Source organism: Pseudomonas fluorescens (assembly GCF_902497855.1).
GTDB classification, from domain to species: Bacteria; Pseudomonadota; Gammaproteobacteria; order Pseudomonadales; family Pseudomonadaceae; genus Aquipseudomonas; species Aquipseudomonas fluorescens_BI.
This window is the reverse complement of sequence record NZ_CABVHU010000008.1, coordinates 1-115343: the sequence shown is the minus strand read 5'-3', so window position 1 is coordinate 115343 and position 115343 is coordinate 1. Positions and strand designations below refer to the sequence as shown.

The 115343-nt window shown below is 58.9% G+C and carries 98 protein-coding genes, 1 tRNA gene and 3 pseudogenes (1 of these 102 running past the window's edge); 62 read left to right on the top strand and 40 right to left on the bottom strand.

Annotated features, from left to right (window positions below; translation table 11 throughout):
- The 5 genes and pseudogenes from F8N96_RS17350 to F8N96_RS17330 form a co-directional block, all read left to right on the top strand.
- Positions 1-11, top strand: partial view of an Hcp family type VI secretion system effector gene (locus F8N96_RS17350; protein ID WP_150798821.1) — the 3' portion only. The gene continues 478 nt to the left of window position 1, outside the view; 11 of the gene's 489 nt are visible here — the last part of the coding sequence; its start codon lies off the left edge, out of view; it ends in the stop codon at positions 9-11.
- An 11-nt stretch (positions 12-22) separates the two neighbouring features.
- Positions 23-997, top strand: coding sequence for a hypothetical protein (locus F8N96_RS17345; RefSeq protein ID WP_150798820.1), 975 nt, complete (start codon positions 23-25; stop codon positions 995-997).
- Positions 990-1361, top strand: coding sequence for a hypothetical protein (locus tag F8N96_RS17340; RefSeq protein WP_150798819.1), 372 nt, complete (start codon positions 990-992; stop codon positions 1359-1361). Before F8N96_RS17345 ends, F8N96_RS17340 begins: the two co-directional genes overlap by 8 nt.
- 853 nt (positions 1362-2214) lie before the next feature.
- On the top strand, positions 2215-2502 hold the full coding sequence (locus F8N96_RS17335) for a hypothetical protein (protein WP_150798818.1): 288 nt from the start codon (positions 2215-2217) through the stop codon (positions 2500-2502).
- A gap of 106 nt (positions 2503-2608) precedes the next feature.
- Positions 2609-2927: pseudogene (locus F8N96_RS17330) on the top strand (PH domain-containing protein); the annotation flags it as partial.
- A 147-nt stretch (positions 2928-3074) separates the two neighbouring features.
- On the opposite strand, the gene F8N96_RS17325 reads toward F8N96_RS17330, so the two are convergent.
- From F8N96_RS17325 to F8N96_RS17310, 5 genes are all read right to left on the bottom strand, one after another.
- Positions 3075-3608 (bottom strand): hypothetical protein, encoded by a 534-nt coding sequence (locus tag F8N96_RS17325; protein WP_150798817.1) that lies wholly within the window; start codon positions 3606-3608, stop codon positions 3075-3077.
- A 172-nt stretch (positions 3609-3780) separates the two neighbouring features.
- Complete coding sequence (locus F8N96_RS17320; RefSeq protein ID WP_224789431.1) at positions 3781-4635, bottom strand: ImmA/IrrE family metallo-endopeptidase; 855 nt, start codon at positions 4633-4635, stop codon at positions 3781-3783.
- Between the two features lie 12 nt (positions 4636-4647).
- Positions 4648-4917, bottom strand: coding sequence for a helix-turn-helix domain-containing protein (locus F8N96_RS35435; RefSeq protein ID WP_224789430.1), 270 nt, complete (start codon positions 4915-4917; stop codon positions 4648-4650).
- Positions 4918-5087: 170 nt separating this feature from the next.
- Complete coding sequence (locus F8N96_RS17315; RefSeq protein WP_150798816.1) at positions 5088-5399, bottom strand: DUF3077 domain-containing protein; 312 nt, start codon at positions 5397-5399, stop codon at positions 5088-5090.
- Positions 5400-5841: 442 nt separating this feature from the next.
- Positions 5842-6024, bottom strand: a complete 183-nt coding sequence (locus tag F8N96_RS17310) for a hypothetical protein (RefSeq protein ID WP_150798815.1) — start codon at positions 6022-6024, stop codon at positions 5842-5844.
- A gap of 356 nt (positions 6025-6380) precedes the next feature.
- Here F8N96_RS17310 and F8N96_RS17305 point away from each other — a divergent pair, with 356 nt between their 5' ends.
- Complete coding sequence (locus F8N96_RS17305; protein WP_150798814.1) at positions 6381-7439, top strand: hypothetical protein; 1059 nt, start codon at positions 6381-6383, stop codon at positions 7437-7439.
- A gap of 621 nt (positions 7440-8060) precedes the next feature.
- Here the strand turns inward: F8N96_RS17305 and F8N96_RS17300 are convergent.
- The 5 genes from F8N96_RS17300 to F8N96_RS17280 form a co-directional block, all read right to left on the bottom strand.
- Positions 8061-8234: a pyocin S6 family toxin immunity protein gene (locus tag F8N96_RS17300; RefSeq protein WP_224794104.1), complete on the bottom strand. Its 174-nt coding sequence runs from the start codon at positions 8232-8234 to the stop codon at positions 8061-8063.
- A gap of 55 nt (positions 8235-8289) precedes the next feature.
- A complete protein-coding gene (locus tag F8N96_RS17295; RefSeq protein ID WP_150798813.1) occupies positions 8290-8520 on the bottom strand; it encodes a hypothetical protein in 231 nt (76 codons plus the stop codon).
- Positions 8517-9638 (bottom strand): S-type pyocin domain-containing protein, encoded by a 1122-nt coding sequence (locus tag F8N96_RS17290; protein WP_150798812.1) that lies wholly within the window; start codon positions 9636-9638, stop codon positions 8517-8519. Before F8N96_RS17290 ends, F8N96_RS17295 begins: the two co-directional genes overlap by 4 nt.
- Positions 9639-9861: 223 nt before the next feature.
- Positions 9862-10191, bottom strand: a complete 330-nt coding sequence (locus F8N96_RS17285; protein WP_150798811.1) for a hypothetical protein — start codon at positions 10189-10191, stop codon at positions 9862-9864.
- Positions 10192-10348: 157 nt separating this feature from the next.
- Positions 10349-10433: transfer RNA gene (locus F8N96_RS17280), tRNA-Leu, on the bottom strand.
- Positions 10434-10541: 108 nt separating this feature from the next.
- On the opposite strand from F8N96_RS17280, the gene queA reads away from it, so the two are divergent.
- The 6 genes from queA (at position 10542) to F8N96_RS17250 (ending at position 16630) form a co-directional block, all read left to right on the top strand.
- The gene (gene queA / locus F8N96_RS17275) at positions 10542-11606 is read left to right on the top strand and encodes a tRNA preQ1(34) S-adenosylmethionine ribosyltransferase-isomerase QueA (protein ID WP_150798810.1); all 1065 of its coding nucleotides are present in this window, start codon (positions 10542-10544) and stop codon (positions 11604-11606) included.
- 5 nt (positions 11607-11611) lie between these two features.
- Complete coding sequence (gene tgt, locus F8N96_RS17270) at positions 11612-12727, top strand: tRNA guanosine(34) transglycosylase Tgt (RefSeq protein WP_128870527.1); 1116 nt, start codon at positions 11612-11614, stop codon at positions 12725-12727.
- Positions 12728-12770: 43 nt separating this feature from the next.
- Positions 12771-13106 (top strand): preprotein translocase subunit YajC, encoded by a 336-nt coding sequence (gene yajC, locus F8N96_RS17265; RefSeq protein ID WP_053214538.1) that lies wholly within the window; start codon positions 12771-12773, stop codon positions 13104-13106.
- Between the two features lie 63 nt (positions 13107-13169).
- The gene (secD, locus tag F8N96_RS17260) at positions 13170-15038 is read left to right on the top strand and encodes a protein translocase subunit SecD (protein WP_150763832.1); all 1869 of its coding nucleotides are present in this window, start codon (positions 13170-13172) and stop codon (positions 15036-15038) included.
- A gap of 9 nt (positions 15039-15047) precedes the next feature.
- Complete coding sequence (gene secF / locus F8N96_RS17255) at positions 15048-15962, top strand: protein translocase subunit SecF (RefSeq protein WP_150798809.1); 915 nt, start codon at positions 15048-15050, stop codon at positions 15960-15962.
- Between the two features lie 119 nt (positions 15963-16081).
- A complete protein-coding gene (locus F8N96_RS17250) occupies positions 16082-16630 on the top strand; it encodes a glycine zipper 2TM domain-containing protein (RefSeq protein ID WP_150763830.1) in 549 nt (182 codons plus the stop codon).
- A 61-nt stretch (positions 16631-16691) separates the two neighbouring features.
- On the opposite strand, the gene suhB is transcribed toward F8N96_RS17250, so the two are convergent.
- Positions 16692-17510: an inositol-phosphate phosphatase gene (suhB, locus tag F8N96_RS17245; RefSeq protein WP_064679568.1), complete on the bottom strand. Its 819-nt coding sequence runs from the start codon at positions 17508-17510 to the stop codon at positions 16692-16694.
- Between the two features lie 145 nt (positions 17511-17655).
- Between suhB and trmJ the strand changes: the two genes are divergently transcribed.
- The 21 genes from trmJ to F8N96_RS17135 all read left to right on the top strand — a co-directional run bounded on the left by trmJ (position 17656) and on the right by F8N96_RS17135 (position 36645).
- Complete coding sequence (gene trmJ / locus F8N96_RS17240) at positions 17656-18426, top strand: tRNA (cytosine(32)/uridine(32)-2'-O)-methyltransferase TrmJ (RefSeq protein ID WP_150798808.1); 771 nt, start codon at positions 17656-17658, stop codon at positions 18424-18426.
- A gap of 2 nt (positions 18427-18428) precedes the next feature.
- Positions 18429-19205 carry a serine O-acetyltransferase gene (cysE, locus tag F8N96_RS17235; protein WP_150798807.1) on the top strand — a complete coding sequence of 259 codons (777 nt, stop codon included), beginning with the start codon at positions 18429-18431 and terminating at the stop codon, positions 19203-19205.
- 239 nt (positions 19206-19444) lie between these two features.
- Entirely contained in the window at positions 19445-19936 is a 492-nt protein-coding gene (gene iscR, locus F8N96_RS17230; protein ID WP_150748552.1) for a Fe-S cluster assembly transcriptional regulator IscR, read from the top strand.
- A gap of 50 nt (positions 19937-19986) precedes the next feature.
- On the top strand, positions 19987-21201 hold the full coding sequence (locus tag F8N96_RS17225) for an IscS subfamily cysteine desulfurase (RefSeq protein ID WP_150798806.1): 1215 nt from the start codon (positions 19987-19989) through the stop codon (positions 21199-21201).
- Positions 21202-21284: 83 nt separating this feature from the next.
- The gene (iscU, locus tag F8N96_RS17220; RefSeq protein ID WP_150798805.1) at positions 21285-21671 is read left to right on the top strand and encodes a Fe-S cluster assembly scaffold IscU; all 387 of its coding nucleotides are present in this window, start codon (positions 21285-21287) and stop codon (positions 21669-21671) included.
- A 34-nt stretch (positions 21672-21705) separates the two neighbouring features.
- Positions 21706-22029: an iron-sulfur cluster assembly protein IscA gene (iscA, locus tag F8N96_RS17215; protein WP_007903589.1), complete on the top strand. Its 324-nt coding sequence runs from the start codon at positions 21706-21708 to the stop codon at positions 22027-22029.
- An 8-nt stretch (positions 22030-22037) separates the two neighbouring features.
- Positions 22038-22559 (top strand): co-chaperone HscB, encoded by a 522-nt coding sequence (hscB, locus tag F8N96_RS17210; RefSeq protein ID WP_150798970.1) that lies wholly within the window; start codon positions 22038-22040, stop codon positions 22557-22559.
- A gap of 51 nt (positions 22560-22610) precedes the next feature.
- Positions 22611-24476 (top strand): Fe-S protein assembly chaperone HscA, encoded by a 1866-nt coding sequence (gene hscA, locus F8N96_RS17205; RefSeq protein ID WP_150798804.1) that lies wholly within the window; start codon positions 22611-22613, stop codon positions 24474-24476.
- The gene (fdx, locus tag F8N96_RS17200) at positions 24476-24817 is read left to right on the top strand and encodes an ISC system 2Fe-2S type ferredoxin (RefSeq protein ID WP_150748556.1); all 342 of its coding nucleotides are present in this window, start codon (positions 24476-24478) and stop codon (positions 24815-24817) included. The genes hscA and fdx overlap by 1 nt, the downstream gene beginning before the upstream one ends.
- Before the next feature lie 15 nt (positions 24818-24832).
- Positions 24833-25033, top strand: coding sequence for a Fe-S cluster assembly protein IscX (iscX, locus tag F8N96_RS17195; RefSeq protein ID WP_017340315.1), 201 nt, complete (start codon positions 24833-24835; stop codon positions 25031-25033).
- A gap of 92 nt (positions 25034-25125) precedes the next feature.
- Positions 25126-25551: a nucleoside-diphosphate kinase gene (gene ndk / locus F8N96_RS17190; protein ID WP_007903599.1), complete on the top strand. Its 426-nt coding sequence runs from the start codon at positions 25126-25128 to the stop codon at positions 25549-25551.
- A 28-nt stretch (positions 25552-25579) separates the two neighbouring features.
- The gene (gene rlmN / locus F8N96_RS17185) at positions 25580-26728 is read left to right on the top strand and encodes a 23S rRNA (adenine(2503)-C(2))-methyltransferase RlmN (RefSeq protein ID WP_150798803.1); all 1149 of its coding nucleotides are present in this window, start codon (positions 25580-25582) and stop codon (positions 26726-26728) included.
- Between the two features lie 12 nt (positions 26729-26740).
- On the top strand, positions 26741-27499 hold the full coding sequence (gene pilW / locus F8N96_RS17180) for a type IV pilus biogenesis/stability protein PilW (protein WP_150784568.1): 759 nt from the start codon (positions 26741-26743) through the stop codon (positions 27497-27499).
- Positions 27499-28512, top strand: a complete 1014-nt coding sequence (locus tag F8N96_RS17175) for a helix-turn-helix domain-containing protein (protein WP_150798802.1) — start codon at positions 27499-27501, stop codon at positions 28510-28512. Before pilW ends, F8N96_RS17175 begins: the two co-directional genes overlap by 1 nt.
- Positions 28513-28515: 3 nt before the next feature.
- Positions 28516-29625, top strand: coding sequence for a flavodoxin-dependent (E)-4-hydroxy-3-methylbut-2-enyl-diphosphate synthase (gene ispG / locus F8N96_RS17170; protein WP_045057725.1), 1110 nt, complete (start codon positions 28516-28518; stop codon positions 29623-29625).
- Between the two features lie 37 nt (positions 29626-29662).
- Positions 29663-30952: a histidine--tRNA ligase gene (gene hisS, locus F8N96_RS17165; RefSeq protein WP_150798801.1), complete on the top strand. Its 1290-nt coding sequence runs from the start codon at positions 29663-29665 to the stop codon at positions 30950-30952.
- A 40-nt stretch (positions 30953-30992) separates the two neighbouring features.
- Complete coding sequence (locus tag F8N96_RS17160) at positions 30993-31634, top strand: tetratricopeptide repeat protein (RefSeq protein WP_150798800.1); 642 nt, start codon at positions 30993-30995, stop codon at positions 31632-31634.
- Complete coding sequence (gene bamB, locus F8N96_RS17155) at positions 31627-32778, top strand: outer membrane protein assembly factor BamB (protein ID WP_150798799.1); 1152 nt, start codon at positions 31627-31629, stop codon at positions 32776-32778. The genes F8N96_RS17160 and bamB overlap by 8 nt, the downstream gene beginning before the upstream one ends.
- Before the next feature lie 235 nt (positions 32779-33013).
- The gene (der, locus tag F8N96_RS17145; protein ID WP_150798797.1) at positions 33014-34483 is read left to right on the top strand and encodes a ribosome biogenesis GTPase Der; all 1470 of its coding nucleotides are present in this window, start codon (positions 33014-33016) and stop codon (positions 34481-34483) included.
- 234 nt (positions 34484-34717) lie between these two features.
- Positions 34718-35866: a pyridoxal phosphate-dependent aminotransferase gene (locus F8N96_RS17140; protein WP_150798796.1), complete on the top strand. Its 1149-nt coding sequence runs from the start codon at positions 34718-34720 to the stop codon at positions 35864-35866.
- Positions 35854-36645 (top strand): amidohydrolase, encoded by a 792-nt coding sequence (locus F8N96_RS17135; protein ID WP_150798795.1) that lies wholly within the window; start codon positions 35854-35856, stop codon positions 36643-36645. Before F8N96_RS17140 ends, F8N96_RS17135 begins: the two co-directional genes overlap by 13 nt.
- A gap of 183 nt (positions 36646-36828) precedes the next feature.
- On the opposite strand, the gene leuA is transcribed toward F8N96_RS17135, so the two are convergent.
- Entirely contained in the window at positions 36829-38508 is a 1680-nt protein-coding gene (leuA, locus tag F8N96_RS17130) for a 2-isopropylmalate synthase (RefSeq protein ID WP_150798794.1), read from the bottom strand.
- Positions 38509-38905: 397 nt separating this feature from the next.
- On the opposite strand from leuA, the gene F8N96_RS17120 reads away from it, so the two are divergent.
- Positions 38906-39262, top strand: coding sequence for a hypothetical protein (locus F8N96_RS17120; protein ID WP_150798793.1), 357 nt, complete (start codon positions 38906-38908; stop codon positions 39260-39262).
- Between the two features lie 155 nt (positions 39263-39417).
- Here the strand turns inward: F8N96_RS17120 and F8N96_RS17115 are convergent, their stop codons facing one another.
- Both F8N96_RS17115 and xseA read right to left on the bottom strand, forming a co-directional pair.
- Positions 39418-40239, bottom strand: coding sequence for a peptidoglycan DD-metalloendopeptidase family protein (locus F8N96_RS17115; RefSeq protein ID WP_150798792.1), 822 nt, complete (start codon positions 40237-40239; stop codon positions 39418-39420).
- A 3-nt stretch (positions 40240-40242) separates the two neighbouring features.
- Positions 40243-41622: an exodeoxyribonuclease VII large subunit gene (gene xseA / locus F8N96_RS17110; protein ID WP_150798791.1), complete on the bottom strand. Its 1380-nt coding sequence runs from the start codon at positions 41620-41622 to the stop codon at positions 40243-40245.
- 179 nt (positions 41623-41801) lie between these two features.
- Here xseA and F8N96_RS17105 point away from each other — a divergent pair, with 179 nt between their 5' ends.
- Together F8N96_RS17105 and F8N96_RS17100 are read left to right on the top strand one after the other, a co-directional pair.
- On the top strand, positions 41802-42569 hold the full coding sequence (locus F8N96_RS17105) for a sulfite exporter TauE/SafE family protein (RefSeq protein WP_150798790.1): 768 nt from the start codon (positions 41802-41804) through the stop codon (positions 42567-42569).
- Positions 42570-42731: 162 nt separating this feature from the next.
- Positions 42732-43280 carry a sugar ABC transporter ATPase gene (locus F8N96_RS17100; protein ID WP_150798789.1) on the top strand — a complete coding sequence of 183 codons (549 nt, stop codon included), beginning with the start codon at positions 42732-42734 and terminating at the stop codon, positions 43278-43280.
- Here F8N96_RS17100 and F8N96_RS17095 read toward each other — a convergent pair.
- Positions 43247-43432 (bottom strand): hypothetical protein, encoded by a 186-nt coding sequence (locus F8N96_RS17095; protein ID WP_150798788.1) that lies wholly within the window; start codon positions 43430-43432, stop codon positions 43247-43249. The genes F8N96_RS17100 and F8N96_RS17095 overlap by 34 nt on opposite strands.
- Before the next feature lie 137 nt (positions 43433-43569).
- Here F8N96_RS17095 and guaB point away from each other — a divergent pair, with 137 nt between their 5' ends.
- From guaB to F8N96_RS17075, 4 genes are all read left to right on the top strand, one after another.
- Positions 43570-45039: an IMP dehydrogenase gene (gene guaB, locus F8N96_RS17090; RefSeq protein WP_150798787.1), complete on the top strand. Its 1470-nt coding sequence runs from the start codon at positions 43570-43572 to the stop codon at positions 45037-45039.
- 99 nt (positions 45040-45138) lie between these two features.
- On the top strand, positions 45139-46716 hold the full coding sequence (gene guaA / locus F8N96_RS17085; RefSeq protein ID WP_150798786.1) for a glutamine-hydrolyzing GMP synthase: 1578 nt from the start codon (positions 45139-45141) through the stop codon (positions 46714-46716).
- A 306-nt stretch (positions 46717-47022) separates the two neighbouring features.
- On the top strand, positions 47023-47301 hold the full coding sequence (locus F8N96_RS35430; RefSeq protein WP_150798785.1) for a hypothetical protein: 279 nt from the start codon (positions 47023-47025) through the stop codon (positions 47299-47301).
- Positions 47302-47305: 4 nt separating this feature from the next.
- Positions 47306-47824, top strand: a complete 519-nt coding sequence (locus F8N96_RS17075) for a helix-turn-helix transcriptional regulator (RefSeq protein WP_150798784.1) — start codon at positions 47306-47308, stop codon at positions 47822-47824.
- A gap of 10 nt (positions 47825-47834) precedes the next feature.
- Here the strand turns inward: F8N96_RS17075 and treR are convergent, their stop codons facing one another.
- Complete coding sequence (gene treR / locus F8N96_RS17070; protein ID WP_150798783.1) at positions 47835-48539, bottom strand: trehalose operon repressor; 705 nt, start codon at positions 48537-48539, stop codon at positions 47835-47837.
- A gap of 239 nt (positions 48540-48778) precedes the next feature.
- Between treR and treP the strand changes: the two genes are divergently transcribed.
- From treP to tadA, 7 genes are all read left to right on the top strand, one after another.
- A complete protein-coding gene (treP, locus tag F8N96_RS17065) occupies positions 48779-50221 on the top strand; it encodes a PTS system trehalose-specific EIIBC component (protein ID WP_150798782.1) in 1443 nt (480 codons plus the stop codon).
- Positions 50222-50338: 117 nt separating this feature from the next.
- Positions 50339-51985, top strand: a complete 1647-nt coding sequence (gene treC, locus F8N96_RS17060; RefSeq protein WP_150798781.1) for an alpha,alpha-phosphotrehalase — start codon at positions 50339-50341, stop codon at positions 51983-51985.
- A gap of 106 nt (positions 51986-52091) precedes the next feature.
- Entirely contained in the window at positions 52092-53315 is a 1224-nt protein-coding gene (locus F8N96_RS17055) for a carbohydrate porin (protein WP_150798780.1), read from the top strand.
- A gap of 56 nt (positions 53316-53371) precedes the next feature.
- Complete coding sequence (gene ptsP / locus F8N96_RS17050) at positions 53372-55918, top strand: phosphoenolpyruvate--protein phosphotransferase (RefSeq protein ID WP_150798779.1); 2547 nt, start codon at positions 53372-53374, stop codon at positions 55916-55918.
- 2 nt (positions 55919-55920) lie between these two features.
- Positions 55921-56214 carry a PTS transporter subunit EIIB gene (locus F8N96_RS17045; protein ID WP_150798778.1) on the top strand — a complete coding sequence of 98 codons (294 nt, stop codon included), beginning with the start codon at positions 55921-55923 and terminating at the stop codon, positions 56212-56214.
- A gap of 221 nt (positions 56215-56435) precedes the next feature.
- Complete coding sequence (locus F8N96_RS17040; protein WP_150798777.1) at positions 56436-57812, top strand: multicopper oxidase family protein; 1377 nt, start codon at positions 56436-56438, stop codon at positions 57810-57812.
- The gene (gene tadA / locus F8N96_RS17035; RefSeq protein ID WP_150798776.1) at positions 57812-58309 is read left to right on the top strand and encodes a tRNA adenosine(34) deaminase TadA; all 498 of its coding nucleotides are present in this window, start codon (positions 57812-57814) and stop codon (positions 58307-58309) included. The genes F8N96_RS17040 and tadA overlap by 1 nt, the downstream gene beginning before the upstream one ends.
- Positions 58310-58441: 132 nt before the next feature.
- On the opposite strand, the gene cmoB is transcribed toward tadA, so the two are convergent.
- The 11 genes from cmoB to F8N96_RS16975 form a co-directional block, all read right to left on the bottom strand.
- A complete protein-coding gene (cmoB, locus tag F8N96_RS17025) occupies positions 58442-59398 on the bottom strand; it encodes a tRNA 5-methoxyuridine(34)/uridine 5-oxyacetic acid(34) synthase CmoB (protein WP_150798774.1) in 957 nt (318 codons plus the stop codon).
- The gene (gene cmoA, locus F8N96_RS17020; protein WP_150798773.1) at positions 59395-60138 is read right to left on the bottom strand and encodes a carboxy-S-adenosyl-L-methionine synthase CmoA; all 744 of its coding nucleotides are present in this window, start codon (positions 60136-60138) and stop codon (positions 59395-59397) included. Before cmoA ends, cmoB begins: the two co-directional genes overlap by 4 nt.
- A 37-nt stretch (positions 60139-60175) precedes the next feature.
- Positions 60176-60832 (bottom strand): lysoplasmalogenase, encoded by a 657-nt coding sequence (locus tag F8N96_RS17015; protein ID WP_150798772.1) that lies wholly within the window; start codon positions 60830-60832, stop codon positions 60176-60178.
- 2 nt (positions 60833-60834) lie between these two features.
- A complete protein-coding gene (locus F8N96_RS17010) occupies positions 60835-61227 on the bottom strand; it encodes a protease inhibitor I42 family protein (protein WP_150798771.1) in 393 nt (130 codons plus the stop codon).
- A gap of 444 nt (positions 61228-61671) precedes the next feature.
- Entirely contained in the window at positions 61672-62130 is a 459-nt protein-coding gene (locus F8N96_RS17005; protein WP_150798770.1) for a hypothetical protein, read from the bottom strand.
- A gap of 174 nt (positions 62131-62304) precedes the next feature.
- The gene (gene lon, locus F8N96_RS17000) at positions 62305-64722 is read right to left on the bottom strand and encodes an endopeptidase La (RefSeq protein WP_150798769.1); all 2418 of its coding nucleotides are present in this window, start codon (positions 64720-64722) and stop codon (positions 62305-62307) included.
- A 125-nt stretch (positions 64723-64847) separates the two neighbouring features.
- Positions 64848-65849, bottom strand: a complete 1002-nt coding sequence (mvaD, locus tag F8N96_RS16995; RefSeq protein WP_150798768.1) for a diphosphomevalonate decarboxylase — start codon at positions 65847-65849, stop codon at positions 64848-64850.
- Positions 65846-66889 (bottom strand): mevalonate kinase, encoded by a 1044-nt coding sequence (locus F8N96_RS16990; RefSeq protein WP_150798767.1) that lies wholly within the window; start codon positions 66887-66889, stop codon positions 65846-65848. Before F8N96_RS16990 ends, mvaD begins: the two co-directional genes overlap by 4 nt.
- A 3-nt stretch (positions 66890-66892) precedes the next feature.
- Positions 66893-68119 carry a hydroxymethylglutaryl-CoA reductase gene (locus F8N96_RS16985; RefSeq protein ID WP_150798766.1) on the bottom strand — a complete coding sequence of 409 codons (1227 nt, stop codon included), beginning with the start codon at positions 68117-68119 and terminating at the stop codon, positions 66893-66895.
- Between the two features lie 333 nt (positions 68120-68452).
- Positions 68453-70864 (bottom strand): glucose/quinate/shikimate family membrane-bound PQQ-dependent dehydrogenase, encoded by a 2412-nt coding sequence (locus F8N96_RS16980; protein WP_150798765.1) that lies wholly within the window; start codon positions 70862-70864, stop codon positions 68453-68455.
- A 284-nt stretch (positions 70865-71148) separates the two neighbouring features.
- Positions 71149-72531, bottom strand: coding sequence for a carbohydrate porin (locus F8N96_RS16975; protein ID WP_150798764.1), 1383 nt, complete (start codon positions 72529-72531; stop codon positions 71149-71151).
- A 403-nt stretch (positions 72532-72934) separates the two neighbouring features.
- On the opposite strand from F8N96_RS16975, the gene F8N96_RS16970 reads away from it, so the two are divergent.
- Both F8N96_RS16970 and F8N96_RS16965 read left to right on the top strand, forming a co-directional pair.
- Positions 72935-73165 (top strand): VF530 family DNA-binding protein, encoded by a 231-nt coding sequence (locus F8N96_RS16970; protein ID WP_007944895.1) that lies wholly within the window; start codon positions 72935-72937, stop codon positions 73163-73165.
- 2 nt (positions 73166-73167) lie between these two features.
- Positions 73168-73809: a Pr6Pr family membrane protein gene (locus tag F8N96_RS16965; RefSeq protein WP_150798763.1), complete on the top strand. Its 642-nt coding sequence runs from the start codon at positions 73168-73170 to the stop codon at positions 73807-73809.
- A 117-nt stretch (positions 73810-73926) separates the two neighbouring features.
- Here the strand turns inward: F8N96_RS16965 and F8N96_RS16955 are convergent, their stop codons facing one another.
- Both F8N96_RS16955 and F8N96_RS16950 read right to left on the bottom strand, forming a co-directional pair.
- On the bottom strand, positions 73927-74712 hold the full coding sequence (locus tag F8N96_RS16955) for a siderophore-interacting protein (protein WP_150798762.1): 786 nt from the start codon (positions 74710-74712) through the stop codon (positions 73927-73929).
- Complete coding sequence (locus F8N96_RS16950; RefSeq protein ID WP_150798761.1) at positions 74709-75284, bottom strand: PadR family transcriptional regulator; 576 nt, start codon at positions 75282-75284, stop codon at positions 74709-74711. Before F8N96_RS16950 ends, F8N96_RS16955 begins: the two co-directional genes overlap by 4 nt.
- Before the next feature lie 500 nt (positions 75285-75784).
- Here F8N96_RS16950 and F8N96_RS16945 point away from each other — a divergent pair, with 500 nt between their 5' ends.
- From F8N96_RS16945 to F8N96_RS16935, 4 genes and pseudogenes are all read left to right on the top strand, one after another.
- Entirely contained in the window at positions 75785-76279 is a 495-nt protein-coding gene (locus F8N96_RS16945; RefSeq protein ID WP_150798760.1) for a CS1 type fimbrial major subunit, read from the top strand.
- A gap of 111 nt (positions 76280-76390) precedes the next feature.
- Positions 76391-77074, top strand: a pseudogene (locus tag F8N96_RS35425) (pilus assembly protein PapC); the annotation flags it as partial.
- On the top strand, positions 77051-77377 hold the full coding sequence (locus F8N96_RS35690; protein WP_412071815.1) for a CS1 type fimbrial major subunit: 327 nt from the start codon (positions 77051-77053) through the stop codon (positions 77375-77377). The pseudogene F8N96_RS35425 and the gene F8N96_RS35690, both read left to right, overlap by 24 nt.
- A 44-nt stretch (positions 77378-77421) precedes the next feature.
- Positions 77422-78696: a hypothetical protein gene (locus F8N96_RS16935; RefSeq protein ID WP_224794103.1), complete on the top strand. Its 1275-nt coding sequence runs from the start codon at positions 77422-77424 to the stop codon at positions 78694-78696.
- Between the two features lie 79 nt (positions 78697-78775).
- Here F8N96_RS16935 and F8N96_RS16930 read toward each other — a convergent pair whose 3' ends face one another.
- On the bottom strand, positions 78776-83911 hold the full coding sequence (locus tag F8N96_RS16930; RefSeq protein ID WP_150798758.1) for an NEL-type E3 ubiquitin ligase domain-containing protein: 5136 nt from the start codon (positions 83909-83911) through the stop codon (positions 78776-78778).
- A gap of 157 nt (positions 83912-84068) precedes the next feature.
- Positions 84069-87206: a transglycosylase domain-containing protein gene (locus F8N96_RS16925; protein WP_150798757.1), complete on the bottom strand. Its 3138-nt coding sequence runs from the start codon at positions 87204-87206 to the stop codon at positions 84069-84071.
- 369 nt (positions 87207-87575) lie between these two features.
- On the opposite strand from F8N96_RS16925, the gene F8N96_RS16920 reads away from it, so the two are divergent.
- The 7 genes from F8N96_RS16920 to F8N96_RS16890 all read left to right on the top strand — a co-directional run bounded on the left by F8N96_RS16920 (position 87576) and on the right by F8N96_RS16890 (position 97471).
- Positions 87576-91424, top strand: coding sequence for a dermonecrotic toxin domain-containing protein (locus F8N96_RS16920; protein ID WP_150798756.1), 3849 nt, complete (start codon positions 87576-87578; stop codon positions 91422-91424).
- Between the two features lie 459 nt (positions 91425-91883).
- On the top strand, positions 91884-93305 hold the full coding sequence (locus F8N96_RS16915) for an amino acid permease (protein ID WP_150798755.1): 1422 nt from the start codon (positions 91884-91886) through the stop codon (positions 93303-93305).
- Positions 93306-93479: 174 nt separating this feature from the next.
- Positions 93480-93854, top strand: coding sequence for a GtrA family protein (locus F8N96_RS16910; RefSeq protein WP_150763774.1), 375 nt, complete (start codon positions 93480-93482; stop codon positions 93852-93854).
- On the top strand, positions 93851-94792 hold the full coding sequence (locus tag F8N96_RS16905) for a glycosyltransferase family 2 protein (RefSeq protein WP_150798754.1): 942 nt from the start codon (positions 93851-93853) through the stop codon (positions 94790-94792). The genes F8N96_RS16910 and F8N96_RS16905 overlap by 4 nt, the downstream gene beginning before the upstream one ends.
- 1 nt (position 94793) lies before the next feature.
- On the top strand, positions 94794-96302 hold the full coding sequence (locus F8N96_RS16900; protein WP_150798753.1) for a glucosyltransferase domain-containing protein: 1509 nt from the start codon (positions 94794-94796) through the stop codon (positions 96300-96302).
- 73 nt (positions 96303-96375) lie between these two features.
- A complete protein-coding gene (locus tag F8N96_RS16895; protein WP_150798752.1) occupies positions 96376-96810 on the top strand; it encodes an NUDIX hydrolase in 435 nt (144 codons plus the stop codon).
- Positions 96811-96832: 22 nt separating this feature from the next.
- Positions 96833-97471 (top strand): LysE family translocator, encoded by a 639-nt coding sequence (locus F8N96_RS16890; protein ID WP_150798751.1) that lies wholly within the window; start codon positions 96833-96835, stop codon positions 97469-97471.
- A gap of 104 nt (positions 97472-97575) precedes the next feature.
- On the opposite strand, the gene metR is transcribed toward F8N96_RS16890, so the two are convergent.
- The gene (metR, locus tag F8N96_RS16885; RefSeq protein ID WP_150798750.1) at positions 97576-98493 is read right to left on the bottom strand and encodes a transcriptional regulator MetR; all 918 of its coding nucleotides are present in this window, start codon (positions 98491-98493) and stop codon (positions 97576-97578) included.
- A 120-nt stretch (positions 98494-98613) separates the two neighbouring features.
- On the opposite strand from metR, the gene metE reads away from it, so the two are divergent.
- Positions 98614-100926, top strand: a complete 2313-nt coding sequence (metE, locus tag F8N96_RS16880; protein WP_150798749.1) for a 5-methyltetrahydropteroyltriglutamate--homocysteine S-methyltransferase — start codon at positions 98614-98616, stop codon at positions 100924-100926.
- 123 nt (positions 100927-101049) lie between these two features.
- Here the strand turns inward: metE and F8N96_RS16875 are convergent, their stop codons facing one another.
- Positions 101050-106611, bottom strand: coding sequence for a dermonecrotic toxin domain-containing protein (locus F8N96_RS16875; RefSeq protein ID WP_150798748.1), 5562 nt, complete (start codon positions 106609-106611; stop codon positions 101050-101052).
- A 207-nt stretch (positions 106612-106818) separates the two neighbouring features.
- On the opposite strand from F8N96_RS16875, the gene F8N96_RS16870 reads away from it, so the two are divergent.
- Positions 106819-107850 (top strand): alpha/beta fold hydrolase, encoded by a 1032-nt coding sequence (locus F8N96_RS16870; protein WP_150798747.1) that lies wholly within the window; start codon positions 106819-106821, stop codon positions 107848-107850.
- A gap of 280 nt (positions 107851-108130) precedes the next feature.
- On the opposite strand, the gene F8N96_RS16865 is transcribed toward F8N96_RS16870, so the two are convergent.
- The 7 genes and pseudogenes from F8N96_RS16865 to F8N96_RS16830 all read right to left on the bottom strand — a co-directional run.
- Complete coding sequence (locus F8N96_RS16865; protein ID WP_150798746.1) at positions 108131-109459, bottom strand: sigma-54-dependent transcriptional regulator; 1329 nt, start codon at positions 109457-109459, stop codon at positions 108131-108133.
- Positions 109456-111357 (bottom strand): sensor histidine kinase, encoded by a 1902-nt coding sequence (locus F8N96_RS16860; RefSeq protein ID WP_150798745.1) that lies wholly within the window; start codon positions 111355-111357, stop codon positions 109456-109458. The genes F8N96_RS16865 and F8N96_RS16860 overlap by 4 nt, the downstream gene beginning before the upstream one ends.
- A gap of 323 nt (positions 111358-111680) precedes the next feature.
- Complete coding sequence (locus F8N96_RS16850) at positions 111681-112415, bottom strand: amino acid ABC transporter ATP-binding protein (RefSeq protein ID WP_150763764.1); 735 nt, start codon at positions 112413-112415, stop codon at positions 111681-111683.
- Positions 112412-113083 carry an amino acid ABC transporter permease gene (locus F8N96_RS16845; RefSeq protein ID WP_150763763.1) on the bottom strand — a complete coding sequence of 224 codons (672 nt, stop codon included), beginning with the start codon at positions 113081-113083 and terminating at the stop codon, positions 112412-112414. Before F8N96_RS16845 ends, F8N96_RS16850 begins: the two co-directional genes overlap by 4 nt.
- On the bottom strand, positions 113083-113829 hold the full coding sequence (locus F8N96_RS16840) for an amino acid ABC transporter permease (RefSeq protein ID WP_150763762.1): 747 nt from the start codon (positions 113827-113829) through the stop codon (positions 113083-113085). The genes F8N96_RS16845 and F8N96_RS16840 overlap by 1 nt, the downstream gene beginning before the upstream one ends.
- A gap of 191 nt (positions 113830-114020) precedes the next feature.
- The gene (locus F8N96_RS16835) at positions 114021-114935 is read right to left on the bottom strand and encodes a glutamate/aspartate ABC transporter substrate-binding protein (protein ID WP_150798743.1); all 915 of its coding nucleotides are present in this window, start codon (positions 114933-114935) and stop codon (positions 114021-114023) included.
- 301 nt (positions 114936-115236) lie between these two features.
- Positions 115237-115343 (bottom strand): annotated as a pseudogene (locus F8N96_RS16830) (IS110 family transposase); the annotation flags it as partial.

Sequence of the window (115343 nt, the reverse complement as noted above, 5' to 3'; positions counted from 1 at the left end):
AATACTCCTGAGGTCGCCATCAATGCCAAAGACCTTTATAAATCCAAGAATGCAGCCTTATTCATATTTGAAATCGACATTGCAGCTTGGCAAAAACTCAATGTCAAAATTTGATGTATTAAATGCACATATCATCAATACAGTAGTGCTGCCAGGCGAGTTGATAGTTGTAGGTGATAATTCCACACCTTCCTGTACGGCTGATGATGCGTTTTACATGAAGAAGGCATCCGAAGTTCATTTGGCACTAATGTCGAATGGATTGCAGGGGGATGGCTTTTTAGTTGAAAATCATGCGTTAATAACAGAAGTGCTTGGGTATTCATCTCTAGGGGTAGGTGCCGTTGGCGGTGCATGGAGTAAACACCTTGATGGCATCAAGCAAACCCTTGAGGACATTGAAACGGCTCATCGCGATCACCTCAGAAGCGGGACGACTAGGACTCGAGATGATTTTTACGCAAAGCGTACGGTCCTATTTAAAAAGCTTGATGTTCAACTGAAAGGTTTTGCCAAATTTGGGTCAGGTCTGCGTAACCAAGGCTCTATAAAAAATATGCTTGGGATATCCACGAAAAGCTATTTGCACTCAGGGGTGATAGCAGGTTACGCCGAAACTATTAAAGGCGTGGCGAAAGCTTCGAATCTCATGAAAAAAGGCACTTACCTGGGTATCGCTCTGAGTGTGACTGCAACTGGATCATCTATCTACACCGCGTGTACCACTGGACGTGAAACGCAATGCAGAAAAGCGAAATATGTTGAAGGTGGCAAATTGTCTGGAAATATTATTGGTGGAACCTTCGGAGGAGCGGTAGGAGGCGGTGCGGCTACGATCGGTTGTGTGGCGGTACTCGGCTTCGTCACTGGAGGCCCTGGCGCCTTGGCTTGTGCTGTTGTTGGGGGCGCGTTAGGTGGATGGGGTGGTGGAGAAATTGGTGGTTTAGCCGGAGAGCAGATAGGCGACGTAATTTATGAGAGTACTTTACATGAGTGAACTTACATTGGCGGTCGTTGGGCTAGTTGTTATGGTGTGCTTGTTTTTTGCGATATGCTGGATATTTATCTCCGCTTATCTGTTTACCGAATTGATTGAAAGCCATCTGAGTAGAAGTAAGTTTGTAGCCAATAATCGAGAAGGTTTGTCAGGTTTAGGGTTGCTCGGTAAAGTTGTGAAAAACTGTTCAATCGCATTAATGTTTTTAATTCCGAAGTTTTGCGAGAGGCGAGGTCTTATCGAAAAAAATGAGTTGGAAAACTTGCCAGTTCACCTGAAGAGAAAGTTGTTAGTACCATGGATCACTGGTGGAGTATTGTTTTTTGCAATGTTCGTTTATTGGCTTTTGGTTGTTTGGTTTTAGCACGTAGTTGGAGGCATCCATTCCCTTGGAATGGCGATGTTAAGATGCGCTGTGGCTTTAGTCACCGTCACCGGCGGCCCTGGTGCGCTAGCTTGCGCAGTCATTGGGGGTGGCGTCGGCGGCTATTATGGAGGTGAGATAGGTGGAAAAATAGGAGAGTCGGGTGGAGAAGTTATTTATGTGCTCTTGCCACAGTGAGTAATGTTGCGCTGGCGGTCATCGTAATATCGATACTTTTTCTTGGGGTAGTATCAGCGTGCTGTATTATTTTGTCTTCATGTCTTTTTACTGAGTCGGTAGAAAGTTGCCTGAACAAAAGTAAGTTTGTAGCGAGTAATCGCAAGGTGCTTTCCCATGCAGGTTTGATGGGGCTGCTCATCCGGAATTGTGCAATGGCACTAATGTTTTTGGTTCCTCGGCTCTGTGAAAAGCGTGGCCTCATAGAAAAAGATGAGTTGTTGAATCTCCCGGTCCACCTAAAACGAAAGTTGTTGGTGCCATGGGTTATTAGTGGTATTTCATTATTTGCGGCGTTTATCTATTGGCTTTTTGTCGTTTGATTCTAAGGCGTAATTGGAGTCACCCCCTTGGGCGGGTTTTGCATAGACCACCAGCCGTAAGGAATTAGTGGCAAGTTATACATGAGGAAGGGGGGTGGGCTGATGGCTCGTAGAAAATTTAAGCCAATAGCAAGAAAATGCAGATGCTGCGGCGCACTAAGCGAAGCTGGAACAAGACGAACTAAAATCGGTCTCTGTTATGAATGTAGAAAATCTAGGCATGAATCAAAAGAAAAAACCGTGTCGCGGGTACATAAAATCCGATTAATGATCGTGCTTGGCATTTTTCCTTTATGTTGTTAACTTCAGCCGGTTATGCAGTTTATTTTAAATATCTCGTGCTGCCTTATGGAGGTCGTGGATATTCAAGGTTGTTGGAATTCAAAGGCTTGGAAGTTACCGTGCCAGCGCTGGCGCTGATTCTGCTCTCGGTTGGTATGTTGTCTGTCGTTGCAGTAAATCATTGCTCTAACGAAAAAATTTATAAGAAAATAATGAAAATCAGTCTGGTCGCAGGTTTATTTTTGTATTCGATAATTATCTTCTTTGGTACTGATTTACGTTATAGGTTACCCAATTAAAATGGGCGCAATATCTTTGCGTGTCCATTTTTTCGCTCCTCGTTAAAAGAAGATGGAGGTAGGGTTATACTCAAATTAAAATAAATTTGTCGCCTTTCCCTGTGAAGAATACGTCGAACGCGTTTCCTATCTTTGTTCGACGGCGAACACGTCATCGACTCGTACAAATCCATGCTCGACGGCGTGGTCTTTACCAACAAACGCATCATCGCCGCCAATGTGCAGGAACTTACCGGAAGCAAGCAAGACTTCCCCTCGTTGCCCTAAAAAATATAGTGGCGTAGTCGGTGGAAACCTCGGGAGCGTTCGACCTGGATTCCGAGCTGGGGATATATTTTTCCTCGTTGTGAAAAGTGAAATTCGAATTCACCGGCAGGACATCGAAGGTAGAAATATCGAAACTGATTTCCCAGCACGTGCTCTGAACCGAATGATTTATTAGCCCCAAAAAATCGGGGCTATCACCACCAGTCAGCTCACCTCAACCCCTGTAGGAGCTGGCTTGCCATCGAAAGCGCCAGACCAGCCAACATCAATGTCGGGTGAGACAGTTGGAACTACAAGCAATGCGATCATTCGTACTCAATCATTGATTCAACCCACCGAGGGAAATCCGGATGAGTAAGGCGTGCCTTCTCGGCCATTTTCTCTGGTGGTTCATCCCCCAGCCCATATTTTTCATGAATGGTGCGACGAAGCTCGCACCAGTCCATTTCATCGATTTCATTTGGCAAAGGTTCAGACCAAGTCTCATTGAAAAATAGCTGACCTGAGCCAAGCTGTCTGATGAAGTCATCAATATCGGTCGCCATCAAGCAGCGCTCGCCTTCCGATCCGAGGAATACAACAGGCGGAGGTGCGTTGAGGTCGGGGTAATACCACAGCAGAAACATTGAGCCCGTACCATCACGGCCAAACTGGACAAATGTATCCCCCGAGTTAGCCCAGCGGTGGCCGCCGAACCAGTATCCGAACGCTTCAGTCAATTCATCGTCACTGGTTTCAGAAAATTCGAAATCATGTGGCCATAGATTGTGCTGGCCAGTGCTCAGCCTATCGATAAATGACAGAGCAGTTTTGGTTTCATAATCCATTTTTTTACGCATTGACACTCCCGGGATCTATTTGTGAGCGGGTGCAAGCTACTGCTGTTTTGACGTCGCACCGCCTCTGAAACGAACTGGAATCAAGCAAGCTGCCGTAGGGTAAACACAATTAGTTCGGAAGTAAGTAGGACGTTTCTGATATTGTTTTAATTCTACGAATTATCCAGATAACTCAAAATCCTAGTTCCTTTTTTGAATAGTCAGATAGCTCATTCGGCTTTACACCAATCAGGCGTGCTGCATCTCGATAAAGCATTCTTCCGCTTAATGCTTCACTGGCCACAGCTGTAGCAAGCGTTTTGCTGACTCGCCCTGTCTGCAGTCTATTGTAGGGCGGTGCTCCAGTCTTGCCGCGAGCTTTGTGCTCGGCGATCTTTTTGGCAACAAATGCATCATATTCAGATGCCGTTATGAGATTAAAACTCAGGGCGCGTCTGGCTATGACCCAGCCACTAACATGGAAGAATTTTGTCAAGGGTGGGATGTTTTCTTGCCACTCAACATCGGCGTTCCAAACGGAAAGGAATTCGCGCTCAGGAGTTAAAAGTTCTGCCGCTACCGCGTTACACAAGATCTCTTCCGATCTATGATTTGCAGGCTCGCCATCAGACACGCCAGAGCGACCTATCCAGATATGCGACAGTTCATGAGCCAAAGTGAACAGCCTTGCCTCAGGGCAATCGGCTGTGTTGATGAAAATGACCGGAGCTAGCTTGTCACTGATTGCAAAGCCCCGGAACTCTTCCACAAGCAATGGCCTACTCGTATTGTTGTTCACAATACTGTTGCGCATCACAAGTATGCCCGCAGCCTCAATTTTGCCTGCCAGGCTTTTGAAATAGTCATCAAAATCGCCACGGTTGGGTTTGTTGGCTATTCCCAAGGTTGTTCGGATGTCAGCAACGATCACCTCGATGCTGTCGGTCACGGAAAATCTTCCGACGACTCTGTTTTCAGTGACGCCTTGGCTGGTCAGGTAGTCGCGATACCAGTCTTGTCTCTCCAAGGCCCACCTGATGGTATCCATGAGGGCGAGGCTCTATCCGGGGTCGCGTTTTCCATTGACCGTTCTGAGATCCGGCAGAGGAAGGATTTCCTCCGGCGGCTGGGACAGATAAAGGTAACCAAAAGGGATGTACGTCTGCCGGGCGTAATTCATTGCCTGGGTGAAGGAGGGCTTTTTCCTGCCTTGTTCCCACGCCAGCACGTTGTCTTCCTGCGTACCAAGACTTTTGGCCAGGGTGCTCGTGCTCAGGGATGCCCGCTCTCGCGCCCATCGCAGAACATCCGGATTAATCAGCGCTTCCATGTGTGATTCCGATTGGGTGTCATAACCATTCCCGCCAAATGCCTCTGCACAGCAAATTCAAACGATAGCCGTATCTGACTACAAGGGCGGGATGCCGTCACGTGTTTTCGGCCGCCAAGCGCTGCACAATTGTAAGCCCCGAAGAACTCGGGGCTCATCGGGCTCAGCTGCTAGATTTCGGACTTCGCCGCCGTCCACTCAGGTGTCGTTGCAGATGCCCGATCACGGGTAAGCACCTTCACCGCGTCATCAACCACCGCCTTACTCAAAGCGGTCAGATAATGAGCGGCCCAGGCGTGGCGGTCGGTGTCCCTGGCGTAGGCAGCGTCTTCGGTGAGCGCCTTGGCGAGAAACAGGAAATCGGAAGCCATCGCTAGCGCATCGCCGAGGGGAACCCCGCGAGTGACGTGGAACAGTGCTTGGTCTGAGCAATAGATGGCGGGGGTAAGGCCGATGGTTTTGAGCTCTGGTTGTTCGGTCATTTGCCACCTCCGACGACGGAGAGGCGATGGGAGAGGATGGACGGTGGGGCGTTACGCGATTGGGAGTTGCGTAGGGGGAAAGGCCAAATTTTGTACGGATTGATGCTGCGCATTATCAGACTCCTTGATATGGGGAGCTGCCACGTTCGTTACCACACGAATGGGTGACAGCTGTGCGCAGGGTGGTAAACCGGGAATCAAGGAAACCGGCACGTCCGAAGACGTCCCACGCACAGCTGCCATAACTCACGCCGCAGGCATAAAAAAAGCGCCGGCAGACGTGATGGGGGCGCTGTAGCGCCTTGAATAACTCGGGTTACCACACCCGGTCGCTGAATTGGCAGCGACGGTAGGAGGTTATCGTGCAGGCCCTTTTCCTGCAACCTAAGAAAGATTCGACCCAGAACCGACTCGCCGAGAAACAACCTCCAGAAATCGACCGTTACCCGCTGCGGACGGTTTGGGCTTGTGGCAAAAAAAAGAACTCTAATGAAAGACGCTGACCGTATCGCTTCGGATCCATCCGCTTAGCCTTAGCAAGAAATAAATCTGTCCCCTTTCCAGTCACTTTCCAGTCCCCTTTCCAGTCCTTTCCAGTCCCATAGGCAGCCGGAAGGGTGTCCATTGGGTTCTCTCCTTTTCAGCTCAGTGGCCTATGGAGCGCCTCTCAGCGCATCGGGTTGGTATTCTCGTAGGCCTTAGCCTGACGCATCTTAAAAATGTTGGACATGGTTCATGGTTTCCTTTTGTTTGCTCTCTGAGTTCGCCCCGCAGACCAGCACACAGGCTCCATGACGGGCTCTGATCGGCGGCGCAGAGAGCAAACAGAAAGACTGTGTTTGATGGATGCCCAGCGACGGGCAGATGGGTGCAACCAAAAAATTAAGCAACAAGTACCAACAACCAACACTGGATTGCCCACGGGGTTCCATGGACTACAATGAGAAGCGATAAAAACCAACAGTATCAGGGAGGGGACTCATGGAATGGCTATCGGTACGCGAGGTTCATATCAGTGGAGGCATCAGAGTTCTGAGTTATGACAGGTCGTGTAATTTTCTCTATCCGGGCGATATGACTGGCGAGAAGACTACTATTGAAATACAAAAATACAGTTCGCTGTTCTCAGACATTAAAAACCTCGGATTGGAGGTCATAGGTTGCGATTTCTTTACCGGATCACACTCAGAAGCACCACCTGAATGGCGCTCCAAATCGTCAGGCTGGCTTACATGGGATCAAGGTAGAGATTGGTCATTTATTGCACATGGTGCATTCATAAAGGGCGATAGCAAACTTTATGATATAGCCACACGTATATCTCATCAGCTCAGGGGCTGTGAGTGGCGGGTCCGACAGCTATCAGAGTCTTATATGGACCAGTTGAACGCCAAATTAAAATCGGGAGACTTCAAGTCTGACCAACGTTTCTTAGATGGATTTACAGGGCTCTGTTACTTAGCAGCCCAAACCTTTCTTGTTGACGCTTGCACTCTCCGAGATTACCTGATCGAATTTTACTGGCATGTTAAGCCTACAGGCGCAAAAAACATCACAAGCATTGGGTCACTACTTAAACATTGGGAAAAGACCCCGCCGCTTGACCCGCACGGAGTCAAAATCCAAGAGATATCCTCTCAGGGGAACTGGCTAGACATCCTTGGCAGTTACCGGAATTTGATAATTCACGCAGCGCCATTAGCAACAGCGGGAGCAACGCTCTATGCCATTACAGGAACCGTTCAACTATCTAACTCGGTGTATTTACCCTTCGTCAAATTACCCTTGCCGTCTGACCCAGGAAAGTTAAAAGCTGACCGTACCTCAGGCAAGCATTTTGACGATCCTTCACTCCGACGAGCGCGATTTCATAATATCATCGGAAGCACCGAAGCAGTCTCAGCCCTAGACTCATTAACTTACGCTAATTCATGTCTAGAAAAATTAAGCATTTGGGCCGCATCGCTCGCCGAACTATCTCCAGTGGAGGCCGAAATACCAGTCATTGTCCCTATAGCAGGATCACTCAAGATCACATAGTTTAATGATTTGCTAATATGGCTAATTAAGAAGACGCCTAGGGCTGCAGTCTGATACCTAAAAGATCAAATAAAATCGCACAGCTACTCCACCGAGATGCGCTTATAGAATAGAGTTACCGTGAGCGCCAGACCAGTCTCGACATAGAGATTGATTGTAAGATAAGATTAGAAAATTATTTAAAGAAGGATGATAGAAGGTGCTCATTGGGCAATCTCTAAGAAATCTTTAAGTTAAAGGCCCCCGTGAAAATTGAGCAATACACGATGGACCCAATACCGTGCAAGGCTTCCCAGTGATACCCTTGAGGGATACCGGCTTCGTCGAAGGCTTTGAACGCCGAACTTGGTGCTAATGTCCCGCCACATTGGGCCATCAGTAGGGCAGCATGACGCTCTCGACGTACTCACGGCTCATGGTTTGGCCGGATACGGTCACTTTGTGCGCATTGCCGGAAGTCTGTTTCTAAACGCGGGACGCATAATTATGCGTCGAGGTTAAACCCTGAGGCGGAGTACTCCGAATTAAAATCGGAGTAATGCGCCTATTGATTTCTTAGGCTTCAACACCGATGAATAGCTTTAAATGGGTTGGAAGTGATTGCCCGATGATCTTTGATATTTACGCGGCTTGCTCGGTCGCTAACAACCATTCTCCCTCTGCCATCGCATTAAGACTTCTATAACCCAGGAGTTGTACGATTTCATCGTTAAAAGAATCATCCAGATCAAGTTCAAATTTGAGGGAGTCGTCTTCGGCACTGTCAGGCAGGAATCCACCGATGCAGAGATACATAAATGCTCCTGTTTTTCTACTTTTCGTTCAGGTTTGGCTGGTCTGGTTTGCTCGCTCAGGCAATGCAAGCTAGCTGAATAATGTGACGCGTCTCCGCAAATTTCGACCCCGTCCATTTTTCGATTTGACGCAATTGTTCTGCGGACAAGTCATACACATAAATTGCGTCTTCAGGATCTTTCCACCCCATTAGATCGGCAAGTTCAGCTTGTTTAGATGAAGGAATTTCAATGCTTTCCCGCAATTCTTCGGTTTCGCGATCAAAGACCTCAATGACGTGCTTCATTTTTCTACCTTCCTTGCAGGATTTTCGGGCTTGGTTTGTCTACCGGTTTCAGGGTCGTACTCTCCAAGGTGTTTTCCTTGTCTGTTATAGAGCTCGACTGTCCCGTGTTGGGAGTCCCATTCGTAGATTTTCCCTGCACTGTCTTTCCAGCGTCGTCGTTTTTTGCCGCCACCTTGCACGTAGGTTTTGGAGGGGGCGATTTTTGCGTCAGGGAATGCTGGCAGAGAAATAGGTGGTTGATGATATCGCTGGTCGCCGCCGAGAGGCCGCGAAAACACCAAGTACAGCGAACTCAGGCCGGAGCCTGCCGGAAAGACCAGAATGCAGTCATCGGTTTCTACGCCGTCCCCTGCCGGATAGCCCTCGATCTGGGAGTCTGTACCTTCCGGGATCGGGTGTACGAGGATGGTGTCTTGGCTGTTGCTGTTATCAGGATGGACCATTGGCGGTATGCCAGATCGTTCTCTAGGTGTCCACAGGATGGTGGCGCCGTTTAGCTCGGCTTCTATCGCTGTCTTGGTGGCGTTCCACCTGGCCTGCACTATGCGTACCGTGTCATCCCCTGACGGGCCGGTATGGATACCGTAAACCTGCAACACGCCCTCAGCATCGCGGCGAAATTGAAAGCGCACGCGGGTCGGAGCGCGGGTCATGCTGCGTAGCTGCTCGTCGGTGTGGAGCGTACCGTCGCCCATTTTGGTCGGGAGCATGCCCAGCACAAACACACCGGCAGGACTTCCGCGCAATGCCCACGTAAAGCCCCTTTGCATGATGCCGCCACCGGCTATGCGCCCCAGTACCGTGTCGAAGCCTAGAGCGAGTCCGGCAGCCTGTGCTGCGGACGGGACAAACATTGACCCGGCCAGCATGACCTTACCAAAATCTGAGGCTGGCATGGGGTCACTACCGGCGTGAGTGCTCCCCCAGTATTTAGGTGTGCAGCACTTGGCAAAGACCAGGTCTGTACGCTCCTTCGGAAGTGGCCATTCATCTTTGGGGATGTATACCCGCTCCGGCTCAGGGGGCGGATTCCAGGCGGCCCATGAGGCACCACCGTTCGGAAGTTTTCGGCTCCAGAGGTCGTCGAAAGGATTTTTTTTCTGTTTGTTCTCGTCCATGACAAGTCCCTGTGTGACTTTGTGTCGAGACGGGAGATTGTCGGTCAGTTCGCTTCCCGGTCAAATTGACTCGGTAACCTGAAGTTTCAGACTCTCCAAAGAACGCAAGAACTGCCGGGACGGAAAAGGGATTGGGAAAAATGGGATTTATTATTCATCAATACTTGGCGGCCAGCGTCGGTACGCCTATCGGGTGTCACCGGTTTTTAGGCAGTCCCTCCATTCATTGAATATCTTTCAGATAGTCCTTGAGCGCGTTGAGCGGGGTATCAAGCTGTTCCATGGTCCGCGCAGCATTGAAATTTACTGACAACCTATGCATCTCGCGACCCAGGACGGTATCAACACCGCCGATGGCATTCAGCGCCAACCCCAGGCATTCATCCACTTTCCCCTGGATCGCCTCGACATCGCCCCTCCGCACCAGCAACCCAAAAACCTCCCGCTCATAATCACTCATCATCAAATCATCCCGCAGAATCGGACTCGAATCCTCCGTCTCATAAGCAAGCTTGAGGGAGAACAGGGCAACGGTTTCCAGCAGCAATTCCATGGAGGGAATCCTCGTGAGATGTTCTGGCGGTGCGGGTGGCGTGGAAAAGCAGGATCAAAAGCATCGCCAGCAAGCCGGCTCCTACAGGCCGGCGGGGTGTCAGTGCTTTTTTGCAGACGAAAAAAAAGGCCTTGCAAAGCAAGGCCTTTCTTAATTTTGGTGCCCCGAGGGAGACTCGAACTCCCACTTCTTGCGAAAACGGATTTTGAATCCGCCGCGTCTACCAATTCCGCCATCAGGGCTCAATGGCGGCGAAGTATAGAGATGAGATTACCGTTGGTCAATCAGGTTTCATGGAAAATTTTTGCGGTTTCCGCTAGACTTTGCGGCCCTGCTAGACGAACCCCATCATGCGCGTTGCTGACTTTACCTTCGAGCTCCCTGATTCGCTGATCGCCCGCCACCCTTTGGCCGAGCGACGCAACAGTCGCCTGTTGACCCTGGATGGGGTCAGCGGCGCCCTGGCACACCGTCAATTCACTGATTTGCTCGAGCATTTGCGCCCGGGCGATTTGATGGTGTTCAACAATACCCGGGTGATTCCGGCGCGGCTGTTTGGCCAGAAGGCTTCCGGCGGCAAGCTGGAAATCCTGGTGGAGCGGGTGCTGGACAGCCATCGGGTGCTGGCGCATATGCGTTCCAGCAAATCACCGAAGCCTGGGTCGAAGATCCTGATCGACGGCGGTGGCGAGGCCGAGATGCTGGCGCGTCATGATGCGTTGTTCGAGTTGGGCTTCGCCGAAGAGGTGTTGCCGCTGCTGGATCGCGTCGGGCATATGCCGTTGCCGCCTTATATAGATCGCCCGGATGAAGGCTCGGACCGCGAGCGTTATCAGACGGTGTACGCCGAGCGTCTGGGCGCGGTGGCAGCGCCGACGGCGGGGTTGCATTTCGATCAGCCGTTGATGGAGGCGATTGCCGCCAAGGGCGTCGAGACGGCGTTCGTGACCTTGCACGTGGGTGCGGGCACCTTTCAGCCGGTGCGGGTCGAGAAGATCGAAGACCACCACATGCATACTGAATGGCTGGAAGTCGGCCAGGACGTGGTGGATGCGGTGGCTGCCTGTCGCGCCCGTGGCGGGCGGGTGGTGGCGGTGGGGACTACCAGTGTGCGTTCCCTGGAAAGTGCGGCGCGCGATGGCGTGCTCAAGCCGTTCAGTGGCGATACCGACATTTTTATCTACCCGGGCCGGCCGTTTCATGTGGTCGATGCCCTGGTCACCAACTTTCATTTGCCCGAATCCACGCTGTTGATGCTGGTTTCGGCGTTCGCCGGTTATCCCGAAGCCATGGCCGCTTACAAAGCCGCCGTCGAGCATGGTTACCGCTTTTTCAGCTACGGTGATGCGATGTTTATCACCCGTAATCCGGCGCCGACTGCCCCTAAAGAATCAGGCCCAGAGGAAACAGAATGAGTCGTATGTCGTTTGAACTGCTGGCCACCGACGGCAAGGCGCGTCGCGGTCGTTTGACCTTTCCACGCGGTACGGTAGAAACCCCGGCGTTCATGCCGGTGGGCACCTACGGCACGGTCAAGGGCATGCTGCCGCGGGATATCACCGCCACCGGCGCGGAGATCATTCTGGGCAACACCTTCCACCTGTGGCTGCGTCCTGGCACCGAAGTGATCAAGAAGCACGGCGACCTGCACGATTTCATGCAGTGGAAAGGCCCGATCCTCACCGACTCCGGCGGTTTCCAGGTGTTCAGCCTGGGCGCGATGCGCAAGATCAAGGAGGAGGGCGTGACTTTCGCCTCTCCGGTCGATGGCGCCAAGGTGTTCATGGGGCCGGAAGAGTCGATGCAGGTCCAGCGTGACCTGGGCTCGGACATCGTGATGATTTTCGACGAATGCACGCCGTACCCGGCGGACGAAGATGTCGCGCGGGTGTCGATGGAGCTGTCGTTGCGCTGGGCCAAGCGTTCGAAAGAGGCCCATGGCGACAACACGGCGGCGCTGTTCGGCATCGTGCAGGGCGGCATGCACCAGGATCTGCGCATGCGCTCCCTGGAAGGCCTCGACCAGATCGGCTTCGATGGCCTGGCCATCGGCGGTCTGTCGGTGGGCGAGCCCAAGCATGAGATGATCAAGGTGCTGGATTACCTGCCGGGCCAGATGCCGGCTGACAAACCTCGTTACCTTATGGGCGTTGGCAAACCGGAAGATCTCGTGGAGGGTGTGCGCCGCGGTGTGGACATGTTCGATTGCGTGATGCCAACCCGTAATGCCCGCAATGGGCATCTGTTCATTGATACAGGCGTGCTGAAGATCCGTAACGCGTTCCATCGCCATGATGATTCGCCACTGGATCCAACCTGCGATTGCTACACCTGCCAGAACTTCTCCCGTGCTTATCTGCACCATCTGGACAAGTGCGGCGAAATGCTGGGTAGCATGTTGAATACCATCCACAATTTGCGCCATTACCAGGTGCTTATGGCTGGTTTGCGCGAGGCTATTCAACAGGGTACATTGGCCGCCTTTGTCGATGCCTTCTACGCCAAACGCGGACTTCCCGTTCCGCCTTTGGACTGAGTTTTCTGACCCCAAGATTCAACATTTGCAACTGGAGTGCTAAATGAGCTTTTTTATCTCTAATGCCATGGCTGACGCGGCTGCACCTGCTGCAGGCCCAATGGGTGGCGGCTTTGAGTGGATTTTCCTGGTCGGTTTCCTGGTCATCTTCTACCTGATGATCTGGCGTCCACAGGCCAAGCGCGCCAAAGAGCAGAAAAACCTGCTGGGCAGCCTGCAAAAAGGCGACGAAGTGGTGACCACCGGTGGTATCGCCGGCAAGATCACCAAAGTGGCCGACGACTTCGTGGTTCTGGAAGTTTCCGACACCGTCGAAATGAAATTCCAGAAAGGCGCCATCGCCGCCACGCTGCCAAAAGGCACGCTCAAAGCGATCTAAGTTTCAACTTCTACTCAATCGACGGGGCGCGCAAGGCGCCCCGCGTCATAAGCGGGCGGCGTGATGCTGAACAAATACCCTCTGTGGAAATACATTCTGATCCTGGCGGTGCTGGCGATCGGTCTGGTGTATTCCGCTCCCAATTTATACCCTGATGACCCGGCTATTCAGATCAGCGGTGCAAGCACTTCGCTGCAGGTCACTCAGGCTGACCTGGATCGCGTGAGCGCAGCGCTCAAGGAATCCGGGATCAACGTCAAGGCGGCCACGCTGGCGGAAAGCGGCAAGGGCGGTCTGCTGCGCCTGACCAAGGCTGAAGACCAGCTGCCGGCCAAGGACGTTGTGCGCAAGGCATTGGGTGATGACTACGTCGTTGCACTGAACCTGGCGCAAACCACCCCGCAATGGCTGCGCAGCTTTGGCGCGCACCCGATGAAGCTGGGTCTGGACTTGTCCGGTGGTGTGCACTTCCTGCTGGAAGTGGACATGGACAAAGCCCTCGATGCGCGCCTGAAAGTCTACGAAGGCGACGTCAAGAGCCTGTTGCGTAAAGAGAAACTGCGCTATCGCAGCCTGCCGCAATTCGAAGGTTCCATTCAGCTGGGCTTCACCGATGAGGCTGCCCGCGAGCAAGCCCGCACCCTGATTCGCAAGAACTTCAACGATTTCGACATTGTTCCGGCCGATCTCAATGGCCAGCCGGTGCTGCGTCTGGCGATGACCCCGGCCAAGCTGGCGGAAATCCGTGAATACTCCATCAAGCAGAACTTGACCACGGTCCGTAACCGCGTCAACGAGCTGGGTGTGGCCGAACCTATCGTTCAGCGCCAGGGCGCCAACCGCATCGTGGTTGAGCTGCCGGGCGTGCAGGACACCGCAGAAGCCAAGCGTATCCTCGGCAAGACGGCCAACCTCGAGTTCCGCCTGGCCGCCGAGCCGGGTGCTTCGAAAGCCACTTCCGAGTCCTTCGAGTTCCGCGAGGGCAATCGACCGCCGGCGCAGATCGAGCGTGGCCTGATCATCACCGGTGACCAGGTCACCGATGCCAAGGCTGGCTTCGGCGAGCAAGGCACGCCTGAAGTGAACATCCGTCTGGATGGCCACGGTGGCGAGCTGATGAGTCGTGCGACTCGCAGCAACGTCGGCCGCAGCATGGCAGTGATCTTCATCGAGCAGCGCCCGGTCACCACTTACGTCAAGCAAGTGGTCAACGGCGTCGAAAAAGACGTACCGGTGCAAACCTTCAAGGAAGAGAAGAAGATCATCAGCCTGGCGACCATTCAGTCGCCGCTGGGTGCTCAATTCCGCATCACCGGCCTGAACGGCCAGGGCGAGTCGTCCGAGCTGGCGCTGCTGCTGCGTGCCGGTGGTCTGGCGGCGCCGATGTACTTCGCTGAAGAGCGCACCATCGGCCCGAGCCTGGGTGCCGACAACATCGTCAAGGGCGTCGATGCATCGCTGTGGGGCATGCTGTTCGTCTCGCTGTTCATCATCGCCATCTATCGCTTCTTCGGCATCATTGCCACCGTCGCGCTGGCGGTGAACATGGTGTTGCTGCTGGCCTTGATGTCGCTGCTGGGTGCCACGCTGACCCTGCCGGGTATTGCCGGTATCGTCTTGACCATGGGCATGGCGGTCGACGCCAACGTGCTGATCTTCTCGCGGATACGCGAAGAGATTGCCGCGGGCATGACCGTGCAGCGGGCAATCAACGAAGGCTTCGGCCGGGCTTTCACCGCGATTCTCGACTCCAACCTGACCACCTTGCTGGTCGGCGGGATTCTTTTCGCCATGGGCACAGGTCCGGTCAAGGGCTTCGCAGTGACCATGTCCCTCGGGATCTTTACCTCGATGTTCACGGCCATCATGGTGACCCGCGCGATGGTCAACCTGATCTTCGGCGGTCGTGACTTCAAGAAGTTGTGGATTTAAGGGGCTGCCATGTTACGTACAATCAACTTCATGGGCGTTCGCAACGTTGCGTTCGGCATTACATTGCTCCTTACGGTTCTGGCGTTGTTCAGCTGGTTCAGCAAGGGCCTGAACTACGGCCTGGACTTCACCGGCGGTACGCTCATCGAGCTGACCTACGAGCGTCCGGCCGATGTCACCAAGGTGCGTGAGCAGCTGGCGACGTCGGGTTACAACGACGCCATCGTGCAGAGCTTTGGCGCGACCACCGATCTGCTGGTGCGCATGCCTGGCGAAGACCCGCAACTGGGTCACCAGGTGGCTGAAGCCCTGCAGAAGGCCGGCGGCGACAACCCGGCCGTGGTCAAGCGCGTCGAATTCGTCGGCCCGCAGGTCGGTGAAGAGCTGCGCGACCAGGGCGGCCTCGGCATGCTGATGGCGCTGGGCGGCATCATGCTCTACCTGGCGTTCCGCTTTCAGTGGAAGTTTGCGGTCGGTGCCATCGTTTCGCTGATCCACGACGTGGTGGTGACCCTGGGGATCCTCTCGTTCTTCCAGATCACCTTCGATTTGACGGTGTTGGCCGCGGTATTGGCGATTATCGGTTACTCGTTGAACGACACCATCGTGGTATTCGACCGGGTTCGCGAGAACTTCCGGGTGCTGCGCAAGGCCTCGCTGATCGACAACATCAACATCTCGACCACGCAAACCCTGCTGCGGACCATGGCCACTTCGATCTCCACCCTGCTGGCGATCGGCGCGCTGTTGATCTTCGGTGGCGACAACCTGTGGGGCTTCTCCATCGCGCTGTTCGTCGGGGTGATGGCGGGTACCTATTCGTCTATCTACATCGCCAACGTGGTGTTGATCTGGCTGAACCTGAGTACCGAAGACCTGATTCCGCCGGTGGCTACCGACAAGGAAATCGACGACCGTCCTTGAAGGAACATTCCTCCAGCGGTGCCAGCCAAAAAGGCGCGAGTTGAACTCGCGCCTTTTTTTATGCTCCAAGGCTGGGAGAAGCGCGGGCGCGTCCCGCATGAGATGGTCAGGAGGTTCATGTGAACAAGTCGTTGCTGGTTGGTGCGGTATTGGGTGCTGTCGGTGTGACTGCCGGGGGTGCTGTTGCCACCTACAGCCTGGTTAAAAGCGGCCCTGAGTATGCGCAAGTTCTAGCCGTTGAACCGGTCAAGACACAAATCAAGACGCCACGTGAAGTGTGCAAGGACGTAGCAGTGACCCGGCAGGCGCCGGTGAAGGATCAACACCAGATTCTCGGTACCGCCATCGGTGCCGTTGCGGGTGGTTTGCTCGGTAACCAGGTCGGCGGCGGCACAGGCAAGAAGATTGCCACGGTGGCCGGTGCGGTCGGCGGCGGTTACGCGGGCAACAAGGTGCAGGAAGGTATGCAGAATCGCGATACCTACACCACGACCCAGACCCGCTGTAACACGGTGAATGACATCAGTGACAAGGTCGTAGGGTACGACGTGCGTTATTCGCTGGATGGCAAGGAAGGCAAGGTGCGGATGGATCGGGATCCGGGTAACCAGATTCCGGTGGACAAGGAAGGTAAGCTGATCCTGTCGCAGAATGAGCCGGCTCAGTAAGTAGCGGATATTCAGATTCAAAAAAAGCACCCCGAAGGGTGCTTTGTCTGTCGCTGGAAGCTTAGCGCTTCAGCGAGGCCGGCAGGTGCGGCTGGATCGCCGTCAGCACTGCCTTGAAGCACTTGGTGTTGCCGGCAACGATATGGCCTTTCTCGAGGAAGTCGTGACCGCCGGTGAAGTCGCTCACCAGGCCGCCTGCTTCCTGGATCAGCAGGGCGCCTGCCGCCATGTCCCACTCGGATAGGCCCGACTCCCAGAACGCGTCGAAACGGCCGGCGGCCACGTAGGCCAGGTCCAGGCTCGCCGAACCGGCGCGGCGGATGCCGGCGGTCTGGCCCACCAGGGCGCGGAACATGCCCAGGTAGTTGTCGAGGTTGTCCATCTGGTCGTCACGGAACGGGAAGCCGGTACCCAGCAGGGCGCCGTCCAGGCTGGTGCGACCGCTGACGCGCAGGCGACGGCCGTTCAGTTGGGCGCCGCGACCACGGCTGGCGGTGAATTCTTCCTGGCGTACCGGGTCCAGAACCACTGCGTGTTCCAGGCGACCACGGTATTTGCAGGCGATGCTGACCGCGAAGTGAGGAATGCCGCGCAGGAAGTTGGTGGTGCCGTCCAGCGGATCGATGATCCACAGGTATTCTTCGCCTTCGATCCCGTTGCCGGCGTGCATGCCGGTTTCTTCACCCATGATCGAGTGGTTCGGGTAGGCCTTGCGCAGCGCGTCGATGATTTTCTGTTCGGCGGCGCGATCCACCTCGGATACGTAATCCTTGGCGTCTTTTTCGTCGACCTTGATGGTATCCAGGCGCTCGATGGAGCGGAAGATCAATTCACTGGCGCTGCGGGCGGCGCGCAGCGCGATATTCAGCATGGGCTGCATGGATGTGTCACCTAAGGTTGTTAAAGAAAGCCGGGCATTCTATCAGAAAGTTTCTACAGGTGAAGGACAGTGTGCGCTTTCATAGCTTAACGGTAGGAGGAACTGTAAGATTTGCTCCCCTTTGATGTGTTCGAGAGTGCCTCCCTTGCTGCAAAACATTCGTGTCGTCCTGGTCAATACCAGCCACCCCGGGAATATCGGCGGGGCTGCGCGTGCCATGAAGAACATGGGCCTGTCGCGGCTGGTGCTGGTCGAACCGCGGTTGTTCCCGCACCACGAGGCCGATGCCCGTGCTTCCGGTGCCGGTGACATCCTTGAAAACGCGCAAGTCGTCGCCACCCTGGAAGATGCCCTGGTCGGCTGCACGCTGGTGTTGGGCACCAGCGCCCGTGATCGGCGGATTCCCTGGCCGTTGCTCGATCCGCGCGAATGCGGGACGAGGGTGGTCGAAGAAGCCGCGCAGGGCACCGAAATTGCCCTGGTGTTCGGTCGCGAAGACTCCGGCCTGACCAATGACGAGCTGCAGCGATGTCATTATCACGTGCACATCCCCTCGGACCCCGAGTTCAGTTCGCTGAACCTGGGTGCGGCGGTGCAGGTGTTGAGTTATGAAGTGCGCATGTCCTGGCTCGCGGCCCAAGGCCAGCCGAGCAAGGTCGAGAAGGATGAAGTGGCGTCCACCAAGAGTGGTGAACTGGCGACCATGGATGAGCTGGAGCGATTCTATGAGCACCTGGAGCAGACCCTGGTGGCCATCGAATTCCTCGATCCGGAAAAACCGCGGCACTTGATGGCGCGCCTGCGCCGGTTGTACGGTCGAAGCTCGGTCAGCCGGGCGGAAATGAATATATTGCGCGGCATCCTCACGGAAACCCAGAAAGCGGCCCGTGGCGAGCTTCTAAAGCGGAAGGATTAATGATGTTCGAGCGTTTGCGAGAAGATATCCAGAGCGTTTTCCACCGAGACCCGGCGGCACGTAATGCATTTGAAGTGCTGACCTGCTACCCCGGGATGCACGCGATCTGGATCCATCGGCTGTCGGCGGCCTTGTGGCGCGCCGAGCTGAAATGGCTGGCGCGGCTGGTGTCGAACTTCGGTCGCTGGTTGACCGGGATCGAGATTCATCCGGGGGCCAAGGTCGGGCGGCGGTTCTTTATTGACCATGGCATGGGCATTGTCATCGGGGAAACGGCCGAGATCGGCGACGACGTCACCCTTTATCAAGGTGTGACGCTCGGCGGCACCAGCTGGAATAAAGGCAAGCGTCACCCGACACTGGAAGATGGTGTGGTGGTCGGCGCCGGTGCGAAGGTGCTCGGCCCGTTCACGGTGGGCGCGGGGGCCAAGGTCGGCTCCAATGCCGTGGTGACCAAGGCGGTGCCTGCCGGGGCGACAGTCGTCGGCATTCCCGGGCGGATCATCGTCAAGCCTGATGAAGAGCAGGACGCCAAGCGTAAAGCCATGGCCGAGAAGATCGGTTTCGATGCCTATGGTGTTGGCGAAGACATGCCGGATCCGGTGGCTCGCGCCATTAATCAGCTGCTCGATCATCTGCAGGCGGTCGATGGGCGTCTGGAGGGGATGTGCGGCGCGTTGAAGGATCTGGGCAGTGATTACTGTGCCAAGGATCTGCCTGAGCTGCGCGAAGAAGATTTTGCCTGCGTGAAGGACAAGGATCAGAGTCAGGCCGGCTAGACAGTGCCGACGCCTTCGCGGGCAAGCCTCGCTCCTACAGGATTCGCGTAACCCCTGTAGGAGCGAGGCTTGCCCGCGAAGAACGATAACGCGGTTCTACTGGCTGTACGCCGCCAGCCTTTGCTATGATGCGGCCGCTCTTTTGCGGGTAATCCTGACTAAAGCACTAGGTCTTATAGTTGACTTAAATACTCGGGAATTGCATACTCGCCCCATTCCGAACTCCGTGGTAATTGTCCATGCGACTGACTACAAAAGGCCGATACGCCGTGACCGCCATGCTTGACCTGGCGTTGCACGCGCAGCACGGGCCGGTGTCCCTGGCCGATATCTCCGAGCGCCAAGGCATCTCCCTGTCCTACCTCGAACAGCTTTTCGCCAAGCTGCGTCGCAGCAACCTGGTCTCCAGCGTCCGCGGCCCAGGTGGCGGCTATCAGCTGTCGCGCGACATGCAGGGCATCCAGGTCGCCCAGGTGATCGATGCGGTAAACGAATCGGTCGATGCCACCAAGTGCCAGGGCCAGGGCGATTGCCATCACGGCGATACCTGCCTGACCCACCATTTGTGGTGCGACCTGAGCTTGCAGATTCACGAATTTCTGAGCGGTATCAGCTTGGCTGATCTTGTCACTCGCCGTGAGGTGCAAGAAGTAGCCCAGCGTCAGGATCAGCGCCGTTGCAACAGCAAGGCGCCACGCCTGGACAAGATTGAAGCGTCCGCCGTCGAATGACAGCCAAAGAGCTAGCGGTACGCCAGCCAGCCTGATTTAGGAGAGAGTCCATGAAATTGCCGATTTACCTTGATTACTCTGCGACCACCCCGGTTGATCCGCGTGTCGCGCAAAAGATGAGTGAATGCCTGCTGGTCGACGGAAACTTCGGTAACCCGGCGTCCCGTTCCCACGTGTTCGGCTGGAAAGCTGAAGAGTCCGTCGAAAACGCCCGTCGCCAGGTCGCCGACCTGGTCAATGCCGACCCGCGTGAAATCGTCTGGACCTCCGGTGCCACCGAATCCGACAACCTGGCAATCAAGGGTGCGGCACATTTCTATGCCACCAAAGGCAAGCACCTGATCACCACCAAGATCGAGCACAAGGCTGTCCTGGACACCATGCGCCAACTGGAGCGTGAAGGTTTCGAAGTGACCTACCTCGAGCCGCGCACCGATGGCCTGGTGACGCCTGAGATGGTCGAAGCCGCCCTGCGCGACGACACCATCCTGGTTTCGATCATGCACGTGAACAACGAAATCGGCACCATCAACGACATCGCCGCCATCGGCGAGTTGCTCCGTTCCAAGGGCATTCTGTTCCACGTCGACGCCGCTCAGTCCACTGGCAAGGTCGAGATCGACCTGCAAAAACTGAAAGTCGACATGATGTCGTTCTCTGCCCACAAGACCTACGGTCCTAAAGGCATCGGCGCGCTGTACGTCAGCCGCAAGCCGCGTGTTCGCATCGAAGCGACCATGCACGGCGGCGGTCACGAACGTGGCATGCGTTCCGGCACCCTGGCGACCCACCAGATTGTCGGCATGGGCGAAGCCTTCCGTGTAGCCAAGGAAGACATGGCTGCCGAAAACGTGCGCATCAAAGCCCTGAGCGACCGTTTCTTCAAGCAGGTCGAAGACCTGGAAGAGCTGTACGTCAACGGCAGCCTGACCGCCCGCGTCCCGCACAACCTGAACCTGAGCTTCAACTACGTCGAAGGCGAGTCGCTGATCATGGCGCTCAAGGACCTGGCGGTTTCGTCCGGTTCGGCCTGCACCTCGGCGTCCCTTGAGCCTTCGTACGTACTGCGCGCCCTGGGCCGCAACGACGAACTGGCACACAGCTCGATTCGCTTCACCTTCGGCCGTTTCACCACCGAAGAAGAAATCGACTACGCCGCGCAGAAAGTCTGCGAGGCCGTTACCAAGCTGCGCACCTTGTCGCCGCTGTGGGACATGTACAAAGACGGTGTCGACATTTCGAAAATCGAGTGGGCGGCACACTGATTTCAAGTCGCCGCACAACAGCCCTGCAACCTTCGGGCACAGGGCTTCAAGAGCGACTCTCTGATGAGTGAGGATTAAGAATCATGGCTTACAGCGAAAAGGTCATCGACCACTACGAAAACCCGCGCAACGTCGGCAAGATGGACGCGCAAGACCCTGATGTCGGCACCGGCATGGTCGGCGCTCCGGCGTGCGGCGACGTGATGCGTCTGCAAATCAAGGTCAACGAAGCCGGCATCATCGAAGATGCCAAGTTCAAGACCTACGGTTGCGGTTCGGCCATCGCCTCCAGCTCCCTGGCGACCGAGTGGATGAAAGGCAAGACTCTGGATGAAGCAGAGACCATCAAGAACACTCAGCTGGCCGAAGAACTGGCCTTGCCGCCAGTGAAAATCCACTGCTCCGTACTTGCCGAAGACGCCATCAAGGCGGCCGTTCGCGACTACAAGCAGAAGAAAGGCTTGATCTGACTTTCAAGTATTGGCGACGAGTAAGGAGTCACCGATGGCTATCAGCATGACAGAAGCGGCAGCTCAACACGTGCGACGCTCCCTCAACGGGCGCGGCAAAGGTGAAGGGATTCGTCTGGGTGTTCGCACCACAGGCTGTTCCGGCCTTGCCTACGTGCTGGAGTTCGTCGACGAGGTGGTTGCAGAGGACCAGGTGTTCGAAAGTCACGGCGAGAAAGTGATCATCGACCCGAAAAGCCTGGCCTACCTGGACGGCACCGAGCTCGACTTCGTCAAGGAAGGGTTGAACGAAGGCTTCAAGTTCAACAACCCCAACGTGCGCGGTGAATGTGGCTGCGGCGAAAGCTTCAATATCTGAGGCTTCTTGTGGGTACTCCTTGTCATTTCGCTTTATTTGAGCTGCAACCGAGTTTCAATCTGGACCTCGATCAGCTGGCCACGCGCTACCGTGAGTTGGCGCGCGGTGTTCATCCAGACCGCTTTGCCGACGCTTCCGAGCGTGAGCAGCGGCTGGCGCTAGAGCAATCGGCGAGCCTCAACGAGGCCTACCAGACGCTCAAGAGTCCCCCCAAGCGCGCGCGATACCTGCTCGCCATGGGTGGTCGCGAGCTGCCGCTGGAGGTCACGGTGCATGATCCGGCCTTTCTTCTGCAGCAGATGGAGCTGCGTGAAGAGCTCGAAGACCTGCAAGACAGTGCCGACATGGCCGGTATTGCAGCGTTCAAGCGCCGCCTGAAAACCGCTCAGGATGAACTGAACCAAAGCTTCGCAGCCTGTTGGAACGATGCAGCGCAACGTGAGCAGGCCGAACGCCTGATGCGGCGCATGCAGTTCCTCGACAAGCTCACCTACGAAGTGCGCCAATTAGAAGAGCGCCTCGACGATTAACCCAGTGCCGCTCCGGTCGCACGCCTGATATACAGATAAGTCCTGATAACGATGGCCCTACTGCAGATCGCCGAACCCGGCCAAAGTCCTCAACCGCACCAGCGTCGTCTGGCTGTGGGGATCGACTTGGGCACTACCAATTCGCTGGTCGCTGCCTTGCGCAGTGGTCTTTCCGAGCCTCTGGCCGACGCTGACGGGCAGGTCATCCTGCCGTCTGCCGTGCGCTATCACGCTGATCGCGTTGAAGTGGGCGAATCCGCCAAGCTGGCTGCCTCCTCTGATCCGTTGAACACTGTGCTGTCGGTCAAGCGCTTGATGGGTCGCGGTCTGTCCGACGTCAAGCAGCTGGGTGATCAACTGCCGTACCGCTTTGTCGGCGGCGAGTCGCACATGCCGTTCATCGACACCGTGCAAGGCCCGAAAAGCCCGGTCGAAGTGTCCGCCGATATCCTCAAGGTGCTGCGTCAGCGCGCCGAGGAGGCATTGGGCGGCGAACTGGTCGGCGCGGTGATCACCGTTCCGGCCTATTTCGACGATGCCCAGCGTCAAGCCACCAAGGACGCGGCCAAGCTGGCCGGCCTGAACGTGCTGCGCCTGCTCAATGAGCCGACCGCTGCTGCTGTGGCTTATGGTCTGGACCAGCATGCCGAAGGCCTGGTGGCGATTTATGACCTGGGCGGCGGCACCTTCGATATTTCGATCCTGCGCCTGACCGGCGGTGTGTTCGAAGTCCTGGCTACCGGTGGCGACAGCGCCCTGGGCGGCGATGATTTCGACCACGCGATCGCTCGCTGGATCATCGAGGGCGCTGGCCTGTCGGACGACCTGGACCCGGGTGTGCAGCGCAATCTGTTGCAGACCGCCTGTGCGGCCAAGGAAGCCCTGACTAACGCCTCCTCCGTTGAAGTGACGTATGGCAACTGGCAAGCCGAATTGACCCGTGAGGCCTTCAATGCGCTGATCGAGCCGATGGTTGCGCGCAGCCTCAAGGCCTGCCGCCGCGCCGTGCGCGATTCCGGTATCGAACTGGACGAAGTGCATGCGGTGGTCATGGTCGGTGGCTCGACACGCGTACCTCGCGTTCGCGAAGCCGTCGCGGAAGCTTTCGGTCGCCAGCCGCTGACCGAAATCGATCCGGATCAAGTGGTGGCCATTGGTGCTGCGATCCAGGCCGATACCCTCGCCGGCAACAAGCGCGACGGTGACGAATTGCTGCTGCTGGACGTGATCCCGTTGTCCCTGGGATTGGAAACCATGGGCGGCCTGATGGAGAAGGTGATTCCGCGCAACACCACCATTCCCGTCGCCCGGGCGCAGGATTTCACGACTTACAAAGATGGCCAGTCGGCCATGGCGATCCATGTGCTGCAGGGCGAGCGCGAGCTGATCAGCGACTGCCGCTCCCTGGCGCGCTTCGAATTGCGCGGCATTCCGGCGATGGTGGCCGGTGCGGCGAAGATTCGCGTGACCTTCCAGGTCGATGCCGACGGTCTGCTCAGCGTGGCTGCCCGTGAGCTGGGTTCGGGTGTCGAGGCGAGCATCCAGGTCAAGCCGTCCTACGGCCTGACCGACGGTGAAATAGCCAAGATGCTCAAGGATTCGTTCCAGCACGCCAATGACGACAAGGTCGCCCGTGTCCTGCGTGAACAGCAGGTCGATGCCCAGCGCCTGGTCGAAGCGGTGCAGGCCGCCCTCGATGTCGACGGCGAGCGTCTGCTCGACGCCGAAGAGCGCATGGTCATCGAGTTGCAGATGCAGGAACTGACCGAATTGATGAAAGGCACCGATGGGTACGCCATCGAGCAGCAGACCAAGCGTCTGTCGCAAGTGACCGATGCTTTTGCTGCCCGCCGCATGGATTTGACGGTGAAAGCCGCTCTGTCGGGGCGCAACCTGAATGAAATCGAGGATATCTGATGCCGCAGGTCATTTTTCTGCCACACGAGAAGTTTTGCCCTGAGGGCATGGTTGTGGAGGCCGCGACCGGTACGTCCATTCTCGAACTGGCTCATGAGCACCACATCGAGATGGAAAGCGCCTGTGGCGGCGTCTGCGCCTGCACGACCTGCCACTGCATCATCCGCGAGGGTTTTGACTCGCTGGAAGAAGCCGATGAGCTGGAAGAAGACTTTCTTGATCGGGCCTGGGGCCTGGAAGCGCAATCGCGTCTAGGCTGTCAGGCGATCGTCGGGACTGAAGACCTGACGGTCGAAATTCCGAAATACTCGCTCAACCATGCGGCCGAAGCGCCGCACTGATTCAAGGGAACCGACATGAGTCTGAAATGGGTTGATGTGCTGGAAATCGCGATCCAGCTGGCCGAATCCAAGCCAGAAGTGGACCCGCGTTACGTGAACTTCGTCGATTTGCACAAGTGGGTGCTGGCATTGCCGGAGTTCAGCGATGATCCGACACGCGGTGGCGAGAAGGTGCTTGAAGCCATTCAGGCCGCCTGGATCGAAGAAGCCGATTGATTCGGCACCGTACGCAGTTAGGCAATACCCAAGAACCCGCGTATAATTCGCGGGTTTAATTTTTCACAAATTACCGTTTCTGGAGTTACACCATGGCTGTTCAACGTACTTTCTCCATCATCAAGCCTGACGCTGTTGCAAAAAACGTTATCGGCGAGATCACCACTCGTTTCGAAAAAGCTGGCCTGCGCGTTGTAGCTTCGAAACTGAAGCAACTGTCCAAAGCCGAAGCTGAAGGCTTCTACGCTGAGCACAGCGCTCGTGGTTTCTTCAACGACCTGGTTGCTTTCATGATCTCCGGTCCGGTTGTCGTTCAGGTTCTGGAAGGCGAAAACGCTATCGCTCTGAACCGTGAGCTGATGGGCGCTACCAACCCTAAAGAAGCCGCTGCCGGTACCATCCGCGCTGACTTCGCTGATTCGATCGACGCCAACGCCGTACACGGTTCGGACTCCGAAGCCGCTGCTGCCCGCGAAATCTCGTACTTCTTCGCAGCTACTGAAGTAACCACTCGCTAAGCATTGGCTTAAGAGTGAAGGTGAATCCATGACTACATCGACTGTAAAAACCAACCTGCTGGGTCTGACTCAACAGGAAATGGAAAAATTCTTCGACTCGATCGGGGAGAAGCGTTTCCGTGCCGGTCAGGTAATGAAATGGATTCACCACCTTGGCGTCGATGATTTCGACGCCATGACGAACGTCAGCAAGGCCTTGCGCGACAAGCTCAAGGTCATTGCCGAAGTTCGCGGTCCTGAAGTCGTCAGCGAGGACATCTCCACCGACGGCACCCGTAAGTGGGTGGTGCGCGTGGCGTCCGGCAGCTGCGTCGAGACCGTGTACATTCCCCAGGGCAAGCGCGGCACATTGTGCGTTTCGTCCCAGGCAGGCTGTGCCCTGGATTGCAGTTTCTGCTCCACCGGCAAGCAAGGTTTCAACAGCAACCTCACCGCCGCCGAAGTCATCGGCCAGGTGTGGATTGCCAATAAATCGTTCGGCAGCATCCCGGCGACCGCCGACCGTGCCATCACCAACGTGGTGATGATGGGCATGGGTGAGCCGCTGCTGAACTTCGACAACGTCGTGGCCGCCATGCACCTGATGATGGATGACCTGGGCTATGGCATCTCCAAGCGCCGCGTGACCCTGTCCACGTCGGGCGTGGTGCCGATGATCGATGAGCTGTCCAAGCACATCGACGTGTCCCTGGCGTTGTCCCTGCATGCGCCGAACGACGCGTTGCGTAACCAGTTGGTGCCGATCAACAAGAAGTATCCGCTGAAGATGCTGCTCGAGTCGTGCCAGCGCTACATGTCGTCCCTGGGCGAAAAGCGCGTGCTGACCATCGAGTACACCTTGCTCAAGGACATCAACGACAAGGTCGAGCACGCGGTCGAAATGATCGAGCTGCTCAAGAACATCCCGTGCAAGATCAACCTGATCCCGTTCAACCCGTTCCCGCATTCCGGTTACGAGCGTCCGAGCAATAACGCGATTCGTCGTTTCCAGGATCAGCTTCACCATGCCGGCTTCAATGTCACCGTGCGCACCACCCGCGGCGAAGACATCGATGCCGCGTGTGGCCAATTGGTAGGGCAGGTGCTGGATCGCACCCGTCGTAGCGAACGTTATATCGCCGTGCGCGAGTTGAGCGCCGAAAACGATATTGCACAGAACGCTGCGAACACTAATTAAGAGAGGATCTCTATGTCCCTGCGCTTGGCGCTGCTGTTGCTGGTGGCCAGTCTGTGTACTGGTTGTGTCCTGTCGGGCGATTTCAACCCGATGAAGACCAGCAAGGGCCGTGATGAAGCGCGGGTCGCCTATGTGCAATTGGGGCTTGGCTACCTGCAACAGGGCATGACCGAACGGGCCAAGGTGCCGCTGAAAAAGGCCTTGGAACTGGACAGCTCGGACCCCGACGCCAATGCGGCGCTGGGGCTGGTGTTCCAGGCCGAGATGGAGCCGGAACTGGCCGACCAGCATTTTCGCAAGGCGCTGTCCGGCCGTCCCGACGATGCGCGAATCCTCAATAACTACGGCAGTTTTCTTTTCGAACAGAAACGTTACAAAGAGGCTTACGAGCGCTTCGAGCAGGCCGCCGCCGATACCCTGTATCCTGAGCGTTCGCGAGTATTCGAAAACCTGGGCATGACCGCTTCCAGGCTAGGCCAGCGTGACCTGGCCCAGCAACAACTGGAAAAAGCCCTGCGCTTGAATCGCCAACAACCACGTGCCTTGCTGGAAATGGCTGAGTTGTCTTACGAAGACAGGCATTATGTGCCCGCGCGTGACTATTACGACCGTTTCAGCCAGCTCACCGAGCAAAATGCACGTAGCCTGTTGCTCGGCGTCCGGCTGGCAAAAGTGTTTGAAGATCGCGACAAGGCTGCCAGTTTTGGCCTGCAATTAAAACGACTCTATCCCGGTACGCCGGAATATCAGCAATACCTGTCGGAGCAATGATGAAAGCGGCGCATCCCGAAGTTGTAGCAGCGAATCGCGTTAATCCCGGTGAGACATTGCGCCAGGCTCGCGAAAGCAATGGCTGGTCGCTGGCCGAAGTGGCCCTCAAGCTCAACCTCACCGTCAATTCCCTGAGCAATCTGGAAGCCGGCGCGTTCGACAAGCTGCCGGGGCATACCTTCGCTCGCGGTTACATCCGCGCCTACGCCAAATTGCTGGGCATGGATCAGACCGTGCTGGTGCAACAGTTCGACCAGTCCACCGGTACCGACTCCCAGGGCAGCGCCGTCCACAGCCTGGGTCGTATCGAAGAGCCGGTTCGGGTGTCCCACACCATTTTGCGGATTGTCAGCCTGCTGTTGCTGATCGCGGTGATCGGTGGCGGTTTCATCTGGTGGCAGGATCAGACGTCGTCGCGTCCCAAGGATGTGGTCAGCCTGAGCCCGGAACACGTCGAAGTCGAAGGCGCCGACGGCACGACCCAGATTCACCCGCTGGACGAGCCGGAAGACCAGGCCGTCGCGCAGGGCCAGGCCGAAGGATCCACCGCGCTAGTCTTGCCGCAGGCCGAGACTTCGGCCGACGCGTCGACCGCCGCTGAAGCTACCGCCCCCGCTGCTCAAGCGCCTGCGGCACCGACGCAAGGCACCGCGCCGATTGTCGCCACTCCGGCGACGCCGGCGCCCGCTGTGCCCGCGGTACCGGCACCGGTGGTGACCGCGCCGGTGGCGCCGACCGTCCCGGCACCCGCCGCGGCGGCTCCGGTGTCCGGCCAGGGCCAGGTTCAACTGCGTTATACCGCCGATTGCTGGACCCAAGTCACCGACGGTACCGGCAAGGTGCTGTTGAGTGGTCTCAAGCGTAAAGGCGAAAACGTTTCCGTCAGTGGCAAGCCGCCGTTCACCGTGCGCCTGGGCTTTGCCCGTGGCGCGCAGGTCAGTTACAACGGGCAGGTGGTTGATGTCGCTCCGTTCACCAGTGGCGAGACTGCTCGCCTGAAGTTGGGTCAATAAGTCATGCACGGCGAATCTCCAATCAAACGTCGCGAATCCCGCAAGATCTGGGTCGGTAACGTGCCTGTGGGCGGCGATGCGCCTATCGCTGTGCAGAGCATGACCAACAGCGACACCAATGATGTGGCCGCCACCGTGGCCCAGATCAACCGCCTGGAAGCCGCGGGCGTCGATATCGTGCGGATTTCCGTACCGGATATGGACGCCGCCGAAGCGTTCGGCAAGATCAAGCAGCTGGTCAAGGTGCCCCTGGTGGCCGACATCCACTTCGACTACAAAATCGCGCTGCGCGTAGCCGAACTGGGCGTTGACTGCCTGCGGATCAACCCGGGCAACATCGGTCGCGAAGACCGTGTGCGCGCCGTGGTCGATGCGGCCCGTGATCGCGGGATTCCGATCCGTATCGGCGTCAACGCCGGTTCCCTGGAAAAAGACCTGCAAAAGAAATACGGCGAGCCGACCCCGGCGGCGCTGGTCGAGTCTGCCTTGCGCCACGTCGAGCACCTTGAACGCCTGAACTTCCAGGACTTCAAGGTCAGCGTGAAAGCCTCCGATGTGTTCATGGCCGTCGAAGCCTACCGCTTGCTGGCCAAGGAAATCGTCCAGCCGCTGCACCTGGGCATCACCGAAGCCGGTGGTTTGCGTTCCGGCACGGTGAAATCCGCCGTGGGCCTCGGTATGCTGCTTGCCGAAGGGATTGGCGATACTATCCGCATCTCGTTGGCGGCCGACCCGGTCGAGGAAGTGAAAGTCGGCTACGACATCCTCAAGTCCCTGCACCTGCGTTCCCGTGGCATCAACTTCATCGCCTGCCCGAGCTGCTCGCGGCAGAACTTCGATGTGGTCAAGACCATGAACGAGCTGGAAGGGCGCCTCGAAGACCTGCTGGTGCCGCTGGATGTCGCGGTGATCGGTTGCGTGGTCAACGGGCCGGGTGAAGCCAAGGAAGCCCATATCGGCTTGACCGGCGGCACGCCCAACCTGATTTACATCGACGGCAAGCCGTCGCAGAAACTGACGAATGACAATCTGGTGGATGAGCTTGAACGCTTGATTCGCCAGAAAGCGGCCGAAAAGGTCGAAGCCGACGCTGCCGTCATTGCGCGTGGCTGAGCCTGACTGAAGCGCCGAACGAATTTAAGGATTTAAAGTGAGCAAGTCTTTGCAAGCCATCCGTGGCATGAACGATATCCTGCCCGAACAGACTCCCCTGTGGCGTCATTTCGAGGGCACCGTCGCGCGTCTGCTGGATAACTACGGTTACAAGCAGATCCGCATGCCGATCGTCGAGTTCACCGAGCTGTTCAAGCGCTCCATCGGTGAAGTGACCGACATCGTCGAAAAAGAGATGTACACCTTCGACGACCGCAACGGCGATTCCCTGACCCTGCGCCCCGAGGGCACGGCGGCCTGTGTGCGTGCTGTGCTGGAACATGGCATCACCGGCGGCGGCCAGGTGCAGAAACTCTGGTACGTCGGCCCGATGTTCCGCCACGAACGTCCGCAGAAAGGCCGTTATCGCCAGTTCCACCAGATCGGCCTGGAGGTGTTCAACCTCGACGGTCCGGACATCGACGCCGAGCTGATCGTGCTGACCTGGCGCCTGTGGGGCGAGCTGGGCATCCGTGATGCGGTCAAGCTCGAACTCAACAGTCTTGGCACCAGCGAATCCCGCGGGCGCTATCGCGAAGCGCTGGTCGCGTTCCTGTCCATGCACCTGGACAAGCTGGACGAAGACAGCCAGCGCCGCTTGAAGACCAACCCGTTGCGGGTGCTGGACACCAAGAACGCCGATACCCAGGCGATCCTGGTCGACGCGCCGAAAATGGCCGACTACCTCGACGACGAATCCCGCCTGCACTTCGAGGGCCTCAAGGCTCGCCTCGATGCGGTCGGCATTCCTTACGTGATCAACCCGAAGCTGGTTCGCGGGCTGGATTACTACAGCAAGACCGTTTTCGAATGGGTCACCGACAAGCTGGGCGCCCAGGGCACCGTGTGTGCCGGCGGTCGCTACGACGGCCTGGTCGAGCAGATGGGCGGCAAGCCGACCCCGGGCGTCGGTTTCGCCATGGGCATCGAGCGCCTGGTGCTGATGCTGGAAACCCTGGAGCAGATCCCGGAAGAGATCTCCCGCCAGGTCGACGTTTATCTGTGCGCTTTCGGCGAAGCCGCCGAACTGGCCGGTCTGGCCCTGGCCGAGCGGGTGCGTGACCAATTGCCCAACCTGCGCCTGCAAGTCAATGCCGGCGCCGGCAGCTTCAAAAGCCAGTTCAAGAAAGCCGACAAGAGCGGTGCGCTGTATGCGCTGATCCTCGGCGACGACGAAATGGCCCAGCAAGTGGTAGGTTTCAAACCCCTGCGTGGCCAGGGCGAACAACAAAGCATTGCCTGGGATGCGCTTGCTGCACACCTGGCCACCTGCATCGTGCAGGGTTGAAGCTGTCAAACAGCCGATTTAGCGATTAAGGAGTATTGGGGTGTCGAGTACCGAAGACGAACAGCTGGCGGATTTGAAGGACTGGTGGACACGCAACGGCAAGCCCCTGGTTACTGGCGGCCTGTTGGCGCTGGTCATCGTGTTCGGCTGGCAGGCCTGGCAGAAATATCAGAGCAATCAGTCGCAAGGCGCCTCGATTCTCTATCAGCAGTTGCTGGAAACCACGCTGACGCCAAGCGGCAAGCCCGATGCCGCCCGTGTTTCGGACCTGGCCGGCAAGCTCAACAGCGAGTTCGGCGGCAGCGCCTACGCGCAATACGGCAGCCTGTTCGTGGCGAAAGTCGCGGTCGACAGCGGCAAGCTGGATGACGCTGCCAGCGAGCTGAAAGCCATCGTCGCCAAACCGGCCAACCCGGCACTGGGCGAAATCGCCCGCCAGCGCCTGGCGCAGGTGCTGGCCGCGCAGGACAAGGCCGATGAAGCCCTGAAACTGCTCGAAGGCGATGCCAATACCGCTTTCCTGGCCACTCGCGAGGAACTCAAGGGCGACCTGCTGGTGCAGTTGGGTCGTACCGACGAAGCGAACGCGGCGTATCAGAAAGCCAAGGCGGCACTGTCGGATGAAGCGGCGGTAGGCGGCCTACAAATCAAGCTGGACGACCTGGCCAAAGGGGATGCGTGACGTGATTCGTTGGAAACATGCAGCATTGCTGGCTCTGGCCGTACTGGCCGCGGGTTGCAGCAGCAACAGCAAGAAAGAATTGCCGCCGGCCGAGTTGACCGACTTCAAGGAAGAAGTGGTTCTGCAAAAGCAGTGGAGTCGTTCGATCGGTGACGGTCAGGGCGAAACCTACAACATGCTGGTTCCGGCGATCGATGGCGATACCATCTATGCTGCCGACGTCACCGGTGAGGTGATGGCGCTGGATCGCAGCAATGGCGACGTCAAATGGGAAAAAGATCTGGATCTGCCTGTTTCCGGCGCCGTTGGCGTGGCTTACGGGTTGCTCACGATCGGTACGCTCAAGGGTGAAATCGTTGCCCTGGACGCCAGCAGCGGCGAAGAGAAATGGCGCGCACGCGTGTCCAGTGAAGTGCTCGCACCGCCGGCCAACAACGGTGACGTGGTGGTGGTCCAGACTCAGGACGACCGTCTGATCGGCCTGGACGCCGCTACCGGCACCCAGCGCTGGGTGTATGACAGCACGCCGGCGGTCCTGACCCTGCGCGGCACCAGTGCGCCGATCGTCACCAACCGCCTCGCGGTGGCCGGCCTGTCGACGGGTAAAGTGGTCGCGCTCGATATTTCCAACGGCGTGCCGGTGTGGGAACAGCGTGTAGCGATTCCACAGGGGCGTTCGGAACTGGAGCGTGTGGTCGATATCGACGGTGGCCTGCTGTTGTCCGGCAGTACGCTGTATGTCGCCAGCTACCAGGGTCGCGTTGCGGCACTGGACCTGGATAGCGGTCGTCAGCTCTGGCAGCGTGATGCTTCCAGCTATGCCGGTGTCGCCCAGGGTTTTGGCAGCGTCTATGTGAGCCTGTCTTCGGGCACTGTCGAAGGCGTCGACGAACGTTCCACCACAGCCTTGTGGAGCAACGATTCGCTGGCCCGCCGTCAACTGTCGGCTCCGGAAGTGTTCTCCAGCTACGTTGCAGTCGGTGACCTGGAAGGTTACCTGCACCTGCTGAGTCAGGTGGACGGTCGTTTCGTCGGCCGCGAACGCATCGACAGCGACGGCCTGCGCGCCCGTCCGCTGGTGGTGGGTGACACGATTTATGTGTATGGCAACAGCGGCAAACTGGAAGCCCTGACCATCAAGTAACAACTATGCTTGGGGTTTAACCCCCAAGCGGCTTCACTGTTTGTAGAACTGTAGGAGCGAGCTTGCTCGCGATGGACGCTAACGATTACGTTGACTGTCTGAATAAACGCGGTGTCCTGGCGTTTTTCGCGAGCAAGCTCGCTCCTACAGAAAAGCACACAGTGATTGTCCCGAGCACCAGCCGCTGCCTAGCAGCGGCTTTTGTATTTTCTGAAATAACGAAGTGGAGAGCCGCATGGTTCCCGTAATCGCCCTGGTGGGCCGACCGAACGTCGGCAAGTCCACCTTGTTCAACCGCCTGACCAGGACTCGCGACGCCATCGTCGGCGACTTGTCCGGTCTGACCCGTGATCGCCAGTACGGTGAGGCCAAGTGGCAAGGGCGTTCCTACATTCTGGTCGACACCGGCGGTATCTCCGGTGACGAGCACGGTATGGACGAAAAAATGGCCGAGCAGTCGCTGCTGGCCATTGAAGAAGCGGATGTCGTTCTATTCCTGGTAGATGCCAAGGCCGGTTTCACCGCCGCCGACCAGATGATCGCCGAGCATTTGCGCAAGCGTAACAAGCGTTCCTACGTGGTTGCCAACAAGGTCGACAACATCGACCCGGAAATGGCCCGCGCCGAATTCGCCCCGTTGGGCATGGGCCACGCGATCCCGATCGCCGGTGCTCATGGCCGTGGCATCACCCAGATGCTGGAAATCGCCCTGAGCGACTTCCCGAAAGACGAAGAAGAGCCGGAAGACGGCGAAGAAGAGATCGTTGCCGAAGGCGAGGAAGCCAAGCGCATTCCTGGCCCGAGCGAAAAAGACGGGATCAAGATCGCCATCATCGGCCGTCCGAACGTAGGCAAGTCGACCCTGGTCAACCGGATGCTCGGTGAAGACCGGGTCATCGTCTACGACCAGCCCGGCACCACCCGCGACAGCATCTACATCCCGTTCGAGCGTAACGACGAGAAGTACACGCTGATCGACACCGCCGGTGTGCGCAAGCGCGGCAAGATCCACGAAGAAGTCGAAAAATTCTCCGTGGTCAAAACCCTGCAGGCGATCAAAGACGCCAACGTGGTGATCTTCGTGATGGACGCCCGCGAAGGCGTTGTCGATCACGACCTCAACCTGCTGGGCTTCGCCATTGAGTCGGGCCGTGCGCTGGTTATCGCGATCAACAAGTGGGACGGCATGACGCCGAGCGAGCGCGACTTCGTGAAGGTCGAGCTGCAACGTCGACTGTTCTTCGTCGACTACGCCGACATCCACTTCATCTCGGCCCTGCACGGCACTGGCGTAGGCAACCTCTACGCCTCGGTACAGAACTCGTTCAAGTCCGCGGTCACCCGCTGGCCGACCAACCGCCTGACCCAGATCCTGGAAGATGCGGTCGGCGAGCACGCGCCACCGATGGTCAACAACCGCCGGATCAAGCTGCGTTATGCCCACTTGGGTGGCGCGAACCCGCCGATCATCGTGATCCACGGTAACCAGATCGAGAAAGTACCGAAGTCGTACGTCCGTTATCTGGAAAACACTTACCGTCGTGTCTTGAAGCTGGTCGGTACGCCGATCCGCATCGAGTTCAAGGGTGGCGAGAACCCGTACGAAGGCAACAAGAACTCACTCACCGACCGTCAGGTCAACAAGAAGCGCCGCATGATGTCTCACCACAAGAAGGCCGACAAAAAGCGCCGCGACAAGCGCTGATTCACGACTGCCGTTGATCGTTCCCACGCTCCCGCGTGGGAATGCATCCAGTGACGCTCTGCGTCACATCAGCGTGGACGCGGAGCGTCCAAGGCGGCATTCCCACGCAGAGCGTGGGAACGATCAATATATAGAGGGGCGCCGGTTGGCGCCCTTTTTTTATGGGCGCCGGATGGGCTATCCTCGGGCTCTCCCGCGCCGTCGTAGAGCCGGGTGTAGAGCAGGGACTCACCGATGATTACCAGCAAGCTGCCGAATGTCGGCATCACTATCTTCACGCAAATGTCTCAGCTCGCGGCGCAGACCGGGGCGCTGAACCTGTCCCAGGGTTTTCCCGATTTCGATGGCCCGCAGGCCCTGCGCGATGCGGTCTGCCGGCATATCGCCAGTGGCCACAACCAGTATTCGCCGATGACCGGCCTGCCGGTGTTGCGTCAGCAGATTGCGGCAAAGATCGCCCGCAGCTATGGCGTCGACGTCGATGCCGACGAGGAAGTGACGGTCACGCCCGGCGCGACCCAGGCGATTTTCTGTGCCATTCAGGCGGTTATCCACAGCGGCGACGAAGTGATCGTGTTCGATCCTGCCTACGACAGCTATGAGCCTTCGGTGGTGCTGGCAGGTGGTCGTTGCGTGCATGTGCAACTGGGCCTGACGGACTTCTCCATCGACTTCCAGAAACTCGCGCAAGCCATTACACCGCGCACGCGGATGATCATCCTCAATACCCCGCACAACCCCAGCGGTGCACTGATCAGCCATGCCGAGCTGGATCAGCTGGCGACCTTGATCCGCGACCGTGACATCTATGTGGTCAGCGACGAAGTCTATGAACACCTGGTGTTCGACGGCGTGCCACATGCCAGCGTGCTGGCCCACGAAGAGCTGTACCGGCGCGCCTTCGTGGTCAGCTCCTTCGGCAAGACCTATCACGTCACCGGCTGGAAAACCGGCTATGTGGTCGCACCACCGGCCCTCACCGCCGAGCTGCGCAAGGTGCACCAATACGTCAGTTTCTGCGGCGTGACGCCGTTGCAATTCGCCTTGGCCGATTACATGGCCGAACACCCGGAACATGTGGACGAACTGCCTGGTTTCTATCAGGCCAAGCGGGATCTGTTCTGCGACCTGCTGACGCCATCGCGCTTCAGCTTCTCCCGAGTGGCTGGCACTTACTTCCAGCTGGTCGATTACTCGCAGATCCGCCCGGACCTGAACGACGTCGAGATGGCGCTGTGGATGACCCGCGAGCATGGCGTGGCGAGCATCCCGATCTCGGTGTTCTACCAGACGCCACCGGTCGGCCAGCGCCTGGTGCGCCTGTGCTTCGCCAAACGCGAGGAGACCCTGCGTGAAGCAGCGGAAAAATTATGCGTGATCTGAGTGCACTGCCCAATCTGAACATCGCGCTGATCCAGACCACCCTGGCCTGGCACGACCGCCAGGCCAACCTGGAGCATTTCGCGCAACTGCTGGAGCAGGCGCGCGGTGCCGACCTGATCATCCTGCCGGAGATGTTCACCACCGGCTTCTCCATGGAATCGGAAACACTCGCCGAACCTGAGAACGGTCCGACCAGCAAATGGCTGCGCGTGCAGGCGGCGAAATTCGATGCGGTGATTACCGGCACCCTCATCGTCCAGGCCGCCGACGGCAGCCATCGCAATCGCCTGTTGTGGGCGCGGCCGGACGGGGAGGTGTTGCACTACGACAAGCGCCATCTGTTCCGCATGGCCGGCGAGCACAACCACTTCACCCCCGGCGAGCGCCAGGTGCAGTTCGAGCTCAAGGGTTGGCGCATCCGGCCGCTGATTTGCTACGACCTGCGGTTCCCGGTGTGGAGCCGCGATGCCCAGGACACCGACCTGTTGCTGTATACCGCCAACTGGCCGGGGGCGCGGCGTCAGCACTGGAACCGGTTGCTGCCGGCGCGGGCGATCGAGAACCTGTGCTACGTGGCGGCGGTGAATCGGGTGGGGACTGATGGCAAGGGCTTTGCGTATACCGGTGACAGTCAGGTACTGGATTTCCAGGGTGAGACGTTGCTGAGTGCGGGGGAGGCGGATGGGGTGTTTCAGGTGGTGCTCAATGCGGCGGAGCTGCAAGCCTACCGGACGCGGTTTCCGGCTAATCTGGATGCCGATACCTTCGAGTTCACCTAACCGATCGTTCCTACGCTCTGCGTGGGAATGCAGCCCGGGACGCTCCGCGTCCCATAAGCAGCCGAACGCGGAGCGTCCGTAGAGGCATTCCCACGCAGAGCGTGGGAACGATCAAAATACACAGGCAAACAAAAAGGCCCCAAGGTTCTCACCAAGGGGCCTTTTGCATTTCAGTGACGGTGTTTACGCCGCTTTCGCTTCCGGCTGGCTCAACGAGCGGTTCAGCGCACTGAACAGTGCCTTGAAGCTGGCCGTGGTGATGTTTTCATCGATCCCCACACCATGCACCGCACGCTCACCGTTCACTCGCAGTTCAATGTAGGCCGCAGCCTTGGCATTGGTGCCCGCGCCGATGGCGTGTTCGTTGTAGTCCATGATTTCCACCGGGATCGGCAGGCCGGCCACCAGCGCTTCCAGGGCGCCGTTGCCCTTGCCGCGCCAGTGCAGGTTGGTTTCGCCCTGGCCCTTGCTGGCCACTTCCACTTCGACGGCGCTGTGACCGTTTTCTTCCTGCAGGCGATGGCTGACCAGCGCGTACGGGGTGTTGGCTTGCAGGTATTCGCTGATCAACAGCGAGTGAATCTGCTTGGCGGTCATTTCCAGGCCCAGACGGTCGGTTTCACGCTGCACGACCTGGCTGAACTCGATCTGCATGCGGCGCGGCAAGCTGATGCCGTATTCCTGTTCCAGCAAGTAAGCGATGCCGCCCTTGCCCGACTGGCTGTTGACGCGGATCACCGCCTCATAGCTGCGGCCGATGTCGGCCGGGTCGATCGGCAAGTACGGCACTTCCCACAGGGCGTCCGTTTTTTGCTGGGCGAAGCCCTTGCGGATCGCATCCTGGTGCGAGCCGGAGAACGCGGTGTGCACCAGGTCGCCGACGTATGGGTGACGCGGGTGCACCTGGATCTGGTTGCACTCTTCGACGACTTTGCGCACGCCGTCGATGTCGGAGAAGTCCAGCTCAGGGTGCACGCCCTGGGTGTAGAGATTCAAGGCCACGGTCACCAGGTCGACGTTGCCGGTACGCTCGCCGTTGCCGAACAGGCAGCCTTCGACGCGATCGGCGCCGGCCATCAGGCCCAGCTCGGTGGCGGCAACGCCGGTGCCACGGTCGTTGTGGGTGTGCAGGCTGATGATCACGCTGTCACGACGGTTGATGTGACGGCCAAACCATTCGATCTGGTCGGCATAGATGTTCGGGGTGGCGCATTCGACGGTGGCCGGCAGGTTGAGGATCATCTTGTGCTCGGGCGTCGGGTTCCAGACCTCGATCACCGCGTCGCAGACTTCCTTGGCGAACTCCAGTTCGGTCGCGCTGAAGGTTTCCGGCGAGTACTCGAAGGTCCACTCGGTGTCTGGCTGCATGGCTGCATATTTGACGAACAGCTTGGCCGCGCTGACGGCGATTTCCTTGATCCCGTCCTTGTCCTGGTTGAAGACGATGCGGCGGAAGGAAGGGGAGGTCGCGTTGTACAGGTGAACGATGGCTTTCTTCGCGCCGCGCAGGGATTCGAAGGTGCGCTCGATCAAGTCTTCACGGCCCTGGGTCAGCACCTGGATGGTGGTGTCGTCCGGGATGTGGCCGCCTTCGATCAGGGTCCGCACGAAGTCGAAGTCGGTTTGCGAAGCGGCCGGGAACGAGGCTTCGATTTCTTTCACGCCCACTTGCACCAGGGTTTTCCAGAAACGCAGCTTCTTGGTCGCGTCCATGGGCTCGATCAGCGACTGGTTACCGTCACGCAGGTCGGAACTGCACCAGATCGGCGCGGCGGTGATGGTCTTCGACGGCCAGGTGCGGTCCGGGATGTCGATGGTCGGGAACGCGCGGTATTTCGAAGACGGGTCTTTGAGCATGCTCATCGGGAAATCCTTGTTGTGTGGGCCGAAAAGAGGCGGCCTGCCGGTGGATCAAAATGTTCTTGGGAAAAGCGTGGGGCGAGGCACTGCGATTCAGCCCGGCAGTCGTGCACTGACGAGGCACAGGCTGCGGTGCTGGCGACGCTGAATGAGGGTGTGAGAGGTTTTCATGTCTTCAACCCTAACCTCGAGGGGAAAGGATGGCAAGCGGTCGAAAAAAATTGAGAGGAATACTCGTAACGGCGTGATTATCGAGATTTTATTGCGGTAATTGGTGCTGATTGTTTTTATGGTTGCGCGAGGTTTGAGCGATGCGCAATTGAAAGTTGCAGCCTTTGTCTCGGCCGGCGCAGCTATGCTTAAAGCCTGAACCAGGCGACGTGGGAAGCAGGAGTCGGCTATGAACGAATCGGATTGGAAGTTATATAGCGCGCTGCGTCCGGTGGCCCATGAGCGGATGTGTATCCGGATCATGGAAGAGGTCGAGCGGATGGTGCTGGATAAAAGCCTGGCGCCTTATGAGCGTATCGAAGCCAGTGAGGAGAGGCTGAAGGCCGGTCAGCAGGAGTTGTATTGGGCGTTTGGTGTTTTCAGTCATTCCCGAAGTGAAGCGCCGGCTCATTTGCTGGGGTTGTGTACACATGAGTTGATCACACCTGAGGAGTTGGCGGGTTTCTCGCAGGAAACCCGGGCCTGGATCGAGGAGTGTCTGGCGCACAGGGAAATTCATGGGATTGAGGATCTGGAGGCGGAATAGGCGGTTTATTTCTGTGGTTACGTTTGCGCCTGTGATGCCGCCTTCGCTGGCAAGCCAGCTCCTACAGGGATCGATGGTGTACATGGAAATCAAGTTCACCCGATCACTGTAGGAGCTGGCTTGCCAGCGAAGGGGCCGTCAGCCTCACCGAAGATTCAGGGCTGAAATGCACCAATGAAGATCGCCGGATCCACCCGCGCATCATTCAGGCTGACATTCCAGTGCATATGCGGCCCGGTCGCCCGGCCAGTCGCGCCGACCTTGCCCACCACACCGCCACGCGCCAACTGCTGCCCAACCTTCACATCAATCTTCGACATGTGACAGAACATGCTGATAAAGCCCTGCCCATGATCGACAAACACCGTGTTGCCATTAAAGAAGTAGTTGCCGACCAGGATCACCTTGCCCGCCGCCGGGGTCTTGATCGGCGTGCCCGCCGGCACCGCGAAATCCAGGCCTGCATGGGGATTGCGCTCTTCACCATTAAAAAACCGGCGCACACCAAACTTGCTCGACAACGGCCCGTTGACCGGTTTGTCCAGCAACAGGTTGCTCGGGGTATTCGGACTGAAACTGCGGTAAGCCTGGATCTGCTCGGCCAACTCGCCCTCGATGCGCTTGAGATTGTCCGGGTCCGGATTGACCTGTTGTTTGTTCTTCAGGGTGATGCGCTGTTCCGGGTATTTCTTGCTGCCAACGGTGAAACTCAGATTGCGATGACCGCTGCTGATTTGCTGCGTGCCCGGTTTGACCGTCAGCGGCACGCCGACAATCGCCAACCAATTGTTCTGTTCCTTGACCACCAATACCGGTTTGCCCTGATAGCTGGCCTTCGGCGCCTGGGCGGCGGTGCCCAGATCCACGACAGCCACGCCACCCGGCACCGGCTTGTTCAGCAGGCGGGTGATGTAACTGTCGGCATGGGCGTTGAAGGTCAGGCACAGCAACAGCAGCGGAGCGAAAAAGCGCGGCATGGATCAATCCAGTAAAGAGAGGGTGACAGGCGTCAGGTGATTGTCTTCGACCCGCACTTGCAGCTCGCCTTCGCCGAGTCTGGCTTTGAGGCGTTGGCCGGTGTGGGTTTGCGCAGCGTTGCGGATCGCGTTGCCGCGCTCGTCCATCAGAATGCTGTAGCCACGGCTGAGCGTCGCCAGGGGGCTGACCACATGCAGCGTCTGCATCTGGCTTTGCAGTTGCAAGCGGCGGTTCTTGAGGCCTTCGCGCATGGCCCGGGGCAGGCGTTCGGCAAAGCTGTCGAGGCGCTGACGGAGCATCGCCAGCTGCCGACCGGGATGTTGCCCGGCCAGGCGGGTTTCCAGGCGGATCAGGCGTTCGCGACGGGTATTGAGGCTGCGCTCGAAGGCGCGGCGCAGGCGCATGTCCAGGTCATCCAGGCGCTGCGCCTGCTGACGCAAACGTTCGCCGGGATGACGCAGGCGGCGGGACATGCCTTCCAGGCGCAGCCGATCACGCATCAAGCGGTCGCGGATACGCATCACCAACCGTCGATGCAGGCTCTCGACCCGACGCACCAGGTCGCTGGAGTCCGGCGCGAGCAGTTCGGCGGCAGCGGAAGGCGTCGGGGCACGCACGTCGGCCACGAAGTCGCTGATCGACACGTCGGTTTCATGGCCGATGGCGCTGACAATCGGCGTCACACAAGCGTCCACGGCGCGGGCCACGGCTTCTTCGTTGAAACACCAGAGGTCTTCCAGCGAACCGCCGCCACGGGCCAGGATCAACGCGTCAAAGCCACGGGCGTCCGCCAGTTTCAGCGCGCGGACAATCTGCGCGGTGGCTTCGCGACCTTGAACGGCGGTGGGGATCAGCGTCAGCTGCACCTGCGGCGCGCGACGGCGGAACACACTGATGATGTCGCGGATCACCGCGCCGGTGGGCGAACTGATGATGCCGATGCGTTGCGGGTGCGCCGGCAGCGGCACCTTGCGTTCGGCACTGAACAGGCCCTCGGCGCTGAGCTTTTCTTTCAATGCATCGAAGGCCAGGCGCAGTGCGCCGTCGCCGGCCGGCTCCACGGTGTCGAGGATCAGCTGATAATCGCCACGGCCCTCGAACAGCGAGACCTTGCCGCGCACCTTGACCGCCAGGCCATCCTTCAACGCCTGGCGCACCCGCGCCGCGTTCTGCCGGAACAGCGCGCAACGCACTTGGGCGCCGCTGTCCTTGAGGGTGAAATACACATGACCGGACGCCGGGCGCGCGAGGTTGGAGATTTCGCCTTCGACCCAGATATTGCTGAACACGTCTTCGAGCAACACCCGCGCGCGGCCGTTGAGCTGGCTGACAGTCAGGACTTCCCGGTCCAGGCCGAGTCTTGCAAAGGGATCTTTAATCATGGGGCGCAGTTTAAAGGCATTCGGCGAACAATCTCCATGAGTCAACGCAAATCCCTTCGTAGGAGCGAGCTTGCTCGCGAAGGTGTGTCAGTTGACACTGATCTGGCTGATACACCTTCGCGAGCAAGCTTGCGCCTACAAGGGGTACAGTCAGGCGCTGACTTCAAGGAAGATCTGGAATGGACGTGTTTGAACTGTTGAATCAATGGCCCTTCGGCGCCACCGACTGGCTGGTGATTGGCCTGGGCATCGCCCTGGCCTATATCGTGTTCGGCATTGCCGGTTTCGGCACCGCGCTGGTGGCGGGGCCAATACTGATCCTGTTCATGCCCCTGTCGAAGATCGTGCCGCTGCTGGTGCTGCTGGATTTCGTCGCGGCGTTTGGCAATCTGCTGCCCTCGAGGCGGGATGTGGCCAGGCCCGAGTTGCTGCGCTTGTTGCCTTGCATGGCGGTGGGCTGCAGCCTGGGGGTGATTTTCCTGCTGAACCTGCATTCCGATGTGTTGCTGCTGTTGATGGGGCTGTTTATCAGCGCCTATGCGATTTACAGCCTGTGGGTCAAAACCCGTCCGACGCAATTGTCCGCCGCCTGGGCCGTGCCGATGGGTACGGTGGGCGGGATGTTCGGGGCGCTGTTTGGCAGTGGCGGCTTTTTATATGCGATCTATTTGAACAGCCGGCTGCCCAAGGAGGCGGCGAGGGCAACGCAGAGCGCGCTGATCAGTTGCAGCACTGTGGTGCGTTTGAGCCTGTTTGCCGTCGCGGGTGTGTATGCCGAGCTACCCTTGTTGGTATTGGCGCTGTGTTTATTGCCGGCCATGGCAGTGGGGCTGTGGATCGGTCGGCGGTTGACCATGAGGTTGTCTCGCGAGGCGTTCGTGCGGCTGGTGACCTGGTTGGTGCTGGCCAGCGGGATTGCCTTGATCGGGCGGTATTTGAGCACTTGACCGGATTTCGTCAGGGATTAAGCTGCCGGCCGCAGATCCTGTGGGAGCGAGCCTGCTCGCGAAGACGGTTTAACATTCAATATTAATGTCGACTGACACACCGCCTTCGCGAGCAGGCTCGCTCCCACAAGGTTGACCATTCAGTATCTGTAGGCTTGCACCATGAACTCTCAAAGCATCATCGTCCCGAAAATCTCCACGCTGCCGGTGCACGAACCCCGGGCCCGGGCGGTCGTGCGTTGGCTGGTGCGCAAGAACATCATCAAGGAAGAACTGACCACCTGCGGCCGCACCGGCAACCGCATGGCCCACGCCATCGGCGACGGCGCCCGTGCAGTGGTGCTGCATCCGCAAGCCCTGCCGTTCGGCGAGCCGGTCAATGGCCTGGAGATCATCACCAAGCGCTGCATCTATACACCGGCCAAGGGCTTCCTCGAAGAAGCCGGCTGCGCCGAGTGCCGCAAGGAAATCGGCGAAGCGTTGTTCGAAAGCCTGGAAGACTGGATGCCAGGGCGCACCGATAATTTCACCTGCCCCGAGTGCGGGCATGAAGACGACATCAACGGTTTCCTGTTCCTGCAGGAGTGCGGCTTTTCCAATCTGGGATTCATTTTCAACAATTGGGCCGAGGCCGGGTTCAAGCAGAGCTTTATCGACGAGTTTGCCGATTGGCTGGATCAGCCGGTGAGCTGGGTTAAGGTCGAGTTGTAACGGAAACCGAAACCGTCGCCGTAACCGTAACCGTAACCGTAACCGTCACCGAAACCGAAACCAAAACCGAAACCAAAACCGAAACCGAAACCCGTAGGAGCGAGGCTTGCCCGCGAAGCTTTTAGCGCCAGTGATGACGCCTTCGCGGGCAAGCCTCGCTCCTACGGGATTTGTGTAACAAAATCCCCGTCGATCACCGCATCGATAATAGACAGAGTTTTACATTGAACCCGAGGGGGTGTCTGACTATAATGGCGCGCTTCCATTTTCCCGCTCGGGAGCCCCCGCGATGCTGCGTATCAGCCAAGAAGCTCTGACATTCGACGACATTCTCCTAGTGCCCGGTTATTCCGAGGTGCTTCCTAACGAAGTCAGTCTCAAGACCCGCCTTACCCGTGGCATCGAGCTGAATATTCCTCTGGTTTCTGCCGCCATGGACACCGTTACTGAAGCCCGTCTGGCAATTGCCATGGCTCAGGAAGGTGGCATCGGCATCATCCACAAGAACATGACCATCGAGCAGCAAGCTGCCGAAGTGCGCAAGGTCAAGCGTTACGAAGCCGGCGTGGTCAAGGATCCGATCACCATCGAGGCTGACGCCACGGTGCGTGAACTGTTCGAACTGACCCGCCAGCACAACATCTCCGGCGTTCCGGTGCTGCACAATGGCGACCTGGTCGGCATCGTCACTTCCCGTGACGTGCGGTTCGAAAACCGTCTGGAAGCCACCGTCCGTGACGTGATGACGCCTAAAGAGCGCCTGGTCACGGTCAAGGAAGGCGCCGACAAGAACGACGTTCGCGAGTTGCTGCACAAGCACCGCATCGAACGCGTGCTGATCGTCGACGACAAATTCGCCCTCAAAGGCATGATGACCGTCAACGACATCGAAAAAGCCAAGGCTTACCCGCTGGCCAGCAAGGACGATCAAGGCCGTCTGCGCGTTGGCGCTGCAGTCGGTACCGGAAAAGACACCGGTGAGCGCGTCGCTGCCCTGGTCAACGCCGGTGTTGACGTAGTCGTAGTCGACACTGCTCACGGCCACTCCAAAGGCGTGATCGACCGCGTGCGCTGGGTCAAGCAGAACTTCCCTGAAGTGCAGGTCATCGGCGGCAACATCGCCACCGGCGCTGCCGCCAAGGCCCTGGCCGAAGCCGGCGCCGACGCCGTCAAGGTCGGTATCGGCCCAGGCTCGATCTGCACCACCCGTATCGTCGCCGGTGTCGGCGTCCCGCAAATCAGTGCCATCGCCAACGTCGCCGCCGCCCTTGAAGGCACTGGCGTGCCGTTGATCGCCGACGGCGGCATCCGTTTCTCCGGTGACCTGTCCAAGGCCATCGTGGCCGGTGCTTCCTGCGTGATGATGGGCTCGATGTTCGCCGGTACCGAAGAAGCGCCAGGCGAGATCGAACTGTTCCAGGGTCGTTCGTACAAGGCTTATCGCGGCATGGGTTCGCTGGGCGCCATGTCCCAGGCCCAGGGCTCGTCCGACCGATACTTCCAGGACTCCTCCGCGGGTGCCGAGAAGCTGGTTCCGGAAGGCATCGAAGGGCGTGTTCCGTACAAGGGCAGCTTGAGTGCGATCATCCATCAACTGATGGGCGGCCTGCGTTCCTCGATGGGCTACACCGGCAGCGCCGACATCGAAGAAATGCGCACCAAGCCTGAGTTCGTGCGGATCACCGGTGCCGGTATGGCCGAGTCCCACGTCCACGACGTACAGATCACCAAAGAAGCGCCAAACTACCGCGTAGGTTGAGGCTTCAAGCAAATCGTTAAGCAACCGGGGCTGTTCTATTCAGCCCCGAGTTGTTTCTGAATCACGACTGTTTCTGAATTATTAAGACGAGACTGAATCATGGCCCTCGACATTCACGCCCACCGCATCCTGATCCTCGACTTCGGTTCCCAGTACACCCAGCTGATTGCCCGCCGCGTGCGTGAAATCGGCGTGTACTGCGAACTGCATCCGTTCGACATGGATGACGAAGCGATTCGCGAATTCGCTCCCAAAGGCGTCATTCTCGCCGGCGGCCCCGAGTCCGTGCACGTCGCCGACAGTCCGCGCTGCCCGCAAGCGGTGTTTGACCTGGGCGTACCGGTCTTCGGTATCTGCTACGGCATGCAGACCATGGCTGAACAGCTGGGTGGCAAGGTCGAAGGTTCCGAGCTGCGTGAGTTCGGTTATGCCCGTGTCGACGTGGTCGGCAAGAGCCGCCTGCTCGACGGTATCGAAGACCACATCGACGCCGACGGCATGTTCGGCCTCGACGTGTGGATGAGCCACGGTGACAAGGTCACCAAGATGCCGGAAGACTTCCACATCCTGGCCAGCACCCCGAGCTGCCCGATTGCCGGCATGTTCAACGATGCCCGCGGCTACTACGGCGTGCAATTCCACCCGGAAGTGACCCACACCAAGCAGGGCGGCCGCATCCTCTCGCGCTTCATCCTCGACATCTGCGGCTGTGAAGCCCTGTGGACGCCGTCGAAGATCGCTGAAGACGCCATCGCCAACATTCGCGCCCAGGTCGGCACCGACAACGTACTGCTCGGCCTGTCCGGCGGTGTGGACTCCTCGGTGGTTGCCGCGCTGCTGCACAAAGCCATTGGCGACCAATTGACCTGCGTCTTCGTCGACAACGGCCTGCTGCGTCTGCACGAAGGCGAGCAAGTGATGGCCATGTTCGCCGAGAACATGGGTGTCAAGGTGATCCGCGCCAACGCTGAAGATCAGTTCCTGAACAACCTGGCCGGCGAGTCCGACCCGGAGAAGAAGCGCAAGATCATCGGTCGTACCTTCATCGACGTCTTCGATGCCCAGTCCAACAAACTGGACAACATCAAGTACCTCGCCCAAGGCACCATCTACCCGGACGTGATCGAGTCGGCTGGCGCCAAAAGCGGCAAGGCCCACGTGATCAAGTCGCACCACAACGTGGGTGGCCTGCCGGAAGAAATGAACCTCAAGCTGGTTGAACCCCTGCGCGAGCTGTTCAAGGACGAAGTCCGCCGTCTGGGTCTGGAACTCGGCCTGCCGTACGACATGGTCTACCGTCACCCGTTCCCGGGCCCGGGCCTGGGTGTGCGGATCCTCGGCGAAGTGAAGAAGGAATACGCCGACCTGCTGCGTCGCGCCGACCACATCTTCATCGAAGAACTGCGCAAGGCCGACTGGTACCACAAGGTCAGCCAGGCCTTCGTGGTGTTCCAGCCGGTGAAATCGGTTGGCGTGGTCGGCGATGGCCGTCGTTACGCCTGGGTCGTGGCTCTGCGTGCCGTGGAAACCATCGACTTCATGACTGCGCGTTGGGCGCACCTGCCTTACGAACTGCTGGAAACCGTCAGCGGCCGGATCATCAATGAAATCGAAGGCATCTCCCGCGTCACGTACGACGTGTCGAGCAAGCCGCCAGCGACGATCGAGTGGGAGTGATCCCGCGCTGACGCCCTGGCAAACAGGGCGTTAACCGATACACCAAACCCCGGCTCAGGCCGGGGTTTTGTTTTTTCGGTCAGGCAAAAATCAGGCGGTAGACCGGTTATGTGTAAGCAGAAAATACCTTGGCAACGCCCTGAAAGACATGCGCCATCCTCCATTCTCAGCCTCGTCTGTACTCTCTTCGGAACAATCTTCCAGGCCTGTCCGGACTGTCTTTGCAGCTCGAAGGGTACGGGTAGATTTTTCTTCTAGGTTGTCAATTGACAACCGTCGATATACTACGGAGACTGGAGGCTATGGATGGCTCGTGCATCTCACCCGAAAAAAGAAATCGAAATGGCCCTGCGTCACGCCGAAGAGCGAGGCTGGCGGATAGAAGTCGGCGGCAGTCACGCCTGGGGAAAGATCTACTGCCCTTTCAGACATGACCTCTGTCGCTGTGGCGAATTCTGTATCACCAGTGTGTGCAGCACGCCGAGGAACCCTTTCAACCATGCGAGGGCACTACGGCGAGTGGTCGATAACTGTACGACGCAGCAGGTGATGGACGGGAAGTCGGCACCTCGGCTCAAGGAGTAATTCAATGGACTACATTTTCACCCTCAAATATCAACTCGCCCAGGGCGATAGCGATCCTGACGTATTGGTCGAACGCTTATACACCGAAGGATGCGATGACGCGTTGGTCGGTGTCGGGCTGCCCGGCCGACTGGCGTTGGAGTTTACCCGCGAGGCGGTGACTGCCGAGGCGGCGCTGTTGAGCGCGCTGATGGACATCAAGCGCATCATTCCTGACGCGCGTCTGGTGGAGGTAGCGCCGGACTTCGTCGGTCTGACGGACATTGCCGACATCGTCGGCGTTTCGCGACAGAACATGCGCAAACTGATGCTCACTCACGGCAGCAGCTTCCCGTTGGCCGTGCACGAGGGCAAGGCCTCGGTCTGGCACCTGGCTGAGGTGCTGAGCTGGCTGGAGGCCAAGGGCGGCTACAACCTCGAACAACCGGTCATCGAGGTCGCCCGTATCGCGCAAAGCGTCAATCTCGTCAAGGAGTCGCGCCGGGTTGTCGCCCTGGGCGCCGAGTGGCAGGCCCTGGTTTGAGGTCACCCTCTCAGCGCCGTGCCACATCCGAAAAGTAGAACTTGTCCAGGGTGTGCCGCGATTCGGTGTACTCGAACTGCCTGCCATCCTGCAAAAAAGTCTGGTTGCTGACCACTATCACATGGCTCTGGCCATCCAGGTCCAGGTGTTGCTGGTCGTCCTTGCTCCGCGGCACCGCTTCGATGGTGCGCTGGGCATAGGCGATTTGCAGTTGCAGGGTCTGCTCGATAAAGGCGTAGATCGAGTGCTCGGCGATGTCGCGGGACAGGCCGGGGATCACGTCGCTGACGAAATGGTTGATGTCGAGGATCACCCGTTTGCCGTCGATCCGCCGCACGCGTTTGATCCGGACGATCAGGCTGCCTTGTTCAGCCTGGATGTGTTCGAGCAACGCACCTTCTAGAGGGAGCTGGGTGAATTCGACTACTTCAGTACTGACGTCGTTGCCCAACCGCGGGTAGGTCTCCTGGAAGCTGACGATGCCGCCGAGCTGAAATTCGATCGGGTTGGTCGACAGCACGAAGGTGCCTTTGCCATGGACCTTCTGGGCGAAACCGCGTTCCTGAAGTTGTTCGATGGCCTTGCGCACGGTGCCGCGACTGGCCTGGTAGCTGTCCATCAGTTCGCTTTCGGACGGCAATCGGGCGCCGCGTTCCAGACGTTCGGTGGTGATACTGGCAAGCAGATCGCTGTAGATCTGGTTGTATTTACTCATGGGGATGGCTCTGTGCCGCAATGCTCAAGGGTTTGAACCTTAAGGGTCGGGTAGGGAATTGTCCATGCGGGTTTGGATTTCGTCCCTTTCGGATGTAGGAAATTTCATGGTCTGTAGGTTTGGGAGATTTTAAACAATTTGAAACTCGTCTGTACGAGTTGTTGCTTTAACTCGTACAGACGAGTATTTTTCATGTCGGCGTGCTGCCAATAACAAAAAACTACAGCGGAAGATCAAGCATGAGCCACGACTATCCGAACATCGTCACCGAGTTGCTGCACAGCCTCGGTGGCAGCGACAACCTCGAGCAGGCCGCGCACTGTGTCACTCGGCTGCGCCTGGCCCTCAAGGACCCGAGCCTGGTCGACAGCGCCACGCTGAACCAGATTGACCTGGTCAAGGGTTCGTTCTTCACCGGTGGTCTGTTCCAGGTGGTCATCGGTCCCGGCGAGGTGGAAAAGGTCTACGCCGAATTGCGCCGTCAAACCGGTCTCGCAGCGTCAACCATCGCCGACGTTAAACAGAAAAGCGCCGATAAGATCAACGCCATGCAACGGCTGGTGCGGGTGTTTTCCGATGTGTTCATGCCGATCCTGCCGGCACTGATCATTGCCGGCCTGCTGATGGGCATCAACAACCTGATCGGCGCCAGGGGCATGTTCATCGAGGGTCAGACCCTGCTGGACGCCTACCCGAAACTTGACGGGCTCTGGAGCCTGATCAATCTGATGGCCAACACCTCGTTCGTGTTCCTGCCGGCGCTGGTGGGCTGGTCGGCGGCCAAGCGGTTTGGCGGCAGCGAAATCCTCGGCATCGTGCTCGGCCTGATGCTGGTGCATCCGGATCTGCTCAACGCCTGGAACTACGGCAAGGCGGTGGCCGGGCTGGAAGGGCAGAGCCTGCCGTATTTCGACATCCTCGGATTGTTCCAGATCGAGAAGGTCGGCTATCAGGGGCAAATACTGCCGATCCTGCTGGCTGCCTACGTCATGAGCGTCATCGAGAAATGGCTGCGGGCGCGGGTGCCGAACGCGGTGCAATTGCTCGTAGTGCCGATCACCACCATCGTCGTCACAGGCGTGCTGGCGCTGGCTGTTATCGGCCCGGTGACGCGACACCTGGGCATCCTCATCACCGAAGGCGTGGTCATGCTGTTCGACCTGGCGCCGATGGTCGGCGGCGCGATCTTCGGTCTGCTCTACGCGCCGCTGGTGATCACCGGCATGCATCACATGTTTCTTGCGGTCGACTTGCAGCTGATCTCGACCCAGGGCGGTACGTTCATCTGGCCGATGATCGTCATGTCCAACCTCGCCCAGGGCAGCGCGGCACTGGCTGTGTTCTACATGACCCGTAATGTGCGGGACAAGAGCATGGCCTCGACCTCGGCGATTTCCGCCTACTTCGGCATCACCGAGCCGGCCATGTTCGGGGTCAACCTGCGCTACAAGTTCCCGTTTTATGCCGCCCTGATCGGCTCGGCCCTGGGCTGCATCTTCCTGTCGCTGAACAAGGTCCAGGCTTCGGCCATCGGCGTTGGCGGGTTACCGGGTTTCATCTCGATCATTCCGCAGTTCATTCCGATGTTCGTGATCGGGATGGTGATTGCCATGGTCGTGCCGTTTGTTTTGACCTGTGGTTTGAGCATGAAAATCGTTCGGCCGGGCTATCGGGTCGCCTGACAGATCGTATTCGCGAGCAGGCTCGCTCCCACAGGGGAACGCGATCACCTGTAGGAGCTGGCTTGCCAGCGAAGGGGCCATACCGGTCACCGCATCAATAATTGAAGGAACTCAGCCATGCAAGACTGGCAACGCTCGGTGATCTACCAGATCTACCCGAAAAGCTTTCACAGCCACGCCGGCAACCCCACGGGTGATTTGCTCGGTGTCGTGGCCAAGCTCGACTACCTGCACTGGCTTGGCGTCGATTGCCTGTGGATCACCCCGTTCCTGCGTTCGCCCCAGCGCGACAACGGTTACGACATCAGTGATTACTACGCCATCGATCCGAGCTACGGGACCATGGCCGATTGCGAGTTGCTGATCGCCGAGGCCGGCAAGCGCGGGATCAAGCTGATGCTTGATATCGTGGTCAACCACACCTCCATCGAGCACAGCTGGTTCCAGCAGGCCCGCAGCAGCCTCGACAACCCGTACCGCGACTTCTATATCTGGCGCGACCAGCCGAACAGGTGGGAATCCAAGTTCGGCGGTTCGGCCTGGGAGTACGAGGCGCAGACCGGTCAGTACTTCCTGCACCTGTTCGACCACACCCAGGCCGACCTGAACTGGGACAACCCCCAGGTGCGCGCCGAAGTCTTCAAGATGATGCGCTTCTGGCGGGACAAGGGCGTCGGTGGTTTCCGCCTGGACGTGATCAACCTGATCTCGAAACCGGCGGACTTCCCCGACGACGACAGCGACGGCCGACGCTTCTATACCGACGGCCCGAACGTCCATGAATACCTGCAGCAAATGCACCGCGAAGTGTTCGAGGGCCATGACCTGATCAACGTCGGCGAGATGTCGTCTACCAGCCTGGAACACTGCATTCGTTACTCGCGGCCGGCGTCGAAAGAACTGTCGATGACCTTCAACTTTCATCACTTGAAGGTCGATTACCCGAACCTGCAGAAATGGATTCGCGCCGACTTCGACTTTCTCGAACTCAAGCGCATTCTTTCCGACTGGCAGACCGGCATGCAGGCCGGCGGTGGCTGGAATGCGCTGTTCTGGTGTAACCACGACCAGCCACGGGTGGTCTCGCGTTTTGGCCATGACGGCGAATATCGGGTGGTGTCGGCGAAGATGCTCGGCACCGCGCTGCATTTACTCCAGGGCACGCCATTCGTGTACCAGGGCGAGGAGTTGGGTATGACCAATCCGGGGTTCGATCACATCGATCAGTACCGCGATGTCGAAACACTGAATATCTTCCGGCTCAAGCGCGAGGCGGGTGCCAGTGACGCCGACAACATGGCGGCGATCATGCAGAAGTCCCGGGACAACGGTCGTACGCCGATGCACTGGAACGCCGAGCCGAACGCAGGCTTCAGTGCGGCCGAGCCCTGGATCGGCGTGCCGGCCAACTCGGCACAGATCAACGTCGCCACCCAACTCGATGACCCGGATTCCGTGCTGCATCACTACCGTCGGCTGATCGCCCTGCGTCGTACCGAAGCGCTGATATCCGACGGCGTCTACCGGCAATTGCTGCCTGAACACCCACAACTCTGGGCGTATGTGCGAGAAGGCCAGGGCGAGCGTTTGCTGGTGCTGAACAACTTCTACGGCACGCCCTGCGAAGTCCTGCTGCCGGATGAAGTGATCAGCGAGGCGATGGCCCAGCGTCTGGTCATCAGCAACTACCCGGACTGTCCACCGCGAAACCGGCAGGTCTCTTTGCGGCCCTATGAGTCGCTGGTTTTGCACCTGACCGACTGACCGACCACTAAAAAACACCGGTTTTAAAAAACACGCAGAACGCTGCGCGGGGGATTTTTGCGCGTCGATTTTGCGGGTGCACACAATAAAAATAATGGGGTGGTTCTTGAAAACAACAATAAATCGCAGTCTTGCGTTCGCGTGCGTATGCCTGGCATTGCCGCTTTCAGCCCAGGCGCTGGAGTTCGGCGGTTACTTGCGCAGCGGCGTCGGTACGTCGGTCAACAGCAGTTCCCAATCATGTTTCCAGTTGCCGGGTGCGCAAACGAAATATCGTCTGGGTAACGAATGTGAGCAATATGGAGAATTGGAGTTGCGCCAGGATCTGTTCACCCTGGACGACGGGTCGGTGCTCAGCGTCGACGGCATGGCCTCGCTGTATAACAAGTACGACCGTGGCCTGACATTCAAGGGCGATAACGGTTCGGTGCGCCTGCCGCAGCTGTACGCGCAATGGTCGAATATGCCCGGCCTGAACGGCGGCTCGCTATGGGCCGGTCGGCGTTATTACAAGCGCAACGATATACATATTTCCGACTTCTACTACTGGAACCAGAGCGCCACCGGCGGCGGTATCGAGGACGTGTTGATCGGCGACCTGAAATACAGCTACGCCTTCTCGCGCAAAGACAACCTGTACCAGAAGGACTACATCAACCGCCACGATTTCAATATCGCCGGCTTCGACACCAACCCCGGCGGTGAACTGGAGTTCGGCCTGAGCTACATCGACAAACCCGACAGTCGCGATGCACACCGTGGCTGGGCCATCGCCACCCAGCATGTGCAACAAGGTTTTCTGGGCGGCAAGAACAAACTGGCCTTCCAGTACGGCGAAGGCCCCGGCACCGGGTTGGGCTATACCGGTAACGTGAAGCTCGATGACAGCAACAAGAGCTACCGGGTCGTGGAGTTCTTCGACTGGCAAGTGACGCCGCGGTTTGGCGGCCAGGTCCAGGCCGTTTACCAGAAAGATGTGCGTCCGGATGGCAGGGATCAGAACTGGATGTCCGTGGGTGTTCGTCCGGCCTACGCGCTCACCGAACAGTTCAAACTGGTCACCGAGTTGGGGCACGATCAGGTGGACGCCACGGGCGGCACGCGCAAGCTGAGCAAGTTCACCTTCGCCCCGACCTGGTCGCCCAAGGGGCCGGAATTCTGGGCGCGGCCCGAAGTGCGGCTGTATTACACCTATGCCAGCTGGAATCAGGCGGCCAAACGGGCAGCCAATGAACTGGCGAAGGGTTCGGCGTTGTCGGACACCGGCGCCTTTGGCACGGCGCGACACGGTGCGAATGTCGGATTGCAGGTCGAATACTGGTGGAACTGAACGCCGCCTACCCGCAATCGCTAGTCTTTTATAAAGAACAAACAGCAGGTGACGTCATGGCCACACCCCAACAATTGCAACTGCTGGCACCTTTGTCCGGCGTGCTGATGCCGCTGGATCAGGTACCGGACCCGGTATTCTCGACTCGTGTGATCGGCGACGGCCTGTGCATCGATCCAACCTCGCAAACCCTGAGTGCGCCGCTGGCCGGGGTGATCAGCAATGTCCAGGCCAGTGGGCATGCCATCAGCATCACCGACGACAATGGCGTGCAGGTGTTGATGCACATCGGGCTCGACACGGTGAACCTGGCCGGCAAGGGTTTTACCCGGTTGGTGGAGGAAGGCCAGCGGGTTGAGGCAGGGCAGGCGCTGATCGAGTTCGATGCCGATTACATCGCCTTGCACGCCCGTAGTCTGTTGACCTTGATGCTGGTGGTCAGCGGTGAGCCCTTTACGTGGTTATCGCCTGAAACCGGCATGGTGGAAGGGGGCCAGCCGCTGGTGAGCTTGCATTGCGTCGAGCGGATAGCCGATGAGCCGGCACCGGAAGAAGGCGAGGCGCTGTTCTCCAAACCTGTGACGCTGGCCAATCCAAATGGCTTGCATGCCCGTCCCGCCGCAGTGTTCGCCCAGGCTGCCAAAGGTTTTTCGGCGAGCATTTATCTGCATAAACAGCAGGAGAGCGCCAACGCCAAATCCCTGGTGGCAATCATGGCGTTGCAGACCGCCTTTGGCGACACCGTGCAAGTCAGCGCGGCGGGCCAGGATGCCGAAAAGGCGATCGATACGCTGGAGGCATTGCTGACCTCTGGCTGTGGGGAAACAGTGTCGGTGTCGGTGTCGGTGTCGGTGTCGGCGCCAGTCGAGGCGCTGGAGCCTTCATCGTCGAAGGTGTTGCGCGGCGTCTGTGCGTCACCGGGGTCAACCTTTGGTCAGGTGGTGCAGATCGCCGAACAGAGGCTTGAGGTGAGCGAGCCCGGCAGGGGGGCGCAGGTTGAGCGCGAGCAGCTCGCGCGCGCCTTGGCCCAAGCGGATCTGGCTTTGCAGCTTTTGCGTAACAAGGCCACCGGGGATGCCCAGGCAGAGATCTTCAAGGCCCATCAGGAACTGCTCGAAGACCCGAGCCTGCTGGATCAGGCCGATGCGCTGATCAGCGAAGGCAAGAGCGCGGCGTTTGCCTGGCGCGCAGCGACCGAGGCGACGGCAGCCTTGTTCAAAGGCTTGGGCAGTGCATTGCTGGCCGAGCGTGCGGCGGACCTGGCGGATGTCGGCCAGCGGGTGCTGATGCTGATCCTCGGCGTGCAGGATCAAGCGATCGAGCTGCCCGAAGGGGCGATCCTGATCGCCGATCAATTGACGCCGTCCCAGACCGCCGGGCTCGATACCCGCAAGGTCCTGGGTTTTGCCACGGTCGGTGGTGGTGCCACCAGCCACGTCGCGATTCTCGCACGGGCCGCCGGTTTGCCGGCCATTTGCGGGTTGCCCGCCCAGGTACTGGCGCTGAGGAACGGCAGCCTGGTGTTGCTCGACGCCGACAAGGGCGAGCTGCACCTGGACCCGGAGCTGGCGGCCATCGAGCAACTGCGGGTCGATCGTCAGCGTCAGGAGCAACGCCATCAGCATGTCCTGGCACACGCAATGCAGGCCGCCTGCACCCGTGATGGTCATCACGTCGAAGTAACGGCCAACATCGCCTCGCTGGGCGAGGCCGAGCAGGCCATGACCCTGGGCGGCGAGGGCGTAGGCCTGTTACGTTCGGAGTTTCTGTATCTGGATCGCAACCACGCGCCGAGCCATGAAGAACAGGCCCGCACTTACAGCGCTGTCGCAAGTGCCCTGGGGCCATCACGCAGTCTGGTGGTGCGCACCCTGGATGTCGGCGGCGACAAGCCTCTGGCCTATGTACCGATGGCCAGCGAAACCAACCCGTTCCTCGGCATGCGCGGCATTCGCTTGTGCCTGGAGCGTCCGCAGCTGTTGCGCGATCAGTTCAAGGCCATCCTTGCCTGCGCAGGACTGGCGCGTCTGCACATCATGCTGCCGATGGTCACGCAGTTGTCGGAGCTGCGACTGGCCCGGCAGCTGCTTGAGGAAGAGGCCCTGGCATTGGGTCTCGATGAACTGCCGAAGCTGGGGATCATGATCGAAGTGCCGGCTGCGGCGCTGATGGCCGACCTGTTTGCGCCGGAGGTGGATTTCTTCTCGATCGGCACCAACGATCTGACCCAGTACACACTGGCCATGGACCGCGATCACCCACGCCTGGCCGCTCAGGCCGATAGCTTTCATCCGTCGGTGCTGCGCCTGATCGCCAGTACCGTCAAGGCCGCCCATGCCCACGGCAAATGGGTCGGCGTGTGTGGGGCCATGGCTTCCGAGACACTGGCGGTGCCGTTGTTGCTGGGCCTTGGGGTGGACGAACTGTCGGTGAGCGTGCCGTTGATTCCGGCGATCAAGGCCGCGGTTCGCGAAGTGGACCTGGTGGACTGCCAGGCCATCGCCCAGCAGGTGCTGGGACTGGACAGCGCCGAGCAGGTGCGCGAGGCACTGCGGTTGTACCACGAGGCAACGGTCGATAATTCACTGATTCTGGAGAACTGAACATGTTCGAGAAAATGCAGCGGGCGTTCTGGAAGGCGTTGACCCCGGACCTGGTGGTGGATGAGCCGAAGGTGATTGCGCAACCGGTCGCCGGGTTGGCCGCGAACGTCGTGGCGGCGCTGGGCGGTGTGGATAACCTCAAGTCGCAGAAGGCCGTGGCGCTGACCCGGGTTCGGGTGGAGTTGCGGGATGTGGCGCGGGTGGATCGGCAGGCTTTGACGGCGGCGGGAGTGCCGGGCGTCATGCTGCTGGAGGATGGGGTGATGCATCTGATCACCGGCCTCACCGCGCACTGATCGTTCCCACGCTCCGCGTGGGAACGCAGCCCGTGACGCTCTGCGTCACTTGCGCGGTGGACGCGCAGCGTCCCTTGATGCATTCCCACGCGGAGCGTGGGAACGATCGATCTGGTGTGGCCATCCGCCGCGCCACCCTTACTGTTTCTCATCCGCAGGTGTATCGTATTCGCCTTTTACAGGCCCCGCGCCTGTCGCAGATACGTGAGGTAGTTGAGTTCATGTCCTTTACCCGTCGCCAAATCCTCGGTGGCCTGGCCGGTCTTGTTGTCGTTGGCGTCGGAGCGGGGGGCGCATCGCGGTACTGGCTGGGCAAAATGGCCGACGCCGACGCGGGCCACGACTATGAGCTGATCGCGGCACCGCTGGACGTCGAACTGGTGGCCGGGCACACAACCGAAGCCTGGGCATTCGGCCCGTCGGCGCCAGGCACCGAGTTGCGCGTGCGTCAGGGTGAATGGCTACGGGTGCGCTTTATCAACCACCTGCCGGTCGCGACCACCATTCACTGGCACGGCATCCGCCTGCCGCTGGAAATGGACGGCGTGCCCTATGTCTCGCAGCTTCCAGTGTTGCCGGGGGAATACTTCGACTACAAATTCCGCGTGCCCGACGCCGGCAGCTACTGGTATCACCCGCATGTGAACAGCAGCGAAGAACTCGGTCGCGGGCTGGTCGGTCCGCTGATCATCGAAGAGCGCGAGCCCACCGGTTTCAAGTACGAGAAGACCTTGAGCCTCAAGAGCTGGCACGTCGATGAAGCGGGCGCCTTTGTCGCGTTCAGCATTCCTCGCGAAGCGGCCCGCGGCGGTACGGCGGGGCGCCTGTCGACGATCAATGGCGTGTCGCAAGCGGTGATCGACTTGCCCGCGGGGCAGATCACTCGCGTGCGCCTGCTCAACCTCGACAATACCCTGACTTACCGCCTCAACATCCCTGGGGTTGAAGCGCAGATCTACGCGCTGGACGGCAACCCCATCGAGCCGAGGCCATTGGGCAAGGAGTACTGGCTCGGCCCTGGCATGCGCATTTGCCTGGCGATCAAGGCACCACCAGCCGGTGAAGAACTGTCCCTGCGCAATGGCCCGGTACGCCTGGGCACCTTGCGCTCCGTGGCGAACACCGATGCCCCGACTGCATGGCCACCGGCGCTGCCCGCCAACCCGGTGGCCGAGCCAGACCTGGCCAATGCGGAGAAACTCAACTTCAATTTCGAATGGGTGGGCTCGGTATCGGTGAACGTCGACAATGGCCGGCCGCCGAGCCTGTGGCAGATCAACGGCAAGGCCTGGGACATCACGGACAAGACCTGCGCCGACCGCCCGATCGCCAAGCTCGAGAAGGGCAAGAGCTACATTTTCGAATTGAAGAACATGACTCAGTACCAGCACCCGATTCATCTGCACGGCATGAGCTTTAAAGTCATCGCTTCGAACCGGCACAAGGTGATTCCGTACTTCACCGACACCTACCTGCTGGGCAAGAATGAACGCGCCCAGGTGGCGCTGGTGGCGGATAATCCGGGGGTGTGGATGTTCCATTGCCATGTGATCGACCACATGGAAACCGGCCTCATGGCCGCCATCGAGGTGGCGTGATGCGTCAGATTCGTCCCGTGGCGATCATCGATCGCAGCCGTGATCGTAATTTCATGCGTGAAGCCCTGGCGCTCGCCGCCCAAGGCGCAGCGCTGGGCGAAGTACCCGTGGGGGCGGTGCTGGTGCAGGACGGCGAGATCATCGGTCGCGGCTTCAACTGCCCGATCAGCGGCAACGATCCCAGCGCCCACGCCGAGATGGTCGCGATCCGCGCCGCCGCCCAGGCCGCGAGCAATTACCGTTTGCCCGGCAGCACGCTCTACGTGACGCTGGAACCGTGCAGCATGTGCGCCGGGTTGATCGTGCATTCGCGGATTGCGCGGGTGGTCTATGGGGCGCTGGAGCCCAAGGCGGGGATTGTGCAGAGCCAGGGGCAGTTTTTTACCCAGGGGTTTTTGAATCACCGGGTGTTGTTTGAAGGCGGGGTTTTGGCGGAGGAATGCGGAGCGGTGTTAAGCGAATTCTTCAAGGCCCGCCGCGCAAAACCCGCAGACTGAACACCAAACCCCTGAAGGAGCTGGCTTGCCAGCGAAGGCGGCATCACATTCAACAATGATGTTGACTGATCTACCGCTTTCGCTGGCAAGCCAGCTCCTACAGAGTGATCTCCATCGGTCAGGAGATTGGGGTTACTTGCGGGCGACAATCACCGCCCGCATCGGCGCCGGCAGCCCTTCAATCGTTTTGCGGTGGTCCTGCGGATCCAGGAAGTCGCTCAACGACTGATATTTCATCCACTCCGTCCCGCGCTGTTCCTCGACCGTGGTCACGCTGACATCCACGCACTTCACATCCGTGAACCCGGCACGGCGCAGCCAAAGCATCAGCGCCGGCACCGACGGCAGGAACCACACATTACGCATCTGCGCATACCGGTCTTCCGGTACCAGCACCTGCTGCTGATCACCCTCGATCACCAGCGTCTCGAGCACCAGTTCACCGCCCTTGACCAGGCAATCCTTCAGCGCCAGCAAGTGCTCGATCGGCGAGCGGCGGTGATAGAACACACCCATGGAAAACACCGTGTCGAAGCCTTCCAGGTTGGCCGGCAGATCCTCGAAGGGAAACGGCAGGTGCCAGGCGTTGGGCTCGGACAGGTAGCGCTGCACCGCCTGGAACTGGCAGAAGAACAGCCAGTTCGGATCGACGCCGATCACGCTGTCAGCCCCGGCACCCAGCATGCGCCACATGTAATAGCCGTTGCCGCAGCCGACATCGAGGATGCGTTTGCCCTTCAGGTTCAGATGGGGGGCGACCCGGGACCACTTCCAGTCAGAGCGCCATTCGGTGTCGACGTGCACGCCGAACAGATCGAACGGCCCCTTGCGCCACGGTGACAATCCCATCAGCGCGGTGCGCATTTGTGCGCGGGTCTCAACGTCGCAATCGGTGTCCAGCTTCAAGCCGTGCAGCAAGTCGACTTCGCTCGGCTGGATCTTCGGCAAGGCGTCCAGCGCGCTCTGCCAACGCTCCAGGTCGCCATGACCCTTTTCCATTTTCTTGTCGAGTTGCGCTTGCAGGGTGGTGGCCCAGTCGGCCAGCGGAGTACCGGCCAGTCGGCGGGCGAGGGGGGACAGATCAATCATGGCAAGGCAATCAACGAGGCAAAGTTAAGACACTGGAACCACGGCACGACTTTCGAGAACCCGGCCGCCAGCAGGCGCTCGCGGTGTTCTTCGAGGCTGTCGGGCTTCATGACGTTTTCGATGGCGCTGCGCTTCTGGGCGATTTCCAGTTCGCTGTAGCCGTTGGCGCGTTTGAAGGCCACATGCAACTCGGTGAGCAGCGCGTGCTCTTCGGGATCGTTGAAGCGCAGCTTTTCCGAAAGGATCAGCGCTCCTCCGGGCAGCAGTGACTGGCGGATACGCGCAAGCAACGCGGTGCGCTGGTCCGGGGCGATGAATTGCAGGGTGAAATTCAGCGCCACCACCGAGGCTGGCTGGAATTGCAGGGCGAGGATGTCGCCTTCGATCACGTCGACGGGCAGCAACTCCTGGAACATCGAGTCCTGGCCGTTGAGATACTCGCGGCAGCGTTCGACCATGGCCGCGGAGTTATCCACAGCGATCACCCGGCAGCCGTCGGTGCGCACATGGCGGCGCAAGGCCTGGGTCACGGCACCGAGGGACGAGCCCAGGTCGTAGAGCACGCTGTTGGGCTGAGCGAACTGCGCCGCGAGCACGCCGAGATTTTCAACGATGGTCGGATAACCCGGCACCGAGCGTTTGATCATGTCCGGGAACACCCGCACTACGTCCTCATTGAAGGCGAAGTCGGGCACCTGGGCCAAAGGCTGGGCGAAAAGGCGATCGGGTTCTTTGCTCACGGCGGTTCCAGCGGCTTGGGTGGAAAAGGCCGGCATTTTAGCCAAATTGACGGGGGGATGCGCGGGTTGTCTGATAAACCGCCGACGCCGTGATTCCCCACTGCCCCAGCCAATAGCTGAGGATAATCACATAAGGCGCCGCATGGAACGGCGCGACAAACCGATCGATGCCAATCACGCTGTCAGAAAACACAAACGCCACCGCGCCCGCCGCCGCCAGCAGCGCCGAGCGTTTGGGTACGTCGCTGCCAAGTCGGGCCAGCGCCCTCCAGAGCATTGCAGTGATGGCCAGGCCATAGACGATCACCGGGATCAGCAATGTCCCCAACCCGTGAGCAATCAGAACCCCCAGCAGTGCTGCACCGACAACCAGCGCCAGGATCAGCGGCAACGCCGCCAACCGCCGACAATCGCTCAAGTAAGCTTTCAGATATGCCAGGTGTGCCAGGAGAAACGCCCCGAGGCCGAACACAAACAAATCCCCGGGCCACGCCAGCAGCACATCGCCGAGCAGGGAGAACATCAATCCAAGGCTGATCCAGCGTCGATATTCGCCGGGCGGTGCATCGTGCAGCCAACCGAGCAAGGCCAATACCGGCAGAGGCTTCACCAACAGGCACAGCAAGGCGGCATGCACACTCAGGCCGTAGAGAAACGTCACTGCGCCCATCAACGCCAGAATCAGCCAGCCCACAATCAGTTAACCGAAATGGCGCAGTCGAAAGAATCCACTGGCAGTACTTCCGGCGCCCAAGGCTGCTGGGAGGTCAAACGCAAGCGTCCCGTGCCGGTGGCGAATGTCTGAAAGCGCCAGGTCGACACACCGGCAGCACCGACGACGCCCGCATCTTCCGGGTTCTGATACACCTCCGGCCCCAGTGCGCGCAACACGCCACCGGCGGAATCCTGGATCGCCCAGCGGTAACCCGTGGTCGGGTTGCTCGGCAGGATCACGATCAAATTTTGCCCACTGTGCAGTTGCACCGGGCATTCGCTTTGTTTCTCCACGGTCACGTTTTGGGCAGGTTGCGTGGCGCAAGCGGCCAGCAGGGCCAAGGCGAAAGGAACTAACAAGCGGGTAGGGGACATAAGTCAGCAGCTCCGGCGTTCACGACGAACGGCGAGCATAGCTTAAGATGATACAAAGTGTGACCAGAGCCTTGGAAGAGAATGCTGGCGGATCAGGCTCTGGTGTGGGGGAAACGGTAAGGCTGATAAGCATTTAGCCCGTAATGTCGAGCTCACCTTCAATCTTGAGGTTGGTTGCCAGCGCGGCTCGCGAAAACCATCTTGGAATTGAAGAATTCTTGATTATTTCTTTTGGCTTTGAAGTAGCCGGTAGCCTGTGGATGAATAGTCGGCTCTTGGTATTTTATAACGTGCCTGTAATTATTTTAAATTGTTTTGTTTTGAGAATGACGGCCGGCCGCCTGAGGGGGAACTCTTAATGCTGCCGGCTGTTTATACTTAAATGATTATAAATTTATCGTATTTTATGAGAGGGTTGTTTTAGTGGGCTCGAAAATAACCTTGTTAGTTGGTTGCGCAGAACGCAAACTCACCTTCGGCAACAAACTCACGATTGTGTTTGTCTTTGAATTTAGCGCCGAGCGTGCCGGAGTATTCTCGCTTGTCATCGGTCACGGTCAGGTTGATGACACCCTCAGACGCCCAGTAGCTGGTGTAAGGCGGAAGGAACTCTGTAAAAGCGATCTCGATCAATTGATCGGGCGAATTTAATGGGTAAGTGCCGGTTTCAATGTTTTTCGGCAGGTAAATATCAAAGGCGCGATCTTCCGGAGTGTTTTTTTCGCCGGCTTTGAAAATAGCCAGGATTTCCCGGGAACCGACGCTGATGTAAAACTCTTCAGAGTCGAATGGGCCGCGGTCCTGAACGTTGGCGCTCAAATAGTTTTTCTGGCAGCAACGATGGAGCTCTCTTTCGTCATTGATACAATGATCGACAAGGCTTCTTCGTAGTTGGATATTCATGGGGTTCATCTCTTTCAAGGATCGTTGGAGCCTTGAATCTACAGTCAATGATGAGTCCGGAATACTATTAGAATTAACAGGTTGTACGTAAGGATGTTTCAGTTTGCAGGATATTGTTCAAGTGTAAAAAAAGGCCAGGCAATAGCCTGGCTTCTTTAGTGTCCGGTTTACGGCTTAGAACAACACCTTCGCTACATCGGCAAAGCGCTTCGCAAAGTGCACGGTAATCCCTTCTTTCAGGTAATCCGGCAACTCTTCGAAACTTCCGCGGTTGGGCTCCGGCAGGATCAGTTCAAAGATCTTCTGCCGCCGCGCCGCAATCACCTTCTCGCGCACCCCGCCAATCGGCAGCACATGCCCGGTCAACGTCAGTTCGCCGGTCATGGCCACGCCTTTTTTCGGGGCCTGGTTGCGGGCCAGGGACAGCAGGGCGCTGGCCATGGTCACACCTGCGCTCGGGCCGTCTTTCGGGGTGGCGCCTTCAGGAACGTGGAGGTGGACGAAGGCTTCGTCGAAGAATTTCGGATCACCGCCAAACGACTTCAGGTTGGAGCTGACGTAGCTGTAGGCGATTTCCGCCGACTCCTTCATCACATCGCCCAGTTGCCCGGTGAGTTTGAAGCCACGGTTCAATGTGTGAATGCGCGTCGCCTCGATCGGCAGGGTCGCGCCGCCCATGCTGGTCCAGGCCAGGCCAGTGATGACGCCGGTGCCCGACAGGACCTGCTCGTTGCGGAACACCGGATGGCCGAGGGAAGCTTCGAGGTCTTTCGGCCCGAGCTTGATCACCGCTTTCGGCTCGTCGATCAGTTTGACCACGGCCTTGCGCACCAGCTTGCCCAGTTGTTTTTCCAACTGGCGCACCCCGGCTTCACGGGCGTAGCCATCGATCAAGGCTTTCAACGCACTGTCGCTGATGGCCAGGCTGCCTTTGGACACACCGGCTTTTTCAAGCTGCTTGGGCCACAGGTGACGCTTGGCGATGGCGATTTTTTCTTCGGTGATATAGCCCGACAGGCGGATCACTTCCATCCGGTCCAGCAACGGGCCCGGGATCGAATCCAGGGTGTTGGCGGTGCAGATGAACAGCACTTTCGACAGGTCCAGGCGCAAGTCCAGGTAGTGGTCGAGGAATTCGACGTTCTGTTCCGGGTCCAGGGTTTCCAGCAGCGCCGAGGCCGGGTCGCCCTGATAGCTCTGGCCCATCTTGTCGATCTCGTCGAGCATGATCACCGGGTTCATCACTTCGACGTCTTTCAGCGCATGGACGAGTTTGCCCGGCTGCGCACCGATGTAGGTGCGGCGATGGCCCTTGATCTCGGCTTCGTCGCGCATGCCGCCGAGGCTGAAGCGATAGAACGGCCGGCCCAGGGACTCGGCGATGGATTTGCCGACGCTGGTCTTGCCGACGCCCGGTGGGCCCACCAGCAGCACGATGGAACCGCTGATCGCGCCCTTATAGGCACCGACCGCGAGGAATTCGAGAATACGGTCCTTGATGTCGTCAAGGCCGGCGTGGTGTTTGTCCAGCACCTTGCGCGCGTGCTTGAGGTCGAGTTTGTCCTCGCCGTACACGCCCCACGGCACCGAAGTCGCCCAGTCGAGGTAGTTGCGGGTTACTGCGTACTCCGGCGAACCGGTCTCGAGGATCGACAGCTTGGTCATTTCCTCGTCGATGCGTTTTTGCGCCTGGGCCGACAATACCTTGCCTTCCAGGCGCTGCTCGAACTGCTCGATGTCGGCGCTGCGGTCGTCCTTGGTCAGCCCCAGTTCTTGCTGAATGACCTTCAATTGCTCCTTGAGGAAGAATTCGCGCTGATGCTCGCCGATCTTGCGGTTAACCTCGGCGGAAATCTCTTTCTGCAGGCGCGCGACCTCGACTTCCTTGCGCAGCATCGGCAGGACTTTCTCCATGCGCTTGAGCATCGGCACGCAGTCGAGCACTTCTTGCAGCTCGCTGCCGGTGGCCGAGGTGAGCGCGGCGGCGAAGTCGGTCAGCGGTGACGGGTCGTTGGGGCTGAAGCGGTTGAGGTAGTTCTTCAGCTCTTCGCTGTACAGCGGGTTGAGCGGCAGCAGCTCCTTGATCGCATTGATCAGCGCCATGCCGTAGGCCTTGACCTCGTCGGTCGGGTCGGTGGGCTGGTGCGGGTATTCGACTTCCACCAGATACGGCGGGCGATGGTGCTTGAGCCAGGTCTTGAGACGTACGCGAGTCAGGCCCTGGGCGACGAACTGCAATTTGCCGTTTTCGCGACTGGCGTGGTGCACCTTGACCAGCGTGCCGTAGAGCGGCAGGGCCGAGGTGTCGAAATGGCGCGGATCTTCCTGGGGCGTGTCCATGTAGAACAGGGCCAGGCAGTGGTGATCGGATTTGCTCACCAGATCCAGGGTTTCAGCCCAGGGTTCTTCATTGACGATGACCGGCAGTACCTGGGCCGGGAAGAACGGGCGGTTGTGGATCGGGATGATGTAGACCTTGTCCGGCAGGTTCTGGCCTGGCAGGGCGAGGCCTTTGCCGGTGGAATGATGCTCAACGTTCTCCGGGTCGGCGTATTCGCTGGGGTCTTCAGGGAATTCTTGCTGGTCGCTCATGGGGCACCTGCGCAATTGGGTATGGGTGTTAGATGGGGCAGGTGGAGGGTGGTTTCAATGGCAGGAGGCATTTCGTGCGCTGTGTTCAGGGTTTGGACAGGTCGTCAATCGTCGGTGTGGCGGGTTCAAAACAGATGGCGCGCCAACTGTCTCGGACCATCGCCTGCCTGATCGAAGATCCATTGCTCTACCCCCGGCAATTTTCGTAACGCCGTGTACACAGCCGAGACATCTTGCGACGTGCACAGCACATGCACGTTGGGGCCGGCATCCACCGTCGAGCACACTTGCAGACCGTCGCGCCGCAGTTGTCGAACCCGCGCCAGAATCTCCAGCGTCGCCGGTTGCCAGTAAAAGATCGCGGGTTGTGAAGTCATGGCGATCATGTGCATTTCCACGGCTTCGCGCTCCACGGTATCGGCCAGTGTGTCGAAGTCGCGGTTCAGGATGGCTTCGCGCAGGGTGTTCAGCCGTTCGGACAACAGGCTCAGCCGAGCCGGATAAAAGGGGCTGCTGGCGGCGAGGCGATGGCCTTGTCGGGAGCTGATGTTTTTGTGCCCGGCATCGACGACAGCGATCAAGTCATGCAGGGGCCAGTGCTGCGCGGGAGCGAATTGTTCCGCGGGGCATTGCGGTTGGCCAGGATGGCCAGGCCACTGCACGAACCCGCCAATGACCGAGCGCGCTGCCGAGCCGGAGCCGGACAAACGTGCCAGTTGGCTGAGGTCGGGACTGTTGAGAGATTGCCCACAGCGCAACGCGAACGCCAGTGCCAGCGCACTGAATCCTAAGGCCGATGAGGCAATGCCCGCACCGGTCGGGAAGCTGTTGACGGTTGCAATGCGCAACGGCTGCCAATCGTCGAAGTGCTGACGCAATTGCTGTAGATGCTGTTCAATCCCGAGGCGCATGGACGCTTGAGCGGGTATCAGTGAACCGTTGGCTGTTTTCCACAAAATCTCATCGCTCGTGCCGCTCGTTTGCGGCGATAACGTGCAATGGCTGACGCACTGGTTCAGGGTCATGGAGAGAGAGGCATTGTTGGGCAAAGTCCGTTGCGCATCGCTCATGCCCCAGTATTTGATCAGCGCAATATTGCTGGGCGAGGACACGCTCACTTTATTCATTTTTCGCTGACCTCCAGACCATTGACGGCCAGTGGCGCGTTGATTCTGCGAAATTGCGCCAGTTCCGGCAGCGCCGGTGCGCCGATCACCAAGAGCGCGCCCGCCTGGTCGCCGGAGAGCGCGCCGGCGCCGCAGATTTTTGCGGCACCGCCGACCCTTTCGATGGCCCGGATGACCTTGGCAATCTTCTGCGGCACCACGCCAAGGCTCTCCAGCGCATGTTCATAGTCGCGTAGCAAGTGTTTGAGGGTTTCGGGCATCAGGACGGGCCGTTGCAACAGGCTTCGAAAGCGTTCGGCACTGTGGCGCATGCTTTCCAGTAGCGGATTGTCTGGGCCTTCGAGCCGGTAGCGGGTGGCGGCGATCACCTGTCCCGTACTCTCGCGAGCGGCACCGGTGTCGTAGAGCTCAACGTCGCGCAATTGCAGCCACGCCGCACTTTTGGGCCAGGAAATCAGCTTGAAACTGCCATTCGCCATGGGGCGCCGTTCGACGGTCGAACCCAGGAGGCTGGTGTTGTGATCAATCCCCGACGGTTGGCCGTGTTGGTAGCGTTCGATACTCATCGCCAGCGGCTCCAGCGGGTGTTGTTGCGGTTTCAGGTTGAAGAAACGCAGAAGCGCCGCAGCCAGGCTGACGGCCAATGCCCCCGAACTGCCGAATCCGGCATTGGCGGGAATACTCGATTCCACTCGAAGAGAAAAGCCTCGCCAGTCTTCAGGCGCCAGCCTGAGCAGGATTTCGCCGATGGCGCATTTGATCAGACGGTCGGCGTCGGTGCCCGCCTGATAGGCAAAACTCTGTGCGGACGATTGGCGCACGCGCCCCACGTAGTCGAGCAGGGTTTGAATGGTGTAACACCGATGAAGGTTGAGGTCGGGCAACTGCAGCTCTATCCGCCCGTCCTCACGCGGTCGCACGTTGATAGTGCAATACAGGCCCAGCGCAGTGGCAATGGCAGGGCATCCGTGCAGCACGGCGTGCTCGCCCATCAGGATTATCTTGCCGGGCGCGCGCGCCTGGATGGTCATCGATGTCATTGTTCAGCGGCCCAGCTGCACATGGGCCTGGACCAGATGATGAGACGCCTGGGCAGCCATGATCGACAGTTCCCCGGCCAACACCAGCGCGCCGAGTATTTCGGCCAGGCGCAAGGTGTCGACGCCGGGCGCCCTGGTCCCCGGGACAATCCCCATCAACGCCAGCGCTTCTCGTTGAGTACCGAGGCCGGTGCCGCCCCCGACGGTGCCCAGGGGCGTATCCGGCAACAGGATTGACGCATACAGGGCCCCATTTCCCCTGTCTTCAATGCAGGTTATTCCGATGGCGCTTTCCGCCACTTGAGCGACGTCTTGTCCGGTGGCGATAAAAAAGGCTGCAAGAATATTCGCGTGATGGGCGTTACAGCCAATGGCGCCCGCCATGGCCGAACCGAGCAAGTTCTTGCGGTACTGGACCTCACACAGCGATGCGGCATCGGTTTTCAGGATGTCGCGCACGATGTCGGCGCTCAGGCAGGCTTCGGCATAAATGCGTTTGCCCCGACCATTGAGGAAGTTGACCATGGCGGGTTTTTTGTCGGTGCAGTAATTGCCCGAGATGCTGATGCAGGGTACGCCCGTTGCGGGGCTGATCAGTTCAGTGATGGCTCTGTCGCACGCGATGCTCGCCATATTCATGCCCATTGCATCGACACTGTTGAAGCGAAAACGCAGGTAGATCGTGCAGCCAACCGTAGCCGGTGTGATGTCCTGCAACGTCAGGTGGTGGCTGTCCCGCTCGCACAGTTGTTTGATCTCGTCGAAGTGGGTGTGTACCCACGTCAGGAAAGCCTGGGTCTGGATGATGCCGGTGGAGCGAAACACCGGTGCTCGAGTAATCCCCACATCGTCGACCCGGACCACCGCACCGCCGGCAGCACGCAACGCGCTGCATCCCCTGGAAACACTGGCGATCAACGCGCCTTCGGTGGTGGCAAGCGGTGCAAAAACCGGTTCTCGAGCGGTGATGGCCCGGCCATTGACCAGCAGGGGGCCGGCGACCCCCACGGGAATCTGAATGGCACCGATAAAGTTCTCGCACTTGGCGGACTGCGGATCGAAGGTGTAGTCACCGATCGTGCCGAGCGGCGATCCAGTGATACGTTGCAAAGCCTCACGCCGCACGCGAGAGGCTTCCTTGCGTGACAACGTCGCAGGCAACTGGTGCAAGCCGATCTCACCCTTGACCAACGCCTCTGTCCAGTGAGTGCGAAATTGGGTGTGGGGCATGGCAGGCTCCAAAAGATCAGCGGGTGCGAACGGGTGTGCGCTTGCTATGGATCTTCCTTGGGGGCGCAAAGGACAGCTACTGTCATTGTTGCCAGTTTTTTAGATCGATTGGTTATTGAGCGCTTATTGCGGTGGATCAATTTGATCCAACACCCGATTTGCCGAGCCTGCTCGCGAAGGCTGTTTAACATTCAATATTGATGTTGATTGGCACACCGCCTTCGCTGGCAAGCCAGCTCCTACAGGGGATGTGTGGTGTGGCGGGAAAACCAGCATTCACAAAAAAGGCGACCCCTTCACAGGAGTCGCCTTTGATTTGACTGCCGTTAAAACTTACTCGGACAGTTTGTACGCAATCACATAGTCACCCTGCCTGGTGCCCAGCGACCCGTGACCGCCGGCAACCACTAGCACATATTGCTTGCCGTCCTTGCCGGTGTAGGTCATCGGCGTGGTTTGCGCGCCGGCTGGCAGGCGGCCTTCCCACAGTTGCTTGCCGTTTTTCACGTCGTAAGCCCGCAGGTACTGGTCAAGCGTACCGCTGAGGAAGCCCACGCCACCGGCGGTGGTGAAAGTGCCGCCCAGGCTTGGCACGCCCATGCTCAGCGGGATCGGAACCGGCGAGCTGTCGCGCACGGTGCCGTTCTTGTGCTTCCAGAGCGTTTTGTGGGTGGTCAGGTCGATCGCGGCCACGTAACCCCATGCCGGCGCCTGGCACGGCAGGCCCATGGGCGACAGCAGTGCTTCGAGGACCACGCCGTATGGCGCGCCTTTGTTCGGCTGCACGCCTTCGGTTTCGCTTTTGCGCGGGCCTTGGGCGGCGATTTCCGATGCCGGGATCATTTTCGATTTGAACGCCATGTAGCTCGGGTTCACGAAAGCGATCTGGCGCACCGGGTCAACCGCGATGCCGCCCCAGTCGAACACGCCGAAGTTGCCTGGGTACACGATCGAACCTTGCAGCGATGGCGGGGTGAACGGGCCGTCGTAGCGCATGGACTTGAAGTCGATCCGGCAGATCAGCTGGTCGAACGGGGTGACGCCCCACATGTCGCGCTCTTGCAGCGGCGGCGGCATCAGGTTCAGCTCGGATTTCGGCTGGGTCGGCGATGTGCGATCACCTTCGACAGCGCCCTGCGGCACCGGCACTTCGTGGATTGGCACGATGGGTTCGCCGTTGCTGCGGTCCAGCACGTAGATGCTGCCTTGCTTGGTGGACGCCAGGACTGCCGGCTTCACGCCGTCGGCGGTTTTCAGGTCCATCAGCGTTGGCTGGCCACCGACGTCCATGTCCCACAGGTCATGGTGGGTGAACTGCATGTGCCAGCGCACCTGGCCGGTCGCGATGTCGAGGGCGGTCAGGCCCGCGGCATGCAGTTCCGATTCAGGGGTACGATCGCCACCAAACTGATCCGGGGTCTGGTTGCCCATCGGCAGGTAGAGCATGCCGAGCTTTTCGTCGACGGCGAACATGGACCACATGTTCGGTGAGTTGCGGGTGTAGACCTCGTCTGCAGCGATAGGGGTGGTGTCGTCCGGGTTGCCGCTGTCCCAGTTCCACACCAGCTTGCCGGTGTGCACGTCGAACGCGCGGATCACGCCGCTGGGCTCGTCGGTGGAGACGTTGTCGGTGACGTGGCCGCCAATCACCACCAGGTCCTTGGTAACCGCCGGTGGGGAGGTGGAGTAGTAACCGCCGGCGGTGAAGCCGCCGATGTTGGCGCGCAGGTCGACCTGGCCTTTGTCACCGAAGTCTTCGCACATCTTGCCGGTGTCGGCGTCGAGGGCGATCAGGCGCGTATCGGCGGTCGGCAGGAAGATGCGACGTGGGCAGACGGTGCTGACGGGCGTGGTGCTGGCAGTGCCGGTCGGGCTCTGTTCGGAGGCATAGACGGCGTCATCGTGATAGGTCACGCCGCGGCAGGTCATGTGCGCCCAACCCTTGAAGTTCTCCGCGTTCTGGGTGGAGAGCTTCGGATCGAAACGCCAGATTTCCTTGCCGGTGTCCGGGTCCAGGGCGATCACCTGGCTGTGCGGCGTGCACACGTAGAGCATGCCGTTGACTTTCAGCGGGGTGTTTTCGGCGGTGGTTTCACCCGGGTCGTTCGGGCCTGGCAGGTCGCCGGTGCGGTAGGTCCAGGCCGGCACCAGTTTGTTCACGTTCTGCGGGGTGATCTGGGCCAGGGGCGAGTAACGATCGCCGTGGGCGCTGCGGCCGTAGGAGTTCCAGTCGCCGTCCGGCATGGCCGGGGCGGTGTTGGTCATGCCCGGCACGCTGTCGCGGTCCAGTTGGCCTTTGATTTCCCCGGGGTTGGTGAACTGGCTGGCCAATGCAGTAGCACCTGCGAGCACCACGGCCACACTCAGGGCGCCGGTGCCCATCGGCGCGGCGCCTGCGCGCAACAGCGGACGACGGAACCATGGCAGCAGCATGACGATGCCCAGCGCAAACAGCATGGCCAGGCGCGGCACCAGTTGCCACCAGTCGAGGCCGACTTCCCACAGGGCCCAGACGGTGCTGGCGAACAGCACCAGTGCATACAGGCCAAGCGCAGAGCGGCGCGCGGCAATCAGCAGCACGCCGGTGAGTGCCAGGCCGATGCCGGCCAGCAAGTAATACAGCGAGCCGCCGAGCAGGCTCAGCTTGATCCCCCCGGCCAGCATGGCCAGGCCCATTAGCAGAAGCAGGATGCCGAGCAGGCTCGGCAGCAGACGGCTTCGACTCAAAGCACCATCAGTGCTCATAGTGTGGTTCTCCGTGACGTTTTAAGAAGTCCCGCGCAAGTTCACTGTAGATGACGATCCTGTGCGGGCAGGGTTCATACAAATATGCTTCGGTTGAATGCGGCCCCCTGTAGGAGCTGGCTTGCCAGCGAAAGCGGTGGGTCAGTTGACATCTGTGCTGGCTGACAGGCCGCCTTCGCTGGCAAGCCAGCTCCTACAGGGGTTGCGGTGGGTCAGTTGACATCTGTGCTGGCTGACCCACCGTTTTCGCTGGCAAGCCAGCTCCTACAGGGGTTTTGTGTGGATCAAAAGGACGACTGGATCTTGATCCCGCCAATCAGCGCGTCATCGACCCGGTCCACGCCACCGGGGTGGCGGATGTATTGCAGGTTCGGGCGCACGGTCAGCCAGTTCGTGACGTGCACGCCGTAATAGAGTTCGGCGCTGTATTCGGTGTCTTGCGGTGGCAGGAACGCCGGGTCGTTGTAATCAGATACCGCACGCGCCTGGTTGGTCGCCTCGGCGTTCTTGCGGTAGGCCGGGTTGACGTGGACGCGGGCCAGGGCGAAACCGATATCGTCCCGGGCGCGGGCATCGAACAAGCCTTTGTAGACGACGCCAGCCTGGACATAGTTGTCGATGGCGTTGGTCTTCTTGTCGTGCATCGTGCCGATGGCGAACACGCTCAAGCCGCGGGAATGGTCGCTGGCGCGGCTGGTCAGTTGCTGTTGCACACCGAGCCACACCCCGTGCTTGCTGGATGCGCTGCGGTAGGCCTCGCCGCTCAGGGCGGCCGGCTGGCCATTGCTGTCCTTGTAGGCATCAGTGGCGTCGGCGTTGCTGTAGTAGTAACCGGCGCGGTATTCGCCCGGCAGGCCGTTGAGTTTCGGCGACCACACCAGTTCCACCGGCAGGATCGCGCCCTGGGTGCCGCTGCCGCTGAGCTTGAATCCATTATCGCGATCAAGGTTCGACGGGTTTTGCTCGTAAGCGCCGATCTGCGCGTAAAGCTCGGGTGTAAGGTGATATTTGACCCGCATCGCCCACTGGCTGACCGGCCAGTTGTACCAGATGCCCCCGACCCAGTTGCCGACCTGGGAGCCGCAGAACGCCAGGTTCTGGAAGTCGCAGGGAAAGCTGTTGAAGTCCTCGCCTTCGCCGAAACGGCCGACCTTGATGTCGAGTTTCTGGTCGAAGAATTTTTGCTGATACCACATCTGCGTCAAGCGCCAGGTCTGGCCACGACCCCAGACTTCCTGGGCCGAAGTGAAGCCGCCGACACGTGGATCATTGATCCGGTCGTTGCTGATGTTGTTGCCGCTGCGCTCGGTGATGGTCAGCTGGAATTCGGCGTCGTCCCACCCGAGGATCTTCTGCAGGTCCAGATGGGTGCCGAAGCCGAACTGATCGCTGTAGCGGGCGGTGCGATCGTGGTCGTAGCCGCCGTGCAGATTGCTGCCCATTTCACCGGTGTAATCGACTTTGAAGTCGTAACCTTTTTCCGACAGCTCGGTACGCGTGCCATTCCAGTCGCCGAGCATCCACGGCGAATCACTGTCGAACGCCGGGGCAGCCTGAACACAGGTGGCGAGGCTCAAGGCGGCGAAACCGCCTACCACGTTCATGGCTTTTCGGCTGGCAACAGTCGTGCAGACAGCGCTGTCTCGCGAGGATTGAAAATAAGGCATGAGAAGGAATTCTTGATCTTTTTCTAGGGATGAACTGGAAGCAACAGGAATGGAACAGGAAGCGGAAGCGTTTCAGCTTGGCGGGTGTAAGGATAATGTCCTGTTACAAATAGAGAAAGGGCTTTTACTGACATGCAGCTTTTCGGAATTGGTAACAGTCGGCGGATACACTAATCCCATATCCACTGAAGATCCCCTGTAGGAGCTGGCTTGCCAGCGAAAGCGGTGTGTCAGTTGACATTTGCGCTGCTGACACACCGCCTTCGCTGCGGTGCGGCGATCCGACAAGCCAGCTCCTACAGGTTCACCTACATTTATGAGATAGCGCACAGATCGCTTTCCCCCAACGAAGCCCTCGGCTAATGTGCGCGGCTTCCAATTCCTACTCGCTCGAAGGCCTGGCATGACCGAACAGAACAACAACCCGCTGCACGGCGTGACGCTGGAGCAGATTCTCAATGCCCTGGTTGAGCACTACGAATGGTCGGGGCTGGCCGAGCGCATCGATATCCGCTGCTTCAAGAGCGACCCGAGCATTAAATCGAGCCTGACCTTTTTGCGCAAAACCCCGTGGGCGCGGGAGAAGGTCGAACGCTTGTATGTGAAGTTGATGCGCACCAAGCGCCCGGTCTGAGCATGCTCGAACCCTCCGTTGCGCGACGTCGTTTCGTTGCCGTGGCGGCCTTCCTCGGCTGGGCGGGATTGAGCATTCAGCTGTATCTGATTTTTTACCTGCGCTGGAGCATTGAAGCCAGCCTTCTGGGCGGGTTGGTGAGTTTTTTCAGCTATTTCACGGTGCTGACCAACACGCTGGTGGCCACTGTGCTGACGTGTGAGCTGACGCCCCGCGAGTCGGCGGCGCGACGCTGGTTTTTGCAGCCGGGGGTGAGCAGCGGCATAGCGGTGAGCATGGCTTTGGTGGGGCTGGCCTACAGCCTGTTGTTGCGCCATTTATGGCACCCCGAAGGCTGGCAGTTCCTCGCTGACGAGTTGATGCATGATGTGATGCCGCTGCTGTTTCTGGGCTGGTGGTGGTGCTGTGTGCCCAAGGGCACCTTGCGGCTGGGGCACATCGCGCTGTGGCTGATCTATCCGCTGGTGTACTTCGCTTATGCGTTGCTGCGTGGGCATCTGCTGGCCGCTTATCCGTATCCGTTCATCAATGTCGACAAGCTGGGTTATCCACAGGTGTTCATCAATGCGGGGGGATTGCTGGTGGGATTTGTGGGGATTGGCGTGCTGGTGATTGGCCTGGATAGGTGGCGGCGTAATTCCTGAATCACCTCGGGACCCTGTAGGAGCCGGCTTGCCGGCGAAAGCGGTGGGTCAGCCAACCCATGTATCGACTGACACACCGCTTTCGCTGGCAAGCCAGCTCCTACAGGGGGGGCGGGTTTATTCTTCGGGGGTGTCGTCCAGCCGCCAATAGCCGACCGCCTTGACGAACTGCTCGTCCAGCCCATGCTCATCCAGCAGCACCCGGCGAATCTGCCGCGACACTTTGGTTTCGGTCGCCACCCAGGCGTACAGATTGCCACTGGGTACTTGCAGTTCTTTCACCGTGGTCAGCAGGTTATTCCGGCCGCCTTCGCGCAAGACCCAGATCACATTGACCTGCGCTGCGCTTTCGAGCCGTTGTTGCTCGGCGCCGTTCTCCACTTCCACTATGACCAATGCCTGGCGATTGGCCGCCAACCCTTCCAGACGACGGGCAATGGCGGGCAGGGCGGTTTCGTCGCCGATCAGCAGGTAGCTGTCGAACATATCCGGCACGACCATCGAGCCCCGTGGCCCGCCGATGTGCAGGAACTGACCGGGCCTGGCCTGTTCGGCCCAGGTCGCGGCCGGACCGTCACCGTGCAGCACGAAGTCGATGTCCAGCTCCAGCGTGTCAAGGTCGTAGCGCCGCGGGGTGTAGTCGCGCATCGCTGGCATCGGTCCATTGTCTTTGCCGGCGCCAATGACCAGGGTTTCCAGCGTCGCCTGCTCCGCTGCGTTCTGTGGAAAAAACAGTTTGACGTGATCGTCCGTGCCGAGGCTGACGAAACCTGCCAACTCAGGGCCGCCCAAGGTAATCCGGCGCATCCTCGGGGTCAGGTCGACCACCCGCACTACTTCCAGGCGACGACGTTTGATTTCATGCATGACGCGGTGAATGGTGTGCGCGATCACTTCAGTCATTCGCTTTTCTCCGATGCGGTGACAACGGCGGGGCCGTCGACGATGGCTTTGGCGGTGTCATTGAGCAAGGCGGCCACCCGGCGGATTTCTTCCGCGCTCCAGCGCCCGTGATGGAGTTGCAGGGCATGCCGCAAGTTATGCACGGCTTCGTGGATCTCGGCCGGGCGGTCATAGCCGCGCAATGAGCGTTTGCTGACGTCAATGCGCGTGCGTACGCCCTCCAGGGCAATGGCTTGCTCCTCCAGGGAATCGCGACCGGCGTTGGTCACGCGGTAGCATTTTTTCCCGCCCTCGGCGTCGCCCTGAATCATTTCGCTTTCTTCCAGAAAGGTCAGGGTCGGGTAGATCACACCGGGGCTGGGGCTGTAGGCGCCGTCGAACATGCCCTCGATCTGGCGGATCAGGTCATAGCCGTGACACGGCTGTTCGGTAATCAGCGCCAGCAGCAGCAATTTCAGGTCGCCGGGGGCAAAGACTCGCGGGCCGCGTCCACCGCGTTCGCGGCCCGGGCGTTTCTCAAAGCCGTCGCGGCCGTCACCGTGTTCACGGTGGGGGGAATGATGGTCTCTCATTTTTCCTTCTCTCTGTCGTGTTTAGATACAGCGTAAGATATATCTTAATGAGGCGGAAGAGGTTTTTGAGAAAACGCCGACGTCAGCTGACCAGCGGCGCTGCACCCGGCGAGGGAAATTGGAAAGGGCCAGCAGGATATTTCGCACGGACGGAATTTTTCTGGAAGTTGAAGCTATTACTCTAATAGGTTTAGAGTTAGTATTCTAAAAGTCTTCAAGTTACCGGGTTATATAGTGCAAACTGCTGTATGGTTTTTTCAGTAAAACTGTCTGTAGGTCGCAACTTACAGTCATCTTTTAGTATTTGGTTTTTTTGTATCTTTTTCCTTCCGGTTGTGGGGCGGTTGAACTACGCGTTCATCGGAAGTTGCCTGCTTACTTTCCGGATCAGGAAGCCGAAGATGCACCGGCGTTGAAAGTTGAAATAAAGCGGCCCGACAAGAGACGGCAAGTTTCAACTTTCAATGAACCGATCCCACTAAAAAAACAGGTACTCAACAATGTTCAAGAAATTCGCAATCGCTGCTCCTCTGGCTCTTCTGGCACTGGGTTCGTCCGGGGCATTTGCTGCCGGTGAAGCGGCTCACTCGATCAGCGTCATTGCTCACGTGCCGACCAACGGTTTCTACGTAGTGCCTACCGATCCTGATCTCGTCAACAAGGATCAGGACATGAGCTTCCGCCCGAGCACCGGCAAAATGGGTGAGGTCAATGGTTTCTTCGATATCCGTAACAACAACGGTTCGGTACATGCCAGCGTGGACAGCACGCCAAAACTGATCTCTGGCGCAAGTTCGGCCGATCTGAAGGTCACCCTCAATAACGTTGAACTGTCGACCACTCCGCAACCGGTTGTGGGCGAGGCTGAGTCCGATGTCAACTTCCGTGCGGCGCTGAACATTGCTCTCAAAGACGCCACCATTCCTGCTCCGGGCGATTACACCGGTGTTGTCGCCATGACCTTCGACGCCGTTCCTCCGGTCGCTACTCCTTGATCTGGCAATCAGTCAACTAACGCTGACATTGCACGTCGCGTTACCCGAGGGGGCAAACAGCAATGTTTGTCCCGTCGGACTTCAACTTGTTCGTAATCAGAGTAAGAGTTCATGTTCCCGATGACATCCATCGCGGCGGCGCTGGCGCTGTTGTTTTGTGCCAGTGCAATCGCAGCGCCTGTTTCTTCTGCCGGAACGACTCCGCGAAGTCTGTTGGCTCAGGCTAAGGGACTGCCGGCGGATTTCGAAGAGCATTTCTTTGATGTGCCTCTGGCTGTTCGGGTGGAGCTCGATCAACAGCCCCTGGGAGAGGCGATGGTAGTGCTGTCTCGTGACGATCGCATTACCCTGCTCGAATTTACCGACACCAGCGACAACCGCTTCGGCCCGGTCGAGCGGGAAAAGTGGGCGAGTTACCTCAAGCCAGGTGTGCCGCTGGGCAATTGCACCGGTGCGTGTCCGGATCAGGTGCTGGCGGTGCATTACAACCTGGAAAACTCGCTGGTATCGATCCTCACCGAAAACGCTGAACGCGATGTGGCAACCAAGCGTTACTTTGATCAGCCCGCAGGCGGCAGCAGCGGTTTGATGGTTCGTAACCAGCTCAATCTCAACGGCGGCCAGGATCAGGACCTTGGCGGGCGCTATGGCCTTGAAGCCAGCGCGAGCCTGGGCAACTGGAGCCAGACGTTCAACATGCAACTGGCCCGCCTCGGCGGTCCCGATGACAAGCTTTATCACGCAATCCATGAGCTGTACACCCAGCGCGAACTGCAAGGCAGTTTCCTGCGCCTGAGCAGCGTGCGCAAGCACTTTGATGTGCGCCATGACAGCAGTGCGATTGAAGCGCGCCTGGAGGCGGCACCGTTCCTGTCCAACGGCAGGCCCGGCGACGATATCGCGCTGCGGGTCAGTTTCAACGGGGTGGAGTTGAGCCCGGACATTACTCCGCGGCAAGTGGTGTCGGCGGCCGACGCGATGACGGGCTCGCGGGTGTTGCTGCAGATCGATCCGGTGAAACCTGAGGGGGGGTACAAGCCGGGGGACTACAGCGGCAACGTGTTGATGCTGTTCAGCGCCAAGGCACCGGGGGAATGAAATCGTGAACAAGCGTCCAGAACCTGTTTCGGGGTTTCAAGCCGATGAATATTAGCCGCCGTGGGTGCCGCAACAGGTGGTGCGGCGGGCCGCGGGCCGGTCTGTCATTCGTTCTGTTCGTCCTGTTCGTCCTGCTGCTCCTGTTCGCTAAAGTCGCGAAGGCCGAGGTGCATAACATCGAAGCCACGTTCCAGCCGGATTCTTCGCACCCGCAAAAAAATCAGTTCAAGAACCAGACGCCCTCCGAGGGCTTTTGTCAGCAAATTCCCCAGGCTTGCGAACCCTCGGGCCTGTTCAGCCTGATCGCGCGTATCCCGTTCACGGCCAATGCACCGATCCTGGCCAACCATGTTGATCCGCGTCTCGGCGGGATGGCCAAGGTGCCTTCCGACTGGCGCGACGTAGTCGTCACCCATGCGTCAGGCGATACAAGAAAAGTACAGATAAGGATCGCGGGTATTGGTCATGAAACGGCATTTCCTCTCTCGGTGGGCGAAATGACCGGTGGCGGGGGGTGGGATGTTCTATGGGAAGGTGGAGGCTGGCTTATTGCTCCGGCGCCGTGTCAGGGCGTGGGATGGGCCTCGGCAGGAGCGCATGGCTACAACAGTTTCTGGAAAGTGCCTGAGGGCGCCGGGGTTTGCAGCAAGAAGGCGAAATTCGACATCCCTCTGGCCATGCGTTATCAGTATTTTGTCTATGCCTACGAATTGCGCACGCCGGATCCGCTGAAAATGGTCGCTGGCGAATACACCGGCACGATTATCTATACGGTAGGTCCCGGTCAGGATTTCGACATGGGCGATGTCATGATCCCGTCCGACTCATTGCTGACCCTGAACTTTCTTCTGGGCGTGACGCATACCCTGAAAGTCGACCTTCCCCCCGGGAGCAATCGAGTCATATTGGAGCCCCAAGGCGGGTGGCAGAGGTGGCTGCTGCAAAATCGCAAGCCCGTGCGTCTTTATCGCGATCAAACATTCAATATTTCTGCTTCGTCGAGGTTCACGATGAAGCTTGAATGTGGGCTGGATCTGGAGCCGGGTTGCGGGATACGTGACTCCACGGGCCGGTATGCGGCGGTTGTCGATGTCAGTGTCAGTCTGCCTGACGGATTGACCGACGACAGCGGGCAACCGGTCAGGCGGATGCCACTGAGTCGCTCTGTTACCCCTGCGTTCCAGCCCGGCATCTACGTGGATCGCAAGCCGGGGACGCTGCATTTCGAGATTAACCAGAGATACACCGAGTGGTTGATCGATGCCCAAAGGCAGCACTATCAAGGCAATATCACCGTGATATGGGACTCCCAGGTGTAAGGCAGGAAGCGGGCCAGATGCGCTATCGGCCAGCCAGCCCTTGCAGGCGCTGGCTGACCTCACGCTGAGCCAGCCGAGGTCAGAGCCCGGCTCTGGCCAATGCTTCGCGGGTCAATTTTCTGGCCACCTGATTTCGCTCCTTGTCCAACTCAAGGATCAGCGGATCATAGAATTCATTGCTCATTTCTTCCTTGGTAAAGACGTCGGCGTGAGCAATATTCAGTTTAGTGGCCAAGTCCTCCAGCGTTTTTTTGCGCGAGGCCAATTGCCTCATATCGGTTTCGTTCGCCCAAGCGTTTTGGGCCTCGCGCAAAGATTCGAGATCATGGTGTCTTGACGCGAAAGAGCGTTCATCAGCCTCGATTTCGGCAGGATGAGTGCTTTTTAAATGGTGCTCCCAGAACGGATTCTCGAAGGAATTATTCATTGCGTTGATCAGCCCATCGCCTGCTTCATCAGCAATGATCTTCTTATAGGCCGTGTCAATCATGCTCGGGGTCACCCGCGAGGTACCCTGATACAACATGCCATCAGACTGCCAAGGTAAATTCAATCGCTTGGCCAGCCCCGTTTCGTACGCCAGGTGAACTTCCGTTTCATCGGGTGCGTGGTAATCCGGTATGGGCGGAACACGTTGGCTCATGTCGCGCTGAGCGAGAATCTCCTCTCTGGCAATGTCTCCCACCTTTTCCAGGCGAGCAGCGCTTTTGGCCAGTTTGACCAGACGGTTTTCCAGTTCCAGGGCCGACGTCGACTCCGTGTGCGCCTTCGATACCAGCACTTTGAGTCCCATGCTGTTGAACAGTTGTGACCCGGCGTCACCGCAGGTATCGGGTTGGCTGGCCAGCTGGAACAGTTCTACGCGCAGGTCGGCGTCCAGAGCGGCGGCATCGACCATTTCCCAGACCCGTTTCGTCAGTTGTTGGCGTGAGTCACTGTACCGATAATCCTTGCTTTGTCGTTGCTTCCTGATGACTCTGAAAAAATCGGCAGCGCCAGGCTCAGACGCCAGATCGTCCCACGATTCATCCCTGTAGGTACCGACACCCGTCGAGGAACTGAAAGGTAATGTATCGTCGGGTAACATTCTCCAGTGCCTGATTTCATCGGCCGCCTCCCGCTCATAAACCTGTTCAGGGGCCATGCCTACGGACTCGCGATACGTTCCCAAACGAAGTCGGTCGACATCGGAAAGCTTCTTCGCGTCGAGGCGCGCACGTGCCACGATGAGCGCATGGTCCGAGCCAGGAACTACGTCAGGGACGGTGGTGATCGGACTGCCCCGCAGGTCGAGAGAAAAACTCCGTGGGCGGGACTTTCTGAATACGCCGTCCATGAACAGGCGTTCCGGCCACGTATCAAGCCCCGTTGTCCTCAGGCTCAACACTCGCAATCCAGGCATGCGGCCGACATCCAGCGGCTGCATCAACGGATTGCCATCCAGTCTCAATGTTTTGAGGCGAGTCAGGCCTCCCAGCTGTCTGGCGGAGTCGGGCGTCAACTTGATTCTGTTGTTGGACAAACGCAAGGTTTCAAGAGAATTCATCTTGCCGATAGCGGGCGGCAGGGCGGTCAGATCGCTATACCGGGCGCTCAAGTGACGGACATTGGAGAAGTCGCCTAACAGGCCCCCGGCGTCGGTGGAATAACGCGCGTGGTCCAGATTTAGCACGGTGACCTGGTCGAGGTATTTTTTGATGTCAGGCAGCTTTTTCAGGTCTGCCCACCACCGATCCAACTCGGGGCCCATCATCTCGGTCGACAAGTCCAGCGTGTAGCCGTTTTCTGGATGGATGCTGCTTTCACCGAATGCCCGGCTTTTGCGTTCGAAGCATGCAATAAGTCGTTCTTGAATGAAGCTGCCGCCTTTGAACTTGAAGTCATGCCAATCACTGTTGGAGTCGAGTGCGTCCACGGTCTCCAGGCTGGGATGATAGTCATAACTCCAGCCGCGTAACGTTTCGCGCAACGCCTTGAGTTCATCCCTGAGCCGGTCAATTGCCTGATCAGGATCGCCCTTGGCCCGTAAGGCTTCAACGAAGGCTTGCGCTTGCTGTTCGCTCAAGCCGGAATACAGATTCATGACTCTTTCTTGCGGCGTTGCTGGGTTTCTGGAGAGCGCCGGCCCGCGCAGCAGTTTGACGGTTTCAATGGCGGCCACGGCACGAATGGGCGGTTCTGCCAGCAGTGTCCGGCGGTCGGCAGGCGCAGCGGATTTTTCCATGATCCAGACCTTGAACGGACGACCCTGACCGCGTTGGTAGCCCAATGCCGCGCGTTTGTCTTCAGGCAGGGCGCGCAGGATCGATTCGTAGAGGTCGTCGGCTTTGTGCAGTTGCTTATTGGCCCCGTCGAGCACCTCGTATTGGCCCTGTTCATCCCTGATCAGCCGGCGAACCGTTGCGGCGTCATCCGGGCCTGCGCTGCAGCGCAACGTGCCGTCATAGGTGTCGTCACGCACTTCGATGCGCAGGTCGCTGAAGGTGTCGGTGTTGAATTTGAGGGTATTGAGTGCAAGCCGTTCGGTATCCGGGGTCAGGCGCTTGTCGTGATAAAAACCGTCGTAAGCGCGGGCGGTCAAGGCTTCGAAATTGAATTCGCGGGCCTGGGTTTTAACGCGCAACGGCAGGCGATTTTCATCGGCCATTATCTTCTGCTCATCGGCCCTGGCATCCGCCAGGACAGTTTGGGCGAGGGTGAGCGGCATGTCCGGGAAGGGTTGCCGCAGCAGGCGGACCTGCGCGTTACCCGACCTTTCTTCGGCCTGATACATGCGTTTTGATATCTCGCCTTTACGTGCGTCGACGGCGTCGGCCAATCGATCCCGCAATGCCTGGGTACGTTCGGCGCTCGGAGCGTCACCCAGCAAGGCCTTGATCTCGCTTTCAGTCAAAAAGCCCAGCACACGGTCAGGCAGTTTGCCAGAAGTGAGCTCGGCGACACTGATGCTCAATGTATTGGCAGGGGTTGCATCGGCGTTGCCATACCTGTGCGACATCCCTGTCAGATCAGCACTTTCAAACACCTCCAGGGCCCGTTCGGAAGGCCAGCCTGGCAACGCCGTCAGTATCGTTTCATACCAATTGGAGGAGGCATCGATGGGCTGCCCCTTGCGAATATTGGCACTCGCGATCCCGACGTCGTCATAGGCGCTGAAGCGCTTGATGGTGTCGGCCAGCATGGGTGGAGGCGCAGCGTTCTCGACATGCATACGGCGCAGCGCATTGTCTTCGGTGCCGCTGCCGATGCGGATCTGCTCCCGTTCCGCGGGCGAGAAGCGATCGACCCTGTGCCCGAGGCGGCGCATCAATGTGTCGCCTTCCCAGTCACCCGGATTTTCCGCCTCGTGTACCCAGGCGCCGTGACCGTTATGTTCGATTTTGGGCGAATAGGCATTGGGGCGAGTGGGATGTTTGACACGGTGAGTGGTGATGGTCGGCGCTTGCGAAGCCTTTTCGACGAAGTAGAGTTTGTCGTCCAGTGGCAGGATGCGCTGATTGGCGTGTTGATGCAGGCCGTGTTCGTCGGGTTTCGAGTCGGGCGTGAGGGTGAGGCTTTTTTGTTCGTAAGGGGCGAGGTCCGGGTGCCACAGCGTTGGTTTGCCGTCAGGCAACTTGACCGGTTTCATGCCTTCGACCAGCGATGACAGTTTCAGCTTGAACGCGTTGCCTATTTCAGCACCCGCACCAAACGCCGCCAGTTGAATCACATCCGTGACCACACCGATCACATGTTCGGCCGCTTCAAGACCAAGGCCCTCGGCCAGATCGACGATGCCTTCGATGACGTCAGTGGTCATCTGGTAAACGGTGTAAGCCATCATCAGCTCGCCCAGCCCCGGCACGAACGGTGTGGCAATCAACAGCGCGACATTGAAGATGTCCGAGACGATTTTCTTGAAGTTGTCCCACCAGGCCCAGCGGGCCTTGCTGTCCGTGTCGGCGGTGGACACGGCGATTTCCCGTGCGTCGTTAAGAATCTTGTTGAGCTTTTGCTGGTAGGCATGTGTCCAGTAGGCCCGGGACACCGGCAGGGGCTGGAACTGCAGGTGCGGACTGGACGCAGGGTCTTCGTGCCAGGTGGGGCGTTGATCCGTCGTATCCGTTTTCTCATGCCATCTGACGGTCACCAGGCGTTGATCGAGACCGGCGAAAAAATGCCCGCGTTGCTGCTGATCGACGAATTGACTGAAAAATTGTCGATAACGCTGCTTCGATGAGGCGCCGACCTTGTCTTCGCGTAGCTGACGCGACAATTCATCCATGAACGCTTTGGTGGAGTCGTATTCCTTGAGCGGGTGATCCGGGTCATGGGGCACGTAGGCAATAAGGCGTTGAATCCCCCGGCTGTCCTTCACGGCAGGAATCAGCAGGAGAATGCCGGTCAGACGGGTCGCCATCAACGACAGGTCGCAGCACAGCATTTTTCTGCCATTGAGCAGCAGCTGAGGGGCTTCATCCTGTGCAAGGCTCAGCATCAGCTTATAGGCATCGTACTGGATATCCTCGAGGGTCAACGCCAATTGCGCGGCGACGATGAGGGCGTCTTTCTGGCTTTCGGTGACCCTGAGCTGTGTGACGGCTTCGGCCAAGGGTTCACCGGGAAGCAGAAAGCTTTCGAGATGTTTCTTGTACAGCGCGCCGATGTCCAGTTCCCGGCACAGCGCCTGGAACTGGCTGATGGTCATTTTGTCTTTGATCGCAATGACATCGAAGTGCCCGAGATCGTCGGGTTTGGTGATGTAATGCGAGTCGGCAAGGACCGTTTCGGACTTGGCGAAGTTGTGCAGTGCCGCCTCCAGCAGAGAGACGGTCCGGAGGGTGACGCCGCCAGTGACATCAATCGCATACCAAGGCAAATCCGCGGCCAGGTACAGGCGCAGGTAGGTCGTGCTGACGTCATGCTCGATCCCGTAGCGTTCCTTGAGCTTCGCCTGGAGCAGGGGTGCCGCGAACGAATGGACGTCCTGCAGATTCCTGAACAGTGTGTCGACCTGGTTTTGCGAACCCCACGCCTTGAGGTTGGCGGCTTTGAGCTTGTCATGGTGGGAGGCGGGCGCTGTGGCGTACCAGGGTTCCATCGTCAAGGGAGTGGCCGCCAGGGCCCGTCCCCTGCCGAGGGTAGCGGTTTTGAAAGGGTCGCTGGTGGTGTCCTTGATAAACGCGTAGTGCCGGCCTTTATCGATGCGTTGGGCAGGCGTGGTGGTGTCGGTCATGGCAATCATCCTTGATTGGTCTTAAGGATGATCAGCCTATCGGACGAGGCTCAAAAAAACAGTCTGAATAACTGCGCTCAATCAACGGTTTTGCCCGGTAATTCGCTGAATATTCGAATCTGAAAAATAATTAATTACCGCCTTGGACAAGAAAAACTCAGGGTTGCGGTTTCGCACCGGCCGCCGCCAGGGACGAACCCTCCGCCGGGTGGCAATTGGAAGCACTGCCCGGTTGCAGATACGGCGTCAGAATCGGCGCCATGCCCTTGAGCACCTGCACCGGCAACGCCGAGGTGAACTTGAACGCTTCGGCCGTGCGCCCGGGCACGAACGCGGTCATGGTGCCGAAGTGGGTGTCGCCGATGAAGAACACGAAGGTCGCGGTGCGGTTGATCGATTTCGAGCTGAGAATCCGCCCGCCCGAACCGATGGCTTCGATGCGGTTGTCGCCGGTGCCGGTCTTGCCGCCCATTGCCAACGGTTTGCCATCGGGCGTGATGAAACTGCCGGAGACACGCTTGGCCGTGCCGGCATCCACCACCTGCGACAAGGCCTCGCGCATGGCCGTGGCCACTTCGGACGGCATTACCCGTTTGCCGGCATCTGGATTACTGATCAGTTTGGTTTCATACGGCGTGTTTGCCGCGAAGTGCAGGCTGTCGATGCGCAGTGTCGGCATCCGTATCCCGTCGTTGAGGATGGTGCCGATCAGTTCGGCCAACGCCGCCGGGCGATCGCCCGAGCTGCCGATGGCGGTGGCCAGCGACGGCACCAGGTGATCGAAGGGGTAGCCGACTTTCTGCCAGCGCTGGTGGATGTCGAGGAATGCCTCGATCTCCAGCATGGTGCGGATGCGACTGTCGCGGGCACCCTTGTGCCGGCTTTTGAACAGCCAGCTGTAGACCTCCTGGCGCTCGAAATGGCTGGCTTTGACGACTTGGCTGAACTTGGCGTCGGGGTGATTCAACAGGTAGCCGATCAGCCACAGATCCAGCGGGTGCACCTTGGCAATGAAGCCTTGGTCCGGCAGGTCATACGAGCCGGGCCCGTAACTCAGGTACAGCCGCTCAAGACGTTCGTCGGTGAGTTTTTCGGTGAGCTTGGCGCCCTTGAGGTGCGAGCGCACGAAGCTGTTGAAGCTTTCCTGGTTGGCCTGGGGGAATAGATAACGATGCACGGCGGCCATGCGAATCGGGGTCGGGCGCATGCCGTCGAGAAACGTCTCGAGCCGCGCCCGGGTGTCTTTGTTCTTGTATTTCTTCCAGAACTTCAGCAGGAACGAGGTGCCCTCACGGTCGGCGAACGAGGCCAGGTATTCCTGGCGCCGCGGGTCGTGATCGTCCTTGAGCAGCTCGGCACTGTTGTTGGGACCTGAATAAGTGGTGTAGCGCACCACGTCACGCATCAGCCGAATGAACGGCAGGTTGATCGACTCACGCAGGGCATCGCGCAGCGTCGGGAGGCGGCCGTTGTCTTCCTTGCGAAAGTTGACGAACGTGTGCAGCCCGCCACCGGTGAAAAAGGCTTCCCCGGGGCTTGCGGAGTATTTGCGGTCAAGCGCGGCGCCGAGCATGGCCGACAGGTTGCGGTCTTTATTCTGGATCAGGTAATCGACCGCCCAGCGACTCAGGCGATCCTGGTCCGGGACCTCGGCTTTCTTCAGCTCCGGGACGGTCATCGTGGCGTATTTATCATGCAGTTCGGCAATGATCTGCAGATAGGTGGTGAGCACGCGCATTTTTGCCGTGGAGCCCAGCTCCAGTTTGCTGCCTTCGTTGATGTCGAACGGCTGGTCGGTGCTGTCGGTCTGCACGCGCACCCGTGAGCCGTCTGGCGTCAGTTCAAACAGGGTGAAGCTGTAGCGCACCTGCGTGGTGCTGGTGGGGGTCAGCAGGCGTTCACCGATCAAGCCGATCTGTGCCGCGAAGGCCGGGTCGGCCAGGTGCTTGAGGTACTCGGTGGATTGGGCTTGCAGATCGCCTTGCAAGGTACTGGTCGCCGAGAGATCGAGGCGATCGAGGTCGTACAGCGGACGATTGAGCAACCCGCCGAGACGACTGCGCGCCACGCTGATGCCCTTGTTGGTTTCGATCGGCTGGATAGTGGGCTGGGTCAGCCAGTCGCGGTAAGTCACCTTGCTGGCCAATGCCGATTTCGCGAGGGGCGCATCGATCACGCCGTTCTGGGCCAGCAGGCGAATGTGGCTGTCGGTGAGGCTGGCCAATTCATCATGGCCCTTGGTCAGGTAATGGGAAGGGCGGCGCTGGGCAATCATCAGCGACAGCATTTCCCGCAGGGCCAGGCCTTTTTCCGCCATGCTTTTCGGGTCTGTCGCGGCGCTGTTCAGTCGCTCGTTGGCCTCATTGAAGTCGGCGCCGTACCACACGCGCAAACCTTCGGCCATGCCATGCACTTCGCCGTGACCCGGTACGGCCGACAGGGGCACGCTATTGAGATAGTCGCGAATCACATTCTGCCGGGCCACTAGGGTATCCGGCCCGGCTTGATAGGCGCGCACGCTGGCGGAAATCATCTGGCGAATTTTTTCCGCGCCTGAAACGGTCAAGCCGTCAGGCGAGTGCCGGTATTTCTCAAGCTGCGTCGCCAGGGTACTGCCCCCCGCCGACTGGCCCGGCAGGTGCAGCAATTTGGCCACCTGGGACCACGCCGCCATGCCGAATCGCGGCCAATCCACCGCGGGGTTGGCCTGGGGCTGACGAGGGTCGAGCAGGAAGCGGTTTTCAATGAACAGCAGGCTGTTGACCACCACCGGTGGGATCGCCTCGAAGCTTGAGTAAAGTTGTTGCGGGTATTTGTACTGGTAAAGCGGTGACCCGCGGCAATCGGTGATCGATAACCCGGCCTGGATTTTCTCTGGATAGGGCACGAAAAAGCCCTTGTCGCTGTAGTTCATCAGCGCTTCGGAAAAGCGGGTTTGCGAGGCAATCACGTAGTCGCGCTTGAGCAGCCGTGGCAGGAACTCATCCAGGGCGCTGTAGCCCAGACGCAGGTCGAAAGGCCCGGCGCCGGGGTAGTGAATGGCGTCGCTGGGGCCGGGTTGCATGTCATATTTGAGGGACGAGGCGAATTTGCTGACTTCCCGGGATTGAAACTTCGAGGTGCGCATTTCCTTGGCGGCAGCCAGCCCCACGACGATCGCGATAATCAACAGCAACAACCAGAATGCCCCCCAGCCGTGCCGGGAACGGCCAGGTTTCTCAGGTAAAGGCGCTTCATCCACTCGTTCAGTCGGAACCACAGTTTTACTCGAATCGGTTTGCCATAAAACACCCATAGTCGACTGATCCATTCCCGCAGATTGATCTGACTTGATTGAAGCTTAGACGGTGGTTGGCGTTGGTGAAAAAATTGTGAGCGTTGTCGATTTTTTTCGACCCGGCGTGTGGGGGAAAAGGCGGGGGCCGGCGTAGGGATCGAAACGTGGAGGTCACGAGGGAGGCGTTGCCGGCTCGACAACGACTGGACAGCCTTCGTTCGACATTCTGTTTGGCAAAAAATCAAGATTCGAGTCCAACGGGGATGCTGCTGGCGTCAATCATCAGTCGAAACACGGATGAATAATATTTGGTAATCATCCAGGACTGTCTGTCTCGGCAAGTAGGGTATTTACTCGAATTACTTTTTTTACATCAAGGATGATGTTATGGCTGATCAGTCCACTTCAATAAAAAATGCCGGGCCGGCGTCCGGCGACTCCCTCAACACGAGGGGTGGTCAACATCTGGAAATCATCAAGGCGGCAACGCCCCCGGCACTGTTGAATATGTCGAAGCATAATCACGCCGCGTTGAAAAGTTTTACCCCCGCTTTGCCCGATTGGTTAAGGATCGCTTCGCAAGAGCAGCGCGCCGAAGCACGGCGACTTGTCGAGGCGAGTGTGACTGCGCATACGGCATTGAGTGAGGCGATGGCGGGAGTGACAGAGCTTGGTGAATTTGCCGAACCGCTGCTGAAGAAAAAAATCCGTGAAGTGTTTGCCGTGGAACTTGATGTCAATCATACGCACGTGAGGCTTACTGAGTCGGTGGGGTTTTTACAAAGGAAGTCCCGATATCCCAGTCTTCTGGAGGCGGCCCTTCATAACTTCGGTAGTTCGGACCAGTTTCTGGATTCTGAGACCTATGTCTACAGGGCAGACTCCGCCGCATCGAGGATTGCGCTCGATGTGGCGCGTTTCGCCGAGCTGTGCCGGGAACTGGATATCGGCAAACAATACCAAGTACATATAAAGAATGGTCTGAAATGGAATGATGCAGTCGCATACGACAAATTACGCGATGTGTTCGTCAACTATCAAAAAGCCGCTTTGAAAGCCTCGACGTATATCGCTTTGCGCAGAGGCGATATTCAGCTGAAGCACCAACGGGCCATTCTGCAAATCATTTCCGGGAACAAGACAGTGCGCGTCGACGGGAAACCCCTGTGGTGTCGCGGGTTGAGTTTCATGAGGATGCCGTTGCACGGCTGTATTGTTTTCGAGATGGCCGACCCGAACAACGAAAGCATTCTGGAAAGCGCCTGGGATAAGCTTTGGCCAACAGTCGATGGTCAATCCAAAGGCGATTTCATTGCCTACATTCCCGATGATCCCGATCACCCCGTGAAGCATTACGCAACGGTCGCCGAGTTCAAAGCTCGCCTGATCAGCCAGTTCGTACAAAAAAAAGCGGGCGATTCACCGGGCGTACCCACTGTCTATCAGCGGTTCTTCAGCCGCTTTGTACGACATAAGGACCGGGCAAAGTATTTCTACAGTTTCACCGAACAAGTTCCGACCCCTCCGGAAGAAGCGCGTCGTCACATTCACTATATCGAGCGTCGTCAAAAGGAGGCGCCTGATTTTCTGCTGCAGTTCAGAGTGCTGGATCCGTCGGGAGAGCCTTGGCAGCAGCATTTTGATATCTGGGCCACGCTTTACAAGGAGTTCCGGAACGGGCTGTTGCGTGATGCCCGCAGCCAGGCAGTTTCCACAGAGGATGCGGATGCCAATGAGCGCCGGGTGTTGATCGCCGATCTGCTGGACAGTGGCCTGACAGCCCTTAATCTACTCTCCTTCGCGGTTCCGCCATTGGGCGCGGTGATGCTGGGTGTCGCAGCTGTACAGCTGATGTACGAGGTTGTGGAGGGGCTCGACGATCTCAGCCTGGGTGATAAAGAAGCCGGTTGGCAGCACATTAATGATGTGTTGCAGAACATTATAGTCGGCGCCGAGACCGCTCCGGTGTTCGCCCTTGTACATCCGGATTTCATCCCGATAGAACTCCCCAACGGGAGGAAACGCCTGTGGAAACCTGACCTTGGCCCTTACCGCAGTGAAGTGTCTCTGGAGGGCATCGAACCCAATGCCCAAGGGCAGTACCCGATCGCCGACAGGCATTATGTAAGGATTGACGGCGATGTCTTCGAGACGCGCCTTGATCCGTCGACGGGTCAATGGAGAGTCGCACACCCGACCAACGCGGCGGCCTATCAGCCCGTGCTAAAGGAAAGCAGCGGCGTCTGGCGCCACACGCTGGACAATCATGTGAGTGAAACGGCGTTGGAAACATCTGCCACCCATGACGTGAATGATAACGACGTTGCATTGGATCTCTCATCGGCGGCATTCGATGAGTTCAGCAATACCACCGCTGTCCGGTATTCCCTCCAGGAATCCGTGATTGCCGGGTTGAGTCCCGTAAAGGGCATTTATCGAAGCCTCGACGGACAGCGCTTTTATATCCGTAATATCGATGAGTCCGGCACGACAGCGGTCTATCAGGTCAGAGGCTCGTTCAATCTCACTGCCGATACCGTGGATGTCAATGTCGTTGATCCTGGCAATGACGCCTCTTCGCCTCTGTGGCTGTGGCAGGCCGGGCCAGATCAATGGCAGCCACGCTCATTGAAAGGCGGTGCCAGCGAACGCAGGCTCATCAAGACGGCGGATATTCGGGATTGGAGCCGCTTGCCACCTCGAAGCCGGCAAAAAATAACACTGAAGGCATTTGCCAGGGATCGCGGGCTCTTCCTCAAAACGTTGGAGCGGTATGTGTTGGCGGATGGAATCGTTACCGCTGAAGGCGCCGACTTTCTTGCCAGCGGCAATGGATCAAGAAACAAAGTCACTGCGACACATCTGTCGGAGTGGGAGCGGCTGACCGCGCGCCAGCGTCATGAGCTGACGCGTGAAGGGTTCGCCAACCGCCACCGGCTCGACACCGAGTCGTTCATGAAACATGTGAAGCAGGATGGCACGCTCGACCTGGCAGGAAAGGCGCTTGCAGGAAAGCGATTCAACAGAATCATCGAAGAACATCTGCAGGACTGGTACACCCTGTCTCAATTGCCGGATAACGACGTTGCGATGATGGACTACGTCGAGCGAAACAACCTTAATCCTTTGCTCTGGGAGCGCTATGTAAAGTCCGATGGCAGTTTCACAGTGCCTGGCAATAAAGTACTTGTGCTTGGGCTCGATGAGTTCACGCCTGTAACGTACGAACATCTGAAAAGATGGTGGGATATTTATCACGACCCTGACGTTGGCATCGGGATGAACAATTTCCTTGAATTGAACAAGATCGATCCATTGGAATGGGCGCATTACGTCAATGAAGATGGGCGCTTTACGCCATCCGGGACCGATTGGCTGATATTTGGAGATGTTGACGAATCTGCAACGGTAAACCGTGCGGATATCACATCCAAGCCCCCAATGGCGCGCAAATCCTTGCGACGGCAGGGTGGCGATAAACGCACTGCAGAGGACGACGCGGCCGAGCACAATAAGCGTCGCCGCCTCGATGACCGCGCGACGGAGTCCGGTTCTGCCATGGGCGAACATGCGCCTCAATTTGGTCATCAAATAGACAACAGGTTACCGATTCTGCAGGATCCGAACGATGTCACTCGCAGCATCACGTTGTCAGCAGAAGGGCCGGAAGGCGTGGGTGGCCCGCCAGCAGACATCAATGAAATCGAGGTGACGTACTGGAATAGATTACTTGATGATGTCGAGCCCGCCATTGAAAGGATGAAGTGGGCGGACGCCATCGTTGCGGAGGTGCGCGACTGGATCAGAAACGAAGACAATCTGGCTTTCCGGTTCGATCAATTGCTGAAGGTTGAAAAGCTCAAGACCGGGCCGGAAAGAGGTTTGTCGGTGGTGGCCAATCGTGATATCCGTCGCTTCGAAGTACTGGGCCCTTATTCTGGCAAGTTGCACCGTGGCAATTCAACGCTGATTAAAGAACTTAATGGCAAAGGTCACAAGGCTGTCGAAAGTTTCTCGTTTTCCACGTTCTCCAATGATGGAACCTTGAGTGCCCATGGCAGCGGTAACGTCCTGAGCCTGGTTAACAGCTTTTATACCCCTGGCGAGTCTTTTGGACATGAAAACGTGGGCACGATCAATGTGGGTCGATACATGACCTTCTTTGTGGCCTGGCAAGACATAGAAAAGGGCGAAGAACTCCTTCTTGATTATGGCCCTGCTTATAAATGGGACTGAATGACGCAGGCAGTCTCTCAAGGCCGGGTACTGGCATCGCTTGACCGGGAAGGACTGCAAACACTGCTGCGGCATGCGTGCAGTGAACGCGATTGCAATTTCCGTACATCCTCACAGCGCCTCGTTCACCCGGGCAACAAGTACCGGGTGAACATGACGACGCACCATTGTTGTGCAATACTCCGCGCCGTTTTTCGCAGCGAATAATCCTACACAAGCCAGGTAATGCCCCTCCGTAAACTGCGCCTTTCCCGAGAGTTCTCGCTGAATGTTGTGGTTTATAGAGTGAAAAACCCTGTGCGAAGCTTTTTATACTGCACGCCCCGCTGATCCTGGAGGTTTGTCCTGCAGGACGGTTTTGCCCACGAAGCAGAACCGGTTTCAGGCAAGCAATGGCTTATCGGCCGGCGCTTCGACACTCGGTGGTCATATCCAATAACAAGACGAGGTTGTACCCCTATGCCAGTCGGCAATCACCTGCCCCACGGCGAGACCGCTCAGGGCGGCCCGCTTAAACGCGAACTCGGCGAACGGCATATTCGCTTGATGGCGCTCGGTGCCTGTATCGGCGTCGGCCTGTTCCTCGGTTCGGCCAAGGCCATCGAAATGGCCGGTCCGGCCATCATGCTGTCCTACATCATCGGCGGCCTGGCGATCCTGGTGATCATGCGCGCCCTCGGCGAGATGGCCGTGCACAACCCGGTCGCCGGCTCCTTCAGCCGTTATGCCCAAGACTACCTCGGCCCCCTCGCGGGCTTCCTCACCGGCTGGAACTACTGGTTCCTGTGGCTGGTGACCTGCGTCGCGGAAATCACGGCGGTGGCGGTGTACATGGGCGTCTGGTTCCCCGACGTGCCGCGCTGGATCTGGGCGCTCGCGGCGTTGATCAGCATGGGCTCGATCAACCTGATCGCGGTGAAAGCCTTCGGTGAGTTCGAGTTCTGGTTCGCCCTGATCAAGATCGTCACCATCGTTGCGATGGTGATCGGTGGTATCGGCGTGATCGCGTTCGGCTTCGGCAACGACGGCGTGGCTTTGGGGATTTCCAATCTGTGGGCCCATGGCGGTTTCATGCCCAACGGCGTGCAAGGCGTGTTGATGTCCCTGCAAATGGTGATGTTCGCCTACCTCGGCGTCGAGATGATCGGCCTGACCGCCGGTGAAGCGAAGAACCCGCAGAAGACCATTCCCAACGCGATCGGCTCGGTGTTCTGGCGGATTCTGCTGTTCTACGTCGGCGCGCTGTTCGTGATCCTGTCGATCTATCCGTGGAACGAAATCGGCACCCAGGGCAGCCCGTTCGTGATGACCTTCGAGCGTCTGGGCATCAAGACCGCCGCCGGCATCATCAACTTCGTGGTGATCACTGCCGCTCTGTCGTCCTGCAACGGCGGCATCTTCAGCACCGGGCGCATGCTCTACAGCCTGGCGCAGAACGGCCAGGCCCCGGCCGGTTTTGCCACGACCTCCAGCAACGGCGTGCCGCGTCGTGCGCTGCTGCTGTCGATCGGTGCCTTGCTGCTGGGTGTGCTGCTCAACTACCTGGTGCCGGAGAAGGTCTTTGTCTGGGTCACCGCGATTGCCACCTTCGGCGCGATCTGGACCTGGGTGATGATCCTGCTGGCCCAGCTCAAGTTCCGCAAAGGCCTGAGCGCCAGCGAACGTGCCGGCCTGAAATATAAAATGTGGCTGTTCCCGATCAGCTCGTACCTGGCGCTGGCGTTCCTGGTACTGGTGGTGGGGCTGATGGCCTACTTCCCGGACACCCGCGTGGCGCTCTATGTGGGACCTGCGTTCCTGGTGTTGCTGACGGTATTGTTCTACGTGTTCAAGCTGCAACCGACCAATGTGTCGCAAGGCGCGGTGCGTTCGGCTTCTTGAGTCGTCGATACGCTTGAAACGCAAAAGCCCCGGTCAAATGATCGGGGCTTTTGCATTCGGGAAGATCAAAAGGTCGCAGCGGTATGAGGAACCACTGGTCTGAAAGCCTATCGGGCCTGTGATTTCTGACAGCAGCCAGGTTCAAAGCTTTATGACGCGAAATGGAGGGGCACCATGAGGCTCTTGTGGAAAGGATTTTCCAGCTACACGGTGGTCGGGGTCGCCAATACGCTGATCCACTGGCAAATCTTCTTCCTGCTGAGTGTGGCGGCCGACTTCAGTCAGGCCCTGAGCAACCTGGCAGCCTTCTGCGTTGCCGCCTCTTTCTCCTTTTACATGAACGCGCTGTATACCTTCGATGCCAAGGCCTCGGTCGGCGGTTATCTTCTATTCTTGGGAGCCATGGGGGCCCTGAGCCTGGGCGTCGGCCATGCCGGTGACGTGTGGCGGTTTCATGGCCTGCTGACAGTGGCCCTGTTTTCGGCCTTGAGCCTGGTGCTGGGTTTTCTGTTTTCGAAATACGTGGTGTTTCGCGAGCGTGAGCAATGAAAATTTCGTTGATCGTCCCGGTATTCAATGAGGAACAGGCGATCGACCTGTTTTATCAAGCTGTGCGGCATGAGTTGCAACTGGAACAGGTCGAGTTCGAGATCGTGTTCATCAACGATGGCAGTTCCGACCGCACGGCCGAGCAGATCAAGGCGCTGGCGCGAACCGATGAGCAGGTATTGCTGATCAACTTCTCGCGTAATTTCGGCAAGGAGCCGGCGCTGTTCGCCGGCCTGGAGTATGCCAGCGGCGATGCGGTGATCCCGATGGATGTCGACCTGCAGGACCCGATCAGCGTCGTCCCGCGGTTGATTGAACAATGGCAGAGAGGCGCCGATGTGGTGCTCGCCAAGCGCCGCGATCGCACCGCCGACGGCATCCTGAAACGCCTCAGCGCGTCGCTGTTCTACCAGGTGCTCAACCGTATCGCTTATACCCGGATCGAAGAAAACGTCGGTGATTTCCGACTCATGGACCGCAAGGTGGTCGATGTGATTCGCGCACTGCCGGAACATCAGTTGTTCATGAAAGGCGTGCTGTCGTGGGCCGGGTTCACCACGGTGGTCGTGGAGTACGAGCGCGCCGGGCGAGTGGCCGGCAGCAGCAAGTTCAATGGCTGGAAACTGTGGAACCTGGCGCTGGAAGGCGTGACCTCCTTCAGCACGGTGCCGCTGCGTTTGTGGACCTACATCGGCGGCGGAATATCGATCTTCGCGGTGCTGTACGCGGTGTACATGGTGCTGGACAAGATTTTCTTCGGCAACAGCGTCCCCGGATATCCGTCGTTGATGACCGCGATCCTGTTTCTCGGCGGCGTACAGCTGATCGGCATCGGCATTCTCGGCGAGTACGTGGGCCGCATCTACATCGAAGCCAAGCATCGGCCGCGCTATGTGGTCAAGGACATCGTCGGCGGCAAAGACCGGCTCGGGCTTTAGCATGGGCCGGTTCAAGCGAATGGTCAGCGAAGAACTTGGAGGCCGTCAGGTCTGGCTGTTTTTTCTGTTCGCACTGCTGGTGTATGTCTTGCCGCTGATCCTCGCCGACTATCCGTATATCGACGATAACTGGCGTTCGCTCTCGTCGGGTACAGCCTGGGCGGAGCAGGGGCGATTGTTTACCGAGCAGTTCTACAACCTGCTGACGTTCGGCAACGGTGCGCCGAACGTGTTTCCGCTGCCGCTGTTGATTGCCACGCTGGCCATGGCCGCGGCGCTGACCCGCCTGACATTTCATTACTACCCGCAACCGACGCTTGCCTGCTGCCTGGTGGTGTTACCGCTCTGGTACAACCCCTTCTTCCTGCAAAACCTGTCCTACCAGTATGACGGCCCCGCCATGACCTTGAGCCTGGTGGCGGTGATCTGCGCCATCGTCTTTCGTCACCCCTCGCGCATTCTGCAATGGCTGGTGCCGTCCTTCCTGGTTGCCCTGGCGCTGGGGCTGTATCAGGTGAGCTTCAATGTGTTTCTCGGGCTGTGCTGCCTCGAGGTACTCAGAGGCGCCAATGACCGGCTGGCCTGGCCGCAGTGGTGCGGACTGCTCGGCTGGAAACTGGCTCAGGCGATTTTTGGCTGCCTGATTTACGCCGTCAGTGCTTATCCGTTCACTCAACACACTCGTACGTCCTTGCTGAATTGGTCGGCGGAGCCGCTGCTGCAACTGCACATCAACATCGGCCGGGTACTGGAAAAAGTCGTGCTGCTGTTTCACGGCGGATTGACCTGGGTGTTCGCCGGGTTGTTGCTGTGTGCCGTGGCCGGCGCGATTCGGCTGGGGCTCAAGGTCGCGGCGCGTCAGGACAGCCCGGGGAAGAACCTGCTGATCGGTCTGGTCTGTGTGTTGACAGTCCCGGTGGTGACGCTGCTGGTGTCGGGGATGGCGCTGTTTTTTCGCGATTTCAATGAAGGGGCCAGGACGCTGATGGGCTTCGCGGTCCTGTTGCTGCTGTTGTTCTATTTGAGTCACCTGGCGCTGGCGCACATCCACGAGCGGCTGCCGTTGCTGCTGGTGATTCCCCTGTTGGCGATGCTGTCGTTGTCGTATGCCTACGGTCGGGTGCTGACGGTGCAGAAAGTCTTCGCTGCCAGCGCGGCATCCAGCATGGCTTACGACATTGCATCCCGTCGAGAACTGCGCGAGGCCAAGCGCATCTACCTGTCGGTGACTTATTCCGATCACTGGCTGGTGGGCGCTGCGGGTTCGTTCAAGCAGATGCCGGTGTTGCACTACCTGCTGAACATCGACTTTTTGGTGTTGGCGGAAAGCCTGCCGAAACTGGGCATCACCAATGTGGTGTCCGAGAGGGATCGACGCAACGCAACCCGGGTGGGGTATCAGGGGTACGCACCGTTGCTGGAGAACCAGTACTACCGGATTTATCTGTTGGGCGACTACGGTTTTATCGTCATGAAAGAGCCCGCCCCGATCAAGGCACTGCACTGGTGACCTGCAGGTGCGAGCTTGCCAGCATGATTCGGGGGTATCCTTGCGCTTTTGCATTCAAGGCCCTTGTTGATCCATGACACCTGCATCCGCCGCTTCACCCGACATCATCCGCATCGCCGCCGCCCTGTTGATCGGTCCCGACGGCCGCACCCTGCTGGTCCGCAAGCGCGGGACCGAAGCCTTCATGCAGCCGGGCGGCAAGATCGAACCCCATGAACAACCGGTCCACGCCCTGGCCCGTGAACTGGATGAAGAGCTGGGCCTGGTCATCGATCCGGCGCAGGCCATCTACCTCGGGCAATTTGCGGCGCCGGCCGCCAACGAGCCGGGTTTTGTCGTCCAGGCCGAACTGTTTCAGCTGACGATCGACTCAGGCGTGTCCCCGGCGGCGGAGATCGAAGAGGTGCGCTGGATCGATCCCGCCACCGACGGTAATCTCACCCTGGCGCCATTGACACGGGACCTGATCCTGCCGTTCTATCGAGCCTCGCTGACTGCGATTGCCTGAACATTCATGCCAGGGACCCGTCATGATTCCTCTTCAAGACTTGCTGATCTTCGCCGCCGCCGCGTTGCTGATGGTGCTGACGCCGGGGCCGAACATGATCTACCTGATCTCCCGTTCGATCTGCCAGGGGCGCAAGGCCGGCGTGACGTCGTTGCTCGGTGTGGTCGCGGGATTCTTCGTGCACCTGTTCGCGGCGGCTGCCGGTTTGACTGCAGTGTTCCTGGCGGTGCCGATGGCCTATGAAGTGCTGAAGTGGGCCGGCGCGCTGTACCTGATGTGGCTGGCCTGGCAGGCGGTCAAACCGGGAGCGCGTTCACCCTTCGAGGCGCAGCAATTGCCGCCGGACTCGTCGCGTAAACTGATCACCATGGGCTTTCTGACCAGCGCCCTGAATCCGAAAATCGCAGTGTTTTACCTGTCGGTGTTTCCGCAATTCATCACGCCTGAGCATGGCTCGGTGTTTGCCCAGAGCATTATCCTCGGCCTGACCCAGATCAGCGTCAGTTTCAGTGTCAACTTGCTCATCGCTTTGTTCGCGGCGGGCATTGCATCGTGGTTCGTCAACAACCCGAACTGGCTGGCCCTGCAGCGTTATGTCATGGGGTTTGTACTGTCGGCGCTGGCAGTGCGGCTGATGCTCGAGCAACGCAGAGCGGCTTGAACCTGTGGACATTCCTGTAGGAGCGAGGCTTGCCCGCGAAGCTCTTGGCGCCAGTGAAGACGCCTTCGCGGGCAAGCCTCGCTCCTACACAGGTTTGTGGTGTGCTAACGAACCGCGCTGACGCCATCCAGGGTCGAGAACGACGTGTCCTTGGCCGTCAGCAAAAAGTCGCGCATGTACGGTGCATCCAGCATGTCGGCACGAATCCCCGCATACAAGGTCGCAAACAACCCCTTCTCTCCGAGGCGCTTGGCCTTCACATAACCACGTGAGCTGTATTCATGCAGCGCCCAATGCGGCATGCCACACACCCCGCGTCCACTGGCCACCAGTTGCATCATCATCACCGTCAGTTCCGAGGTGCGGACCTGGGCCGGTTCGATGTCGGCCGGTTCCAGGAAGCGGGTGAAGATGTCCAGCCGATCACGCTCCACCGGGTAGGTGATCAGCGTTTCCGTCAGCAGGTCTTCCGGGACAATGTAGGCTTTGCCCGCCAACGGGTGCTGGTTGGCCACCGCGAGCATCGCTTCATAGGTGAACAGCGGCACATAGGTGATCCCGGCCAGTTCCAGCGGGTCGGAGGTCACCACCAGGTCCAGGTCGCCGCGCGCCAGGGCCGGCAGCGGCGCGAAAGAGAAGCCCGAGGCCAGGTCCAGTTCGACTTCCGGCCAGGCATCGCGGAACTGGTCGATGGTCGGCATCAGCCACTGGAAGCAACTGTGGCACTCGATCGCCATGTGTAAACGCCCCGCGGTGCCACCGGCCAGCCGCGCGATGTCGCGCTCGGCGCCACGCAGTAGCGGCAGGGTGGCATCGGCCAATTGCAGCAGGCGCAATCCGGCACTGGTGAAGCGCACCGGTTTGGTCTTGCGCACGAACAGCGGCATGCCCATGCGCTCCTCCAACTCCTTGAACTGGTGGGACAGGGCCGACTGGGTCAGGTGCAGCCGATCGGCGGCATCGACCAGGCTGTCAGCTTCGCGCAAGGCATGCAGGGTCTTCAGGTGACGGATTTCAAGCACCGGGGGCTCCATGAGGAAAACTTGTGATCAACACGAAAAGGTTGAGTTTGTCTCATGTTGGGTTTGCTGTCGACAATAGCGCCATGTTTTACAGCAACTTTTATGGAGAGAAATTTCAACATGGCCTTGGCACACACACTGGGTTTCCCGCGCATCGGCGCTGACCGCGAACTGAAAAAAGCCCTCGAAGCCTACTGGAAGGGCGATCTCGACCAGGACGCCTTGAAAGGCGTCGGTCGCCAGCTGCGCGCCAACCACTGGCAAGTGCAGAAAGACGCCGGCATCGACCTGCTGCCGGTGGGTGACTTTGCCTGGTACGACCAGGTCCTGACCCATTCCCTGACCTTCGGCGTGATCCCCGAGCGTTTCGACAGCGCCAGAAATGAACGCGGCCTGCCGACCCTCGACACCTTGTTTGCCATGGCCCGTGGCGCTACTGCGAGCTGCTGCGGCGGTGAACACGGCAAGGCGCAATACGCCCAGGAACTGACCAAGTGGTTCGACACCAACTACCACTACCTGGTCCCGGAGTTCAGCGCGGACCAGCAGTTCAAACTGAGCTGGGAACAGTTGTTCGATGAAGTCGATGAGGCCAAAGCCCTAGGTCACAACGTCAAACCGGTGATCATCGGCCCACTCACTTACCTGTGGCTGGGCAAGGCTAAGGGCAACGACTTCGACAAACTCGACCTGCTGGAACGCCTGCTCCCGGTCTACAACGAAATCCTCGGCCGTCTCGCCGGGCAAGGTGTGGAATGGGTACAGATCGACGAACCGATCCTGACCCTCGATCTGCCACAGGAGTGGAAAAACGCCTTCGAACGCGCTTATCACATCCTGCAATACTCACCGCTGAAAAAGCTGGTGGCGACCTACTTCAGCGGTCTGCAAGACAACCTCGGCCTGGCGGTCGGCCTGCCGGTTCAAGGCCTGCACATCGACGCAGTGCGTGCGCCGGATCAACTGCTGCACGTACTCGATCGCCTGCCGACCTACAAGATTCTCTCGGTAGGCCTGGTCAATGGGCGCAACGTCTGGCGTTGTGAGCTGGAGCCGGTGCTGGCGCAATTGCAATTTGCCCAGGAGCGCTTTGGCGACAACCTGTGGGTCAGCAGTTCCTGCTCGCTGCTGCACAGCCCGGTGGACCTGGAGCGCGAAGACAAACTCGATCCGGAACTGAAAAGCTGGTTGGCGTTTGCCGTGCAAAAATGCGGTGAGATCGCGGTGCTGCGTGATGCCCTCAACGATCCGCAATCGCCCAAGGTGCAAGCCGCCCTGGCCGAAAGCCGTGCCGTTCAGGCGAGCCGTGCCGAGTCGCCTCGTATCCATAAAGCCGAGGTGCAAGCGCGCATCAATGCCATTGGCACCGCGGACAGCCAACGCCATTCGCCGTTTGCCAAACGTATCGAGCAGCAGCGTGCCCGGCTGAAACTGCCGGTCTTCCCGACGACGACCATAGGTTCATTCCCGCAGACCGGTTCGATCCGTCTGGCGCGTCAGGCCTTCAAGCAAGGCAAGCTGTCGGCCAACGATTACACCGACGCGATGCACAGCGAAATCCGCCACGCCGTGCAAGTCCAGGAACGCCTGGGCCTGGATGTGCTGGTGCACGGTGAAGCCGAGCGCAACGACATGGTCGAGTACTTCGCCGAGCAGCTCGATGGTTATGCCTTCACCCGGTTCGGCTGGGTCCAGAGCTACGGCTCGCGCTGCGTCAAACCGGCGATCATCTATGGCGACCTGAGCCGTCCCGCCGCCATGACTGTCGACTGGATCACCTACGCACAGAGCCTGACCGAAAAAGTCATGAAAGGCATGCTGACCGGTCCCGTGACCATGCTGATGTGGTCGTTCCCCCGTGAAGATGTCTCGCGCAAAATCCAGGCGCAACAACTGGCCCTGGCCCTGCGTGATGAAGTGCTGGACCTGGAAGCCGCCGGCATCAAGATCGTGCAGATCGACGAAGCCGCCTTCCGTGAAGGCCTGCCGCTGCGACGCGCACAATGGCAGGAATATCTGGATTGGGCCGTGGAAGCGTTCCGCCTGAGTGCCTCCGGTGTGCGCGACGAAACCCAGATCCATACCCACATGTGCTACAGCGAATTCAATGATGTGATCCAGGCCATCGCGGCCATGGACGCCGACGTGATCACCATCGAAACCTCGCGCTCGGACATGGAATTGCTGGAGGCCTTCAAAGCCTTCGACTACCCGAACGACATCGGCCCGGGCGTCTACGACATCCACTCGCCACGGGTGCCGGACACGACCGAAATGGTCAAGTTGATGAGCAAGGCGGTGAAGCGGATTCCGGCCGAGCGGCTGTGGGTCAACCCGGACTGCGGTCTGAAAACCCGCGCATGGCCTGAGACTGAGGCCGCGTTGGTGAACATGGTGGCGGCGGCGCGGCAGTTGCGCAGTCGATTGGCGTAAAGCAGCGCAAGGCAACTAGTTACTCCGCGCGTGGCGGTTGAAGTGCGAAACCTGTGGGGCGAACTCGCTCCCACAGGTCCTGCTTACCCCATGGCGTCAGGCAAACCCGCTCATGTCTCGAAATCAGAGATTTTCGAAGTGCGGGAGCACCACTGATCGTTCACCGATTTTTCCTTCAGGCAGTTCGGGGTTGTCAGCGCGGGTCAGAAAACGGTGTTCCGCTAGCTTCAAATGGGCTTCCTCGAATTTGCGGAACGCGGGTGTGGCCGTGGTGTAATGGAAGTGGGCATACCACAGCACCTTGGGTGGTGTTTGCGTCAGGTCCCAGACTTCGTATTCCTGCATATAGTCGGCTCGTTTTTTCGGTTTACTCAAGTTTTTGAGTGGCGCGTATTTACGGATCTCCACCGCTTTTTGGTCAATCAGGTCAGCCAGCATGCCGTCGGTAGGGTTTTTACTGATCAGGGACTGCGAGGTACGCATTGCACGCCCGCTGGCGGTGAGTTCAGTGGCCTTTTCGCGCAGTCGGGCAATTAGCGCTTCCTGACCGTCAAGGCGTTCTATGCGGTTTGAGCGCTGCGTGAGTTCTGCTGCTTCGCTGACCATCATGCCATCAAGGCTGACAGGTAACATGCCTTGTCGTGCGTATCCCTCTACCGTCGCGACGTAGGACTGAACCTTAGCCAGTCTATTTCTGGCTTCGGACACTAATGATTTCACATTATCTTGAGCACGGACGGGTGGGGGCGGCGATGTATCTTCAATGACTTGGCATTTACCGCTGCTTTTTTCCTCCCAGGTTTCGACGTGATCACTGGCATGTTCGATGGCGTATCGCCTGTTGCCGCTGTTCGAGGCGATCTCTTTACCTATCAATAGTTTACCGTCTTCTGTTTCGAAGACTTTTCGGGTGGCTTTTTTAGGCCGGAAGAGTGATTTCATCAGGGTTGTCCGAGCTTTCTCACTCATTCCCTCGACAATATCCAGCAGCGGCTGACGATATTTCAGATTGAAGTGTTGAGGGTAGCCGGCAGGCCATATGCGCAGGTTGAGCATAAACTCATCATAGGTATTGAGGGAGTCGTTCAGAATGGCATTGCGTTGAGACAGGGTGACGCTGGTGATGGTCAGCTCCTCTTGCGCGATCAGGGCTCGATAAAGCTTGATGCGCGACTCCCTCATCTGCGAGTGCAAGTATGTCCAGGATACATCGGCTATATCGTTGTAATGGCTGATGAGATCAAGCAATGGGCGGGCTTTTTCAAATGGCAGCCTCTCCAAACGACGTTCTCGATCCAGGCCCTTGAGACGGGAGTTGATCGCAATCAATTGCTTGTCATCGGTCACATGCCGGAGCCAGGCTTCAATTTCCTGGAAGGCTGTTCCAAGGCCCTCAAGCTCCTGTAGTACTTTCGAAAAGTTGCTCTGACGCAGGTTCATAAGACGAAGTAATTCGTCAAATTCGCCGGAGGATAATATTTTTAACCTGATGTCTTCGATGTGCTCTTCAAGCATCGTGATCCGTCGTTGGCGTAGATCGGTTTGAATACTGAACCTGTCTACGATTAACGTCGCCGAGTTGCTCTTCGACTCCTGAAGGCTTCTGCGAACCTCGCGGGTTAAGGCAGGCGACTCCAAAAGCTCTGCACATTCCCCAAACAGCTCCTTGGCCTGGGTTATATCATGGGTGGTCGCCGTGTCGACTGCCTGAATCAGCGAGCGTTTGGAGGCTTCATCACCGGAGCCAAACAAGTCGAGGAGTTCGTTGGCCTGTATTACCTGGCGTTTCAGTTGTGCGCTTTTGACGGGTATGCCTTCAGTCAGTGTTTGTCGACGACGATAGATGATGCGATCCGTCCACCAGCGTGGCAGCCGTTGACGAATAGCCTGTGGCCAGAGTGCATCGAAGGTATCGGCCACGTGCCCGAGTACTTGTCCGCCACCGAGTACGCCGCCTTCGAGGGTCGTCCCATAGACGCCGTACCAGGTGTCCCAATGGCCTGTTTCATCCAGGGCGATGGGCTGCTTGTAGGTCTTTCGCGTATTGCCGGACAAACGCCAGCTGCGTGCATCCTTGCTGAGTTCCACCTGGAAGATGCGGCCCTGGCGGACGATGAAGTCACCGTCGGCATGCCGGTAAATACCTCGGTAGGGGCCGTGAGTGGCGGGCTGCACGCTTGAGAGCGAGATCGGTTTTTCATAATCGTAATCGGCGAAGCGTGCCACGGCGTGTCGCGCTTGACGTTGCGAGAGGCCATGCATCGCGGGTACATGTCTGGCCAGCCGCTGAAGCTGGCGAGTGCGCGTGAGTGAGCGAGCCGCTTGGGAAAAGACCGAGAATGCCACTTCGCCAGGCAGCAGATCCATGGCGGCGTCGATCAGCGACACCAGCATCGATTCGACCTCCGCCAGGCCATCGCCCACCTCTCCTCGCAAAAAGGCCGCCACCGCCTGGTTCGCGCTGGTCCAGGCATCGTAGAAGGCGAAAGCGCTGCCAATGAAGGGCAGCATGCCCATCGCCATTTTTATGTAATTGAAGGCGCGCGGGCCTTTCAAGGCGTAACGCTCCATGTACAGCGCATCATTGGAGCGGGAGGTACCCCGATGGGCCTCGATTAGGCGCCCCATATGCGCATTGAGCAGGTGGGCGGCCAGTGAGGTGGTGGCCGGCCAGCTCACGCCGACACCGATCAATGCGTCGAAGTTTTTCAGCATGGCCTGATTGATGCGGCTTTCATGAGCCCGTACGCTGCCCTGCAAGGCCCTGCCCGCCAGGTAGGTCACCCATTTGTCATGCGCGCACAGATTGAACAGGGCCTTGCGCGCGGCTTCCAGGCTGTCGTAGCGGCGCAGGAATTGGCCGTCGGGGCTGTCTGGCAGGTACAGCAACGTTGTTGCGCTGATCTGTTCTTCGATGAAGGTCACACCCGACAACGTGACGGGGCCTTCATTGGGCGTGTCCTCGCCACCCGGGTTCAAGCAGGCCGGCAGCAATACGATGCGCTTGCCATCGGCTTTCCACGCTTGGGGGGTGGTGGCTTCGATGGCGATCTTCAGGGTGTTCAGGTCGTTGTGGTCGATGTGTTGTTGCAGGCGCGCGAATTCACCCTGCAACTTCAACATCAGACTCCAAGGTTCGATCAGACTTGCCCGGCGATGCTCCCTGACGAAGACGGACTCGGTGGTGGCCCCCATGAAAGCGTCGCGGATCAGCTGTTCGTAGGCCTTGGGCAGGTCCAGTTCCGGCAGCACGCGTTTCAGGTAGTCACGGGTGATGCCGCTTGTCAGGGTCTGACGTTCGGTTGCATCTGCCGTCGTGACCTCCACCCGCATGAAGCTCAAGCGCAGTGAAAGCGGCTCCAGGTTCATCGACGGGGTGTTGTCGATGTTGAGTTGCGCCAACTCATCCAGGGGCATTTTGCTGCGCGTGGCACTGGGAATCAGCGCGAGCTTATAGCCAGACTGTCCAGGCGCGGGATCGAATTGCTTTTCCCATTTTACGGAATCAGGCAAATCGATCCGCACCTCGAAACTGCCCTCGATTGCGAAGTCCTTGCGCAGACGGGCGTGCAAGTGTTTACGGGTGAAATCATCACGGGGTTCCAGGGCGATGGTCATGAGCGCGTGACTGTGTTTCATCGCCGGGATATAGGCCTCGATCAGGCCCTTGAGACCGTTACGCTCGTTCTCTGTCAGTTTTCTGAGCCAGTCCGGCAGGCTGGAGGCAAGGGTAGCGCTTTGGCTTTGCTCCTGCAGATGGGCGAAGGCCTGGTTTCTGGCGGCATGCACCGGTACCTGCAGGGTGGCCAGTGCGCGTTTGCGCAGAATGTCCAGTTGTTCGTTACGTTGGTCGTCCGCGGCCGCCGCGACGTGACGCTGGCGTATTGCACCGGCTTGTTCTTCGAAGTCGCTGGTCAATTGATCCAGGCCATACAAAAGCGCGTCGCCGGTGATTTTTTTCGGCCGCACCGTCAATCCGTTGTTCTGATCGTGGATCTTGAATATCTGGCGTTCCAGCTCGCGACGGTTGGCGAACCGTTGCAAGCCACCACCGGTGCCGATCCAGTAGAGCAGCACGCTGTGCGGCGAGTCGGCATCGGCGAGCGCATCCGCGCGGGTCACGATAAACGCGCCTTTGAGTTCCTGGGCGGTGACCGTGGGTGTGTCACTCTCCTGTTCGGTCATCGACAGGGACAGACTGGCCGCCACCGGGTCTGGGCCGGGATCGTCGGGGGTATCCAGCAGGGCCTTGAGCAGCGTGTATTCATCCTCATCCAGTTGTTTGAGCGCCAGTTGCAGTGCGACCTCGGCCTGCAGTCCGGCCTTGTGCGCGCTGTGCAGGGCGGTGAAATCACTCTGGAAAGAGACCAGATCCGCTACTCGCGACCGATTGAGCAATCCAGAAGCAGCCTTGTCAGCCGCTTGTTCGGCGGTTTCCAGAGCTTTGAGCGAGTCCTTGAACGTTTTCAGGCCCTCACCCTCGCCAGCCTCTTCCACCAGTGTTTCCAGTGCATCGCGCTGTTTTTTCAGTGCCGCCTGACGCAAGGACCAGGGGATATCGGCATAAAGGCTGCCGAACAGCGATGCCTGATCGGTACCGTCATCGCCAGCTTCCAGCCTGGGAGGGGAGGCGAAGACGGTGAGGTGGCTGCGCTGTTGGTCTATCCGGTCGGCCTGGACCAGCGATTGCGCGCCATGCGCCGCCAGCCCGGATTGGCCGGGCGTTCGATGCCGCAGGCTGGTGACCTGGGATTGCGACCGATCCGCAAACAGCTCGCTGGCACCCACGCCCATAGGGTCGGTGCTGGCGGTGTATTCATAGCGAATGTTGTCGGTGGGCAAGCCGGTAGGGACGAGGGTCTGCCGGGACAGCCAGGTTTCCATGTCGCTGCGGGTGTTGAATCGCTGGATGGCCACCGGCCGGCTGGGCAGATACAGCCATTGGGCGACCGTTGCCGGGTCCCCCACGCTGATGACCCACGCACCTTTGGGTTTGATCCTGCTGCCGTTGCTCAAGATCAGCGCCAGTTGCTCGGTGTGGACGGGCTGGTTGTCCAGCGCCAGCGCGCCCACAGGCGGGTCGATAAGCAGCTGCAGGGGTTTGAACTGTTCTGCCGTCAGTATTTTTCGGGCCAGTGCCAGGTGGGCCGCGGCTTCGAAATGCTGACGGTACAGCTGCAGGGCCCGCTCTTTTCGCGATACCGCCGTGCCGGGAGCACGCTGGTCCCAGAAGGTCGCCCAGCGGTCGCTGTGCGCCTGCACCGGGTCAAGCGTCTTCAGTCGTTCGAGCATTTGCAGCGGGGTCAGGGACGACAAGGCGTGGCTTTGATTCAGACCGCTCACCGTGCAGTCCTGATCCAGTGTCGTCTCCAGTGTCGGGTGTTGCAGGACGAAGGCGCAGGCCTGGGTAAAGCTGACAAATCGTTCCGGTTGCTGATCGGTGGCGGCAAACAGCAAGCCGGCGTGCTGCCCGTCCAGGTCCAGTTGCTGTTTGAGCAGTTGCTCGAGCGTGTCGCGGATGCCCGGACTGTCGGCCATCAGCTCACGCAAGCTTTGGCTGCTTTCGCGCCAGCGTGCCGAAGCCTTCAGAAACAGGCTTACGTCCGGGAGGAAGGACATCGGGGAAAAGGGCGGTATGACAGCCGGCACCGGAAAGGGGCTGTCGAAAAGCAGTCTGTCGGTCATGGCAATAGGGCTCGCAGTGGTGGAGCGGCGGTTTCCACTCCTTGAGCGAGCCATTTAAGGCAAGTCCTGCCGGGCATAGGCACTACATAGTTACCGCACCGACCATTCAGCGATATTCATCAAACTGTCACGCAACTGTGGCAGCGCGCTTGAACGAATATCATCAGACTCGCGCTCTACTGGGGTTCTGCGTTTTGGTGTTTTTTCATGCGTGCTTTGTTTTTTTCTGCGGTCATGTTCCTGGCCGCGCTGTTCAGCCTGCCTTCCCTGGCGGCGTCTCGTTGTGAGGTGAACGTTCCGACCGAACGGGTCGATCTGGCGCAGGTAAGCCTGGCGTACCAGAGCATCGGCCGTGCGTCGGATCCGGCATTGTTGTTGGTCATGGGCCTGGGCGGGCAGTTGATCCACTGGCCGGACGAGGTGGTGGTTGCGCTGTGTCAGCAGGGTTTTCGGGTGATCCGTTATGACAATCGCGATGTTGGTCTGTCCACCTGGCGGCAAGCGCCGGTCGATGCCAACCTGACGTTCGAAGTGCTGCGCTACAAACTCGGACTGCCAGTAGCGGCACCGTACACCCTGACCGATATGGCGGACGATGCCTTCGGACTGATGGATGCCTTGCACGTCGAGCAGTTCCACGTGCTGGGCGCGAGCATGGGCGGGATGATCGCCCAGCATATGGCGGCCATGGCGCCGCAACGGGTCGAAAGCCTGACCCTGATCATGACCAGCTCCGGTGCCGAAGGCTTGCCGGCACCGAGCGCGGCGTTGGTGCAGCTCCTTTCGCGCCGAGGCGCGCCCAATCGCGAAGTGGCGCTCGAGCAGCAGGCCGATTTGCTCGCAGCGTTGGGCAGTCCGACAGTGAGCGACGATCGGCAGGCGCTGTTGCAGCAGGCGGCGCTGTCCTACGACCGGGCGTTCAATCCCGAGGGCGTGAAGCGCCAGATCATGGCGATCCTCGCCGAGCCGAGCCGGGTGGCGCTGCTCAACCGATTGCGACTGCCGACGCTGGTGGTGCATGGCACCGCCGATCCGTTGTTGCCGGTCATGCATGGTGTGCACCTGGCGGCGCATATTCGCGGCAGCCAATTGAAGCTGATTCCGGGACTGGCCCATCGATTCCAGGAAGCGTTCAAGACGCCGTTGCTGGCGGCGGTGCTGCCGTACTTGCAGGCCCATCGCGAGGATACTTCGCATTGGGCGCAGATTGATCCGGCGCCGGCGCCAAACCTCCTGTAACCCCCGGAACCCCTGTAGGAGCTGGCAAGCCAGCGAAGAGGGCGTGTCAGGCAACAATGTATTTGAATGTGCCGGCCTCTTCGCTGGCAAGCCAGCTCCTACATTGGATTTTTGCCGGACTCGGGATTTGTGTACACCCCGATCACCTGTAGGAGCTGGCTTGCCAGCGAAGGCGGCGTGTCAGGCGACAATGATATTGAATATGCCGGCCCCTTCGCTGGCAAGCCAGCTCCTACATTTGACCTTCGCCAGGCACAGGATTTGTGTACATTCCGATCCCTCAGTGGCTCAGCCCATATTTCTTGACCTTGTCGAACAGCGTGGTCTTGGCCATCCCCAGTTCGTGGCTGGCCTGGGTCAGGTTGCCGCCGCTGCGTTGCAAGGCGTCGTTGAGCAGGTTGCGTTCGAAGGCTTCCACGGCTTCGGCGAAGGCCAGGCCCTGATTGTTGCCGCTGGTACCGGATTTTTTGAAGGCCGGCAGGCCGAGCGCGAATCGTTCGGCGACATTGCGCAGTTCGCGCACATTGCCTGGCCAGTCGTGGCTCATCAGGTTGGACAGGGTCTGGTTGTCCAGCTCCGGCACCGCGCGGTCGAAACGCAGGGACGACTGCTGCAGGAAGTGTTCGAACAGTTGCAGGATGTCTTCGCGACGTTCGCGCAGCGGTGGCAGTTCCAGGGTCACCACGTTCAGGCGGTAGTACAGGTCGCTGCGGAACTCCCCGGCCTTGCTCGATTCGTCCAGGTCGGACTTGGTCGCCGCGATCACCCGGCAGTCCACCGCCACGCTCTGGTTCGAACCGAGGCGTTCGAGGGTGCGTTCCTGCAGCACCCGCAGCAGTTTGATCTGCAAGGGCAGGGGCATGCTTTCCACTTCATCGAGGAACAGCGTGCCACCGTCGGCGTGTTCGATCTTGCCGATCCGCCGTTTGCCGGCACCGGTAAAGGCGTTGGCTTCATGGCCGAAGATCTCGCTCTCGAACAGGTTTTCCGGCAGGCCGCCGCAGTTCAGCGCCACGAACTGCTTGGTATGTCGGCGGCTGAAATCATGCAGGCAACGCGCGACCAATTCCTTGCCGGTGCCGGTTTCGCCTTCGATCAACACGTTGGCCGAGGTATCGGCGACGTTGGCAATCAGTTCTCGCAAGTTCTGCATGGCCGGCGAGCGGCCGATGATGCGGCCTTCCAGGGAATCCCGTTCCGCCAGTTGCCGGCGCAACGACGAGACTTCCCGCGCCAGGCTGCGTTGTTCCAGCGCACGACGGGCGACATCCACCAGGCGTTCGGGAGAGAAGGGTTTCTCCATGAAATCGTAGGCGCCTTTCTGCATGGCGTCGACGGCCATGGAGATGTCGCCGTGCCCGGTGATCAGCACCACTGGCAGGCTGCGATCACGGGCCTTGAGCCGGGTCAGCAGCTCCATGCCATCGATGCCCGGCAGGCGGATGTCGCTGATGACGATCCCGGCAAAGTTATCGCCGACGCGCTCCAGCGCTTCTTCGGCGCTGCCCACGCCCACGCAGGGAATGTCTTCCAGGGTCAGCGCCTGTTGGCAGCCGAGCAGTACATGGGGGTCGTCTTCGACGATCAGCACACTCAGGTCGTTGTTCATATTGGCTCGGCGTGAAGGGGGCTTACCAACGGTAAACTGAGGACAAAGGTGGTACCACCGCTGGCCGGGTGTTCGACGCCAAGATGGCCGCCGGTGGCCGCGGCCAGGCTCGCCGACAGTGTCAGGCCCAGGCCCAGGCCCTGTTCGCCGGGTTTGGTGGTGAAGAAGGGTTCGAACAGATGCTTGCGCGTCTCGATGTCGATGCCATGGCCATTATCGCGCACACGCAGGCGGTATTTGCCGTCGAACGCCTCGCCTTCGAGCCACAATTCTGGCAAGGGTTGGGCCTGCATGGCATCAAGGGCGTTGCCGATCAGGTTGACCAGGATCTGCTCCAGTCGGGTCTGGTCGATCTGCACCTGCAGGTCGGCGAAGTCGCGATGCAGTTGCAGGTGCGCGCCTTCCACTCGACTGCCGAGCACTTGCAGGGCGGCGTCCACGGCCTTGCCGAGGCTGGCCTGGCCTTTGTCGTCGCCGCGACGGGCAAAGGAGCGCAGGCTGGCGGTGATCCGGCCCATGCGATCGATCAGTTCGTTGATGGTCTTGAGGTTGGTGCTGGCGACGTCCAGCTGACCGCGCTCGAGAAAACGCACGGTGTTGCCGGACAAGGTCCGCAGGGCGGCGAGCGGCTGGTTCAGTTCGTGGGCGATGCTGGTGGACATCTGGCCAATGGCGGCGAGTTTGCCGGCCTGCACCAGTTCATCCTGGGCGCGGCGCAAGGTCTCTTCGGCCTGCCGGCGTTCGCGGATCTGGCCCTTGAGCCGTTCGTTGCTGGCGCGCAGGTCGGTGGTGCGTTCGGTAATCCGACGCTCCAGTTGATTGTTGGCTTCCTGCAAGGCTTCCCGGGCGGCGAGGCGGGTGGCGATCACTTTGCGCCGCTCGTTCCAGGCGATCATCAGAAACGCCACCAGGGCAAACGCCACCGCCACCAGAATCCCCTGGTTGATCGCTTCACGCCGCAAATCCTGCAGGGGCGTGAGCAGGGTGAAATTCCATGGGGTGTCGCTCAGCGGGCGGGTTTGCGACAGGTAGCTGATGTTTTCTTCGTCGGACTCCAGCTCGCTGTTGGCCGGGAAGGTCAGCTTTTCCTCGCCTTCGGCCAGCTTTTCCCGGGCCAGCGGTTGCAGTTCGTTCAATGGGAACCAATAGTACTGCAGGCTGCGGGCCAGTTTTTCCTTGGTCTGCTCGCTGAGCGGAATCACCGATTTCAGGCGCCGTGCCGGATCGCTGGAAAGAATGATGATGCCGTTTTCGTCGCTGACGAAGGCCTCCAGGCGCGCCCGCTGCCAACGTTCTTCCATGGCTTCCAGGCGAACCTTGACCACCGCCACACCGATGATCTTGCCGCGTTCTTCCAGGCCGTGGGCCAGGTAGTAACCGGGCTCGCCGTTGGTGCTGCCGATGCCATAGAAACGTCCCGGCTGGCCACGAACGGCGTTCTGGAAGTAAGCGCGAAAGGACAGGTCTTCGCCCAGGTAACTGTCGACGTCGCGCCAGTTGCTGGTGGCCATGACGCGCCCGGTGGTATCCATCACGTAGATAGCCCGACTGCGGCTGCGCCGGTTCAGGCCTTCGAGGTATTCATTGACCGTCTGCCGGTGTTCCGGTGTCGGGTTGTCCAGCAACCTGGAAACACCGGATTCGAGTTCCAGCAGGCTGGGCAGGTAGGTGTACTTGCTGATCTCGCTCTCGACGGCACGGGCGTGCAGTTCCAGCTGGCGCTGGCCGTTCTCGCTGAGGCTGCGGATTCCGTAGTGCTCACTGACCCAGAAGCCGAGGTAACCCAAGCCGATCATCAGGGCGATGACCAGCGGCGGCAGGAACAGATGGCGAATCAGACGTGGTTTCACGGCGAGTGATGTCGGCGCGGCGCGGTAAAGAGTGGGGTCGCATTTCATCACAGATGCCTTGGGTCAACCACAACACATTCCCTTGTAGGAGCCGGCTTGCTGGCGAACCAGACGACGCGGTGTGCCAGACAAACCGTTCCCGCTTCTGTAGGAGCCGGCTTGCTGGCGAACCAGACGACGCGGTGTGCCAGACAAACCGTTCCCGCTTCTGTAGGAGCCGGCTTGCTGGCGAACCAGGCGCCGCGGTGTATCAGAAAAACCGCTTCCGCTTTTGTAGGAGCCGGCTTGCTGGCGAACCAGGCGCCGCGGTGTATCAGATAGACCGCCTTCGCTGGCAAGCCAGCTCCTACAGGGGGGAGCGGTGCCCTTTCTTAGTGCTGCAAAATCTTCGCAAGGAAGTGCTGGGTACGTTCGGCGCGGGCGTTGATGTCGCCGAAGAACTCCTCTTTCTTGCAGTCTTCGATGATTTTGCCCTGGTCCATGAAGATCACCCGGTCCGCCACTTTACGGGCGAAGCCCATTTCGTGGGTCACGCACATCATGGTCATGCCTTCGTGGGCCAGTTGCACCATCACGTCCAGCACTTCGTTGACCATTTCCGGGTCGAGCGCCGAGGTCGGTTCGTCGAACAGCATGACGATCGGGTCCATCGCCAGCGCACGGGCAATCGCCACGCGCTGTTGCTGACCGCCGGAGAGTTGCCCCGGATGCTTTTTCGCGTGGGCCGAAAGACCGACGCGTTCGAGCAGTTGCAGGGCTTTCTTGGAGGCCTCGTCCTTACTGCGACCCAACACCTTGACCTGGGCGATGGTCAGGTTGTCCATGATGCTCAGGTGCGGGAACAGTTCGAAATGCTGGAACACCATGCCCACGCGCGAGCGCAGTTTCGGCAGGTCGGTCTTCGGGTCGGCGATGGAGGTGCCATCGACCACCACATCGCCTTTCTGGAACGGTTCCAGGGCGTTGACGCATTTGATCAGGGTGGATTTGCCGGAGCCGGACGGCCCGCACACCACGATCACCTCGCCTTTTTTGACCTCGGTGCTGCAATCAGTCAGTACCTGGAAGTCCCCATACCACTTGTTGACGTTCTTGATAGAGATCATACGGCGAACCTTTTTTGCAGACGCTTGACCAGCTGCGAGGCGGCAAAGCTGATGATGAAGTAGGTGAAACCGGCGAAAATCAGGAACTCATTGGAGCGGCCGATGATGTCGCCACTGGCGCGCGAGGCATTGAGGAAGTCCACCAGGCCGACCGCGTACACCAGCGAGGTGTCCTGAAACAGGATAATGCTCTGTTGCAGCAGCAGCGGGGTCATCTTGCGGAACGCTTGCGGCAGGATGATCAGGCGCATCATCTGGCTGTAGTTCATGCCCAGGGCTTGGGCAGCACCCATCTGGCCCTTGGGAATCGATTGCACGCCGGCCCGGACGATTTCGCAGAAGTACGCCGCTTCAAACATCATGAACGCCACGATGCAGGAGGCGAACGCGCCGATCGGCGTGTCTTCGCCGGTGATCCAGCGCAGCACGAACGGCACCGCCAGGTAGAACCAGGTGATGACCAGCAGCAGCGGGATCGAACGGAAGTAGTTAACGTAGGCGCCAGCGATGTTCGACAGCAGTTTGCTGTGGGACAGGCGCATCAGCGCGAGGATAGTGCCGAGGATGATCCCGCCGATGACGCCCAGCGCCATCAGTTGCAGGGTCATGACCATGCCGTTCCACAAACCCGGCAGGGACGGGATGATGCCCGAGAAGTCGAATTCCATCATTTACCCCCTACGGAGATCAGGCCCGGTACGGCGACTTTCTTCTCGACACCGCGCATCAGCAACATCAGGCCCATGTTTAGGGTGAAGTAGATCAGCGTCGCCAGGGTGAAGGCTTCGAACAGGTTGGCGGAAAACTCGGCGGTCTGCTTGGTCTGCGCCAGCAGTTCCATCAGGCCGATCAGCGAGGCCACGGAGGAGTTCTTGAACACGTTCAAAAATTCCGAGGTCAGCGGCGGAATGATGATCCGGTAAGCCTGGGGCAGCAGCACGTTCCAGTAGATCTGCGGCAGCTTGAAACCCATGGCCCGGGCAGCGGATTCCTGGCCGCGAGGCAGCGCCTGGATACCGGTACGCACTTGTTCGCAAACGCGAGCAGTGGTGAACAGGCCAAGGCACACGACGACGCTGAGGAAGGCCGACGTGGTCGGGTTCAGGTCCTGTTTGTACCAGTCCTGCAGGTTTTGCGGCAGCAGGTCGGGTACCAGGAAGTACCAGATGAACAGCTGCACCAGCAGCGGCACGTTACGGAAGAGTTCGACGTAACAGGTCGCGATGCCCGACACGATGCGGTTCGGCACCGTGCGCATGACGCCCAGGATCGAGCCCAGCAGCAGCGCGATGATCCAGGCGGCGACGGCGATGGCGATGGTCCAGCCCAAACCGGAGAGGTACCAGTCGAAATAAATCTCGCTGCCCACGCCGGTGGACTTGAAGAATACGCCCCAGTCCCAGTTGTAATTCATTAGGGTCTCCCCTCGGATTCGATCGATGTACAAATGCCCGCCTGGGAAAACTCCGTTCCCGTGACCTTTACGGTCAGGCACACACGAGCGGCTCGACAGCCACCGGTTCGAGTGTTTCCAGAAAATGCCAGCAGGGAGTGACCATCCCTGAAAGGGCAGAGGCCCTCTCAGGAGGTAAGGTTAGTCAGAAATCAGGATTTCTTTTCGTCAGCCGCTTTATCGGTCGGATTGGCGATCAGGGCCTTGAGTTCGTCGCTCATCGGGAAGTTCAGGTTCAGGCCTTTAGGCGGGATTGGCTGCATGAACCATTTTTCGTAGATCTTGTTGATCTCGCCCGACTTGTAGGTCGCGATGATCGCGTCGTCGACCGCCTTCTTGAACGGCTCGTCGCCCTTGCGGACCATGCAGCCGTAGATTTCGTAGGACTGTGGAGTACCGGTAACGGCCCAGTCATCGGCCTTCTTGGCCTTGGCTGCTTCACCGGCCAGCAAGGCGTCGTCCATCATGAAGGCAACAGCGCGGCCTGATTCCAGCATCTGGAACGACTCGCCGTGGTCTTTGGCGGAAATGACATTCATGCCCATTTGCTTGTCGGCGTTCATCGATTTAATGATGCGCTCGGACGTGGTGCCCGCGGTGGTCACGACGTTCTTGCCTTTAAGGTCGTCGAAATCCTTGTACGCGGAGCCTTTCTTGGACAGCAGGCGGGTACCGATTTCGAAGATGCCGACGGAGAAGGCAACTTGTTGCTGACGCTCGACGTTGTTGGTGGTGGAACCGCACTCGACATCCACGGTGCCGTTCTGCACCAGCGGAATACGGGTCTGCGAGGTCACGAGGTTGTATTTGACCTGGAGGTTGGGCATGTCCAGGTCTTTCTTGATAGCTTCGACGATTTTCAACTGGATATCGTGGGAGTAGCCAACTGGCTTACCGGAAGCGTCCGCGATATAGGAAAACGGAATGGAAGCGTCACGATGCCCGAGGGTGATGGTGCCGGACTCCTTGATCTTCTTCAGTGTGCCGGTGAGTTCGGCAGCGAAAACTGGAGTGCTAATCAGAGCGGCAGCAATGGCTGCGCCCAGGATATGGGGAACGATGCGCATCAAATTTTCCTCGACATTGTTTTTTTTATGGAGCCAGTTCATCGGCCCTTTTGTGCTTCGAATGGCTGCCGGCTACTGAAGAGTCCGCGCAAACAGGCATTCGTCCAAGAGTGTAGAGCATGACTCGTGCCAGGCCAGGCTGCACAGGTCAAGTTATTGATTTATAAAGGTATTAAATATTTATAGCGTGGTTTCCTGAGGCCGAAGATCCGGTAAACCGAATTGACCGGCAGGTCGCGTTCGGAAAACCGAATGCAATCCGATGCCCTACACCTATCCCCTGTAGATACCGTCTTGAACCTCACCGGGCAAGCGCAAGTTTCGGGTCGTAGGGTTGGCCCGACTTGAGCACACCGTAAACGAAGTGCAGCAGCTTGCGCATCGCCGCACAGATAATCTGCTTGGGGG

Excerpts from the sequence above, each read along its gene's own strand:
- F8N96_RS16970 (WP_007944895.1), top strand. The coding sequence starts at position 72,935 with ATGACCGAACAGAACAACAACCCGCTGCACGGCGTGACGCTGGAGCAG.
- F8N96_RS16935 (WP_224794103.1), top strand. The coding sequence starts at position 77,422 with ATGAATATTAGCCGCCGTGGGTGCCGCAACAGGTGGTGCGGCGGGCCG.
- F8N96_RS16875 (WP_150798748.1), bottom strand. The coding sequence starts at position 106,611 with ATGACCGACAGACTGCTTTTCGACAGCCCCTTTCCGGTGCCGGCTGTC.
- treP (WP_150798782.1), top strand. The coding sequence starts at position 48,779 with ATGAGCCACGACTATCCGAACATCGTCACCGAGTTGCTGCACAGCCTC.
- F8N96_RS17340 (WP_150798819.1), top strand. The coding sequence starts at position 990 with ATGAGTGAACTTACATTGGCGGTCGTTGGGCTAGTTGTTATGGTGTGC.
- F8N96_RS16945 (WP_150798760.1), top strand. The coding sequence starts at position 75,785 with ATGTTCAAGAAATTCGCAATCGCTGCTCCTCTGGCTCTTCTGGCACTG.
- F8N96_RS17120 (WP_150798793.1), top strand. The coding sequence starts at position 38,906 with ATGAACGAATCGGATTGGAAGTTATATAGCGCGCTGCGTCCGGTGGCC.
- suhB (WP_064679568.1), bottom strand. The coding sequence starts at position 17,510 with ATGCAGCCCATGCTGAATATCGCGCTGCGCGCCGCCCGCAGCGCCAGT.
- ispG (WP_045057725.1), top strand. The coding sequence starts at position 28,516 with ATGCACGGCGAATCTCCAATCAAACGTCGCGAATCCCGCAAGATCTGG.
- F8N96_RS17010 (WP_150798771.1), bottom strand. The coding sequence starts at position 61,227 with ATGTCCCCTACCCGCTTGTTAGTTCCTTTCGCCTTGGCCCTGCTGGCC.
- F8N96_RS16835 (WP_150798743.1), bottom strand. The coding sequence starts at position 114,935 with ATGCGCATCGTTCCCCATATCCTGGGCGCAGCCATTGCTGCCGCTCTG.
- F8N96_RS16890 (WP_150798751.1), top strand. The coding sequence starts at position 96,833 with ATGATTCCTCTTCAAGACTTGCTGATCTTCGCCGCCGCCGCGTTGCTG.
- F8N96_RS17075 (WP_150798784.1), top strand. The coding sequence starts at position 47,306 with ATGGACTACATTTTCACCCTCAAATATCAACTCGCCCAGGGCGATAGC.
- F8N96_RS17285 (WP_150798811.1), bottom strand. The coding sequence starts at position 10,191 with ATGGAATTGCTGCTGGAAACCGTTGCCCTGTTCTCCCTCAAGCTTGCT.
- F8N96_RS16975 (WP_150798764.1), bottom strand. The coding sequence starts at position 72,531 with ATGCCTTATTTTCAATCCTCGCGAGACAGCGCTGTCTGCACGACTGTT.
- F8N96_RS17325 (WP_150798817.1), bottom strand. The coding sequence starts at position 3,608 with ATGCGTAAAAAAATGGATTATGAAACCAAAACTGCTCTGTCATTTATC.
- F8N96_RS16980 (WP_150798765.1), bottom strand. The coding sequence starts at position 70,864 with ATGAGCACTGATGGTGCTTTGAGTCGAAGCCGTCTGCTGCCGAGCCTG.
- F8N96_RS17140 (WP_150798796.1), top strand. The coding sequence starts at position 34,718 with ATGATTACCAGCAAGCTGCCGAATGTCGGCATCACTATCTTCACGCAA.
- F8N96_RS35430 (WP_150798785.1), top strand. The coding sequence starts at position 47,023 with ATGGCTCGTGCATCTCACCCGAAAAAAGAAATCGAAATGGCCCTGCGT.
- lon (WP_150798769.1), bottom strand. The coding sequence starts at position 64,722 with ATGAGCGACCAGCAAGAATTCCCTGAAGACCCCAGCGAATACGCCGAC.
- F8N96_RS16925 (WP_150798757.1), bottom strand. The coding sequence starts at position 87,206 with ATGGGTGTTTTATGGCAAACCGATTCGAGTAAAACTGTGGTTCCGACT.
- F8N96_RS17115 (WP_150798792.1), bottom strand. The coding sequence starts at position 40,239 with ATGCCGCGCTTTTTCGCTCCGCTGCTGTTGCTGTGCCTGACCTTCAAC.
- F8N96_RS35435 (WP_224789430.1), bottom strand. The coding sequence starts at position 4,917 with ATGGAAGCGCTGATTAATCCGGATGTTCTGCGATGGGCGCGAGAGCGG.
- iscR (WP_150748552.1), top strand. The coding sequence starts at position 19,445 with ATGCGACTGACTACAAAAGGCCGATACGCCGTGACCGCCATGCTTGAC.
- F8N96_RS17315 (WP_150798816.1), bottom strand. The coding sequence starts at position 5,399 with ATGACCGAACAACCAGAGCTCAAAACCATCGGCCTTACCCCCGCCATC.
- F8N96_RS17105 (WP_150798790.1), top strand. The coding sequence starts at position 41,802 with ATGGACGTGTTTGAACTGTTGAATCAATGGCCCTTCGGCGCCACCGAC.
- F8N96_RS16915 (WP_150798755.1), top strand. The coding sequence starts at position 91,884 with ATGCCAGTCGGCAATCACCTGCCCCACGGCGAGACCGCTCAGGGCGGC.
- F8N96_RS16955 (WP_150798762.1), bottom strand. The coding sequence starts at position 74,712 with ATGACTGAAGTGATCGCGCACACCATTCACCGCGTCATGCATGAAATC.
- F8N96_RS17290 (WP_150798812.1), bottom strand. The coding sequence starts at position 9,638 with ATGGACGAGAACAAACAGAAAAAAAATCCTTTCGACGACCTCTGGAGC.
- F8N96_RS16965 (WP_150798763.1), top strand. The coding sequence starts at position 73,168 with ATGCTCGAACCCTCCGTTGCGCGACGTCGTTTCGTTGCCGTGGCGGCC.
- F8N96_RS16840 (WP_150763762.1), bottom strand. The coding sequence starts at position 113,829 with ATGAATTACAACTGGGACTGGGGCGTATTCTTCAAGTCCACCGGCGTG.
- guaA (WP_150798786.1), top strand. The coding sequence starts at position 45,139 with ATGGCCCTCGACATTCACGCCCACCGCATCCTGATCCTCGACTTCGGT.
- F8N96_RS17175 (WP_150798802.1), top strand. The coding sequence starts at position 27,499 with ATGAAAGCGGCGCATCCCGAAGTTGTAGCAGCGAATCGCGTTAATCCC.
- mvaD (WP_150798768.1), bottom strand. The coding sequence starts at position 65,849 with ATGAATAAAGTGAGCGTGTCCTCGCCCAGCAATATTGCGCTGATCAAA.
- F8N96_RS17345 (WP_150798820.1), top strand. The coding sequence starts at position 23 with ATGCCAAAGACCTTTATAAATCCAAGAATGCAGCCTTATTCATATTTG.
- hscA (WP_150798804.1), top strand. The coding sequence starts at position 22,611 with ATGGCCCTACTGCAGATCGCCGAACCCGGCCAAAGTCCTCAACCGCAC.
- F8N96_RS17005 (WP_150798770.1), bottom strand. The coding sequence starts at position 62,130 with ATGAATATCCAACTACGAAGAAGCCTTGTCGATCATTGTATCAATGAC.
- leuA (WP_150798794.1), bottom strand. The coding sequence starts at position 38,508 with ATGAGCATGCTCAAAGACCCGTCTTCGAAATACCGCGCGTTCCCGACC.
- F8N96_RS16990 (WP_150798767.1), bottom strand. The coding sequence starts at position 66,889 with ATGACATCGATGACCATCCAGGCGCGCGCGCCCGGCAAGATAATCCTG.
- iscX (WP_017340315.1), top strand. The coding sequence starts at position 24,833 with ATGAGTCTGAAATGGGTTGATGTGCTGGAAATCGCGATCCAGCTGGCC.
- cysE (WP_150798807.1), top strand. The coding sequence starts at position 18,429 with ATGTTCGAGCGTTTGCGAGAAGATATCCAGAGCGTTTTCCACCGAGAC.
- F8N96_RS16900 (WP_150798753.1), top strand. The coding sequence starts at position 94,794 with ATGGGCCGGTTCAAGCGAATGGTCAGCGAAGAACTTGGAGGCCGTCAG.
- F8N96_RS16865 (WP_150798746.1), bottom strand. The coding sequence starts at position 109,459 with ATGAACAACGACCTGAGTGTGCTGATCGTCGAAGACGACCCCCATGTA.
- der (WP_150798797.1), top strand. The coding sequence starts at position 33,014 with ATGGTTCCCGTAATCGCCCTGGTGGGCCGACCGAACGTCGGCAAGTCC.
- ptsP (WP_150798779.1), top strand. The coding sequence starts at position 53,372 with ATGGCCACACCCCAACAATTGCAACTGCTGGCACCTTTGTCCGGCGTG.
- guaB (WP_150798787.1), top strand. The coding sequence starts at position 43,570 with ATGCTGCGTATCAGCCAAGAAGCTCTGACATTCGACGACATTCTCCTA.
- F8N96_RS16905 (WP_150798754.1), top strand. The coding sequence starts at position 93,851 with ATGAAAATTTCGTTGATCGTCCCGGTATTCAATGAGGAACAGGCGATC.
- queA (WP_150798810.1), top strand. The coding sequence starts at position 10,542 with ATGCGCGTTGCTGACTTTACCTTCGAGCTCCCTGATTCGCTGATCGCC.
- rlmN (WP_150798803.1), top strand. The coding sequence starts at position 25,580 with ATGACTACATCGACTGTAAAAACCAACCTGCTGGGTCTGACTCAACAG.
- F8N96_RS16895 (WP_150798752.1), top strand. The coding sequence starts at position 96,376 with ATGACACCTGCATCCGCCGCTTCACCCGACATCATCCGCATCGCCGCC.
- F8N96_RS16930 (WP_150798758.1), bottom strand. The coding sequence starts at position 83,911 with ATGACCGACACCACCACGCCTGCCCAACGCATCGATAAAGGCCGGCAC.
- secF (WP_150798809.1), top strand. The coding sequence starts at position 15,048 with ATGTTACGTACAATCAACTTCATGGGCGTTCGCAACGTTGCGTTCGGC.
- xseA (WP_150798791.1), bottom strand. The coding sequence starts at position 41,622 with ATGATTAAAGATCCCTTTGCAAGACTCGGCCTGGACCGGGAAGTCCTG.
- F8N96_RS17310 (WP_150798815.1), bottom strand. The coding sequence starts at position 6,024 with ATGGACACCCTTCCGGCTGCCTATGGGACTGGAAAGGACTGGAAAGGG.
- F8N96_RS16910 (WP_150763774.1), top strand. The coding sequence starts at position 93,480 with ATGAGGCTCTTGTGGAAAGGATTTTCCAGCTACACGGTGGTCGGGGTC.
- F8N96_RS17045 (WP_150798778.1), top strand. The coding sequence starts at position 55,921 with ATGTTCGAGAAAATGCAGCGGGCGTTCTGGAAGGCGTTGACCCCGGAC.
- bamB (WP_150798799.1), top strand. The coding sequence starts at position 31,627 with ATGCGTGACGTGATTCGTTGGAAACATGCAGCATTGCTGGCTCTGGCC.
- secD (WP_150763832.1), top strand. The coding sequence starts at position 13,170 with ATGCTGAACAAATACCCTCTGTGGAAATACATTCTGATCCTGGCGGTG.
- F8N96_RS16845 (WP_150763763.1), bottom strand. The coding sequence starts at position 113,083 with ATGGAATTCGACTTCTCGGGCATCATCCCGTCCCTGCCGGGTTTGTGG.
- F8N96_RS17305 (WP_150798814.1), top strand. The coding sequence starts at position 6,381 with ATGGAATGGCTATCGGTACGCGAGGTTCATATCAGTGGAGGCATCAGA.
- iscU (WP_150798805.1), top strand. The coding sequence starts at position 21,285 with ATGGCTTACAGCGAAAAGGTCATCGACCACTACGAAAACCCGCGCAAC.
- F8N96_RS16870 (WP_150798747.1), top strand. The coding sequence starts at position 106,819 with ATGCGTGCTTTGTTTTTTTCTGCGGTCATGTTCCTGGCCGCGCTGTTC.
- F8N96_RS17300 (WP_224794104.1), bottom strand. The coding sequence starts at position 8,234 with ATGTATCTCTGCATCGGTGGATTCCTGCCTGACAGTGCCGAAGACGAC.
- pilW (WP_150784568.1), top strand. The coding sequence starts at position 26,741 with ATGTCCCTGCGCTTGGCGCTGCTGTTGCTGGTGGCCAGTCTGTGTACT.
- treR (WP_150798783.1), bottom strand. The coding sequence starts at position 48,539 with ATGAGTAAATACAACCAGATCTACAGCGATCTGCTTGCCAGTATCACC.
- F8N96_RS16850 (WP_150763764.1), bottom strand. The coding sequence starts at position 112,415 with ATGATCTCTATCAAGAACGTCAACAAGTGGTATGGGGACTTCCAGGTA.
- treC (WP_150798781.1), top strand. The coding sequence starts at position 50,339 with ATGCAAGACTGGCAACGCTCGGTGATCTACCAGATCTACCCGAAAAGC.
- tgt (WP_128870527.1), top strand. The coding sequence starts at position 11,612 with ATGTCGTTTGAACTGCTGGCCACCGACGGCAAGGCGCGTCGCGGTCGT.
- ndk (WP_007903599.1), top strand. The coding sequence starts at position 25,126 with ATGGCTGTTCAACGTACTTTCTCCATCATCAAGCCTGACGCTGTTGCA.
- F8N96_RS17100 (WP_150798789.1), top strand. The coding sequence starts at position 42,732 with ATGAACTCTCAAAGCATCATCGTCCCGAAAATCTCCACGCTGCCGGTG.
- F8N96_RS16985 (WP_150798766.1), bottom strand. The coding sequence starts at position 68,119 with ATGCCCCACACCCAATTTCGCACTCACTGGACAGAGGCGTTGGTCAAG.
- F8N96_RS16920 (WP_150798756.1), top strand. The coding sequence starts at position 87,576 with ATGGCTGATCAGTCCACTTCAATAAAAAATGCCGGGCCGGCGTCCGGC.
- F8N96_RS16950 (WP_150798761.1), bottom strand. The coding sequence starts at position 75,284 with ATGAGAGACCATCATTCCCCCCACCGTGAACACGGTGACGGCCGCGAC.
- yajC (WP_053214538.1), top strand. The coding sequence starts at position 12,771 with ATGAGCTTTTTTATCTCTAATGCCATGGCTGACGCGGCTGCACCTGCT.
- F8N96_RS16860 (WP_150798745.1), bottom strand. The coding sequence starts at position 111,357 with ATGAAATGCGACCCCACTCTTTACCGCGCCGCGCCGACATCACTCGCC.
- F8N96_RS17135 (WP_150798795.1), top strand. The coding sequence starts at position 35,854 with ATGCGTGATCTGAGTGCACTGCCCAATCTGAACATCGCGCTGATCCAG.
- F8N96_RS17335 (WP_150798818.1), top strand. The coding sequence starts at position 2,215 with ATGTTGTTAACTTCAGCCGGTTATGCAGTTTATTTTAAATATCTCGTG.
- F8N96_RS17040 (WP_150798777.1), top strand. The coding sequence starts at position 56,436 with ATGTCCTTTACCCGTCGCCAAATCCTCGGTGGCCTGGCCGGTCTTGTT.
- F8N96_RS17225 (WP_150798806.1), top strand. The coding sequence starts at position 19,987 with ATGAAATTGCCGATTTACCTTGATTACTCTGCGACCACCCCGGTTGAT.
- F8N96_RS17320 (WP_224789431.1), bottom strand. The coding sequence starts at position 4,635 with ATGGATACCATCAGGTGGGCCTTGGAGAGACAAGACTGGTATCGCGAC.
- cmoB (WP_150798774.1), bottom strand. The coding sequence starts at position 59,398 with ATGATTGATCTGTCCCCCCTCGCCCGCCGACTGGCCGGTACTCCGCTG.
- iscA (WP_007903589.1), top strand. The coding sequence starts at position 21,706 with ATGGCTATCAGCATGACAGAAGCGGCAGCTCAACACGTGCGACGCTCC.
- F8N96_RS17295 (WP_150798813.1), bottom strand. The coding sequence starts at position 8,520 with ATGAAGCACGTCATTGAGGTCTTTGATCGCGAAACCGAAGAATTGCGG.
- fdx (WP_150748556.1), top strand. The coding sequence starts at position 24,476 with ATGCCGCAGGTCATTTTTCTGCCACACGAGAAGTTTTGCCCTGAGGGC.
- tadA (WP_150798776.1), top strand. The coding sequence starts at position 57,812 with ATGCGTCAGATTCGTCCCGTGGCGATCATCGATCGCAGCCGTGATCGT.
- metE (WP_150798749.1), top strand. The coding sequence starts at position 98,614 with ATGGCCTTGGCACACACACTGGGTTTCCCGCGCATCGGCGCTGACCGC.